Raw genomic sequence first — 109,680 nt, 5'->3', positions numbered from 1 at the left:
CCCCCGCTCTCCACGTGACGACGGTCAGCCCCCATGAATCCGATCCTCCGCCGCCCGCTCCTCCTGGGCGCCGCCCTCCTCACCGCTCCGGCGGCCCTCGCGCTGACCGGCTGCGGCGGCACGGACGGTCTCGGGCACGGCGACGCGGCGCCGTCCGTCTCCGTGCAGCCGCGCCCCGAGGCCGTCTGGCCCGCCTGGGCGGGCAAGTCGTCGCGGGCCCCGGGCGCCGAGGCCGCCACGCGCCAGCCGCCCCCGCAGGCGTTGCCCGGTCTGCCGAAGGTCGGCTCCGGCGGGCTCGCCGCGATGGACGTCCACGCGATCCTGCGGGCCGACTCCCGTATGAAGCCGCTCGCCGGCCGCGGGACGATCGACCGGCCGGGGCGGGCAGGGCTGCGGCCGCCGATGTTCCTGGACCTGACCGGCGACAAGAAGCCCGAGCTGCTGGTGGCCGCCGACACGGAGAGCGGGCGGTCGCTCCTGGCCGTCTACGCGGAACACGACGGCAAGGTCTTCCCCGTCCTCTTCACCTCCGGCAGGAACCTGAGCGTGGAGACGATCGGCCCCGACCTGCTGGTGCGCACCCCGTGCTCCGAGGGCGGCGAGCAGGCCGTGCGCTTCCACTGGGACGGCGCCCGGATGTCCACGGTCAGCGACATCAAGAGCTATCAGAAGCCGCCCCGGCCGACCGACACGAACGAGCCGACGCCCCCGGCACCGGCCCCGTCCCCGTCCCCGTCCCCGGGAGGCCCGTGATGCCGCGCCCCGCGCCCACCGGGCTCGGGTTCGGCATCGGGCTCGGTCTCGGGCTGCGCTGGAAGATCACGGCGCTGCTCGCGGCGGGCTGCGCCGTGGTCGCCGTCGCCATCGGTCTGCTCGTCCACCACGCCCGGCTCGACCAGGTCTCGTCGGGCGCGCGGTCCGGGGCGATCGCGCAGCTCGTGCGCGTACGCCAGCTGTACGAGCTGACGGGACAGGTCGACCAGAGCGAGACGGACTCCGCCCTCGACGACCCGGGGCTGCCCGCGGCGCTGCGGCGGGCGGCGCTGGCCGGGCAGCGCACCACCTACCTCGACATGGCATCGGACGACGACCCGTGCGTCTGGGCGGCACGGCCGGTCGGCGACCGCCCCCGGCACGTCCTGTCCGTCCGTGAGCCGCTGCGCGAACAGGCCGCCGAGATGGCCGACTTCGACCGGCGGCTGCTGATCTCGGGCGCCGTCGTCGTCGGTCTCGCCGCGCTCGGCGGCGCGGGCCTGTCGAGCAGGCTGAGCCGTCAGCTGCGCACGGCGGCGGCCATCGCGCGGCGCATCAGCCAGGGCGACCTCGACGCCCGCATCGACCATCCGCGCCCGCCCGGTGTGCGGCACGGCAAGGACGAGGTGGCCGAACTGGCCACCGCCGTCGACACGATGGCCGCGACGCTCCAGCAGCGCCTGGAGGCCGAGCAGCGCTTCACCGCCGATGTCGCCCACGAGCTGCGCACCCCGCTGACCGGTCTGCACACGGCGGCCGAGCTGCTGCCCGCGAGCCGCCCGACCGAGCTCGTGCGCGACCGGGTCCGCGCCCTGCACACCCTCACGGAGGACCTGCTCGAAGTGGCGCGCCTCGACGCGGAGGTGGAGAAGCCGGACCTGGAGGCGCATCCGCTGGGGCGGCTCGTCGAGACCATCGCGGAGCGTGCGGGCGGTGGCTCGGGGGCCGGTTTCACCGTGCGGGGCGCGGAGACGGCGTACGACACGTTCGTCCGCACGGACGCGCGCCGCCTGGAGCGGATCCTGACCAACCTCGTGAACAACGCCCGCAAGCACGGCGGCGATCCCGTCGAGGTGCGGGTCGACGGCGTCGAGGTCACGGTCCGCGATCACGGGCCCGGCTTCCCCGAACACCTGCTCCAGGACGGCCCGCGGCGCTTCCAGACCGGCGCGCGCGAACGCGGCCAGGGCACCGGGCTCGGTCTGACCATCGCGTTCGGCCAGGCCCAGGTGATCGGCGCCCGGGTGGACCTCGCCAACGCGGCGGACGGGGGCGCGCTGGCGGTGGTGCGCCTGCCGGGTGCCTGAAGCGGGTGCCTGACGGAAGCGGTTGCGGAGTTGAACTGAGCTGAGCTGAGCTGAGCTGAACAATGGTTCAGGTCGGGGGTGTTGGACGACCGCGCTGACTTACGCTGACCGCATGACCCAGCGCCTCACGCCGAAAGCCAAGGAAGCCACCATCGGCGAGCTCGCCGAGCGGAGTGGAGTCGCCCCCTCCGCCCTGCGGTTCTACGAGAGCGAAGGCCTCATCACGTCCCGCCGCACCACGGGCAACCAGCGCCGTTACAGCCGCGACACCCTGCGCCGGGTCGCCTTCATCCGTACGTCGCAGCAGCTCGGCATGCCGCTCGCCACGATCCGCGACGTGCTGGCCCTGCTCCCCGAGGACCGCACTCCGAACCGTGCGGACTGGGCCAGGATCTCCGAGTGCTGGCGCGAGGACCTCGACACCCGCATACGGACCCTCCAGCGGCTGCGCGACAACCTCACCGACTGCATCGGCTGCGGCTGCCTCTCGCTCTCCCGGTGCGCGCTGTCGAACACGTGGGACACCCTGGGCTCGCGCGGGCCCGGCCCGCGCCGCCTCGTGGAGAAGAAGATCCCGTCCGCCACCGAGTCCTGCGAAACCACCGGGCCCTGCGAAGCCACCGGGTCCTGCGAAGCCACCGGGTCCTGTGCAACCACCGAGTCCTGCGAAACCGCCGACGAGGACCAGACCAACGTGCCCGCGTGACAGGAGTGGGGCTGCGGGGCCGGCGGGGTCGGCAGGCCCCGGCCGCCCCCCATGGCCCCCCGTCCGGCGGGCCGGGTCACCCATTCACAGGCGCCGCGCCCACCCTTCGGGCACTTTCCTCCGATACGCCGGTGACCTGCTGGAACGCGGCCTTCACCGCGTCAGGAACCGCCGCCGCGCCCACTTTCTGATGCCTCATCAGGAGGCGTGCGCCGCCGAGTGCCACTTACCTCGGTAGAGCGGGGTTCGACCGACGCAGCGGCACTTGGGGGTGCCGCGGGCCGTGCTCGCGCGTAGGCCCCTCGGAGGAACGAGCACATGCGCAACGCCCGCCTGCTGACCGTCACCGCTCTCGTCGTGGCCTCGGGCGCCCTGACCGCCCCCGTCTCCGCCGCCCCCGGCCCGCCCGCCGGTGGCCTGGAGATCCGGCCCGCCACCGTCACCCCCGGTTCCGCCGTCACCGTGCACACGACCGCCTGTGGTGCGGGCGGGACCGCGGCGGGTGACGCGAGCGCGGTGGGGGCGGGCAGGTTCGCGCTGGCGCCCGGCACCCGCCAGGAGGGCGGTGAGGCCGCCGCAGGCCGGTTCGAGGTGCCGCCGTCCGCCCAGCCCGGCACGTACGAGATCGTCGCGACGTGCTCCGGGTCCGGCGGCTCCGGCACGAAGGACAAGCGGGTCGCGGGTGATCTCGTCGTCACGATCACCTCCACCGCGGCCGCCGGCGAGCGGCCCCAACAGCTTCCCAAGGGACACGTGAAGACGGGGGTCGGCGGCGCGCTCGGTCCCGACCCCGTGCAGACCGCGGCGGGAGTGGCGGCCCTGGCCGTCGCCGCCGCGGGCGGTACCTGGCTCCTGCACCGCCGCGCGAGAGGCGACAGGATCTGACGGACACCCTCCGCTGTCCACCGGTACCGCCACCTCCGCCCCCTCCCCGCCCGTGTCCCCCCGCGGGCGGGGAGGGGGACGAGGGCCAGGACCGCCCGACCCCGAGGGGGCCGCCGTATGCGCATCGGTACACGACTCCGTACGCGACTTCGCACCCGCCTTCGCACCCGCCCTCGTGCGCGTACGCGACGTGGTGCCGGCCGGAGGACCGGCAACGCCGTCATAGCAACCGTCACCGCCGTGGCGCTCTGCTCCGGCGCCTGGCTGCTGAGCGGCGGCGCCGGTTCGCAGCCGCCGCCGCAGCCCTCCGCCGCGCAGGCCGCGTCGACCGGCCCCGCCGCCCCCCACCAGCGGCCCGCCGCGTCCCGCGCCCCCGGCACCGCACCGCTCCCGCCGTCCCCGCCCGACCGGGTGCGCATCCCCTCGATCGGCGTCGACACGCCCTTGATGGGGCTCGGCCTGACCCGGCAGGGCAGCCTCGACGTACCGCCGCCGGAGCGCAAGAACCTCGCGGGCTGGTACGAGGCGGGCACCACGCCCGGCGAGCGCGGCACCGCCATCGTGGCGGGCCACGTCGACAACCAGGAGGGGCCCGCCGTCTTCTACGAGCTGGGCGCGCTGCAGAAGGGCCGCACGATCGAGGTGGAGCGCAGGGACGGCAGCGTGGCCGTCTTCACGGTCGACGCGAACGAGGTGTACGACGCCAAGGACTTCCCGGACCGGAAGGTGTACGGCGCCGCGGCGCGGCCGGAGCTGCGGGTCATCACCTGCGGCGGGAAGTACTCGAAACAGACGGGCTACCAGGGCAACGTGGTGGTCTTCGCACACCTGACAGCGGTGCGCTGAGCCTCCTCAGGCTGCCCTCGCTACGCCACCCACTGCTCGTACGCCATCTTCACGACGAGCCCGAAGACGGTGGTCAGGAGCACGACCCGGACGAAGCCGCTGCCCTTCTTGAGGGCCGTGTGCGCGCCGAACATGCCGCCCGCGAGGTTGAAGACGGCCATGAGGCCGGCCAGCTGCCACAGGACCGCATCCTGCCAGGCGAACATCGCGAGGGCGCCCGCGTTGGTGCAGCAGTTCACGATCTTCGCGGTGGCGGAGGCGGTGACGAGGTCGAGGTGGAGCACGGCGGTCAGGGCGAGGACGAGGAACGTGCCGGTGCCGGGGCCGATGAGGCCGTCGTAGAAGCCGATGCCGAGGCCCGCGAGGCCGATCGCGGCGAGGATCCGCTTCGGGGACACGGGTCCGGTGGCGGGCGCGGTGCCGAAGGCGGGCCTGAGGATCACGAAGGCGGCGACGGCGAGCAGCACCACCATGATCACGGGCTTCAGCACCTCGGTGCTCATCCCCGCCGCGAAGAAGGCACCACCCATCGACCCGGCGAGCGCGGCGAGGCCGATCCGCACGGCGGTCGGCACGTCGACGGGTGTCTTCCTGACGTACGTGACGGCGGCACCGGTCGTCCCGACGATGGCGACGGCCTTGTTCGTGCCGAGGGCGTGCGCGGCCGGCGTGCCGCCGGGCAGTCCGAGCAGCAGGGCGGGGAGCAGCAGCAGTCCCCCGCCCCCGACCACGGCGTCGATCCAGCCGGCCGCCAGGGCGGCGAGGCAGAGGACGACGACCGTGGTCAGCGATATGTCAGGCATGATCGCGACCCTATGGACGCGGTCGTCGCGCCGTCCACGGAAATCCGTGGGAAAGGACGAGACTTGAGCGACTTCTGAGGTCTCTCGGGGCCGGTTCAGGGTGCGGCCTGCGGGGCGGGGACGTCCGCCGAGGGGCGGTCGGGGGCCGGGGGCGCCGACGGGTCGACGGTGAGGGCGAGGACCGTGGCGATCAGCGCGCTCGCTCCGGCCAGCCCCGCGGCGAGGCCGCGCCGGGCCCGGCGGGTGGGGTGCGGCGCGGGGGCGAGAGGTTTGCGGTGGCGTCCCATGTCCAGCTTTCTCGTGAGGGGGGGGCGGTTCGGCACGCGGTCAGTGCGTGAAGCACTCCGTGTGGATGCGGTCCGCCGGGACTCCCGCGCGGAGGAGGGCGGTCGTCGCCGCGGCGGACATGCCCGGCGGGCCGCACAGGTAGACGTCGTGGTCGGTGAGGCCGGGGACGAGGTTGCGCAGGGACTGGGGGGCCATGGGGTCGAAGGCGGCGTCGGAGGGGCCGAGCAGGTAGTGCAGGCCGGCCCGGCGGCTCGCCGCGATTGCTTCCAGTTCGTCCCGCAGGACGAGCTGTTCGGCGTTGCTCGCGCGGTAGAGGAGGGTGAGGTCGCCGGGGCCGCCGGGCAGCGTCTCGAAGAGCGTCCGCAGCGGTGTGATGCCGACGCCGCCCGCGAGGAGCAGCACCTTGCGCCGTGTGCGCCGGTGCGCGGTGAGCGCGCCGAAGGGGCCGGTGGCCAGGACGCGCGTGCCGGGCCGCAGCCGCCGCATCCGCCGGGTGTGGTCGCCGGCCGCCTTGACGGTGATGCGCAGCGTGTCGTCGCGGACGGGCGCGGAGAGCGAGAAGGGCAGCGCGGTGTGCCAGAGCCTGCGCTGGAGGAAGCGCCACCGGAAGAACTGCCCCGGTTCGGCGCGCAGCCGGTCGACGCCGATGCCCCGCACGGCCACGGAGACGACGCCGGGCCCCGCGGCGCGTACGTCGACGACGCGCAGGCTGTGCCGCAGCGCCTGCCGTACGGGCACGACGACGCGGTACCAGACGAGGAGGACGGCGACGGTGGCGTGCGCCAGCGACCAGAGCCACAGGGAGAGGACGCTGCCCGCGACATCCGGCCCCGCGAGCTGGTGGACGAAGGCGAGGGCGGCACCGAGGTGGGTGAGCAGATGGACGGCGCGCCACGTCTCGTGCGGGATGCGGCGGCGCAGGGCACGGGCGGAGGTGACGCCGACGGCGGCGAGCAGGACGGTGCCCGCGGTGGCGGCGGCGAGGCCCGGGTAGCCGAGCAGGTCGAGGGTGGCGTGGCGCAGGTCGGTGCCGGTGTGGACGGCGTAGCCGCAGAGGGCGAGGAGGGCGTGGGCCGCGCAGAGGCTCAGCACGTACCGCCCGCCGAGCGCGTGCAGCCGTCCGAGGCGGTCGGCGCCGACGCCGTGCTCGACGGCGGGCACGCGGGCCATCAGGAACAGCATGACGAGGACCCCGTACCCGGCGAGCAGCCCGGTCAGGTGCGCCCCGGTGGCGAACAGCACGTCGATCCGTGCGGACGGCTCCAGCTGGGCGGCCCACAGCGCGACGACGGCACCTCCGCCGCCGGTGATGCCGGCGCGGAGGGCTCGGGGGGAGATGCGGAGAGGGGGTGCGGCTGCCTGGGGGGTCACGGCGGCACACTAGGCGCAGGGAGAGGCGAGAAGGCGCTGGTCAGAGGCGTTCCTGCGATCCTTAAGGCGCCCTTGAGGAAGACCTCAACGGGGGTTAAGCAAGGGGCCCCTACGGCAAGGGCGCGGTGCGGGGCAAACGGGTGGGCGGGCGGGAGACGTCCGCCGCGAAGCAGCGGTCCAGGAACCCCCTCACACGCACCGAAGGCACCCGCTGAGCACACCGTTCCCCCAAGGAAACAACCCGGCCCCGGCCGGTTAACACCCGCCCCGCAGGCTGCGGAACATGACCTCCTCAGCGCAGCCGACGCCCCCCGGCCCCGCACCGGGCCCCGGTGTCGTGGTGATCGGCGCGGGCCTCGCAGGCACCCGCGTCGCGCAGCGCCTCGGCGCCGACACGGTCCTGATCGGCGAGGAGGAGCACCCCCCGTACAACCGCGTGCTGCTCGCCGAGGTCCTCGCGGGCCGCTACGGGCCGGACGTGATCACCCTGCCGAGCCCGCCGGGCCCCGTGCTCCGCACGCGCGTGGTCCGCGTCGACCGTGCCGAGCGGCGGGTGCACTGCGCGGACGGCAGCGTCGTCCCGTACGGCACGCTCGTCCTCGCGACGGGCTCGAACCCGGTCCTGCCGCCGCTGCGCGGCCTGTTCGCGCCGGGGGCCCGCGAACTGCCCGGCGGCGTGCACGCGTTCCGGACCATGGACGACTGTCTCGCTCTGTCCGCGGCCGTGACGCCGGGCGTCCGCGCCGTCGTCATCGGCGGCGGCCTCCTCGGGGTGTCGGCGGCCCGCTCGCTGGCCCGGCGCGGCGCCCAGGTCGTCCTGACCCAGCAGGCCGAGCGGCTCATGGAGCGCCAGCTCGACCCGGCCTCCTCGGAGCTGGTGCGGCGGCATCTGACGGACCTCGGCGTGGAGGTGCACACCGAGTGCCGGGTGCGCGGGGTCGGCGTCACCGACGGCGCCGTACGCCGGGTCGAGCTCGCCGACGGCTTTCTGCTGGACACCGATCTGACCGTCCTCGCCTGCGGGGTGCGCCCCCGCACGGGGCTCGCGCAGGCCGCGGGTCTGGATGTGCGCCGCGGCATCGTCGTGGACGACCTGCTGCGGACGTCCGACCCGCACATCCGTGCGGTCGGCGACTGCGCGGAGCACGCGGGCCGCGTCTACGGACTGGCGACGCCCGCCGTGGAGCAGGCCGACGCGCTCGTCGCGGCGCTCGCCGATGAACCCGCCGCGCGGGGCGCCACCCGCCCGTACACCGGCACCCGCACCCTCACCCGCCTCACCCTGGCCGGGCCTGGCCCGCTGGACCTCGCCGCCTTCGGCGACCCGGAGCCCCGCCCCGACGACGACGTCGTCCAGCTCGCCGACGCCACCCGCGGCACGTACCGCAAGGTCGTCGTCCGCGACGGCCGGCTCGTCGGCGGCGTGCTGCTCGGCGAGCTCGGCGCGGTCGGCGCGCTGGCCCGCGCCTGGGAGTCCGACGACCCGCTGCCCGACGACGACAGCCCCCTGCTCCACCTGCTCGCTTACGACGGAGGCCGCTGACATGACCACGCCCGCACAGACCCCGCACTCCCGCCCCACCCTCGTCCTCGTCGGGCACGGCATGGTCGGCCAGCGGTTCCTGGAGGCCGCCGCCGAGCAGGGCCTCACGGCGAGCCACCGGATCGTGGTGCTCTGCGAGGAGCCGCGCCCCGCCTACGACCGGGTGCAGCTCACCTCGTACTTCTCGGGCCGCACGCCCGACGAGCTCTCCATGACCGACCGGGCGTTCCTCGACGAGCACGGCATCGAGCTGTACGTGGGCGACGCGGCGGAGAGCTTCGACCGCGAGGCCAGGACGGTCACCGCGCGCTCCGGCGCCGTCTTCGCGTACGACACGCTCGTGCTCGCGACCGGCTCCTACCCCTTCGTGCCGCCGGTGCCCGGCAAGGACGCGACGGGCTGTTTCGTCTACCGCACCATCGAGGACCTGCTCGCCATCGAGGAGTACGCGAAGCGGCGCGCCACCACCGGCGCGGTCGTCGGCGGCGGGCTGCTCGGCCTGGAGGCGGCGGGCGCCCTGAAGGGGCTCGGACTCACCACGCACGTCGTGGAGTTCGCGCCGCGGCTGATGCCGGTGCAGGTCGACGAGGGCGGCGGCGCCGCGCTCCTGCGGACCATCACCGGCATGGGTCTGACCGTGCACACCGGCACCGGCACGCAGGAGATCGTGACGGGCGAGGACGGCGCCGTGACCGGCATGAAGCTGTCCGACGGGAGCGAGGTCGCCACGGATCTGGTGGTGTTCTCCGCGGGCGTGCGGCCGCGCGACCAGCTCGCCCGCGAGCACGGCCTTGCGGTCGGCGAGCGCGGCGGCATCACGGTCGACGAGCAGTGCCGCACCAGCGACCCGCACGTGTACGCGATCGGCGAGTGCGCCCTCGCGGCGGACGGCCGCGTCTACGGCCTGGTCGCGCCGGGCTACGAGATGGCGCAGACGGCGGCGGCCGCCATCGCCTCCCGGGAGGCGAGCTTCACCGGCGCCGACCTGTCGACCAAGCTGAAGCTCCTCGGTGTCGACGTGGCGTCGTTCGGCGACGCGCACGGCACGGCGGAGGGCTGCCTCGACGTCGTCTACACCGACTCGCGCTCGGGGACGTACAAGAAACTGGTGATGGCGCCCGGCGGCGAGCTGCTCGGCGGCATCCTGGTCGGCGACGCGGACGCGTACGGGGTGCTGCGCCCGCTCACCGGTTCCGTACCGCCGGTGCCCGCCGAGCAGTTGGTGCTGCCCGCGGGTGCGGGCGCCCCCGTCGCGCTCGGCCCGGAGGCGCTGCCCGGCTCCGCGGTGATCTGCAACTGCCACAACGTCACCAAGGACCAGATCTGCGCCTGCTCCTCGCTGCCCGAGGTGAAGAAGTGCACCAAGGCCGGTACGGGCTGCGGCAGTTGCCTGAAGGTGATCGGGCAGCTCCTGCCGAAGAGCGGTGACGGCGGGCTTTGCGGCTGCTTCGGGCAGACCCGCCAGGAGCTGTACGAGATCATCCACGCCCTGCGCATCACCTCCTTCCGCGAACTCCTCGACGCCCACGGCCGCGAGGAGGCGCGCGGCGGCGAGGGCTGCGACGAGTGCAAGCCCGCGGTCGGCTCGATCATCGCGTCGCTCGCGCCGACGATCGGCGCGGGCGGCTACGTCCTCGACGGCGAGCAGGCCGCGCTCCAGGACACCAACGACCACTTCCTCGCCAACCTCCAGAAGAACGGGTCCTATTCGGTGGTGCCCCGCATCCCCGGCGGCGAGATCACACCGGAGAAGCTGATCGTCATCGGCGAGGTGGCGCGGGACTTCGGCCTCTACACGAAGATCACCGGCGGGCAGCGCATCGACCTGTTCGGCGCCCGCGTCGAGCAGCTGCCGGTGATCTGGGCGCGGCTCGTGGACGCGGGCTTCGAGTCGGGCCACGCGTACGGCAAGGCGCTGCGCACCGTGAAGTCGTGCGTGGGGCAGACCTGGTGCCGGTACGGCGTGCAGGACTCCGTGCGCATGGCCATCGACCTGGAGCTGCGGTACCGCGGCCTGCGGGCGCCCCACAAGCTGAAGTCGGCGGTCTCCGGCTGCGCCCGCGAGTGCGCCGAGGCCCAGTCCAAGGACTTCGGCGTGATCGCCACGGCGAGCGGCTGGAACCTGTACGTCGGCGGCAACGGCGGCGCCACCCCGCGCCACGCCGACCTGCTCGCGCAGGACCTGAGCGACGCCGAACTGGTGCGCCTCATCGACCGGTTCCTGATGTTCTACATCCGCACCGCCGACCGCCTGGAGCGCACCGCCGCCTGGCTCGACCGGATCGACGGCGGCCTCGACCACGTGCGCGACGTCGTCGTCCACGACTCGCTGGGCATCTGCGACGAGCTGGAGTCGCTGATGGCCGCCCACGTCACGCACTACCGCGACGAGTGGGCCGAGACCCTCGACGACCCGGAGCGCCTCGCGCGCTTCGTGTCCTTCGTGAACGCGCCGGGCGTCCCCGACCCCACGGTCGGCTTCGTCCCCGAGCGCGACCAGATCAAGCCCGACCTCCCCCTGCTGTCCATCAGCCCCCGCCCCCTGGAAGGAGCCACACGATGAGCGAGCCGACGTCCGCCAGCGTCCAACTGCGCCTGGAAGAGGACTGGTTGGAGATCTGCGACCGTACGCAGCTGATGCCGGGGCGGGGCCTCGCCGCCCTGCTGCCCGACGGCCGGCAGGCCGCGCTCTTCCTCGACCGCGAGGGACGTACGTACGCGATCGACAACCGCGACCCGTTCACGGGCGCCGCGGTCCTCTCCCGGGGACTGCTCGGGACGGAGCGGGGGCGGCCGTTCGTCGCATCGCCGCTCCTGAAGCAGCGGTTCGACCTGGAGACGGGACGGTGCCTGGACGACGAGGAGGTGTCGGTCGCGGTGCACCCGGTCCGTATCGCGTAACGACTCGACCGGCCATCCCGGCCAATTGACCTTGACCGGCCGTTCCAGAAAGACGTAACGTTCCCCTCGTGGCCAGGACCAAGGAATTCGATCCGGACGCCGCGCTGCAGTCGGCCCTGGAGCTGTTCTGGCGGCGTGGCTACGAGGCGACGTCGATGGCGGACCTCGTCGAGGAGCTCGGCATCGGGCGCGCCAGCATCTACGCGACCTTCGGGAACAAGCACGAGCTGTACCTGAAGGCACTGGAGAGGTACGGCGAGCTCCAGCGGCCGATGCTGCTCGCGGAGCTGGCACAGCCGGGCCCCGCGCTGCCCGCCGTGCGCGCGGTGGTGCGCCGCTTCGGCGCGGAGTCCACATCCGAGGAGCGCCGCCTCGCCGGGTGTTTCGTCACCAACACCGCGACCGAGCTGGGCCCGCACGACGAGGCGGCCGCCCGCGGCGTCGAGCGGAACTGGGACCACATCGAGACCCTGCTGCACTCCGCGCTCGTCCGCGCCCAGGCACAGGGCGAACTGCCCGAGGACCGCGACCCGCTGACGCTCGCCCGCATGCTGCTCGTCGTGACGCAGGGCGTGCGGGTGGTCGGCAAGGCCTCCGCGGATCCGGCGCGGGTGCGGGACGCGGTGGAGCAGGCCTTGGCCCTGCTGGACTGAGGGCCGGGGCGGCCGCCTTTCCTTTCGCCTTTCTGTTTGCCCTTTCTGTTTGCCCTTTTTATTTGTCCTTATATTGAACCGATCGGTCAAGAAAAGAGCTGTCATGACTGCTTCCGCTGCCCGCTCCCGCTTCGCCGGCCGTACCGCCCTCGTCACCGGCGGCGGCTCCGGCCTCGGCCGGGCCATGGCTCTCGCCTTCGCCGCCGAGGGCGCCCGCGTCGTCGTCGCCGGACGCACCGAAGGCCCCCTGAAGGAGACCGCGGCGCTCATAGAGAGCGCCGGGGGCGAGGCCCTCGCCGTCACCGCCGACGTCTCCCGCTCCGCCGACCTCGCCGCGCTCGTCGCCGCCACCGTCGACCGCTTCGGCTCCCTGGACGTGGCCGTGAACAACGCGGGCGTCCTGCGCGCCGGGCAGCCGGTCGCCGAGCTGCCCGAGGACGAGTGGCGCACGATGCTCGACATCAATGTCACCGGCGTCCTGCTCGCCCTCCAGGCCGAGGTGAAGCAGATGCGCACGCAGCCCACGGGCGGCACCATCGTGAACATCGCGTCGACCCTCGGCGCGCACACCAGCGCGCCGGGCCTGGCGGCCTACGGGGCGACCAAGGCCGCCGTCTCCGCGCTGAGCCGCGCGGCCGCCGCCGAGCACATCAAGGACGGCGTCCGCATCAACACCGTCAGCCCGGGCTCGTCCGACACCACCATGTCGCTGCGCCCGGGCGAGACCGAGGCCGAGCGGGCGGCCCGCATGCGGGAGTCGACGCCGCTGGGCCGCGTGTCGACGACCGAGGAGGTCGCCGCGGCGGTCCTCTACCTGGCCTCCGACGAGTCCGGCTCGGTGGTCGGCGCGGACCTGGTGATCGACGGCGGTGCCTCGGCCTGAAATCGCGGAACCGACGGGAGCGCGGTACGCCTCACGCCGCCCCGCGCAGCTCCAGCACCGTCGGCGGGACGAAGGCGAGGCCGTCCCCGAAGGTCCCCCCCCCGGAACGTGTCCTTCAGCGCAGGTCGGATGCCTCGAAGACGGCCTTCGCCGTCGCCCCGTCGGCGCGCTCGGTGAGCCGGCGCAGCTCCGCGCAGCCCGTCCTGAGCAGGCCGGCCTCGCGCGCGGCGCGGGCGCCGGTGTCGAGGCGGTGCAGGAGGAGGGGGTTGTCGACGAGGACGCGGGGGTCGAGCTCGACGCGGTTGCCGAGCGAGTCGCACAGGACCAGCCGGGCGGCGACGCCCTCGCGGTGCCGCACGGCGGTCAGCAGGCCGGTGCAGACGTGCTTGCGGCGCCCGAGGCCCCGTACCGCGAGCCAGCCCGGGCCCGCCGTCACCCGTACGGGGTGCAGTACCAGGTAGAGCAGCGCGGAGAGCGGGACCCACAGGCAGAGGCGGACGGGGGCGAGGGTGCCGCCCGCCCAGTCGATGAAGAGGACGAGCCCGAAGAGGCCGAGCGAGCAGAAGGCGGCGGTCCGCACGTCGGCCGCCCAGCCGCGGTCCGACACGGTCGCGTACGAGGTCCCCGGCCCGTAGGGCGCCTCCGTCCCCCAGCGCGCGCCCGTCTCACCGCGCGCCCCCGCGGCCCGCGCGGCGCCCCGTCTCGTCCTGTTGTGTCCCATGTGCGGCACGGTACGACGGTACTCCGGGTCGCGTCGTCGCCCTTGACGCGCCGCTTACACGCCGCGGGCCCACCTTGACGGCCCGCTGACGCGGCGCGCCCGCACCGTCCTGCCGGAGCGTGTCCGAAGGGTGACACTCGGCTGCAACACCCCTGTCGTAATCCCGCCGCATGGTTGATCGTTGGGCCCGGCACACACATAGACGTCACTCACCGATCCCACGCTCCGACATCACGCAGGGGGACGACCAGCATGGCCATCAGCCGCAGGACACTTCTCGGGACAGGTGCGACGGGTGCGGCGTTCGGGCTGCTCACCGCGTGCGGGTCCAACACAGGGCGCGACGGCGGCGGCTCGGGCGGCAAGGGCCCGCGGCTCGCGCAGTGGTACCACCAGTACGGCGAGGCGGGCACCGAGCAGGCCGTGAAGCGGTACGCCGCCGCGTACAAGAAGGCGAACGTCAGCGTCCAGTGGCGCCCGGGCAACTACGACGAGCAGACCGCGGCGGCGCTGCTCACGGACTCCGGCCCCGACGTCTTCGAGGTCAACGGCCCCTCTCTGGACCAGATCCGGGGCGGCCAGGTCGTCGACCTCACCGACCTGTTCGACGGCGTGCGGGGCGACTTCAATCCGGCCGTGCTCGCCCCCAAGACGTACGACGGGAAGATCTGGGCCATTCCGCAGGTCGTCGACATGCACCTGCTCTACTACCGCAAGAGCCTGCTCGACGACGCCGGGGTGCGGCCGCCGGAGAGCCTGGACGAGCTGGTCGACGCGGCGAAGGCGCTCACCACGAAGGACGTGAAGGGCCTCTTCCTCGGCAACGACGGCGGCGCGGGCGCCCTCGGCGTCACGCCCCTGTACGCGGCGGGCCTCTCCTCCGTCACCGACGACGGGAAGGTCGGCTTCGACGATCCCGCGGCCGCCCGCACCCTCGGCAAGCTGCGTCAGCTGTACGCCGACAAGTCGCTGCTGCTCGGCGCGCCCGCCGACTGGTCGGACCCGTCGGCGTTCGTGCAGGAGCTGACGGCTATGCAGTGGTGCGGGCTGTGGGCGCTGCCCGCGGTGAAGAAGGAGCTGGGCGACGACTTCGGTGTCCTCGCGCTGCCCGCCGACGGCCCAGACGGCAAGGCCGCGCTGCCCGTCGGGTCGTACGGCGCGGCGGTGAGCGCCCGCAGCGACCACAAGAAGGAGGCGAAGGACTTCCTGAAGTGGCTGTGGATCGACAGGACGGAGTACCAGGAGGACTTCGCGCTCTCCTACGGCTTCCACATCCCGGCCAGGCTCTCCCTCGCGAAGAAGGCCGACAAGCTGAGGGAGGGCCCGGCGGCGGACGCCGTGCGCTACTCCACCGAGTACGGCTACTCCGAGCCGCTGCTGTGGACGCCGGCGAGCCGCACCGCGTACCAGGACGCGCTGAGCCGGATCATCAAGTCCGGCGCGAATCCCGAGAGCGAGCTCAAGTCCGTCGTACGCAAGGTGCGGGCGGAGCTGGACCGGGTCAGGAAGAAGTCGTGAGCCGCACCCGCGTCGGGAGCAGCGCCCCCGCGAAGAGCAGTGCCCCCGTGAAGAGCCGGCTCCTCGGCACCCAGAACCGCACCCTCTGGTTCTGGGTGTTCGTCGGCCCCTTCGCGCTCGGCCTGGTCCTCTTCACCTATGTGCCGCTCGCCTGGAGCGTGTACCTCAGCTTCTTCGACGCCCACAACACCGTCTCGCCCGACGACTTCGTCGGCCTCGACAACTACACGTCGATGCTGCGGAACGAAGCGTTCACCGACAGCCTCGTCACCTTCGCTGTCTTCTCCGCCTTCATCGTCCCGACGACCTTCGTGCTGTCGCTCGCGCTCGCCCTGATGGTGAACCGGATGCGACGCGCCCAGGCGTTCTTCCGGTCCGTCTTCTTCCTCCCCGCGGCGTGCAGCTACGTCGTGGCGGCGCTGATCTGGAAGCTGTCGATCTTCAACGGGGTGCGGTTCGGACTCGCCAACACCGTCCTCGACTGGTTCGGCGCCGAGCAGGTCGCCTGGCTCTCGACGACGGAACCGCCCTGGTACTGGCTGGTCATCGTCACCGTGCGGCTCTGGCTCCAGGCGGGCTTCTACATGATCCTGTTCCTGGCGGGCCTGCAGCGCATCTCCCCCACCCTCTACGAGGCGGCCGCCGTGGACGGGGCGCGGCCCGGCTGGCAGGTCCTGCGCCACATCACGCTCCCGCAGCTGCGCGCGACCTCGGTCGCCGTCACGCTGCTCCTCGTCATCAACGCCTTCCAGGCCTTCGACGAGTTCTACAACCTGCTCTCGACCTCCAGCGGCTACCCGCCCCACGCCCGCCCACCGCTCGTCTACCTCTACTACACGGCACTCGGCCGGGAGCAGAACCTCGGCCTCGGCAGCGCGGGCGCGGTGCTCCTCGCGCTGATCATCGCGGTGGTGACGGTCGGCCAGGCCCGCTGGTTCGGCCTCGGCAGAAAGGAGGACTGAGTCCCGTGCCCCCTCCCCCTCCCACGAAGTCTCCCGCCGTCAACAGGCCCATGCCCATGGACGACGCCTTGGTCCGCGTAGGACGCGCGCTGCGCGTCGTCCTCCTCATCGCCCTCGCGCTGCTGTTCCTGATCCCCTTCTACCTCCTCGTCCGCAACGGCCTCGCGTCCGAGGACGACATCACCTCCCCCGACTGGACGTTCTTCCCCTCGACGCTGCACTGGTCGAACCTCTCCGAGCTCTTCGCCGACCCGGCCGTGCCGATGGCCCGCGCGCTGCTCAACTCGTCGCTGATCGCCGTCGCGACGACGCTCGGCACCCTCGTCCTGGCCTCGCTCGCCGGCTACGGCCTGGCCCGCATCCCCTACCGCCACGCCGACCGCGTCTTCTACGCGATCCTCGGCACGATGATGGTCCCGGCCGCCGTCACCTTCGTCCCGAGCTTCGTCCTGGTCTCGTCGCTCGGCTGGGTCTCCACCCTGCGCGGCCTGATCGTCCCGACCCTGTTCTCCGCCTTCGCCTGCTTCGTCTTCCGCCAGTACTTCCTGGGCTTCCCCCGGGAGCTCGAGGACGCGGCACGGGTGGACGGACTCGGCTACTGGCGCACGTACTGGCGCGTGGTCGTCCCCAACTCCCGCCCCGTCTTCGCGGCCGTCGGCACGATCGTGTTCATCGGCGCGTGGAACTCCTTCCTGTGGCCCCTGGTCATCGGCCAGGACCGCGACGCGTGGACGGTCCAGGTGGCCCTCGCCACGTTCACGACCTCCCAGGTCATCCGCCTCCACGAACTGTTCGTCGCGGCAGCGGTCTCGATCGTCCCGCTGCTGGTGGTGTTCCTGTTCTTCCAGCGGTGGATCGTGGCGGGGGTGGAGCGGTCGGGGATCGACGACTGAGGTCACGCACCGCCGACCGCCGTCAGGAGGGCCAGGGGGGCCGCCGCCGAGCGGGATTCCGGGATGCAGGAGTGGGGGTACGGGACCGGGGTCGGGTGGGTGTGGCTGTCGTAGCCCGCGAGGACCTCGGGGAGGCGGCCGTCCGCCGTGGTGGCGGCGGAGACCAGGGCGCGGGCGACCGTGCGGGCCTCGTCGTGCAGGCCGTAGCGGGCGAGGCCCAGGGCGATCAGGGCGTTGTCGTGCGGCCACACCGAGCCGCGGTGGTAGGAGAGCGGGTGGTACGCGGGCTGTCCGGCCGCGAGTGTCCGTACGCCCCAGCCGGAGAAGAAGTCGGGCTCCAGGAGGCGGCGGCCCACCGTCTCGCCGTACTCCTTGTCGAGCAGCCCGGACCAGAGCAGGTGACCCGCGTCCGAGGCGAGCGCGTCGAGCCGGTGTCCCTCACCGTCGAGGGCGAGCGCGGGGAAGCCGCGGTCCGGCATCCAGAAGTCCCGCTGGAAGCGGTCCCGCAGGTCGGCCGCCGTCTGCGTGAGCAGGTCCGCGTACACCTGGTCGTCCCAGACGGTCCGCGCGAGACGGGCGGTGCGCCGCAGGGCGTCGTACGCGTAGCCCTGCGCGCCCGCCGCCATGACGGGGCCCGTCGCCCCGCTGCCGTCGGCGGAGCAGATCGCGCCTGGTGAGTCCTTCCAGTTCTGGTTGGCGAGGCCGCCCTCGTCCGCGCGGTAGACGAGGTAGCCGCGCGAGGTGAGCCCGCCGTGGTCGAGGAGCCAGCCGACGGCGGCGCGGGCGTGCGGTTCCAGGCGGCGGGCGAGCGTGCCGTCGCCGGTCTGTTCCGTGTAGGCGCCGAGGAGCACCAGGAAGAGCGGGGTCGCGTCGACCGATCCGTAGTAGCGGCCGAACGGCACCTGCCCGAAGTGCGCGAGCTCGCCGTGCCGCACCTCGTGGACGATCTTGCCCGGCTGGGCGACCGCGCCGTCCACGGCCTCGGTGGCCTGCGCCGCGGCGAGCGCGGGCAGCGTCGCGGCGGCCAGTCGTGGCAGGTAGGGCAGGGCGAAGAGGGAGGTCAGCAGGGCGTCGCGGCCCAGGAGCGTGAGGAACCAGGGCACTCCGGCGCCGGGTACGCGAAGGTCCTCGCCGTCGGGGCCCTTCGCCGGGACCTGGAGCACGGCGAGGTCCGCGAGGCCGCGCGTGCAGGCCGCCGCGAGCTCCGGCCAGGCGGTGGGCAGCGCGACGCCGGACGCGTACTCCGCCTCGATCTCGGTGAGTTGGCGCCCGGCCTCGGCGGCGGACGCGGGCGCGCGCGGCGGGGGCTCCCCGTGCGGCTGCGCGGCGGCACGCAGTGCCACCTCCACTGCGGCGTGCGGGTCGAGCTCCAGGGTCCATACGAGGCGCCGCGCACCGGTGCCGGTCTCCTCGATGCCGTCCGGCGCCGGGTCGGCCGTCACCGTCGTACGGGAACGCCACTCGCCCCGCCGGTAGGTGAACTCGACGCCCTCGCCCGCGTCGAGCGGCCGCCGTGACCTGACGGCGCCCGGCTTCGCGTACGTCCGGTGATCGGCGCGCAGCTCGAACTGGTCGGTGAAGTCGGCGTCCACGGTCAGCGCGAGCCCCACCCGGGTCGGCACCGGCCGATTGCTCAGGACCCGCAGGGTCTCGACGAACACGCCGCCCGCGACGGCCTGTTCACGGAAGACGGTGTACGCGGGAGGTTCCATGCGGCCGCCGCGCGGCACCAGGACGCAGCGCGCCGCGCCGCCCGCCGCGCCGGACGTGTCCACGGGGGTGAGGACCTCGGGGACGGCCCCGTCGACGGTCAGCTGCCAGCGGCTGAGATGCCGCGCGTCCCGCACGAACAGGCCGTCCGGCCCTGCGCCACCCCCGCGCGCTGCGCCGACGCCGCTGATGTCGCCGCCCGTACCGACGGCCGCGAACGTCCGCCCCCGCACCAGCAGCCGATGCCGATCACTCATGCCCACACCTCTCCTCCGGAGGGCCCGGCCCGCCCGCCCCGGACGTCGTCGAGCAGCAGATCCAGCGCGAGCGCCGCGGTCCAGCCGAAGCCGCGGGCGCCGCTCCCCCGGGCGGTGTACGGGTCGGCGTACTCGGCGAACCCGGAGGTGAGCGCCGCGTCGAGCAGCGCGTCCCGCAGCCCGTCGGCCCGCGCGTGTTCGCCGTGCGACCGCAGGCCCTTCACCAGGAGCCAGTTGGTGTTGAACCAGGCGGGTCCGCGCCAGTACCGCCGCGGGTCGAAGGCGTGGCCCATGAGGTCGTAGCTCGGCACGAGCCGTGCCGGGCCGCCGAGTCCGAAGTGCGGGCCGCACAGGGTGCGCACCAGGGCCGCGGCGATGCCGGGCGGCAGCGCGGGCAGGACGAGGGGGACGAGACCGGCGACGCCGCGCTCGGCGACGAGCTCCCCGTGCGGCCCTGGGGCGCGCAGGTCGCGGCAGAGGAAGAGCTCGCGACGCGGATCCCAGAGGCGGCTCACCAGGGTCCCGGTCAGCGCCTTCGCCCGGGCCCGTCGCTCGTCCGGGTCACCTGTCAACATGGCGCCTTCGGCCGCCAATTCGTCCTCTATCCGGGCGAGCGCGTACTCCGACGCGATCAGCAGCGCGTTGAACGCGGGGTCCTCGACCGAGAAGGCGCCGGGGCCGGCGTCGTCCGCGTACCCCCGGTCCCGGTAGTCGGCCGCCAGCCGCACGTACCGGCCGTAGTCCAGGTCCGTCGGCCGGTCCTCCGGGGCTCCACGGGCAAGGTCCGCGCGGCGGTAGGAGCCCGGCCTGGCCGGCTCGACACGACTCAACGGACCGTCCCAACAAGGGCTGTTGTCCATGCCCTGTTCCCAGGGGTGCAGCACGACGGCGAGGCCCGCGCCGCCCGCGTTTCTGGCCGACAGCAGATAGCGGTGCCAGGCGGAGAGGTGCGGATGGAGGCGGGCGAGGAAGTAGCGGGCCTTGGACAGTCCCGGGTCCGCGCGGTGCACCAGCCAGGCGGCGAGCGCGTGCGCCGGCGGCTGCACGAGGCCGGAGGTCTGCACGGCACCGGGGGCGCCGGCCGGGCGGCCCGCCGTCGTGGAGCGCCAGAAGTCGGGGCTCGGGAAGTACGCGTCGAGGGGGACGGCGGCGTCGAACACGATGTGCGGGACACGGCCGTCGCCCCACTGGGCGGCGAGGAGCGTCTCCAGCTCCGACTGGGCGCGCAGCGGCGAGAGGTGGCGCAGGCCGATCGCGATGAAGGCGGAGTCCCAGGACCACTGGTGGGGGTAGAGCGCACGGGACGGCACGGTCGATGCGCCCGTCCAATTGCCCCGCAGTACCTCGGCCGCCCGCTCCCGCAGCATCCGCCCCCGGCCGGCGGCACGGTGAGCGGCGGGCCAGGTGGTCCTCGTACTGCGGTCCACGCGGCCCTCCCAGGAAGACTCGACGCCCTGTCAGTTCAGTGCAGACAACCCTAGAGTTACGTCTACCCAACACGCAAAGCCCACTATGTAACGTGGAGTTGGGGCGCACAAGGAGCGGACGAGCGCGGGAGGGCGCATGCACACGGCAGGCCGCGGACGGATGCGAACCGGCGCCGCCGGGGGTGGCGCCGGAGACCTGCTGCACCTCGTGCGCAGCGGCCGCGCCACCACCCGGGGCGCCCTGCAACAGGTCACCGGGCTGTCCCGGGCCACCGTCGGGCAGCGGCTCGACCGGCTGTTCCGCGCGGGGTGGCTGCGGGAGGGGGCCGGCGGGCCGGTCGACTCGCCGCTCGGGGGGCGGCCCGCGAGCCGGCTGGAGTTCGACGACACGCACGCCGTCGTCCTCACCGCCGCCCTGGAGACCCGCCACGCCCGCACCGCCCTGCTGACCCTCGGCGGCGACATCCTCGCCGAGCGATCGGCCCCCCTCGCCGTCGAGGACGGCCCGGACGCAGTCCTCGGCGAACTCGGCCTCCGCTTCGGCGACCTCCTCCACGAAACGGGCCACCCACCCGAGTCGGTATGCGGCCTGGGCCTCGCGGTACCGGGCCCGGTCGACAGCACGACGGGCCGCGTCGTACAGCCACCGATGATGCCGGGCTGGGACGGCTACGACATACGGGGGCGTCTGCGCCGGGCGTTCGCCGCGGGGGTGGGGGGCCGGCCCGGCCAGGTGCCTGTCGGTGTGGGCGGTGAGATTCCGGTGCTTGTCGACAATGACGCCAATCTCATGGCGTACGGGGAGCAGCGCAGCCACTATCCGGACTGTTCCGCCTTCGCGTTGGTCAAGGTTTCCACGGGGATCGGGGCCGGGGTTGTCGTCGGTGGTGATGTCTATCGGGGCATCGACGGGGGCGCCGGCGACATCGGGCACATTCGGGTGCCCGAGGGGGCGGGTGCGCTCTGCAAGTGTGGGTCCTACGGCTGCCTGGCCGCCGTGGCCAGTGGCCGCGCCGTCGCCCGCCGGCTGACGGAGGCCGGCGTACCCGCGGCGTCCGGCTCGGATGTGCGGCGCCTCCTGGAGGCGGGGAACCCCGTCGCCGTGGGGTTCGCCCGAGAAGCCGGGCGGCACGTCGGGGAGGTCCTCGCGACCGTCGTGACGCTGCTGAACCCGGGCGTTTTGATGATCGCCGGAGATCTGGCCGGAACCCCCTTCCTCACGGGCGTCCGCGAGCTGCTCTACCAGCGCGCGCTGCCGCGCTCCACGGCCCACCTGGAGGTCGTCACCTCGCGCCTGGGCGAGCACGCGGCACTCATCGGCGCGGGAAAACTCGTGGTCGAGCACCTGTACGCCCCGGAACGGGTCGAAGACCGCCTGGTCGCGCTCGGGGTGTAGTGCGGCGCGCGGAACGCTCGCGAGGGCGGTCCCGACCCCTCGGCGGAGGTCCGGATGCTGACATCCGGCCGCTCCAAACGGCGTGATTCTCGCCACCCCTGATAGGCCTTGCGCTCAGATGAGCGCTTCACGGCCGACTGCACTTCTCCAAGGGGTGGCACTCAGTGCCACTGCTCGATCATTCATGAGGTGAACTCACATCTGAGTTCACTCCGCTCATCTGAGCGTTTTATGGGTTCTACGCGGGTCGTGAGTTCAAGTATTGAAGGCACGTCTCACTCTCGGGCTACTGCCGAGTCACTTTCGATCTAGCGGCGGACGGGTGGTTACGGCCGCATGACGCACAAGTGGACGTACCCAGGTGCCTTCGATCTGGGTATGTTCCTGGCCGTCAGGGCAGCCACCGAGTCCTCGAGGAGCCGAGACCCGTGTCGGAAAACAAAGATCCCCACGTAGCTCACACGAGTGAGGGCGTTAAGTTCGTTTACGACTTCACCGAAGGCAACAAGGACCTCAAGGACCTGCTCGGCGGGAAGGGCGCGAACCTCGCCGAGATGACCAACCTCGGGCTGCCCGTCCCCCCGGGCTTCACCATCACCACCGAGGCCTGCAAGACGTACCTCGACAGCGGCGAGGAGCCCGTCGAGCTGCGTGACGAGGTGAGTGCGCACCTCGACGCCCTCGAGAAGAAGATGGGCAAGAAGCTCGGCCAGGCCGACGACCCGCTGCTCGTCTCGGTGCGCTCGGGCGCCAAGTTCTCGATGCCCGGCATGATGGACACGGTCCTGAACATCGGGCTCTCCGACAAGTCCGTGACGGGCCTCGCCAAGCAGTCCGGCGACGACCGCTTCGCGTGGGACTCGTACCGCCGGCTCATCCAGATGTTCGGCAAGACCGTCCTCGGCGTCGACGGCGACCTCTTCGAGGACGCGCTGGAGAAGGCCAAGGAGGCCAAGAAGGTCACGGTCGACACCGACCTGGAGGCCGCCGACCTCAAGAAGCTGGTCACCAAGTTCAAGAAGATCGTCAAGACGGAGGCCGGGCGGGACTTCCCGCAGGATCCGCGCGAGCAGATGGACCTCGCGATCCGTTCGGTCTTCGAGTCGTGGAACACCGACCGCGCCAAGCTCTACCGCCGCCAGGAGCGCATCCCCGGCGACCTCGGCACGGCCGTCAACGTCTGCTCGATGGTCTTCGGCAACCTCGGCCCCGACTCCGGCACGGGCGTCGCGTTCACCCGCGACCCGGCCAGCGGCCACCAGGGCGTGTACGGCGACTACCTCCAGAACGCGCAGGGCGAGGACGTCGTCGCGGGCATCCGCAACACGGTCCCGCTCGCCGATCTTGAGCAGATCGACAAGAAGTCGTACGACCAGCTCATGCAGATCATGGAGACCCTCGAAACGCACTACAAGGACCTGTGCGACATCGAGTTCACCATCGAGCGCGGCCAGCTGTGGATGCTCCAGACCCGCGTCGGCAAGCGCACCGCCGGTGCCGCCTTCCGCATCGCGACGCAGCTCGTGGACCAGGGCCTGATCGACGAGGCCGAGGCGCTCCAGCGCGTGAACGGCGCGCAGCTCGCGCAGCTGATGTTCCCCCGCTTCGACGAGGGCGCCAAGGTCGAGCAGCTGGGTCGCGGCATCGCCGCGTCGCCGGGTGCCGCGGTCGGCAAGGCCGTCTTCGACTCGTACACCGCGATCAAGTGGTCGCGTTCGGGCGAGAAGGTCATCCTGATCCGCCGCGAGACCAACCCCGACGACCTCGACGGCATGATCGCCGCCGAGGGCATCCTGACCTCGCGCGGCGGCAAGACCTCGCACGCGGCGGTCGTGGCGCGCGGCATGGGCAAGACCTGTGTCTGCGGCGCCGAGGACCTGGAGGTCGACACGAAGCGCCGCCGGATGACGGTGGGTGACACCGTCGTCGAGGAGGGCGACGTCGTCTCCATCGACGGCTCGACGGGCAAGGTCTACCTCGGTGAGGTGCCGGTGGTGCCCTCCCCCGTCGTCGAGTACTTCGAGGGCCGCATGCACGCGGGCGCCGACGACGCCGACGAGCTGGTCGCCGCCGTGCACCGGATCATGGCGTACGCGGACCGAGTACGTCGGCTCCGCGTCCGGGCCAACGCGGACAACGCCGAGGACGCGCTCCGCGCCCGCCGCTTCGGCGCGCAGGGCATCGGCCTGTGCCGTACCGAGCACATGTTCCTCGGTGAGCGCCGCGAGATGGTCGAGCGGCTGATCCTCGCCGACGCGGACGAGGAGCGCGAGGACGCCCTGAAGGAGCTGCTTCCGCTTCAGAAGCGCGACTTCGTGGAGCTCTTCGAGGCGATGGACGGCCTGCCCGTGACCGTGCGTCTCCTGGACCCGCCGCTGCACGAGTTCCTGCCCGACATCACGGAGCTGTCCGTCCGGGTCGCGCTCGCCGAGTCCCGCAAGGACGCCAACGAGAACGACCTGCGCCTCCTCCAGGCCGTGCACCGCCTGCACGAGCAGAACCCGATGCTGGGTCTGCGCGGCGTGCGCCTCGGCCTCGTCATCCCGGGGCTGTTCACCATGCAGGTGCGGGCCATCGCGGAGGCTGCGGCGGAGCGGAAGACCGCCAAGGGCGACCCGCGCGCGGAGATCATGATTCCGCTCGTCGGCACGGTCCAGGAGCTGGAGATCGTCCGCGAGGAGGCCGAGCAGGTCATCGCGGAGGTCCAGGAGACGACGGGCGTCGAGCTGAAGCTGGCGCTCGGCACGATGATCGAGCTGCCGCGTGCCGCGCTGACGGCCGACCAGATCGCGGAGGCCGCCGAGTTCTTCTCCTTCGGCACGAACGACCTCACGCAGACCGTCTGGGGCTTCTCGCGGGACGACGTGGAGGCGAGCTTCTTCACGGCGTACCTGGAGAAGGGCATCTTCGGTGTCTCCCCCTTCGAGACGATCGACAAGGACGGCGTCGGCAAGCTGGTGAAGGACGCGGTCACGGCGGGGCGCGCCACGCGCCCCGACCTCAAGCTCGGCGTCTGCGGCGAGCACGGCGGTGACCCGGAGTCCGTGCACTTCTTCCACGAGGTGGGCCTGGACTACGTCTCCTGCTCGCCGTTCCGTATCCCGGTGGCCCGCCTGGAGGCCGGCCGCGCGGCCTCCCACTCGGCGGGCAGCGACCACCGGTAGAGCACCCGGGCCCCCGGGCCCGGCAAAGCTCCGGGACCGCCGCTGTGTCCCCGACCCTCAGTACCGATGCGGCGGCGGTTCCGGTTCGCGAGGGAAAGGGCAGCACCCGTGCGGGGGTGCTGCCCTTTCCGCTTCCCCCCCCTGTCGCGCCCGTGCATGGCCAATGATCTACGGGATACTCCCCGGTCATGGGCTTGCTGGCGAAGACATACGAGGCAGACCGTCACCTGACGAAGCGGCTCGCCGCCGGTGCGCCGCCCGGCGTGCACCGGGCGCTGTCGGCGGTGGAGGAGATGGCGGAGAGCACCAAGCTGTGGTGGGGCGCGGCCGCGGTGCTGGCCTGCACGGGCGGCCGGCGGGGCCGTACGGCCGCCGTCGCGGGCCTGGCGTCCATGGCTGTGGCGCAGCTCGTCTCCAACGGCGTGGGCAAGCAGCTCGTCGACCGGCCCCGGCCGCCCAAGGAGTGGATCCCCCACGACGACGTCGAGGACCGCTCCGAGTCCTCGTCCTTCCCCTCCGGGCACACCGCCGCCGCCGTGGCCTTCACCGCCGCCGTCATCCCGAGCAGCCCGGTCGCCGGCGGGCTGTGCGCGGTACCGGCCGCGATGGTCGCCGTCGAACGTGTACAGTCCGGCGCCCACTACCCGACCGACGTCGCCGCCGGCGCCACCATCGGCCTCACCGCAGCGTGGCTCACCCGCCGCGTACCTGACCTGGTGCTGCGCCACTGGCCGGGGTGGCTGCCACGGGTACTCCGCTGAGGAACCGGACGGCGCCTTCCCGCTCCGGCTGTCGCCGTCGGGCGGGCGCGGCGCCACTGGCTGCGGGGGCAGCCGCTACCGACCCCGCTGAGGAGCCGGACCACCTGCGAGCCGACGCCCACCGAGCCGCCGGTCAGACGGCTGGCTCGGACAGCGTCAGAGGCTGCGGGCGCAGCTGTGGCCGGTCGAGGCCGGGGCCGGGGCCTGCTACGGCGGCTCCGGGGCAGCCGTCGGAGGCCCGCTGAGAAACCGCGCCGCGCCGCGCGCCGAGCAGCCGCCGGCGCAGACCACTGGCCCGGGCAGCGTCGGCAACTGCGGGCGCCGCTGTCGCCCGTCGGGGCCGGGGTTGCTGCGGCGGCTCCGGGGGCAGCCGTCGGAGGCCCGCCGAGGAGCGCGCCGAGCAGCCGCCCGGCCGCCGGGGCAGACCGCTGACCCGGGCAGCGTCAGAAGCTGCGGGCGCAGCTGTCGCCGGTCGGGGCCGCTCCGGGGGCTGCCTTCGGTGCTGCGCTGAGGTGCCGGGCCGGCTGTGCGGCGGGGGTCAGGGTGTTGGTTCAGGTAGCGGGAGTAGGTGGGCTCGGTGGTGGGAGGCTGCGGTTGTTGCTGGGGGGCCGCCCAGGGCCGTTATGGCGATCAGGCGGTCGTTTTGGTAGTAGCCGTAGAGCAGGTCGCCTTCGGGGGTGGTCGGGTCGCCTTCTAGGAGGCGGCAGTGGTCGGCCAGGGCGGGCTGGCCGAAGGATTGGATGCGCTGCGCGAACTGGTCGCTCCAGAAGGACGGCAGCGGGGCGAAAGGGGCGGGGTCGGGCCGGGCGGGGTCGGTCAGGCCCGCGAGCAGGGTGCGGGCCGCGTGGCGGGCCGTGTCGCCGGGGAGCGACCAGTGTTCGACGCGGCGCGGCACGGGGCCGTAGCGCGGGTTCGGGAAGCGGGCGACGTCGCCGACGGCCACCGCGTGCGGGAGGCCTCCTATGCGCAGGTGGGCGTCGCAGAGCACCCCGTCGGTGAGGTCCAGGCCGGGGGTCGCCGCCAGCCATTCCGTGTTGGGCCGTGAGCCGACCGCCTCGACCACCAGGTCGGCCGGGACCTCGGTGCCGTCGTCCAACACGGCTGACGGGGTGTGAGTTCTACCGTCGAGCGGCCCATCAGGAAGCGTACGCCGCGCGCCTCGTGGCGGCGCCGCACCGCCCGGCCCAGGTCCTCGCCGACCGCGCCGAGCATCGGCTCGGCCTCCGGCGCGACGACCGTCACTTCGCAGCCCGCCGTACGCGCGGTCGCCGCCACCTCGCAGCCGATGAAACCGGAGCCGATCACCAGCACCCGGGCGCCCGCCACCAGCCCGGCGGCCAGCGCCACCGAGTCCTCCAACGTGCGGAGGACGTGCCGGGGCGGGCCCCCGGCGAGCGGGAGCCGTCGTGGCCGCACCCCCGTCGCGGCCACGAGACCCTCGTACACGTACGCCGAACCGTCGGCCAGCGTCAGCGTGCGCGCGGCCGGATCGGCGGACGCGACCGCCACGCCCAGACGCCATGTGACGTCCTCGACGCTGGGGCGGCGGCGCAATCGGGTGATACCGGCGGGCACCCGGCCCGCGAGGACTTCCTTGGACAACGGCGGCCTGTTGTACGGGAGATGGCGCTCGGCACCGAACACCGTGATCGCTCCCCGCCACCCCGCGGCCCGCAGCTGCTCCGCCGCCCGCAGTCCGCCCAGGGAGGCGCCCACGACGGCGATCCCCACCGCCGCCGCCGATGCCCCTGCTGCCATGGCCCGGGCCTCAGCCCTCGACCCGGATGGCCTGCAGCGGGCAGACGTCTGCCGCGTCCTCCGCGTCGGCGCGCAGCGATGCGTCGGGCGAGTCGACGTACGCGAGGTGTCCTTCGCCGTCGAGCCGGAAGATGTCCGGCGCGGCGAACACGCACTGCCCGTGGTCCTGACAGACGTCCAGGTCCACGGTGACGATGACTCGGCCCATTTCAACTCCTCTGATAGGGAGGGAGGTTCGGAAGTCTTCAGTGGTGTGGTGGGCGGATGCCGCGGTACTCCCAGTCGCCGCCCAGCGCCGTGGAGAGGACCTCCTCGGACGCGGTGGGCTGGGCGCCGACGTCGGTGCGGATCGCCGTCGGCCCGCTGACGACGTGGTTGGTGAGCTGCCCGAGGCCCTCGGCCTCGACCTCGACGACGTCCCCGGGGCGGACGGGGCGGGACCCCGCGGGCGTCCCGGAGAGCAGTACGTCACCCGGTTCCAGGGTGATCGTGCGGGCGATGTCGGCGACGAGATAGTGCATGTCCCACGCCATCTCGTCCGTCGAACCGTCCTGCACGAGCACGCCGTTGACGTACGTCCGCAGATACTTGCCCCGGAAGTCCCAGCCGGTGACGAGGCCGGGGCCGAGCGGGCAGAGCGTGTCGGAGCCCTTGACGCGGAGCATCGACCCGGCGTCGGTGTCGCGGAAGTCATGCAGGCCGAAGTCGTCGGCGACGGTGTAGCCCGCGATGTACGAACCGGCCTGCGCGGGCGCGATGTTGCGGCAGGTGCGGCCGATGACGATGCCGATCTCGCCCTCGTAGTTGAGGTACTGGCAGCCTTCGGGGCGTACGACCGCGCCGCCGTGGGCGTTGAGGGCGGAGACGGGCTTGTGGAAGTAGGTGGGCGCGGACGGCAGCACGGCCCCGAACTCCGCCACCCGACTACGGTGGTTGAGGTGCACGGCGATCACTTTTGAAGGGCGCACGGGCGGCAGATGATGCGCCTCGGAGGCCTTGACGCGGCGGCCGTCCGGGGCCACGAGCTCGTCGCCGTCGCACACGACCTGGACGGCGGCTCCGTCGAGGAGGACGCGGCGGTACTCGATGGTGCTCGCCCTCATGCGGCTGCCTCCCTCGAATCGGTACCGGTACCGGTCCAGCCGTCGGCCGGGCGGTCGAACCAGAGGTGGATCTGCCCCGTCCCGACGGAGTTCTCGTACGCGCTGTAGGGGCGCCCGGGCGCGGTGCAGCGGGCCTCGCCGAGGGCCCCGATCATCATGAGGTAGTGCCCGAAGCGGGCTTCGGGCCGGTGGGCCAGGAACTCGGGCATGGTGCGCAGGACTTGGGCGTGGTCGCCGCGCTCGAACCACTCGATGCGCTGCCGGTCGGCGGCGCGCGCCTCGGGTGTACGGATGTGCGAGGGGTCGCTCGCCTCGTGGGCGCGCAGTTCGCGCAGCGGCCAGAACGTGTGCGAGAGGGCGCCGGACGCGATGAGCAGGACCTTGCGGCCGGGCAGCGCGCCGATGCCGTCGGCGAGCGCGCGGCCGAGCCGCAGGTGGTCCTCGACGTCACCGGTCTGACAGACCCCGATCGAGACCCACTTCTTCTCGGGGAGGCCGTGGCCCAGGTACGTCCACAGGTTGATCGTGGCGTAGTACACGGGCAGGAAGGGGTCGTCGATCGGGGTGATCCAGGTGCCGTGCCGCTCCGCGAACCGCGCGACGGAGTGGGCGAGTTCGGGATCGCCCGGGTAGTCGTACGGCATGCGGCACATGCCGCGCGGCAGCTCTTCGGAGGTGTGGAGACCGGCGCGGCGGTGGTGTGCGGAGACGACGAACTCGACGGTGGTCGCCCAGTGCGAGTCGAGGACGACGACGGTGTCGTAGTCGAGCGTCTCGAAGACGTCGGCGCGCAGGCTGCGCAGGCCGGGGACGAGGCTGATCTCGCGGCCCTCGTTGAGCTCCTTGCGGGTCTCCTCGGGCAGCACGATGGTCGGCACGTGGGCGAGGAGCCCCGCCCCGACGATCTCCCCCCTGGCCCCACTCATGGCCTCGCCCATGCCCTTCCCCCTGTCCTCACCCATGGCGGGCCCACCCCTTCGGTGCGGTCACGGTGTTCTTGAGGTCGCAGTAGAAGTCGAAGGACCAGTCGCCGCCCTCGCGCCCGATGCCGGAATCGCGCGATCCGCCGAAGGGCGCGGAGAGGTCGCGTACGAAGAAGCAGTTGACCCAGACCGTGCCCGCCACGAGCCGCGCGCCGATCCGGGCGGCGCGCTCGCGGTCGCCGGCGGCGAGGGTGGCGGCGAGGCCGAACCGGGTGCCGTTGGCGAGGCGCACGGCCTCGTCGTCGTCGCCCTCGGGAAACGTCTGGAGGGTGAGGACCGGCCCGAAGACCTCCTCCTGGACGATCTCGGAGTCCTGGGCGACGTCGGTGAGGAGGGTGGGGAGGTAGTAGTTCCCGCCCAGCGCTGGGTTGCGGCCGCCGCCGGTGACGGCCTTCGCACCCGCCGCGACGGCACGCCGGACGAACCCGTCGACGCGCTCCACGTGCCGGGGATGGATGTTGGGCCCGATGTCGGTGGCCTCGTCCCGCGGATCCCCCTGCGTCAGCTTCGAGACCCGGTCGAGGAAGCGGTCGAGGAAGGCGTCGCGCACGGGCTCCTCGACGAGGATGCGGGTGGCGGCGAGACAGACCTGCCCCGCGTTGTCGTACTGCTCCACGGCGAGGTCGGCGGCCAGCTCCAGGTCGGCGTCGGCGAGGACGAGCAGCGGCGACTTGCCGCCGAGCTCGAAGCTGCAGGGCACGAGGTGGCCGGCGGCGGCCCCGGCGACACGGCGGGCGGTGGGCACGGAGCCGGTGAAGCTGACGCGGCGCACGTCGGGGTCGGCGGTGAGGGGCGCCCCGACCTCGTCGCCGTACCCCTGCACGAGATTGAAGACGCCCGGCGGCAACCCCGCCTCGTGCGTGATGTCGGCGAGGAGGGAAGCGGTGAGAGGGGCCCACTCGGCGGGTTTGAGCACGACGGTGGAGCCCGCCGCGAGCGCCGGGGCGACCTTCCAACTGGCCAGCAGCAGCGGGGCGTTCCACGGCGTGATGAGCACGGCGGGGCCCGCCGGGTCCCAGCTGACGTGGTTCGTGTGGCCCCTCGTGTCGAAGTCCTCGTGGCCGAGGGCGAGGAGCCGGTCGGCGAAGTAGCGGAAGTTGTGGGCGACGCGCGGCATGACGCCGCGGCGGTGCGAGCGCAGGAGCGCGCCGTTGTCGGCGGTCTCGACCGCCGCGAGGTCCTCGGCGCGGGCGTCGACGCCGTCGGCGACGGCATGCAGCAGCCGGGCCCGCTCGGCGGGCGGCGTCGCCGCCCACCCCGGGAACGCGGTACGGGCGGCGACCACGGCGGCACGCGCCTCGCCGGGGCCGCCACGTGCGATGTGGGCGAGCGGGGTGCCGCCCATGTCCATGTCCATGTCCATATCCACGTTCATGTCCATGGGCGAGTGGTCGGTGAAGGTGGAGGCTGAGGCGGAGGGCACGCGGGTGCCGTCGATCCAGTGGCGGGTGTCGATGGATACGCCCTCGACGGTCGCGGTTGCGTCCTCGGGGGTCGCGGTGGGAGGAGCCTGAGCCATCACTGCCTCCAGTTCATTTGAACCCAAACAACGTACGAGCGGGGGCGGGCGGGGGTCAACCCCTCGTGAGGGCGGCGCTGTTCGAGTACCGTTTGGAACCAAACGAATTCCGCTCCACCCCTGCCGGGAGGTGGCATCAATGCCGTACCGTCGGCCCCTGATCGCCCTCCCCCAGCGGTACGCCGCGACGACCTCCGCCCTCCGCTACGCCGCCGTCGTCACCGCCCGCGCCCTCGCCGAGGCCGTGTTCCGCGCGGGCGGCGAGCCGTTCATGATGCTCCCCGGCCCACCGGACGAGGCCGCCGAACGGCTGTCGCGGTGCGCCGGACTGCTACTGCCGGGCGGCGGGGACATCGCGCCTCGGCGGTACGGGGTGGGGCGGGAACACGGCGCTGTGCACAGTGCGGTGTACGACGTCGATGACGCGCAGGACGACTTCGATCTCGCCCTCGTCGACTGCGCGTTGGACGCCGGGCTGCCCACCCTGGCGGTGTGCCGGGGGCTTCAGGCGGTGAACGTCGCCCTGGGCGGCACGTTGCGCCAGGACATGGGCGGCGCCGGCGCGGACCACCGCCATGTGGTGCACCCGGTGCGGGTTGCGGCGGGCTCCACGGTGGCGCGGGCGATGGGTGGGGGCGGGGTGGGTTCCTGTTGCGTGGTGGTCTCGTGCTACCACCACCAGTGCGTGGACCGCATCGGCCGAGGCCTCACCGCCGTCGCGTGGGCGGCCGACGGAACCGTCGAGGCGCTGGAACTCGCGTCCGGGCGTGGGTGGTTCACCGCGGTGCAGTGGCATCCGGAGGACACGGCGGGGGTGGACGCGGGCCAGCAGGGCTTGTTCGAGGCACTGGTGCGGGAGGCCACAGCCCGAACTGGGTGACCCCGCGCACAAGCGCCCCTTCAGGGGCGCGGGGAACTGCGCGCCCAACCCCCACCGCCCCGCAGAGAACCACGCACCGCAGCCACCCCAGGGGCGCGGGGAACTGCGCACCCAGCCCCCACCGCCCCGCAGAGAACCACGCACCGCAGCCACCCCCAGGGGCGCGGGGAACTGCGCGCCCGACCCCCACCGCCCCGCAGCGAACGCACAAGGAGCGGGGCGCCGGGCACGGGGCGCGGAGGCCGGGGCTAAGCGGGGCGTTTGGGGCGGCGGCCGCTGCGGCGGGGAGCAGGCGGCGCCCCGTTCAGGAGGCGCTGCCGACGCTCGTCGCCCTCATCCTCCGTCCGTACGACGATCCTCCGCAGCAGATCCGCCAACGTCTCGCACTCCTCGTCCGACAGCCCCTCCGTGACGAAGGCCTCCTCGGCGTTGAAGGCGGGGAAGACCTCACCCATCAGGCGCTCCCCCTCCTCCGTGAGGCGGAGCAGGACGAGCCGGCCGTCGTCGGGGTGACCGCGGCGCTCGACGAGGCCCCGCCCCATGAGGGTGCGGGCGACCCCCGTGAGCGTGCCCTTGGAGATGCCGGCCTCCTCGGCGACGTACCGCGTCTCCGTCTCGCCCCAGATCCAGACGACGTAGAGGACCACGAAGGACGTCCACGTCAGTTCGGCGCCGCGGAGCACGGAGTTCTCGAAGTGCTGCCGTACGGCCGCCGCCGCGCGGTAGATGTTCGAGACGGCGGCCATCTGTGCGTACTGGACAGGGGTGCCTGTGTCGCCGAGCTTGGCCCGGACCGCCTTCTCGGTCTCGCGGATGGTGCGGTGGCCCGTCACTCGGTGTCTCCTCATTGCTCATGTGGTTCGTGCCCGGCCGGGCGGGGGGGGCGACCGACCAGGTTCCTACAGCTCACGCTCCAGCAGCGTCCCGCCGTTCCAGGTGACGCCCACCTGACGGTAGTACGCGCCGATCGGCTCCTCGACGGTGAGCGCGGCCAGTTCCTCCGTGGGCGCCTCGAAGAGGTCGAGTTCCGCCTCGCCCGACCAGGCCTGGCCGCCCTCGAAGGCCGCGGCGCCCGACTCGATCAGCTCGTCCAGGGCCAGGCCCTTGCCGTCGATGGAGGGGAGTTGACGGTGGTGGGCCATGGGGTGGGCGTTGACGAAGCCGTTGGTGGGTGAGGGGGCGCGCAGGGTGACCACCGCCTGGGCGAGGCGGTGGTCGGCGGCGGCGAGCGTGGCGCCGAAGGCCGCGCCGGGTTCGATGCGGGGGGCGGGGCCGTAGGGGTGGGGGCGGGTGAGGTGGATGGAGCCGAGCTTCTTCGGGTAGCCCTGGTGGGTGCCGCGGGCTATGGCGAAGTCCTTGTCGACCCAGATGTAGACGCAGCGGGAGTAGGTACGGCCGCGGTAGGCGCAGCGGACGACCGCGAAGCACTCCTTGTACTGGGCGCGGACGGGGTCGAGGAGTTCGGTCCTGTCGGCGCCGCAGGACTGCCAGTCGGCCCAGACGAGCGCGACCGCGCCGGGGTCGTCCGGGGCGGGGTCGAGGGGGGCGGGGAGGAGGTCGCGGACGCGGGCCGGGTCGGTGCGGTACTCGACCGTGAGGAGGTCGCCGGAGTAGTGCCAGGGGGGTGGGGGCACGATGGCGGACCGGCCGGTGGCGCTCTTGGGCGGCAAGAATCCCTTGAGTCCGCCCATGCCCAGCCCCTTCCGCACCTCGTTTGATCCCGTACGGTACGCCGGGGCGGGGGGCGCTGTCACGAGTTCTGGCGGGGCGCCTTGGGCGGGCGTCTGCGCCTTCTGCCGCCTGTGGGGCGGGGCCGCGGGGGTATGTGCGTACTCGCCATCCCTGCGCCACGCTGCCCGAACAAAGACGCCACAGCGCGCTCGGTGCTCCGTTCGCACATACCCCCACGTCCCCTCGCGAGCGCTCGCGGCTGCGGCCCGGCGGGGGTTCTCCATCGTTGCTCCTACCTGGCAGCTGCGTCGCGGGGCAAACGGGTGGGCGGGTGGGGAACATCCGCCGCGAAGCGGCGGGCTCGGTGCCCCTACCCCGGCAGGACGTCGCGGGGGAACACCCACCCACCCGCCCCTACTCCCGCTGGACGTTGCGGGGTGAACGGGTGGGTGGGTGGGAGGCATCCGCCGCGAAGCGGCGGGCTTGGGCTCCTACCCCGCAGGACGGCGCCGGGCAACAAGGCAACCGCCCCCACCCCCTTGCGTGCAACCCCCCACCCTTCCTATCGTTTGAGGTCAAACAACAACCGCGCATCGGACATCACACCCCCAGAAAGGCTGGGCCAAGGGTGAGTGAAGCGAGCGCACCATCGCCGGGTGGGGACACCAATAACGGCACCCCCGTCGCGGAAACCGTAGAGGCCCTCCGCACCACCGGCACCGACATCATCCGCGTCATCTACCCCGACCTCCTCGGAGCGGACCGCGGACGCGACGTCCTCGTCGGACAGTTGCCGGACGCCTGCCGGCACGGCCTCACCTTCTGTCGCGCCGTCTATCACACCACCCCGAGGGGCGACGTCGTCCCCGTCGCGGGGGGACTCGACGCGGGGCTCCCCGACATCCGCGTACAACCGGATCTGCGCACGCTCAAACCCCTTCCATGGGAACCCGGCGTCACCTGGTGCCTGGGCGACAGTCTCGATCCGCTCACCCATGCACCCGTCGCCGAGTCACCCCGCGCCCTGCTCCGCCGGGTCCTCGCCCGGGCGGACGAGTACGCGGACGACGCCGGCATCTCCGTCGTCGTCGGGCCCGAGCTGGAGTACTTCCTGTGCGACGCCTCCCCCGCCGCCGCGTCCGGCTGGGTCCCCTACGGCGGCGCCACAGGGAACGTGTACAGCGCCGGACGGCGCGGCGACCCCGACGGTCATCTGCTGCGCACACTCCGGCTGTTGGCCGAGCTCGGCATCGGCGTCATCGCGGGGAACCACGAGTTCGACGGCGGGCAGTTCGAGATCAATCTCGATCATTCCGGGGCCCTGGACGCCGCCGACCGCGCGTTCTTCTTCAAGGCCGCCGTCAAAGAGACCGCCCGCCACGAGGGGCGGCTCGCGACCTTCATGGCCAAGCCCTTCAACGGGCTCGGCGGGTCCGGGTTCCACGTGCATCTGTCCCTGGTCGACGCCGGCGGACGGAACGTCTTCGACGATCCGCAGGCCGACGGCGGGCTCTCCGCCACCGCCCGGCACGCCGTCGGCGGCGTCCTGCGGCACGCGCCCGCGCTCACCGCCCTGCTGAATCCGACCGTCAACTCCTACAAGCGTTTCGGGCCCGACACCCTCGCCCCCTGGCTGATCGACTGGGGTCTCGACAACCGCAGCGCCATGGTCCGCATACCGCCCGAGCGCGGCGCGGGCGCCAGGCTGGAGCTGCGTCTCGGCGACGCGTCAGCCAATCCCTATCTCCTGATCGCGGGCGTCGTCGCCGCCGTGCTGCTCGGGCTGCGCGACAAGCCCGAACCGCCCGCCCCGCTGGAGGGTTACGGATACGACGAGGCGTCGGCGGCCCGGCTGCCCGGCACTCTCGCCGCCGCCCTCGACGCCCTGGAAGCCGACGACGAGCTCACCGGACTGCTCGGCGACGGCTTCGTCCGCGCCTTCCTCACGTACAAGCGCAATGAAGTCGAGCGGTATCAACTGGCGGTCACAGACTGGGAGTTCGATGAGTATGCGTTTCTCATCTGACCAGGGATCACCTGCCCGGGACTCATCCGACCGGGACTCATCCAACCGGGACTCATCCAACCGGGCCTCGTCCGGGGCCCTCTCCCTCGCCGATGTCGACCTCGCCGACAACGACCGGTTCACCGACCCTGCGCTGCCCTGGCGCATGTTCGACGTGCTGCGCCGCGAGGACCCCGTCCACTGGCAGCCCGAGCCGCCGCCCAACTCCGGCTTCTGGGCGGTCACCCGGCACGCCGACATCGTGCGGGTCGACCGCGATCCCGAGACCTTCACCTCCGAGCGGTTCACCAACCTGGAGGAGGTGGACGAGGACTACATCGCCCTGCGCCGTTCGCTGCTGGAGACCGACGGGCTGCGGCACCGGGCCATGCGGCTCATTCTGCAGAAGCGGTTCACGCCGCGGGCCGTCGCGACGTACGAGACGTTCCTGCGCGGACTCACGGCGCGCACGCTCGACGCCGCCCTGCCCAAGGGGACGTTCGACTTCGTGCGGGAGATCTCCGCCGACTTTCCCATCAACGTGCTCGCGCGCATGCTCGACGTACCCGAGGAGGACACCCAGCGGCTCATCGACTGGGGCAACCGCATCATCGGCAACACCGACCCCGACTACGCGGACGTGCTCCTGGAGAGCGCGGAGAGCGAGCAGTATCGGAATTTGCCGTTTCGGTCGCCTGCCGCTCTTGAAGTCTTCGCGTACGGGAGGGAGTTGGCCGGTCGGCGGCGGGGCGGGAGCGGGGACGACCTCGTGAGCGCTCTGGTGAACAGCTCGCCGCGGGACGGGGTGCCGCTCTCCGCGACCGACTTCGACAACTACTTCCTGCTGCTCGTCGTCGCCGGGAACGAGACCACTCGGCACGCCATCTCGCACTCCATGCTCGCCCTCATCGAGCACCCCGAGGAGCGCGCCAGACTCGTCGGCGACCCCTCGCTGATCCCCGGCGCCGTCGAGGAGTGCCTGCGGTGGGCGTCGCCCGTCTACCACTTCCGGCGGACGGCGACCCGTGACGTCGAGCTCGGCGGCAAGCGGATCAAGGCGGGCGACAAGGTCGTGCTGTGGTTCGCCTCCGGCAACCGCGACGAGGACGTCTTCCCCGAGCCGTACCGCTTCGACGTCACCCGCGAGAACAACGACCACGTCACCTTCGGCAAGGGCAGCCCGCACTTCTGCCTCGGCAACTCCCTCGCCCGCCTGGAGATGCGGGTCATGTTCGAGGAGCTGCTGCCGCGGCTCGCGGACATCCGGGTCGCCGGTGAGGTGCGGCGCGTGCGGTCCAACTTCGTCAACGGGATCAAGGAGCTGCCCGTGACGGTCACGCTCAGCTAGCGCGACGCTCAAGTAGCCCGTACGCAACGGCCGTTCAGCCGCCCGACGTGTCCAGCTCCGCGTCCTCGCTGACGCCCGCGCAGTCGTAGGGGTCCTTCAGCCAGCAGTCCGGCAGCACCACGCGGTTGTTGCCGGACGTACGGCCGCGCGGGCCGTCCGCGCCCGTCGGCCACTCCTGGTCGAGGTCCAACTCGCCGAGGCCGTCCTCCAGTTCGGCGAGCGACGACGTGATCGCGAGGCGCTTGCGCATCTCCGAGCCGACCGCGAAGCCCTTCAGGTACCACGCCACGTGCTTGCGGAAGTCGATGACGCCGCGCGCCTCGTCGCCGATCCACTCGCCGAGGAGCGTGGCGTGGCGCAGCATGACGGCCGAGACCTCGCGGAGGTTCGGCGCCTTGGGCGCGCCCGTGCCCTCGAAGGCGGCGACGAGGTCGCCGAAGAGCCAGGGGCGGCCCAGGCAGCCGCGGCCCACGACGACGCCGTCGCAGCCCGTCTCGTGCATCATGCGGGCCGCGTCGGCGGCCGACCAGATGTCGCCGTTGCCGAGGACGGGGATCTCGGGGACGTGCTCCTTGAGGCGGGCGATGGCGTCCCAGTCGGCCGTGCCGCCGTAGTGCTGGGCCGCTGTGCGGCCGTGCAGGGCGATCGCCGTGACTCCTTCCTCGACCGCGATGCGGCCCGCGTCCAGGAAGGTGATGTGGTCGTCGTCGATGCCCTTGCGCATCTTCATGGTGACGGGGAGGTCACCGGCGCCGCTGACGGCCTCGCGGAGGATGGCGCGGAGCAGCGGGCGCTTGTACGGGAGCGCGGAGCCGCCGCCCTTGCGGGTGACCTTGGGGACGGGGCAGCCGAAGTTCAGGTCGATGTGGTCGGCCAGGTCCTCCTCCGCGATCATGCGGACGGCCTTGCCGACGGTGGCCGGGTCGACGCCGTACAGCTGGATCGAGCGGGGCTTCTCCGTCTCGTCGAAGTGGATCAGCTGCATCGTCTTCTCGTTGCGCTCCACCAGGGCGCGGGTGGTGATCATCTCGCTGACGAAGAGGCCCTTGCCGCCGCTGAACTCCCGGCACAGCGTCCGGAACGGCGCGTTCGTGATGCCCGCCATGGGGGCGAGCACGACGGGCGGCTGCACGGTGTGCGGGCCGATCGACAGGGGCTGCGGCTGGGAGGGCATGGATGATCTCCGGGACGGACGACGGGACCCTCTATTGTCCCTCACTCCTCAGGCGGCCGTGCCGCCCTCCCCGGAGAGCTCCGCGAGGCGCTCCAGGCGCTCCTCCGTGGCGTCGTCGGCGGGGATGTACGCGATCAGGCGGTACGCCTGTGTGAGCGGGGCCATCCACAGCATGCGGTGCTCCAGGCGGAGCAGGCCGACCCGGGGGTGCTGGTAGCGCTTGACGTGCGGCGCCATGGTCGCCACCTCGTGCCGCTCCCACAGCTCGCGGAACTCGGCGGACGCCCCGGCCAGCCGGTCGCGCAGCTCCTTCCAGGCGGGTTCCGCGCCGTGCTCGGCCATGGCGCCGCGGAACTTGGCGACCAGGTCGCGGAGCATCTCGTCCCGGTCGATGAAGGTCTCCCGCCAGCTCCGGCTGGTGGCGAGGAGCCAGAGGCAGTTGCGGTCGCGCGGCTCCATCGTGTCGAAGTCGCCGAAGACGTGGGTCCAGGAGCGGTTGTACGCGAGGACGTCGTAGCGGCCGTTCTGCACGGTGGCCGGATAGGGGCCGAGGCGGCGCATCAGCCGTCGTACCTCCGCGGAGAGCGCCGTGCACTCCGCCTCCGGGCGCGGGTCGACGGCTCCGGCGAGCGCGAAGAGGTGGGCGCGCTCGCTGGGGTCCATCAGCAGCGCCCGCGCGATCGCGTCGATGACCTGCGCGGACACCTTGATGGAGCGTGCCTGCTCCAGCCACGTGTACCAAGTGACGCCCACGCAGGCCAGCTGCGCGACCTCCTCGCGGCGCAGGCCCGGTGTGCGGCGGCGGGCGCCGCGGGGCAGGCCGACCTGCTCGGGCGTGACGCGTTCGCGGCGGCTGCGGAGGAAGGCGGCGAGCTCCTGGCGGCGGAGGTCGCCGACTCGGGGCGCGGCAACGGTGGCAGTAGTAGCGGTCACCGCTCCAGGCTGCGTCATCGCGCAGCCTGTTTCCAGGTTCGCCCGGTACCAGGACAAGGACACTCTGGTACCCCTCTGGGCGCCGGAACATCGTCGTATCCGTGACTCTCACGACCGAAACCGACACGTCCCCCGCCCCCGATACGTCTCCCGCCACCGGCGCGGCCGATCCCCCGGCGCCCGCGCCCCTGACCTCCCTCGGCCTCCTCACCGTCCTCCTCGGCGCCTCCCTCTCCAGCATCGATTTCTTCATCGTCAACATCGCCCTGCCCAGCATCGAACGCGATCTGCACGCCTCCCCCGCCACGCTGGAGATGGTCGTCGCGGGTTACGCGGTGGCGTACGCCGTACTGCTCGTCCTCGGCGGCCGGCTCGGGGACACGTACGGGCGCAGGAAGCTCTTCCTGTGGGGCGTGGCCGCCTTCGGCCTGACCTCGCTGGCCTGCGGGCTCGCGCCCGGCGCGTGGTGGCTGGTGGGGGCGCGCGTGGCGCAGGGCGCCGCGTCCGCGCTGATGCTGCCGCAGGTCCTCGGCACGATCCACGCGACGACGCGGGGCGAGCGGCGGTCCAGGACCGTCGCGCTGTACGGCGCCGTGAGCGGTGTCGCGGGTCTGCTCGGGCAGGCGCTCGGCGGCGCCCTGGTCGCCGCGGACCTGGGCGGCACGGGCTGGCGCGCGGTGTTCCTCGTCAACGTGCCGGTCGCCGTGGTCGCTCTGCTCGTCGGGGTGCGGGCGGTGCCGGACAGCCGCGCCGAGCGGCCCGTACGGGGCGATGTCCTCGGCACCGTCCTGTTCGCCGGCGCGCTGACCGCGCTCCTGCTGCCCCTGACGGAGGGGCGCGCGACGGGCTGGCCGCTGTGGTCGGTGCTCCTGCTGGTCGCGGCGCCGCTGCTCGGCTGGGCGTTCGGGGCCGTGGAGAGCCGCGCCGAGCGCACCGGCGGCAGTCCGCTGCTGCCGCCGTCGCTGCTGCGCGAGCCCGCCGTGCGCAGGAGCCTGGTCCTGGGCCTGCCGATCTTCATCGGCTTCAGCGGCTTCATGTTCGGCTTCGCGATCATCCTTCAGCAGGGGCTGGGTTACGGGGCGCTGACGGCGGGCCTGACCGTGATCCCGATGGGCCTCACACAGATCCCGGCGTCGATGCTCGTGCCGCGCCTGATGCGCCGCTGGGGACCCCGCGCGATGACCCGGGCCGCCCTGGTGCACGTCACGGGTCTCGCGGTGCTCGCGGCGACGGTGCTGTGGGCTCCGTGGCCCGGCCTGAACCCGTTGGCCCTCGCTCCCGGGCTGCTCCTGTGCGGCGCCGGACAGGGCGTCCAGCTCGCCCTCTACTACCGCGTCGCGCTCGCTGCCGTACCCGCCGCGCGGGCGGGCGCGGGCAGCGGCCTCGCCGCGACCGTGCAGCAGTCGTGCCTGGCCGTGGGCGTGGCGACGATCGGCTCGCTCTTCCTGGCGCTGATCCCCGACCTCGGCGTACGGAACGCCTTCGTGACGGCTCTCGGGGTACAGCTGGTGGGGCTGCTCGGCCTGGCACTGCTGAGCCTGCGGCTGCCGCACCGGTCGGCCTGACAGCCGGGGCAGCCCGAGCCCCTCGTCGTACCGTCGAAAGATGCCCGCTGAACCACACCCCCACGTCGAACTCCCCCACCGCCGACGGACCCTCGTCCTCGCGATCTGCTGTACCAGCCTGCTCATCGTCACCCTCGACAACACCGTCCTGAACGTCGCGCTGCCCACCCTCCAGAAGGAGTTCGACGCGAGCGTCTCGGGCATGCAGTGGACGGTCGACGCGTACACGCTCGTCCTTGCCTCGCTCCTCATGCTCGCGGGCTCGACCGCCGACCGGATCGGCCGCCGCAAGATCTTCGTGACGGGCCTGGTCGTCTTCACCCTCGGCTCGGCGCTCTGCTCGCTCGCGCCCAGCCTCGAACTCCTCGTGGCCTTCCGCACGGTGCAGGCCGTCGGCGGCTCCATGCTCAACCCGGTCGCGATGTCGATCATCACCAACACGTTCACCGACCCGCGCGAGCGGGCCCGCGCCATCGGCGTCTGGGGCGGCGTCGCGGGCATCTCCATGGCGGCGGGCCCGCTGGTCGGCGGGGTGCTCGTGGACACGGTCGGCTGGCGCTCGATCTTCCTGGTCAACCTGCCGGTGGGCCTCGCCGCGCTCCTCCTGACCGTGCGGTACGTCCCCGAGTCGCGCGCCCCGAAGCCACGCCGCCCGGACCCGGTCGGCCAGCTCCTCGTGATCGCGCTGCTCGGCGCGCTGACGTTCGCGATCATCGAGGCGCCGCGCGCCGGCTGGACGTCACCGCTGATCCTCGGCTCCGCGGCCGTCGCGGCGCTCGGCCTCGCCGGACTGCTCCGGTACGAGCCGCGCCGCGCCGAGCCCCTCATCGACCTGCGCTTCTTCCGGTCGGCGCCGTTCAGCGGCGCGACGGCGATCGCGGTCTGCGCGTTCGCGTCGCTCAGCGGCTTCCTCTTCCTGTCGACGCTCTACCTCCAGGACGTACGCGGCCTCGACGCCCTGCACGCCGGGCTGTGGATGCTGCCGATCGCCGCCATGGCGCTGGTCTTCGGTCCGCTGTCGGGCCGCCTGGTGGGCAGCCGCGGCCCGCGCGTCCCGCTGCTGATCGCGGGGGTGACGATGACGGCGTCGGGCATCCTCTTCGCCGCGTTCGAGGCGGAGAACACGGGCGGACCGCGCCTGCTCGGCTACCTCCTCTTCGGCCTCGGATTCGGCTTCGTGAACGCGCCGATCACCAACACGGCCGTCTCCGGGATGCCGCGCGCCCAGGCGGGCGTCGCCGCAGCGGTCGCCTCCACCAGCCGCCAGATCGGCACGACCCTCGGCGTCGCGGTGATCGGCGCGGTCCTGGCGTCGGGCGTCGCGTCTTCTTCGTACGCGGAGGACTTCACGGAGGCGAGCCGTCCGGCCTGGTGGATCCTCGCGGGCTGCGGCCTCGCGGTGCTGGTGCTCGGCGCGGTGACGAGCGGGCGGTGGGCGCGGGAGTCGGCGCGGAGGACGGCGGAGCGACTGGAGGAGGAGACGACTACGCCCCAGCCACTGACACATGACAGCTGACGCACGACAGCTGACGCACAAGGGATGGCAACCCGTGAATGACAGATGACAGATATTGAATTCTGTCATCTGTCATGTCATGGTGGACGCATGCGTACTCTCACTCTCGGCACGACCGGCCCCCGTACCTCCGCCCTCGGCCTCGGCTGCATGGGCATGTCCGCGCTCTACGGAGATGCGGACCGCACGGAGTCCATCGCGACCATCCACGCGGCGCTCGAAGCGGGCGTGACCCTCCTGGACACCGGCGACTTCTACGCCATGGGGCACAACGAACTCCTGATCGGCGAGGCCCTGCGCACGGCCCCCGCCGCCCACCGCGAGCAGGCCCTCACCAGCGTCAAGTTCGGCGCCCTGCGCGACCCGGACGGCGGCTGGTCGGGCTACGACGGCCGCCCGTCAGCGGTCAAGAACTTCGCCGCCTACTCCCTCCAGCGCCTCGGCGTCGACCACATCGACGTCTACCGCATCGCCCGCATAGACCCGGACGTCCCGGTCGAGGAGACGGTGGGCGCCATCGCGGAGCTGGTCGAGAAGGGGTACGTACGGCACATCGGCCTCTCCGAGGTCGGCGCCGCGACGATCCGCCGGGCGGCGGCCACGGCCCCCATTTCGGACCTCCAGATCGAGTACTCCCTGATCTCGCGCGGTATCGAGTCCGAGATCCTGCCGACGGCCGCGGAACTGGGCATCGGCGTGACGGCGTACGGGGTGCTCTCCCGCGGCCTGATCTCCGGCCACTTCACCCGCGACCGCAAGCTGGCCGCGAACGACTTCCGCGCGATGAGCCCCCGCTTCCAGGGCGAGAACCTCGACCGCAACCTCGACCTGGTCGACGCCCTGCGGAAGATCGCCGACCAGAAGGGCGTGAGCGTCGCGCAGACCGCGATCGCCTGGGTGCTCGCGCAGGGCCCGCGGCACGGGGCGTCGATCGTGCCGCTGGTGGGCGCCCGTACGCGCACCCGGCTTGACGAGGCGCTGGCGGCCCTGGACGTGACGCTCGACGCCGCGGACCTGGCGGCGATCGAAGCGGCCGTCCCCGCGGACGCGGCGGCGGGCGCACGCTACCCGGACGCGCAGATGGCACACCTCGACAGCGAGCACTGATCCGTCCCCGGGTACGGTCTAGCCATGGCAGCAACCGCGGCTCCCCTGACCCCCGAGCGCATCCTCGAAGCGACCGAGGAGGTGCTGCGCAGGCACGGCGCGGCCAGGGCCACGGTCGTCGACGTGGCCCGCGCCCTCGGGGTGAGCCACGGCACCGTGTACCGCCACTTCCGTACGAAGGCGGAGCTGCGCGGCGCGGTGACGCGGCGCTGGCTGGACCGTACGTCGGAGACGCTCTCCGGGATCGTCACCGGCACGGAGGCCCCCGAGGCGAAGCTCCGCCACTGGCTGGCGGCCCTCTTCGACGCCAAGCAGCACAAGGCCGGCGACGACCCCGAACTCTTCGCCACGTACTCGGTGTTGGTCGACGAGAACAGCGACGTGGTCGACGACCACATCGCCGACCTCACGTCCCAGCTCACGACGATCATCCAAGAGGGCGTGGAGCGGGGCGACTTCGCGTCCCCCGCCCCCGCCGTCTCGGCCCGCGCGGTCTTCGACGCGACAAGCCGCTTCCACGACCCCGCCTACGCCGCACACTGGTCCCGCCCAGGCATCGAGAACGCCTTCACAGCGGTCCTCGACCTGACCCTGCGCGGCCTGCGCCCCTGACGCCGACTACCGGCTACCGGCGCCCCAGCAGCCGAGGATCCACCCCACCCTGCCGCACGATGATCTCCACGACACCGTTGTCCGGCCCTCCTCCAGCACCCCGGAGAGCACGCCGCACAGCGGCAACAGCGACATCGGCCGCCTCACCGGGCATCTCGGCCTTGACCTGCAACGTGGCCCCGACCGAGAAGAAGTCACCGGCGTATCCATGGGAGGTGGCCGTCGGCACGAACTCGTACTCCGGCTCGCTCACCATCTCGGCGAGCATCCCCTCCTGAAGAACCGCCCACTCGTCGTCGGAGACATCCAGCAGCAACTGAACATCAACTTCCCAGTCCTTGCTCACGACGGGGACACACTCCTTCAGGTTCGTCCGGTCCGTTCGGTACTCGACACCGTCAGTTCAGCCTAGATCTCACCCCTTGCGCAGCAGCAGAGTCCCCCGTCGGAAGCGTTCGCCCTCGACCGGCTCGCGGAGCAGGCGGGCCAGTTCGGTGAAGCCTGCCTTGTGGGTGAGGTCCTTCAGGGCGTCGATCGGCCAGCGGTATGCCGTTGTCACCTTGTGGTCGAAGGGGGTGAGCGGGTCGCCCGACGACTCGAAGAAGGCGAGCAGGAGGTGGCCGTCGGGGGCTAGGACGCGGTGGAACTCGGTCAGGTACGCGGCCACATCCCGCTCCGCGGCGTGGATCAGTGAATACCAGGAGACCACCCCGCTCAGCTCGCCGTCGGGCAGGGCGAGGGCGTCCATGGAGCCGACCTCGAACCGGATGTCCGGGTAGGTCTCGCGGGCCAGGTCGATCATCGCCGGGGACAGGTCGATGCCGAGGACGTCCAGGCCAAGGTCGTGCAGCAGGGCCGTCACCGGGCCGGGGCCGCAGCCCAACTCCGCGACGGGGCCCGCGCCGTCCGCCCGCACGTGGCCGGCGAACGCCGTCAGCATCGCGTGGTCCAGGGACGGGCTGCGGAGGTCGTCGCGGGGCATCCCCGCGTACACGGTGGCGATGGCGTCGTAGGCGTTCGCCGTCTCGGCGAGGTGGGTCGGAGGAGGAGTGGGTGAAGTAGTCACGGGCGGACCCTAAGGGGTGCCTCTGACAGTGGGGGGGCGGGGGTGTCCTCCGGTACGCGTTCTCTGGTACGCGTCCTCTGGTGCGCCCGTACCCCGCCCCCCCAGCTGCTCCTACAGGCCCTCCTCCGTCGGCCTGTGTTCCACGTATTCGATGACCGTGCCGTCGCGGTGGCGAGCTGTGAAGCCCGAGCCCGTGGGGACCTTGATCAGGGGGTCCGTGATCTCCGCGCCTTCCGCTGCCAAGCGGGTCAGGTACGCCTCCGCCGAGTCCACGAGCAGCGTGCCGTCAACGGCGCGGAAGGGGGCCAGCGTTTCCTCGGTGCCCTCGATCAGGAGAAACGCTCCGACCACCGCCAGGTTCAGCCCCTTCTCGGGGTACGTGAACCACATGTCCCGTTCCGTGCCGAGCAGGCGTTCGTAGGACGCCGCCAACTCGTCCAGCGTGCCGGGGGCCGTGTAGACGCGGATGAAGGGGCGGGGCGCGGCGAGGTCGGATGAGTCGTTGCGGTGGCGCCACATGGTGGGAGTTTCCGTCATGGGTTCAGCCTCGGGGTCGGCGGGCAGCGCAGCCAGACAGGCGTTCATGGGGGTGACTCCAGGTCATACGCTGGGCACATGGCGACCACGACGGCGACCACCACGGCAACCAAGCGCCTCGGCACGGAACTTGGCGGGTTCCTGCGCGCCCACCGCGAGCTGCTCTCCCCCGGTGACGTCGGCCTGCCGCACACCGCGCGCCGCCGCACCCCCGGGCTGCGCCGCGAGGAGGTCGCCGCGCTCTCCGGCGTCTCCGTCGCCTGGTACACCTGGCTGGAGCAGGGGCGCGTGGACACCTCCCGGCAGGTGCTCGACGCCGTCGCCCGCGCCCTGCGCCTCGACGACGCCTCCCACCGGCACGCCCTCGCCCTCGCCGGGTTCGCGCCCGGCCCTACGGCGGACCCGCGTGCCTCGTACGATCCCAATCTCCGCGCCATGCTCGACAGTTGGGTCGGCAGCCCCGCGCTGCTCCTCGGCCCCGCCCACGACATCCTCGCCTGGAACCGCGCGTACGCCGACGTATGGCCCGATCCCGCCGAACTCCCCGAAGAGCAGCGCAATCTGCTGCTCCTCCTCGTCGGTGACGAACGGCACCAGCACGTACTGCCCGACTGGCAGCCCGTCGCCATGGACCTCTACCGGCACCTTCGCACCCGCGCGGACCGTCACCCCGAGGGTGAGGACTTCCGGCGCCTCACCGACCGGCTGCGGGACGCTCAGCCCGGCCTGGACGCCTGGTGGGCCTGCCGTTCGGTGGGGGACTTCGCCTCGCGGACCGTCGAGATCACATCACCCGGGGACCGCACCCCACGCCCGTACGGCATGAATCTGCTCCTCACCCCGCAGCCACAGGACATCACCATCCTCGTGATGACACCCATGACGCCTACGGCAGCTACCGCACCTACGACGCCGACGGGTCCACCGTCGCCTGATGCTCCCGCGTCAGGTGCTCCTCGGCCTTGAGCCACGGCAGGAACTGCGCCTTCCTGCGCCACCCGCAGGTCACGCAGCACAACTGCCGCTGCACGCCCGCCTTCTGGACCTCGACCACGTGCTCCCGCCCGTGCTGGTCCCATCGTCTGACCCTGCTCGTCGTCGTGGGCGTAGGCATGCGCCTCAGTGTGCACGGAAGCCCCCGGTTCCATAACCCGGAACCGGGGGCTTCCCACAACCGATGTCGGTCGATGCGTCAGCAGCCCACGAGACGCGTCGCGAGGTAGCCCTCGATCTGGTCGAGGGACACGCGCTCCTGCTTCATGGTGTCGCGCTCGCGCACCGTCACCGCGTTGTCGTCGAGGGTGTCGAAGTCGACCGTCACGCAGTACGGCGTGCCGATCTCGTCCTGGCGGCGGTAGCGGCGGCCGATGGCGCCCGCGTCGTCGAACTCGATGTTCCAGTTCTGCCGCAGGGCGGTCGCCAGGCCCTTGGCCTTCGGGGAGAGCTCCGGGTTCCTCGAAAGGGGCAGGACCGCGACCTTCACCGGGGCGATGCGGTGGTCGAAGCGCATGACCGTCCGCTTCTCCAGCTTGCCCTTGGCGTTCGGGGCCTCGTCCTCGATGTAGGAGTCGAGGAGGAACGCGAGCATCGTGCGGCCGACGCCGGCCGCGGGCTCGATGACGTACGGAGTCCAGCGCTCGCCGGCCTCCTGGTCGAAGTACGACAGGTCCTGGCCGGAGGCCTTGGAGTGCGCGGTCAGGTCGTAGTCCGTGCGGTTGGCGACGCCTTCCAGCTCGCCCCACTCGCTGCCGCCGAACTGGAAGCGGTACTCGATGTCAGCGGTGCGCTTGGAGTAGTGGGAGAGCTTCTCCTTCGGGTGCTCGTACCACCGCATGTTCTCCTCGCGCAGGCCCAGGCCGGTGTACCAGTTCCAGCGCTGCTCCATCCAGTACTCCTGCCACTTCTCGTCCTCGCCCGGCTTGACGAAGAACTCCATCTCCATCTGCTCGAACTCGCGGGTGCGGAAGATGAAGTTGCCGGGCGTGATCTCGTTGCGGAAGGACTTGCCCATCTGCGCGATGCCGAAGGGCGGCTTGCGGCGCGAGGTCTGCTGGACCTGGCCGAAGTTGGTGAAGATGCCCTGCGCGGTCTCGGGGCGCAGATAGGCGACGGAGCCGCTGTCCTGCGTGGGGCCGAGGTGCGTGGCGAGCATGCCGGAGAACTGCTTGGGCTCGGTGAACTGGCCCTTGGTGCCGCAGTGGGGGCAGTTGATGTCCGCGAGGCCGTTGGCCGGCGGGCGGTTGTGCTTGGCCTCGTAAGCCTCTTCCAGGTGGTCGGCGCGGTGGCGCTTGTGACAGGAGAGGCACTCGGTGAGCGGGTCGGAGAAGGTCGCGACGTGGCCGGAGGCCTGCCAGACCTCGCTGGCCAGGATCACCGACGAGTCGATACCGACAACGTCCTCGCGCGAGGTGACCATGTAGCGCCACCACTGGCGCTTGAGGTTCTCCTTCAGCTCGACGCCCAGCGGTCCGTAGTCCCAGGCGGCGCGCTGACCGCCGTAGATCTCACTGCAGGGGAAAACGAAGCCACGGCGCTTGCTGAGGCTGACGATGGTGTCGATCTTGTCGGCGGCCACGGTGCTCTCTTCATTACGACGGCGGACGAAGCGGGTTCACACGCTTCGGGAGCGAATGCTTCAGGTTACCGGCGGCCGGACCCCCCTAATCAAATCGGTTACCGGCGAGCGCTCCCGAGGACCCCTTGTTGACAATCGTTTCCACATTTGTTGAAAATGAGTGTCATGAACGTACGACGCCTGATACCCACCGCCGCCCTTGCCTCCGCCACGGTCCTCGGCCTCACGGCGCTGACCGCCTGCTCGACCTCCGCCGCGGACGACAAGGACGGCAAGCTGGACGTCGTGGCGTCGTTCTACCCCATGCAGTACCTCGCGGAGCAGATAGGCGGCGACCATGTCTCCGTCACCACGCTCACCGAGCCCGGCCAGGAGCCGCACGACCTCGACGTCTCCGCCAAGCAGCGCGGTGAGCTCGAGGACTCGGACGTCGCCCTGTATCTGAAGGGCCTGCAGCCCGCCGTCGACGACGCGATCGACCAGTCCGGCATCGAGACGAAGGTCGACGCCGCCTCGCTGACCAGCACGGAGAAGCACGGCACCGAGGTCGGCGGGCACGCCGACGAGCACGAGGAGGAGGGCCACGAGGGCCACGGCCACGGCCACTCCCACGAAGGCGCCGACCCCCACATCTGGCTCGACCCGGTGAAGTACGCCGAGGTCGCCGAGGGCGTCGGCAAGGCCCTGCAGAAGGCCGACCCGGACAACGCGGCGACGTACAAGAAGAACACCGCGAAGCTCGTGAAGAACCTCGACGGCCTGGACAAGTCCTTCGAGAACGGCTTGAAGAACACCAAGAACAAGGTCTTCATCACCACCCACGCCGCCTTCGGCTACCTCGCCGAGCGCTACGGCCTCACCGAGGAGGCCATCAGCGGCCTCGACCCCGAGGGCGAGCCCAGCGGCAAGCGCGTCAGGGAACTCCAGAAGATGGCGAAGGACGACGGCGTCACCACGGTCTTCTACGAGACGCTCGTCAGCGACCGGACGGCGAAGACCCTCGCCAAGGACACCGGCCTGAAGACCGATGTGCTCGACCCCGTCGAGGGCATCACCGACGACTCCAAGGGCGACGACTACATCCAGGTCATGGAGTCCAACCTCAAGGCCCTGCAGAAGGCCCTGGGCGCCAAGTGACACCCCCTGCGGTTACGGAGGCACGAGCCATGAGCAAGAACGCCGGCACCGGTGAAGGCAGCAGCGAAGGCAGCGGCGAAGCCGTCATATCCCTGCGCAAGGTGACGGCCGAGCTCGGCTCGCGCCCCGTGCTGCGCGGCATCGACCTCACCGTGCGCCGCGGCGAGGTCGTCGCCCTGCTCGGCGCCAACGGCTCGGGCAAGTCCACCGCCGTCCGCACGGTCATCGGGCAGGTCCCCGTGACCGGCGGCGACGTCGAGATCTTCGGCACCCCGCGCCGCCGCTTCCGCGACTGGGCCCGCGTCGGGTACGTCCCGCAGCGCACCACCGCCGCGGGCGGCGTGCCCGCCACCATCACCGAGGTCGTCGCCTCCGGGCGGCTCTCCCGCGCCCGCCTCGGCATCCTGCGCAAGGCCGACCGCGAGGCCGTCGCCCGCGCCATCGACCTGGTGGGCCTCACCGACCGCGCCAAGGACTCCGTCAACGCGCTCTCCGGCGGCCAGCACCAGCGGGTCCTCATCGCCCGCGCGCTGGCCTCCGAGCCGGAGCTGCTGATCATGGACGAGCCGATGGCGGGCGTCGACCTCGCGAGCCAGGAGGTCCTCGCGGCCACCCTGCGCCAGCAGGTCGCGGCCGGCACCTCCGTCCTCCTCGTCCTGCACGAGCTCGGCCCCCTGGAGCCGCTGATCGACCGCGCCGTGGTGCTGCGCGACGGCTGCGTGATGCACGACGGCCCGCCCCCGCGCGCCGTGGGCCAGCACGCCCTGCCCGGCCACGACCACGTCCACCCGCACACCGCCGACGCGGAACCGGTCCGTACCGGCCTGCTGACCTGACCGAGGGCGAGCAACAACCATGGAACTCCTCAACTACGCCTTCATGCAGCGGGCGCTGCTCGCCGCCGTCCTCGTCGGCATCACCGCGCCCGCCGTCGGCATCTACCTCGTCCAGCGCCGCCAGGCCCTGATGGGCGACGGCATCGGCCACGTGGCGATGACGGGCGTCGGCCTCGGCTTCCTGCTCTCGACCTCGCCCGTGTGGATGGCGACGGCGGTCGCGATCGTCGGCGCCGTCGTCATGGAGCTGATCCGCTGGTACGGCAAGACGCGCGGCGACATCGCCCTGGCGATGCTCTTCTACGGCGGCATGGCGGGCGGCGTCATGTTCATCAACCTCGCCCCCGGCGGCTCGAACGCGAACCTCCAGTCGTACCTCTTCGGCTCGCTCTCGACGGTCTCCGAGGAGGACGTCTCGGCGATCTGCCTGCTCGCCGCCTTTGTGGTTCTCGTCACGGTCGGGCTGCGCCGCCAGCTCTTCGCGGTCAGCCAGGACGAGGAGTTCGCGCGCGTCACGGGCCTGCCGGTGCGCGCCCTGAACCTGCTCACCGCCGTCACCGCCGCGGTCACGGTCACCGTCGCCATGCGGGTCGTGGGCCTGCTCCTGGTCTCCGCGCTGATGGTGGTGCCGGTGGCGGCCGCGCAGCAGCTGACCAAGAGCTTCGCGGTGACCTTCGCGGTCTCGGTGGCGATCGGCGTCGCGGTGACGCTCGGCGGCACCGTCACCTCGTACTACCAGGACGTACCGCCCGGCGCGACGATCGTGCTCCTCACCATCGGTGTCTTCATCGCCCTGACGGTCCTCGCGACGCCGCTGGCCAGGCGCAGGGCGCGGGCCGCGGCCGCCGCGGAGGCGGCCGGCGATCCCGCGGAGTGCTCGGTACCGGCCCAGCCGGTGGCCAAGGCCTGACCCGGCTCCCGGCCGACCTGGCACAATGGCCCGGCAAGGCCCAGACCAGAGCGTGACGCGAGGAGGCAACCGTGGGAGCCCCGGTTCGAGGCAGGTCGACCCGCCAGCGTGCGGCGGTGGCCGCGGCACTCGACGACGTGGACGAGTTCCGCAGCGCCCAGGAGCTGCACGACATGCTCAAGCACAAGGGCGACTCGGTCGGTCTGACCACGGTCTACCGCACCCTCCAGTCCCTCGCGGACGCCGGCGAGGTCGACGCCCTGCGCACCAACGACGGAGAGACGGTCTACCGCCGCTGCTCGACCGGCGACCACCACCATCACCTGGTCTGCCGCGTCTGCGGCAAGGCCGTCGAGGTCGAGGGCCCCGCGGTCGAGAAGTGGGCCGAGGCGATCGCCGCGGAGCACGGCTTCGTGAACGTGGCGCACACGGTGGAGATCTTCGGTACGTGCCAGGAGTGCGCGAGCAAGTAGTTCGTACGTAGGTGAAGGGGCCCGCACCGTCGCGCTGACGGTGCGGGCCCCTTCGCGGTCCATGGGCCTAACTGTTCGCGATCTGCTCCTCATTGGGGATCGCGCCGCCGAAGCGGCGATCCCGGGAGGCGTATTCGAGACAGGCGCGCCACAGGTCGCGGCGGTCGAAGTCCGGCCACAGGACGTCCTGGAAGACCATCTCGGCGTAGGCGCTCTGCCAGAGCAGGTAGTTGGAGGTGCGCTGCTCGCCGGACGGGCGGAGAAAGAGGTCGACGTCCGGCATGTCCGGGTAGTACAGGTACTTCGCGAAGGTCTTCTCGGTGACCTTGGCCGGGTTGAGCCGGCCCGCCTTCACGTCCTCCGCGATGGCAAGGGCCGCGTCGGCGATCTCGGCGCGGCCGCCGTAGTTCATGCAGAAGTACAGGGTCAGCTTGTCGTTGTCCTTGGTCTGCTCCTGGGAGATCTCCAGCTCCCTGGCGACCGACTTCCACAGCTTGGGCATCCGGCCGACCCAGCGCACCCGCACGCCGAGGTCGTCGAGCTGGTCGCGGGTCTTGCGGATGAAGTCGCGGTTGAAGTTCATCAGGAACTTCACCTCGTCCGGTGACCGCTTCCAGTTCTCCGTGGAGAAGGCGTAGAGCGAGATCGCGCCGACGCCCATCTCGATGCTGCCCTGGAGCACGTCGAGGACGCGCTCGGCGCCGACCTTGTGCCCCTCGGTGCGCGGCAGGCCGCGGTCCTTGGCCCACCGCCCGTTCCCGTCCATGACGATCGCCACGTGCTGCGGGACCAGCTCACCGGGGATCTTCGGCGGTCGCGCGCCCGAGGGGTGGGGCTCGGGCAGCTGATACTCACGGCGGGACCGTCCGAGGATTCCGCGTCGTGCCATGGGGGGCTCTCTCCTACCTAGCTGTTCCGCACGCGACGAGCTCACGTGCCTTTCTCTACGTACCGCAAAGAACGCAGTCCGCGCTCCAGGTGCCAGTGCAGATAGGCGGAAACAAGCCCGCTGCCCTCCCTGGCGTGCCGCGCCTCGCACGCGTCCGCCGTCTCCCAGTCTCCGGTGAGCAGCGCGCCGAGCAGCGTGAGCGTCTCCGTCGACGGTACGACGCTGCCGGGCACCCGGCAGTCGACGCAGATCGAGCCGCCCGCCGCGACGGAGAAGAAACGGTTCGGGCCCGGCATGCCGCACTTCGCGCAGTCGGTGAAGCTGGGCGCGTAGCCGTTCACGGCGAGGGAGCGGAGCAGGAAGGCGTCGAGGACGAGGTGGGGCGCGTGTTCGCCGCGCGACAGGACGCGCAGGGCGCCGACGAGCAGCAGATACTGCTGCACCGCGGACTCGCCCTCGTGGTCCGTGAACCGCTCGGCGGTCTCCAGCATGGCCGTACCGGCGGTGTAGCGGGCGTAGTCGGTGACGATGCCGCTACCGTACGGCGCGATGGTCTCGCTCTGCGTGCAGAGCGGCAGCCCGCGCCCGACGAGCTCGCTTCCGCGCGCGAAGAACTGCACGTCGACGTGCGAGAACGGCTCGAGCCTGGCCCCGAACTTGGACTTGGTCCGCCGCACTCCGCGGGCGACGGCACGCACGCGCCCGTGCCCGCGGGTAAGTATGGTGATGATGCGGTCCGCTTCGCCCAGCTTCTGGGTGCGCAGGACGATCCCGTCATCCCTGAAGAGACTCATCGCGCGCCCCCTCGGGTGTCCGGCCGGGGGTACGGGGGTCGCCCCCCGGGAGACAGCAGCATGATGCGGTCCGCTTCGCCCAGCTTCTGGGTGCGCAGCACGATGCCGTCGTCGCGGAACAGACTCATGGGGTCATTCTCGCGTACGGATCGACCTCACAGGTCGTCGGGGAGCAACCGGAACGCCCGGTGCGCGGTCAGGGGGCGCATCATCCGGAAGTGCGCGTCCGTGGTCAGCATGTCGGCGGTGTGGAAGGCCGCCGCGAGGGTGACGTTCATGGCATCCGCCAGACCGACGCCCTTGCCGCCCGCCGCGTCGCCGTACCCACGCATGACCGCCATGGCTCCGCGCAGGTGAGGAGCCGTCTCCGGGATCTCGAAGCGGCGTGCCTCCGCTTGGCGGGCGATGAAGTCCAGAGCCGTCATGGACGCCTGGGCCCCCACCCGCTCGGTCAACAGGTAGTCGAGCTCCGTGAGCACCATGGGCGAGACGACCAGGTACCCGACACGGGCGAGCGCCTCCTTGTGCGCCGCATGCCGCGGATCCTTCGGCGTGAAGAGGCGGTACAGGGCGTTCGTGTCCGCGATCGCCACCGGGATCTCAGACACCCGCCGCCCCCATACCGCCCATGCCGCGCAGGACATCGTCGATCTCGTCGTCCGTGAGCGCCGGCCCTTCGAGGTCCGGGAGATCGAGCGGACCCATCGGATCGGTGCGGAACGGGTAGGAAGGCTGCCCCAGGCGCCCACCCCTCGGCACGATGTCCCCTATCGGCACGCCGTCCTTGGTGATCGTCACCGTCTCACCCGCTTCGACGCGGGCCATCACGCGCGACGTCTGCTGGTTGAGCTCGCGCAGAGGGACGTCGCTACCGCTCCCAGTGTTTCCGGCCATGAATTCAGCGTACTACTTGTGCGTACTACGCGTTCTACACCCTGGCCTGCCCCCTCACGTCAGGGCACCTCGCCCCGGCTTCGCGCGTTCGCGTACGCCGTCGCCGCGCGCAGCCGCTCCGCCGTCGTCGCCGTGCGGATCGCCTCCGGGGCGCAGTCCCACTCGCGGCCCCCTCCGTAGGGGCGCAGCTGGACGTACGGACCCTCGTGGCCCATCACCCGCCCCACACGGCCACTGCGCGTATCGACGACGTACGCGCCCACCGGAAGGTTCGCCGGCACGTTCATGGCGCGCTCCTCAGCGCGGCCGCGAGGCGGGCCGCCGTGTCGGCGGAACAGCCTCCCAGTTCGATCCGCGGACACGGGGATTCCCTGGCGATGCTCGCCGGGTCGATCCCCAAGGACGGCAACACAATTCCCGCTCGCGTCAGCGCGGCGCGCAATTCCTTCACGGTTTCCTCCGCCTGTTCGATACATGCCACTGCGTGGTGCTTTCCGTCCGCCTTCACGTGGCTCCCCTTCGCCTTCGGATTTCACTCTTCTCACCCCCACAGTGACGCACGCCACCTACACTCGGCAGCAGTCTGTCCTCTACAACTGCGGGGCAGTGGAAGGCGGTTGGCCATGGCCAATGGTTCGCGGCAGGCGGCCTGGGAGTTCTTCGGCGCGGAGCTGAAGCGACGCCGCGAGGAGGCTGGGCTCAGCCAGTCCGCACTGGGGGTACGGGTATTCGTATCCGGGGGATACATCGGCCAGTTCGAGCAGGCCATTCGAAAACCTCAGCTGGATGTGGCGCAGCGTATTGATGAGGTGCTGCAAACCGATGGCTTTTTCGAACGGTTGTGGCGCAAGCTCATCAAGGATCAGCCTTTTACGGAGTACTTCGCGCACGCGGCGGAGCTGGAGCGGCTGGCGACGAAGATCTACGAGTTCGAACCGGCTCTGATCCCCGGGTTGTTGCAGACTCCCGAGTACGCGCGGGGACTCTTCACAGCAAGCAACCCGTTCGCAACGGACGAGTACATCGAGGAGCTGCTCCAGGCGCGCATGGACCGCACGGCACTACTCAAGGACGCTACACGCCCCGTGTATTGGGTGATCGTGCACGAGACCGCTCTGCTCATCCCTGTCGGCGGCTCCCTCACCATGGCCGGCCAGCTCACCCACCTCAGCTCGATGTTGCGCGGACGCAAGGTGGTGCTTCAGGTGATCCCCTTCGCTGCCGGGGCGCACCCAAGGATGGGCAAGATGATGAAGCTCATGGAATTCGACGATGCTCCGCCAACCGTCTATACCGAGGGCGTGCATTCGTCGAGCCTGCTTGATGAGCCGTCAGTGGTGAAGCGAGTACAAGCGTCCTACGATCTGCTCAGGGCCGTCGCATTGTCGCCGGAGGCGTCCCTGGACCTGATCGATTCGGTGTCGGAGGACTACAGACGATGCGCGAGTACGACCTGAGTACTGCCCCTTGGCGCAAGAGCAGCTACAGCAGCGGCGATGAAAGCGACAACTGCGTCGAGGTTGCCGACGGGGTCCCCGGGGTCGTCCCCGTGCGGGACAGCAAGGTCCCGCAGGGGCCCGCCCTGGTGATCGGCGCCGGTGCCTGGTCCGTGTTCGTGGCGATGGTCGCCCCTTGAGGGGCGCGGGGAACTGCGCGGCCGGCCCCCACCGGCCCGCAGCTCAGGCGAAGCCCTCGGACAGCGCCTGCGTCTCCGCGTACGAGGGGATCTCGCCGCTCACCGACAGGTCCCGCGCCGCCGCCACCGCCGCGCCCAGCGCCGCGCGGAAGAGCAGCGACCCGCAGCTGACCCTGCGTACGCCCGCCTCGGCGAGTTCCGGCAGGGACGGCCCCTCAGGGGCGTGGAGGGTGTTGAGCGGGGTGCCTTCGAGGGCCGAGGTCAGCTCGGCGATGAGAGGCAGGTCGCGGAGGCCCGGGACGAACACCCCGTCCGCGCCCGCCTTGCGGTAGGCGTCCAGTCGTTCCCCGGTCTCCGGGGCCCTCCCCGCGCCCGGCAACCAGTACGTGTCCGTGCGGGCGTTGACGAAGAGCCGGCCGCCGACGGACTCCCGTACGGCCTGGAGGATCTCGCACTGGTGCGTGACGTCCCGTAGCGTGCCGTCCTCGCGGCCGTCCTCGATGTTGATGCCGACGATTCCCGCCGTCGCCAACTCGGCGACCAGAGAAGCCACTTCCTCCGGTCGGTCGCTGAAGCCGCCCTCGATGTCGACGCTGATCAGCGCGTCGAGGCGGGCCAGGCCGCGGGCCAGCCGGACGGTCTCCGCCCGGGTGGCACCCGTCCCGTCGGGCAGGCCCGCCGCGGCCGCCACGCCCAGGCTGGTCGTGCCGACCGCACGAAACCCGGCGGCGGCCAGCGCGGCGGCCGACGCGTGGTCCCAGGCGTTGGGCAGCAGCAGGGGCGCACCGGCGCGGTGCAGATCGCGGAATTCCTCGTATCGACGTGTCATGCCATGACGGTAGAGCGGTGGAGCGGTACACGGGTGTACGTCGCTCACTCCTCCCGCACGGGGAAGTACTGGCGAGGCGTGAGGCCCACGATGTGGTGGAACGCCGCGGCGAAGGAGCTCGCGGAGGCGTAGCCGACGCGGCGGGCCACCGCCTCCAGGGGGAGGCCCTCGGCCAGGAGGGGCATCGCGGCACGCATACGCAGGCGTTGGCGCCACTGGCCGAAGGCGAGGCCCGTCTCGGTGGTGAAGAGGCGGGCCAGAGTGCGGGCGCTCGCGCCGACCTGGGTGCCCCAGGACGCCAGCGCGCGGCCATCCGCCGGGTCGGCGACCAGGGCCCGGGCGACCTCGCGGGCCCTCGGGTCCGTCGGCTCGGGCGCGGACACGTCCGTCACCGGCACCGGGTGCAGCGTGTCGAAGAGGACCGCTTCCGCGCGGGCGCGGGCCTCGTGCGTCAGGTCGTCGCGCACCAAGTGGTCGAGGAGCGCGCGGAGCAGGGGGCCGACCGCCAGGACCGTCGGCTCCGGCCAGGAAGTGGAGGCGGGGCAGTGCGCGGGGGGCAGGTACAGGCTGCCCATCAGTGCGTCGCCCTCCGACTCCGGCGCGTGGGGCAGGCCCGCGGGGATCCACAGGGCGAGGGACGGCGGCAGCAGCCAGGAGCCGCGGCCGGTACGGATGCGCAGCAGCCCCCGCGCGGGCCAGGCGAGTTGGTGCTCGGTGTGCTGGTGCGTGGGGAGGGCGTGGCCGCGAGGCAGGGGGAAGTCGCCGATGAAGAGCGCGGTGCCGTGGGACCGGAGGTCGGGTGCCGGCTGTCCGTTGCGCGACATGGGTCGGCAGCCTAGCCCGTGGTGGGACCCTGTGCGCCCGGCCTAGCGTCGTCGTATGCCGATGAACTTCGCACACCGCAGGTTCTGCAGCTCCGAGAAGTGGGCGCGGATGGTCAAGGACCACGTGCTTCCGTGGGCGCTCGAAGGCGTCGAACTCGGCGACGACGTCGTGGAGATCGGCCCCGGCTACGGGGCGAACCTCCGCGCGCTCGTCGATCTGGCGCCCCGCCTCACCGCCGTCGAGATCGACGCGGACACGGCGCGGATCCTGGAGCGGAAGTGGGGGGACCGCGCGCGGATCCTGCACGCGGACGGCGCGGCGATGCCGCTGCCCGACGCCACGTATTCGTCCGTCGTCTGCTTCACCATGCTCCACCACGTCCCGACGGACGAACTCCAGGACCGCATCTTCGCCGAGGCGTTCCGCGTGCTGCGCCCCGGCGGTGTCTTCGCGGGCAGCGACGGGCAGCCGAGCCTCGCGTTCCGGGTGCTGCACCTCCGCGACACCAGCAACACGGTGGCGCCGGCGGGGCTCCCCGACCGCCTGAAGGCCGCGGGCTTCACGGAGGTGGCGGTCGGTCTGCATCCGCGCAATGGTGCGCTGCGCTTCCGCGCGCACAAGACGTAGCTCAAAATGTGGCCATGAAGAGTGACTTGTTCTCCAGTGACCACATGGCCCAGCCGGCTCTCGCCCCCGGCATGACGCTCCAGAATGCCAAATCCATCAAGTACGCGGTGGACGGCGAGATGTTCGCACGACAGGGCGCCATGATCGCCTACCGGGGCGACCTGCAGTTCGAGCGCAAGGGGCAGGGCGTGGGCGGCATGCTCAAGCGCGCCATGACCGGCGAGGGGCTGCCGTTGATGGCCGTGCGCGGCAAGGGCGAGGCGTGGTTCGCGCACGAGGCGCAGAACTGCTTCGTCGTCGACATCGAGCCCGGTGACGTCCTCACGGTCAACGGCCGCAACGTCCTCTGCTTCGACGCGTCCCTCTCGTACGAGATCAAGACCGTGAAGGGCTCGGGCATCGCCGGGGGCGGGCTCTTCAACAGTGTGTTCACCGGCAGCGGGCGGCTCGGCCTGGTCTGCGACGGGAACCCGCTGGTGATCCCCGTGTCGCCGCAACAGCCGGTGTACGTCGACACGGACGCGGTGGTCGGCTGGACCGCGAGCCTCAGCACGTCTCTGCACCGCTCGCAGTCCATCGGGTCGATGATCCGCGGCGGCTCGGGCGAGGCCGTGCAGCTGAAGCTGGAGGGCGAGGGGCACGTCATCGTGCGGCCGAGCGAGGTGACGCCGCAGAAGGCACAGCAGCACTGAGCCCTCCCCCGGCCACGGGGGTGTCGGGGGGGGGACGGCTCAGGGCCTGGGGGTCTGGGGCCGGAGCCTCGGGACCTCCGTGGTCGATAACCGGCCGAGCGCCGCTACAGCCGGTGAGCAGGCGTCTTGTGCAAGCAAGTACCTTTCGTCTCATGCTTGTTGACCAAGGAGACGAGAGGGCGGGTGTGCGGCTGCGGCCGCCGCGCCATCCCCTGGACCGCCGCGCCGTCGCCTGGTGGCGTACGCAACTGCTGCTGACGACGGCCGTCCCGGTCGGCGTCCTGGTCCTGCTCGCCGCGCTCATCGCGCCGGCCCGCTTCTGGCTGCTGCTGCCCGCCGCGGTCGTCGCGGTGCCGGGGCTGCTCGCCGGGGCGCTGCTCCCACTGTGGTGGTACAAGGTCCACCGCTGGGAGGTCACCGACGACGCGGTGTACGTCCGGACCGGCTTCTTCTGGATGGAGGGCCGGATCGCGCCGATGTCGCGGCTCCAGACCGTCGACACGATGCGCGGGCCCGTCCAGCGGATCTTCGGGCTGACGACCGTGACGGTCACCACGGCGTCCGCCAAGGGCGCCCTGAAGGTCAAGGGGCTCGACCACGCGACCGCCGCCGAACTGGCCGAGCGGCTCGCCCTCGTCACCCAGGCGACACCGGGCGACGCGACGTGAGCGGGGTGGCCGAGTCCCCCGGCGCCCCCGCGGCCTCCGGTGCCCCCGGTGCCTCCACGGCCTCCAGTGCCCCCGGTGTCGGCGATGTCCACGACGAGCCCGGCTGGCGGCGGCTCGACCGGCGTTCGCTGCTCGTCACCGTGCAGATGACCGGCGGCGTGGTGACCGCCATCGGGCTGCCGATCACCCTCAGCTTCCAGGGCTGGGTGGACATGGGGCCCGTGATCGCCTGGGCGGTGGGCCTGAGCCTGCTGGTGATCGCGTGCGGTGTCGGGCTCGACGCGCTGCGGCTGCGCCACAGCCGCTACCGCGTCGGGCCCGAGCGGGCCGAGCTGCGCAGCGGCATCCTCTTCGCCAAGCACCGCTCCCTGAGCCGCGAGCGGATACGTTCCGTCGACCTCGTCGCCCACCCGCTGCTGCGCCTCCTCGGCCTGGTGGAGGTGCGGATCGGCACCGGCGAGCAGAGCTCCGCCCAGGAGGCCACCCTCGAACTCCGCCCGGTCCGCAGGGCCGAGGGCGAGCGGCTGCGGCGCGAACTGCTCAGCCGGGCGGCCCCCGACGCCGCGTCGGACGCGGAGGGCACGATCGCCGCCCTCGACTTCCGCTGGATCAGGTACGCCCCCCTGTCCTTCGTCACCTCCGCGCTCGCCGCCGCGGCAGGTGGCGCGGTGATGCAGGTCAGTGAGTGGTTCGGGGTGCAGGAGGAGGTCATCGAGTGGGTGGGTGACCTGTTCCGCGGGATGTCCGTGGCGGGCATCGTGCTCGCCCTGGTCGCGGGGGCGCTGGCCGCCGGGTCGGTGGGGGCGCTCGGGCTGTGGGTCGAGATGTGGTGGAACTACCGCCTCGACCGGGAGCCCGGCGGCACGCTGCGGGTGCGGCGCGGGCTGCTCACGACGCGCTCTGTCTCCCTGGAGGAGGCCCGGCTGCGCGGTGTCGACGTGGTGGAGCCGCTGGGCCTGCGGCTGTCGGGCGCGGCCCGCGTCGACGCGGTCGCCACGGGCCTGTCCCGCCGTGACGAGGAGGACCAGGCGGGCCCCAGCACCCTGCTGCCCGCCGCACCGCGCCGGCTCGCCGACGAGGTGGCGGCGCGTGTCCTGCGGGAACCGGTGACGCCCACCGCCGCGCGGCTCACGGCGCATCCGCGGGCGGCGCGGTCCCGGCGCATCCGCTGGGCGGTGTCGGCGGCGCTGGCGCCCGCGCTGGTCCTGCTGCTGCTCGGGGCGCTCGTCGGGCTGCCGACGCTGACGTATCTGGGGGCGGGCGTCGCGGTGGTCCTGGTGCCGGCCGCGGTGGCGCTCGCCTGCGACGCGTACCGCAGCCTGGGGCACGCGCTCGACGCCGACTATCTGGTCGTACGCTCCGGGACGCTGCGCCGCTCCACGGTGGCGCTGCGCCGCGGCGGCGTCATCGGCTGGACCGTCAAGCAGTCCGTGCTCCAGCGCCGGGCGGGCCTGATCACCCTGAGCGCGACGACGGCCGCGGGCGCGCAGGCGTACGCGGCGTACGACGTGGACGAGGTGGAGGGACTCGCGTTCGCGGAGCGGGCGGTACCGGGCCTGCTGACCCCGTTCCTGGAAGGGGCCCCCACCACGCCCTCGTAAGGGCGCAGGCTCGCGCCCCGTAAGAGGCGCAGGCGGCATCGCCAGCGGCTCCGCCGCGGGGTCGCCCCGTAAGGGGCGCGGGGAACTGCGCGACCAGCCACAACGAACCCGCGGGCTCCAGACCGGCACACGCCCCCGCAAGGGGCGCGGGGAACTGCGCGACCAGCCACAACGAACCCGCACAGTCCCCACACGCCCGCCCCCCTGAACTCAGCGAGCGGCCCGCTTCTCGTAGCCGACGAGGCGGACACACACAGCAAGCCCCTCGATCGCCTGCTCCAGCTCCGTCAGGCCGGGGTAGCTGGGCGCGATGCGGATGGTCGCGTCGCGCGGGTCGTCCCCGTACGGGTGCGTCGCCCCGGCCGGGGTGAGGACGATCCCCGCCTCCGCGGCGCGGCGCACGACCTCCTTGGCGCAGCCGTCCGGGACTTCGAGGGTGACGAAGTAGCCGCCCTTGGGCGACGTCCAGGAGGCGAGGCCCGTGGAGCCGAGTTCCGCGTCCAGGATGCGGGCGACCGTCTCGAACTTGGGCTGCAGCAGGGCGCGCTGCCGCTCCATGTGTGCGCGTACGCCGTCCGCGTCCTTCAGGAACATCACGTGCCGCAGCTGGTTGACCTTGTCCGGGCCGATCGACCGCTTCTGGTTGTTGGCGAGCAGCCACTTCACGTTGGCGGGCGACGAGCCGAAGAAGGCGACGCCCGCGCCCGCCGCGGTGATCTTCGAGGTGGAGCCGAAGACGAAGGCGCGGTCCTCGTGGCCGGCCGCGGCGCAGGCGGCGAGCAGGTCGGCGATCTCGGCGGGCTCGTCGGTGAGGTGGTGGGCGGCGTACGCGTTGTCCCAGAAGATCCGGAAGTCCGGGGCGGCGGTGGGCATCGCGGCGAGCCGCGCGACGGTCTCGTCGCTGTAGACGACGCCGTCGGGGTTGCTGTACTTCGGTACGCACCAGATGCCCTTGACCGCCGGGTTCTCGGCGGCAAGCCGCTCGACCTCGGCCATGTCGGGGCCTTCGGCGGTCATCGGCACGGGGATCATGTCGATGCCGAACCGCTCGCAGAGCGCGAAGTGCCGGTCGTAGCCGGGCACCGGGCAGAGGAACGCGATGCGCTCCTGGTCCACCCAGCGCGACTCTGCGCCGGGCAGGACGCCGAGGAGGGCGTGCACGAGGCAGTCGTGCATCAGCTCCAGGCTGGAGTTGCCGAGCGCGAGGAGCTGCCCGGCGGGCACCTGGAGCAGCTCGGCGAAGATCTCCCGCAGCTCGGGCAGCCCCTGGAGCCCGCCGTAGTTGCGCACGTCGGTGCCGTCGGCGGCGGTGTGCCGCCCGCCGGGCAGGCTCAGCAGGTCCTCGGCGAGGTCGAGCTGCTCGGGCGCCGGCTTGCCACGCGTCAGGTCGAGGGAGAGCCCGCGCCCGGCGAGGTCGGCGTACTCCTGCCGCGCCCGCTCGAGCAGCCCGGCGAGGGCCGGGGCGTCGGGGGCCGTGGCATCGGGGCTCAGCTCGGTGGTCATGGTGTCGCCTCTCGCAGGTCGGGTGGAGCCTGCCGAGGATACAAACCGACGCGGCGTGGCGACCTGGACGACCGCACCGCGAGACTGCGGCCCCGGGCCGGGCCCGGCCCGTCATCCAACCTTTCGAAGCTCCCCGTCGTCGAAGACAGCGACCATCACCAGACTCCCGCCGAGCGCTTCGATGTAGCGGGCCATGACCTCCGTGCCCGAGATCTGGCCACTCTCGATCTGCGAGACCCTGCCCTTGCTGACACCCATCCGCTCGGCCACCTGCGCCTGGGTGTAGCCCCGCTCCCGGCGCATCTCGACCAAACGCCAGGCCCGCGCTTCGGCCAGCATGCGCTGAGCCCCTGCAAGGAACGCGTCGCGTCCGCCCGACAGCTCCTCGGCCCGGGCCCGGTGCCCACTGGCCGACCACCTGATGTGTCCGCTCACTTCCCCAGCTCCTTCTCACGCTCGGCGACGTACTCCGCGTACCGACGCTCCGCCAGCGGGATGGCCTCGTCGTACCAGGCGCTCCAGTTACCGGCCTTGTCTCCGGCCACCAGCAGGATCGCGGCTCGCACGCCGGATCTGCCTTCTCCAAGTCGCTGAGCCATTGATCCACCTCGTCGGTCAGGTAGATGTCCCACTGCTCTTCCACTCCTGAACCCTTCTCACCCGAGTTTAGCATTCACTAAACATGGAGGGCTCGACGCCGCAAGCCGGAACTCAGCTTCCTCACCCGCACGAGTACCTCGTCTGGAGTCTTGACCAGCCCCCCGCCCGCTCCTATCGTCGCCACGCCACCCATGACGTAGGACGTGGGACCTCTTAGGTAGGCAAGGGAGACACAGTGACCGATCTGCCCTCTCCGACCGTGCGCCGCGCCGTCCTGCCGGACCGCCGGGCCTTCCTCAAGTACTCGGGTGCGCTGAGCGCGGCCGCCGCCGTCACGACCACGCTCTCCGCCTGCTCGGCGGGGCCCGAGTCGACCAATGAGACCGGGGGCGGCGGTCAGGGCGGCGGGTCGACGCTCACGGCTGTCATCGGGTACGGGAACGACGGCAGCTGGGACCCGACCCAGACCGCGTCCGCCTTCGCGATGGCCGGCAACGAACACATCTACGAGGGGCTGCTCGGGACCGATCCGATCACCCGTGAGCCGTACGCCGCGCTCGCCACGGAGATCCCGAACGACCTCAAGGCGACGACGTGGAAGTTCACCCTGCGGCCGGGGGCCAAGTGGCACGACGGGAAGCCCGTCACCGCCGACGACGTCGTGTTCGTCTTCGACCGCATCCTCGACCCGAAGACCCAGACGCTCGCCAAGGGCTTCTTCGCGAGCTGGCTGAAGGAGGTCAGGAAGGTCGACGCGACCTCCGTCGAGCTGGTGCTGAAGTTTCCCTTCCCCGACGGCGCCGCCCGGCTCTCCCTCGCCAAGATCATGCCGAAGCACGTGTTCGGCGAGCCCGGCGCCTGGGACGACGCGACCAAGGGGAAGGCGGTGGGTTCGGGACCGTACAAGCAGGCCTCGCACCACCCCAAGTCGAACACCACCTTCGAGGCCTTCGACGACTACAACGGCCCGCGCAAGGCCGCCTTCAAGAAGATGAACTGGCTGACCATCGTGGACGCCGCGCCGCGCGTCGCGAAGATCTCCGGCGGCAGCGCGGACGCGGAGATCGCCGACAACATCCCGTACGCCAACATCGAGCAGCTGAAGAAGGGCGGCATGACCGTCGAGGGCGGGGCCGGGATGAACAATCTCTTCCTGCTCTTCAACACGGCCCACAAGCCGTTCGACGACGTCCGCGTCCGGCAGGCCCTGCACTACGCCATCGACCGCGACAAGATGATCCGGGCCGCCCTCAAGGGCCACGGCAAGGCGTCCACCTCCTTCCTCAACGAGGCCAACCCCTCCTACCGGCCCGCCAGAACCGTCTATGGATACGACCTCGCCAAGGCCAAGAAGCTGCTGAAGGACGCGGGCGTCGGCTCGCTGAAGATCAACCTCATGGCCGTCAACGTGAGCTGGATCGTGGACTGCCTGCCGACCATCCAGGACGGCTGGGAGAAGCTCGGCGTCGAGGTCACCCTCGACCCGCAGGAGACCACCGCCGTCTTCACCAAACTGGACCAGAAGAAGGACTTCCAGATCGTCGCGGCCGCCTCGAACCCCAACCAGTTCGGGCTCGACGCCGACCTGATCATGCACTACAACTACGGCCCCGAGAACCTCTGGATGGGCTACGCGCGATGGGCCGACGACGCCGTCGCCAAGAAGCTCTTCAAGGACATGGCCGCCGCCACCCGCGAGCCCGAGGCCGGCCGGAAGAAGACCATGATCCAGGAGTACATCGACGTCGTCGCGGAACAGGCCGTCCTCTACCCCGTCGTCCACAACGAACTCATGACCGCCTGGGACCCGAAGAAGGTCACCGGCGTCAAGGCCCAGCCGTATCCCGGGATCAACCTGCTGCAGGCCAAGTGGGTGTGAGCGCCGCACAGTTCAGGAGTCGCATGCCGTGACCTCAGTCCTCAGAATCCTGGCCCGCCGCGTCGCCCTGCTCGTCCCGCTGCTGCTCGGCATCGTGCTCTTCGTGTTCCTCGTGATGCGCTTCTCGGACGTCGACCCGGCGTCCGCGTTCTACCAGGGCGCCAACCCGACACCCGAGCAACTGCACCAGTTCCGTGAGGAGAACGGGCTCCTCGACCCGCTGCCCGTCCGCTACGTCGCCTTCGTCGGCGACCTGCTCCACGGCGACATGGGCATCAGCGTCCTCAACCGCTCCCCCGTCGTCGACCAGGTCACCACCGCCCTACCGCTCACCATGCAGCTCACCTTCCTCGGGCTCGGCATCGCGGTCGTCCTCTCCCTCACCCTCGGCGTCACCGCCGCGATCTACCGCGACCGGCTGCCCGACCAGCTCATCCGCGTGATCTCCCTGACCGGTGTCGCGGCGCCCGGCTTCTGGCTGGCGCTGCTGATGATCCAGTACCTGGCCGTGGACCTCGGCTGGTTCCCGACCGGCGGCTACATCAACCCCGCCGACTCCCTCACCGGCTGGCTCAAGACCATGACGCTGCCCGCCCTCGCGCTCTCCCTGCCGGTGGCGGCCGGCCTCACCCGTATCATCCGCACCGCCGTGGTCGAGGAGCTCGACAAGGACTACGTCCGCACGGCCATCGGCAACGGCCTCCCCCCGGTGGTCGTCGTCGGCCGCAACGTCCTGCGCAACGCCCTGATCAACCCGCTCACCGTCCTCGGCCTGCGCGTCGGCTATCTGCTCGGCGGCGCCGTCGTCATCGAGACGATCTTCTCGCTGCCCGGCATGGGGAAGCTGATGATCGACGCCGTGAAGAACGGCGACCCGGCCGTCGTCCAAGGCGTCGTCATCACCACGGCCGTCGGCTTCGTCGTCGTGAACCTCGTCATCGACGTCCTCCACCTCCTGGTCAACCCGCGCCTGAGGGGGTCGAGTTGATGTTCACCTCACGCAAGGCGCTGACCGAGCGCCTCGCCGTGCCCGGCCTACGGATCCGCTCCTTCCGCAAACTCCCGGTGCTGTCCCGGATCGCGGTCGGCGTCGTCGCACTCGTCGTCCTGGTGGCGCTGTTCGCCCCGCTCATCGCCCCGCACGACCCGCTCGACCAGCAGCCCCAGACCGACGGCACCGGCCACCCCTCCGCCGACCACTGGATGGGCCAGGACAGCCTCGGCCGCGACATCCTCAGCCGGCTGATGTACGGGGCGCGCTGGTCGCTGGCCATCGGGCTCGGCGCCACCCTTCTCGCCCTCGTCGCCGGCGCCCTCATCGGCGCGGTCGCGGCGACCTCCCGCAAGGCCGTCGACGAGACGTTGATGCGCTGCCTGGACGTCGTCATGGCGTTCCCCGGGATCGCGCTCGCCGCCGTGCTCGTCGCGGTGTTCGGCGGCGGCATCCTCGTCCTGATCTGCGCCATCGCGTTCCTGTTCACCCCGCCCATCGCCCGTGTCGTACGGGCCAACGTCCTCGACCAGTACGGCGAGGACTATGTCGTCGCCGAACGGGTCCTCGGCGCCCGCACCCCGCACATCCTGATCCGCCACGTCGCCGTGAACTGCGCGGCGCCCGTCCTGGTCTTCTGCACCGTGCAGGTCGCCGAGGCCATCGTCTTCGAGGCCTCGCTCTCCTTCATCGGCGCCGGTGTGCGGCCGCCCGACCCCTCGTGGGGCAGCGTCATCGCCGACGGCAAGAACATGGTCCTGATCGGCGGCTGGTGGGCGACGGTCTTCCCCGGGCTCCTGATGCTGCTCACCGTCCTCGCCCTGAACATCCTCTCGGAGGGCGTGTCGGACGCCTGGGCGGCCCCGTCCGGCCGTGACGTCGTCGGTCCTGCCCGTACGCAGGACCGCCTGGAGACCCCCGAGCCCGGCAGCGGCCGGGTCCTCGAACTCCCCGGCCTCACGGAGGCGGCCCACCGCCTCCGCTCCCGCGCCCGGCCCCTCCCCACCGGCGAGCCCGTCCTCGCCGTGACCGGTCTGACCATCTCCTTCCCGCAGCGCCACGAGGGCGTGGACATCGTCGACGGCATCAGCTTCGACGTACGCCCCGGTGAAGTGCTGGGCCTCGTCGGCGAGTCGGGCTGCGGCAAGTCACTGACCGCGCTGACGGTGATGGGCCTGGAGCCGAAGGGCGCCAAGGTCGGCGGCCGGGTCACCTTCGACGGACAGGAACTGACCCGCCTGCCCCCGCGCGCCCGGCGCCGTCTGCTCGGCCACGACATGGCGATGATCTACCAGGACGCCCTGTCGTCCCTGAACCCGGCGATGACGGTCCGCTCCCAGCTCAAACAGGTCGTACGCAGAGGTGGCCGCCGCACCGCGCCCGAACTCCTCGACATGGTGGGCCTCGACCCCGAACGCACCCTGCGCAGCTACCCGCACGAACTGTCCGGCGGCCAGCGACAGCGCGTCCTGATCGCCATGGCGCTCTCCCGCGACCCGAAACTGATCGTCGCCGACGAGCCGACGACCGCGCTGGACGTCACCGTGCAGGCGCAGATCATCCAGCTGCTGCTGCGGCTGCGCGAGGAGCTGGGCTTCGCGCTGATCCTCGTCTCCCACGACCTGGCGCTCGTCGCCGACGTCACCGACCGGGTCGTGGTGATGTACGGCGGGCAGATCGTCGAGACGGGCGTGACGGCGGACCTCGTGGAGTCCCCCGCGCACCACTACACGCGCGGCCTGCTCGGCTCGGTGCTCTCCCTGGAGTCGGCGGCACAGCGCCTCACCCAGATCAAGGGCGTAGTGCCGTCCCCAGCGGACTTCCCCCACGGATGCAGGTTCGCGGACAGATGCCCGCTGGCGAGCGAGGTGTGCCGTACGACGACACCGGAGCTGGCGGGTCCTTCCGGGCACGCAGCCGCCTGCCACCACCCGGCGACGCGCCCTGGAGAAGCCCCTTCAGGGGCGGCTTCAGGGGCGCGGGGAACTGCGCGCCCAGCCACGACGGAGCGTGAGGCGAAATGACGACCACCCCCCTCGTCGAGCTGGACGACGTCCACGTAGTACACAAGGCCAGGTCGGGCGGCCTGTTCTCCCGGGACAAGGTGTACGCCCTGACCGGAGCCACCCTCACCGTCGCCGGAGGCGAAACCGTCGGCATCGTGGGAGAGTCCGGCTGCGGCAAGTCGACCCTCGCCAAGGTCCTCGTGGGCGCCCAGCGACCCACCGCAGGAACCGTCTCGTTCCGCGCCCACGACCTGTGGAAGATGACACCCGCCGAGAGGCGGAGTTCCATCGGCTCCCACACGGGCATGATCTTCCAGGACCCGTCGACCGCCCTGAACCGCAGGCTGCCGGTGGGGCGGATCCTCCGTGACCCTCTCGACGTGCACAAGCGGGGCACGCCGAAGGAACGGGACGAGCGCGTACGGGAGTTGATGGCCCTGGTCGGCCTTCCGAAGGCCCTCGCGGACGGGCTGCCCGGCCAGCTGTCCGGCGGCCAGCGACAGCGCGTGGCGATCGCCCGCGCCCTCGCGCTCGAACCCGACCTGCTGGTCGCCGACGAGCCGACCAGCGCCCTCGACGTGTCCGTCCGCGCCCAGATCCTCAACCTGCTCCTCGACCTGAAGGAACGCCTGGGCCTCGCCCTCGTGTTCGTCTCCCACGACATCCAGACCGTACGCAGGATGAGCGACCGGGTCGTCACGATGTACCTCGGCCGGATCGTCGAGGAGGCCCCGGCCGCGGAGATCCTGGACCGCGCCCGGCACCCGTACACCCGCGCCCTGTTCTCCGCGACGCCCGGGCTGCTCGACCCCATCGACCCGATTCCGCTGGCCGGTCCCGTGCCGTCGGCGACCCGGCCGCCGAGCGGCTGCCCGTTCCGCACCCGCTGCTGGAAGGCGGACGAGGAGTGCGCCACGGCCATGCCGGACGCCCGGTCGTCGGGCGCGGGGCACCGGTTCCGCTGCTTCCACCCCGTCGACGAGGGAGAGTCGACCCACGCACTCGTCACCCAGGCCGCCGCCACGGCCTCCGGCACAGCCGCCACCACAGCTGCCGCCACGGCCCCTGTCACCGCACCGAGGGAGCATCCATGACCCTTCCCACTCCGCTGACCGGTGTCGTCCCGCCCGTCTGCACTCCGCTGACACCGGACCGCGAGGTGGACACCTCCTCCCTCACCAGACTCGTCGACCACCTGGTCGCGGGCGGTGTCGACGGCCTGTTCGTGCTCGGCTCGACCTCGGAGGTCGCGTACCTCACGGACCGGCAGCGGGCGCTCGTCGTCGACACGGTCGTCCGGCACGTGGCCGGCCGGCTGCCCGTCCTCGCCGGCGCGATCGACATGACCACACCCCGCGTCCTGGACCACGCGCGGGCCGCCGCACGGGCTGGCGTGGACGCCGTCGTGGTCACCGCGCCCTTCTACACGCGGACCCATCCGGCCGAGATCGCCCGCCACTTCCGCCTGGTCGCGGAGGGCTGCAGGGTGCCGGTCTTCGCGTACGACCTGCCGATGGCGGTGCACACCAAGCTGGGCGCGTCCCTGGTCCTCGAGCTGGCCCGGGACGGCGTCCTCGCGGGCCTGAAGGACTCCAGCGGCGACGAGGGCGCCTTCCGGAGCGTCGTCCTCGGCAAGCGGTCGGAGCCGGGGCTCGCCGGGTTCAGCGTCCTCACCGGCTCCGAGGTGACGGCCGACTCGGCGCTCGCGATGGGCGCGGACGGCGTCGTGCCCGGCCTCGGGAACGTGGACCCCGGCGGGTACGTCCGCCTCCACCGGGCGTGCCGGGAGGGCGACTGGGCGCTGGCCCGGACCGAACAGGAGCGGCTGTGCGGGCTGTTCGGGATGGTGGCGGCCGGGGATCCGGCGCGGATGGGCGGGAGTTCGTCGGCGCTCGGCGCGTTCAAGGCGGCGCTGCGGCTGCGCGGGGTGATCGACTGCGCGGCCACGGCGGAGCCGCAGATCCCGCTGTCACCGGCGGAGACCGAACGGGTCGGCAAGTACTTGGCGACAGCCGGGCTGCTGTGAGCCGCCCCTCGTGACCGCTACTTGATGTCCGTCTCGCCGAGGGCCGTTACTTGATGTCCGTGTCGCCGAGAGCCTCCATCACCTGGCGGAGCCCGTCGGCCCCCTTCCCGACCAGTTCGCGGTCCACGTCGGCGAGCACGCGCGCGTAGTTCGCCAGGTGGTCGGCGAAGACGGCCCGGGTGACCTCGTGCCCGCGCTCGGTGAGGTGGATCTTGACGGTGCGCCGGTCCACTCCGTCGCGCACCCGCTCCACCAGGCCCTTCGCCTCCATCTTGTCGATCCGGTTGGTGATCGTGCCGGACGACACCATGGAGGCCTTGAGGAAGGTGCCGGCGGTGAGCGCGTAGGGCGGACCGGAGCGCTGGAGCGTGGTGAGGACGTCGAACTCGCCGACGTCGAGGCCGTGTTGGGCGGCGCTGGCCTTCACCGTCTTCTCGACGAGTACGCCCAGCCGCTGGATGCGCCCGAAGAGCTCCACCGGCCAGAGGTCCTCCACCAGGTCGGGGCGCTCGGCGGCCCACTGGCCGATGATCGCGTCCACGGCGTCACTCATCGCCGCGCTCCTCTCGGTACGAATTCCCACGGTGCGAATTCTCTCGGCGAGGACACTACCAGCCCTGACCATCCCAGCACTGATTCTCTCACTCTTGAGATCTCTTAGATTCGAGATACTTGACTCTGGGATAACCAGATGCTTTTATCTCATCACCGAGATGGTCGAGACCGACCGACTTGCCGAGCGAACGACGAACGACAGGAGCCCGCCGAGCTGACCCTTCACCCCGCCGCCCAGGACCTCCTCTTCCGCGAGGCCCGCACCGCCAACACCTTCACCACCGAAGCGGTCACCGAGGCCCACATGCAGGCGGTCTACGACCTGATCAAGTACGCGCCCACCGCCTACAACCAGTCGCCCCTGCGGGTGGTCCTGGTGCGCTCCGCCGAAGGCCGCGAGCGGCTCGGGCAGCTCATGGACGAGGGCAACCGGGCGAAGACCCTGGCCGCCCCGCTCGTCGCGATCCTCGCCGCGGACAACGAGTTCCACGAGGAACTCCCGTCCCTGCTCCCGCACTTCCCGCAGGCCAAGGACCTCTTCTTCGCCGAGCGGCCGGTCCGCGAGGAGTCGGCGCGGCTCAACGCGTCGCTCCAGGCGGCCTACTTCATCCTCGGCGTCCGCGCGGCGGGGCTCGCCGCGGGGCCGATGACCGGGTTCGACTTCCCGGGTGTGCAGAAGGAGTTCCTCGACGACGACCACACGCCACTGATGGTCGTGAACATCGGCCGCCCCGGCCCGGACGCCTGGTACCCGCGCTCGCCGCGGCTCAGCTACGACCAGGTCGTCACCACCGTCTGAGCCACGCCCCCCTCATCCCTTCAGGAGCCGCCACCGTGTCCTCGCCGTCCCCGCCCACCCGGACCCGCGCCCGCCCCACGCCGCCCGCGCCGCCCACCACCCGGCCCACCGCCGCCGCGCGCCAAGTCCCCGCTCTCTGGCTGGCCCTGCTCGCCGCCCCCGTCGCCGCAGGCGGCAACAGCCCCGTCCTGATCCTGCCCGAGATGGCCGGTTCGCTCGGTGTCCGCACGGCCGACGCGACCTGGCTCGTCACCGTCTTCGCCTGGGCCATGGCCGTCGGCACCCCGCTGATGGCGGGCCTGCTGCGCCGCCGGGGCCTCGGTGCCGCGCTCAAGGCGAGCGGTGCCCTGATCGTGACCGGCACCGCCGTGCTCGCCGTCGCGCCCTGGCTGCCCCTGGCCATGGCGGGCCGGGCGGCGCAGGCCGCGGGCGGGGCGGGTCTCGTCACCGCGGCGATGAGCCTCGCGGGCTCGGTCCGCAGGATGGGCGTGATCACGGCCGGGTTCGGCACGCTCGGGGCCGTCGGACCGCTGCTCGGCTCGACGCTGGCGAGCACGGCGTCCTGGCGGGTGTCCCTGTCCGTCGGCGCGGTCGCCCTCCTCGCGCTGCCCGCGGTCGTGCGCCGCGCCGACCTGACGGCACCGCGCCAGGCCAGCCCCTTCGACGCCCGGGGCGCCGCCCTGCTCGTCCTGACGGCGACCGCCCTCGTCCTCGTCCCGCGCCACCCGCTGCCCGCGGTCGCCGCCGCACTGGTGTCGGCCGTGCTCCTCGCCCTGCACATCCGGTCCCGGCCCACCGGCTTCGTACCGGCCGCGCTCCTGCGCTCCCGCGCGTTCGTCCTCTCCGCCGCGCTCGCCTGCACCCTCGCGACGTCGTACTTCGCGCTGCTCTTCACCGTTCCGCAGCTGCTGCGCGACCGCACCGGCTGGTCGTCCGCAACGATCGGCACCGGCCAGCTCGTCGCCCTCCTCGCCGGCTCGGCGCTCTCCATGGCGCTGGCCGCGGCGGCGGCCCGGATGACCCGCCCCCGCGTCCTGACGGTCCTGCTCACCTTCGGCGCGGCCGCGCCGCTCACCGCCGCGCTCAGCCCCTGGGCCCCGCTGCTCCTGGCGGCCGCGGCCCTGGCCGTCCTCGCCACCAGCGCGGGCCAGGCGACACTCGCGGTGTACGCGACCGCGGCCACGCCGACCGCGCAACGCCCCACCGCGATCGGCCTGTTCAGCCTCTGCTACCAGCTGGGCGGCGCCTTCGGCCCGGCCGTCGCCGCCGCGATCGCGCTCCGCTGACGGGACCGCTCCCCCGGACGGCGCTCAGGTCGAGGTCACCGATCCGGGCGCGACGAGCCCCGACTCGTAGGCCATGATGACCAGTTGGGCCCGGTCGCGGGCCCTCAGCTTCCCCATGATGCGGCTGACGTGGGTCTTCGCCGTCAGCGGGCTCAGGCCCAGCGTGTCGGCGATCTCCTGGTTGTTGAGGCCGCGCGCGACGAGCCGCAGGACCTGCCGCTCCCGCTCCGAGAGGTTCTCGGGCCCGCCGGTGAGGGGCATCTCCGCGTCCGGCGCCCGCAGCACGCGGGCGATGAGGCGCGCCGTGGGTCCTGGCGAGAGGAGGGAGTCGCCGGCCGCCACCGTGCGTATGGCGTCGAGGAGTTCGGCGGGCTTGGTGTCCTTGACCAGGAAGCCGGACGCGCCCGCGCGGAGCGCGTCGACGACGTGCTCGTCCGTGTCGTACGTCGTCAGCATCAGGACCTTCACCCCCGCCAGATCCTCGTCGGCCGCGAGCAGCCTGGTCGCCTCGATGCCGTCGAGGTCGGGCATGCGGATGTCCATGACGACGAGGTCGGCGCGCTCGGAGCGGGCCAGGTCGACCGCCGAACGGCCCGTGCCCGCCTGCCCCACGACCTCCATGTCGGGCGCCGAGTCGACGAGCATCGCGAACGCCGCGCGCACCAGCGTCTGGTCGTCGGCGAGCAGCACACGGATGGGCACCGTCATGACAGACCTCCCAGGGACACGGGTGCGAGGGGCAGCACCGCGGACACCATGAAACCCCCCTCCTTGCGCGGACCCGCGTCCAGGGTGCCGCCGACCGTGCGGGCCCGCTCCCGCATCCCGACGAGCCCGTAGCCCGGCGCGTGGCCGGTCTCCTGGGCGGCGCCGGTGCCGTCGTCCGTGACGCGCACGCACAGCGCCGCGTCCTCGGTGCGCACCGACACCCGGACGGTGATGCCGGGCCCCGCGTGCCGTACGACGTTGGTGAGCGCCTCCTGCACGATGCGGTAGGCCGCGGCGCCCACCGCGGCCGGTGCCCGGCACTCGGCCACCGCCAGCTCGACGCGGGCGCCCGCGGTGCGGGCCGCGTCGGCGAGGTCGGGCAGCCCGTCGAGGCCGGGCAGCGGCCCTCTGGCCTCGTCGGCCTCGTCGTCGGTGCCTGACCTCAACACCTGCAGGGTGGCGCGGAGTTCACCGCGGGCGCTGCGGCAGGTCTCTGCGACGTCGTCGAGCGCCTTGGCGACGGCCTCGCGGTCGAGGCGGTCCGGGTCGGCGGCCAGGACGTGCGCGGCGACGGACGTCTGGACGCCGACGAGGGTGATGCTGTGCGCGAGCAGGTCGTGCAGGTCGCGGGCGACGCGCAGCCGCTCCTCGGCGACGCGGCGGCGCGCCTCCTCCTCGCGGGTGCGCTCCGCCCGCTCGGCCCGCTCCAGTACGGAGGTGACGTACTGGCGGTGGATGCGGACGTAGACCCCGAGGAGCAGGAAGGCGACGATCCAGCCGGAGATGCGCAGTGACTGCGCGCCCTCGGCCATGCCTTCGTGGAACTTCACGCTCAGCATGGCGCCCATGACACCGGCGCCGATGAGGAGCGTGTTGCGGGGCCGGGTGCGGGAGGCCACGGTGAACAGCGCGACCATCGACACGGCCATGGGCGCGGTGTGGTTGTTGTCCAGGGAGTGGTAGGTCAGCAGGATCGCCATCAGGGTGACCATGACGCGCACCGGGGCGCGGCGGCGCCACACGACGACGATGTGGGCGACGAGGAGCAGCGCCCAGCCGGCCACGTCCGGCACCTGCCCGTTGTCCCGCACGACCCGCACGATCACGACGGCGCTGACCGCCATGGCGAGGGCGAACAGGGCGTCCGTGCGCAGGCGTTCGCCGGGTGCGGCCGGGCCGAGGACGCGCTCGACGAGGTTGCGGCCGACGAAGCCGCGCCCCGCGCCCCGGCCGGTCTCGGGAGATTCCACGTCTGCATCTTCCAGCACACGGGCGCCCCTCCGGGAGGGGAGGGGCGCCCTGAAGTTGCGGCTCAAGACGACGCGACCCGGACGGGCTCGGCCTCGCGCGGCGGCGGGGCGGGCGCGGCGGGAGCCTTGGAGAGCGGTCCCGGCCACCACACCTTCCTGCCGAGTGCCACGCTCGCGCTCGTCACCAGGTAGGTGCGGACGAGGAAGGTGTCGAGGAGCACACCGACGGCGATGACGAAGCCCAGTTCGACGAGTTGGACCAGCGGCATGTTGGTCAGCACGGCGAACGTCGCGGCGAGGACGAGCCCCGCGGAGGCGACGACGCCGCCGGTGGTGCGCAGGGAGGTGAGCGCGGCCGTCCCCGGTTCGGCCCCGTTCAGGCACTCCTCCCGCATGCGGTGCATCAGGAAGATGCCGTAGTCCACGCCGAGCGCGACGAGGAAGACGAAGGAGAGCAGCCCGAGCCCCGGGTCGGTGCCCTCGAACCCGAAGAGCGGTTCGAAGACGAGGCCCGCGATGCCGAGCGAGGCGCCCCACACCGCGACGACCGCGGCGAGCAGCAGCAGCGGTGCGACGAGGCTGCGCAGCAGGGCGACGAGGACCAGCAGGACCGCGCCGAGGACGAGCGGGACGACGATGTTCCGGTCGCGGGCGTTGGTGTCCTTCAGGTCGAGCTGTTGTGCGCTCGGGCCGCCCACGTAGGAGGTGTCGAGGCCGTCGCGGAGCGCCTTGATGGTGGCGGTCTCCCCGGCCGACTCGGGTGCGGACGCCGCGGTGACGGTGATCTCGGTCCAGCCTTCGGCGGTACGTCCCGGCTCCGCGCTGGCGACGCCCTTCGTGCCCCGGATCTCGGCCAGGGAGGCGTCGGCCCGGTCGGCGGGCGTCATGACGGTGATGGGCTGGGTGCCGCGCTCGGGGTAGGCGGTGGCGAGGGTCTCCATGGCGGACACGGATTCGGGGGTCTTGGTGAAGGAGTCCTCCTGTTTGAGGGCGCCCGGCAGGTTGAGCGCGCCCAGGGCGAGCGCGCCGAGCAGCACGGCTCCGCCCGCGAGGACGGTGAGGGGCCTGCGCCCGGCCGAGCTGCCCATCGCGGCGAAGAGGCTGCGCCGCTGTTTCGGGGCGCTCCCGAAGGCGGGCACGAGCGGCCAGAACACGCGCCGCCCGAGGAGGACGAGCACGGCGGGCAGCAGCGTCAGCATCGTGACGAGGGCGCAGAGCACGCCGACCGTGCCGAGCGGGCCCATGCCGCGGCTGCTGTTGAGGTCGGCGGCGAGCAGGCAGAGCAGTCCGGCGGCGACGGTTCCGGAGGAGGCGAGGACGGCGGGCCCGCAGCCGCGCAGGGCGGCGATCATCGCGTCGTAGGGTTGCTCGATCCGCCTGAGCTCCTCCCGGTAGCGGGAGACGAGCAGCAGCGCGTAGTCCGTCCCCGCGCCGAACACGAGGATGGTCATGATGCCCGAGCTCTGCCCGGACACGGAGGTCCCGAAGCCCTGGTTGAGTCCGTACGCGACGCCCATCGCGAGGTAGTCGGCGACGCCCGCGACGGCGAGCGGCACGAGCCACAGGAAGGGGCTGCGGTAGATGAGGATGAGCAGCAGGGCGACGACGCCCGCGGTGGTGTAGAGCAGGGGTCCGCCGAGCGAGTTGTAGACCTCGCTCGCGTCGGTGTCGAGCGCCCCCGCCCCGCCCACGTCCACGCTCAGCCCGTCCTCGCCGCTGGCGGTCTCCCTGACGTCCGCGACGAGGGCGTCCCGCTTCTCCTCGTCCTGTCCTGGCTCGGTGGTGGCGATCGGGTACATGAGGGTGGTGCCGTCCTCGGAGGGCACGGCCTCGGGCTTCGCGACGAGTTGGTGGGCCTCCGCTATCTCGGCGACCTGGTTCCCCGCGGTCGTCCGGTCGGCGGCGGAGAGCCCGCCGTCCCGGTGGTAGACGAGCACCAGCTCGGTGGCCTCGCCGCCCGGCAGCTGGTCCTGGATCTTCGCGACTTCGGTGGACGCGGCGCTCGCCGGCAGATAGTCGACGGCCCGGTCCTTCTGGACGTCGGCGAGCTTCGCCGCGAACGGCGAGGCGAGTGCGAGCACGACGATCCACAGCCCCAGGAACACCCAGGGCACGGCGCGCCGTCGCCGTCGCGGCGCGGCAGAGGTCTGTGCGGGCCCCATGACGGGCCTCCTTCGGCAGGGGTGACGTTTCCGGGGTCAACCCTGCCGGGACCGCGCCCGCAATCCGTCGGGCGGACGGGCGAGTTGGGCGGTACGGCTCGGGGAGGCGGCGGGCGGCGACTACTCCCCGCGGAGTAGGCGGCGTGCCTCCCGGTGGCGGTGTCGGCGGCCGGAGACTCCGCCTCCGCTCAGGACGGCGTCCGCGCCGTCACGAGGAGGCGTGCGACGTCCTCCGAGCAGATCGTGAGCGCGCAGCCCGCCGTGGTGAGCACGTCCCGCTCCGCGGGGGTGTACGGGCCGTCGGCGAGGGCGATGCGGGCGCCCTGGAGGAGCAGGGCCTCGCGGCCCGCGGGGGCGAGGTGCGGGGCGAGGGGGCCGAGTGCCTCGTGGAGTTCGATGGCGAGTCCGGGGAGGCCGGGGCCGCAGTCGGAGTCGCCGGCGTGCCCCGCCTCGGTGGCGAGCGCGTCGACGAGGGCGACGAGCCGGTCCTCGGAGCAGTCCTCGTAACCGGCTCCGTTCAGCGCGCAGACGGCCGTCTCGATGACCGCGCGGGAGCCGGTGCCGCCCGTGGAGAGGACGGCGACGACGATCGCGTGCACGGCGTCGCGGAGCATCGCGGAGAGCCGGGTGGTGGTGGGGTGGTCCAGGACGTCCGGGTCGAACAGGTCCTGGCAGGCGGCGCACTGGATGACGGGTCCGCGGGTGCCGCGCGGCACGACGGGCAGGCCGAGCAGGACGAAGCGGCGCCGGCCGGTGAGCCGCTGGTAGTTGCGGTCGCCGCCGCAGGCCGGGCAGAAGAACTCGCCGTCGCCGACGGTGTCCCATGCGGTGTGCATGCCGACCACGCGCCTGCACAGCGCCCGGCCACGGGAGACCGGTTTGGCGGGGATGCTGGAATTCCGGCCGTTTCGTCCACGATCTGGCAGCACCACGCACCTCCGTAACTCCCCGGCTGCATTGCCGCGTTGGCGTGATGTTAGCCACATCGATGATGCGGCGTCAGCATCTCGCACAGGAGAGCGAGCCGGACATGGCCGGGAGATGACGCGGCCCCGCCCGCCGGATCGGCGGACGGGGCCGGGCGGAACCCGTCGGGGGACTAGCGTGCCGCGCGGTTGACGGCGGAGACGGCGGCCTTCAGGGAGGCGCGCGTCGTGTTGGCGTCGATGCCGATGCCCCACAGCACCTTGTCGCCGATCGCGCACTCGATGTACGAGGCGGCCTGCGCGGACGCGCCCTCGCTCATCGTGTGCTCCTGGTAGTCCAGGAGGCGTACGTCGATGCCGATGCCCTGCAGCGCGTCGAAGAACGCGGAGATCGGGCCGTTGCCGGAACCGGTCAGGACGGTGTCCGCGCCGTCCAGGGTGGCCTCGACGGTGAGGGTGTCGACGCCGTCCGTGTCGGTCGTCGTCTGGCCGTTCTTGACCTGAATACGACCCCAGGGGTTCTGGGGGTTGGGCAGGTACTCGTCCTGGAAGACGCTCCAGATCGCGTCGGGCGTGACCTCGCCGCCCTCGGCGTCCGTCTTCGCCTGGATGATCTTCGAGAACTCGATCTGCATGCGGCGCGGCAGGTCCAGCTTGTGGTCGTTCTGGAGGACGTACGCGATGCCGCCCTTGCCGGACTGCGAGTTGACGCGGATGACGGCCTCGTAGGAGCGGCCGACGTCCTTGGGGTCGATGGGCAGGTACGGCACGGCCCACTCGATGTCGTCGACCGTCTTGCCCTGGGCCGCGGCGCGGGCCTCCAGCGCGTCGAAGCCCTTCTTGATGGCGTCCTGGTGGGAGCCGGAGAAGGCGGTGTAGACGAGGTCGCCCGCGTACGGGTGGCGGGGGTGGACCTCCATCTGCGTGCAGTACTCGTACACGCGCCGCACCTCGTCGATGTCCGAGAAGTCGATCTGCGGGTCGACGCCCTGGCTGAAGAGGTTCATGCCCAGCGTCACCAGGTCGACGTTGCCGGTGCGCTCGCCCTGGCCGAACAGGCAGCCCTCGACGCGGTCGCCGCCGGCCATGACGGCCAGCTCGGCGGCGGCGACGGCGGTGCCGCGGTCGTTGTGCGGGTGGATGGAGAGGCAGACGAACTCGCGCCGGGACAGGTTGCGCGACATCCACTCGAAGCGGTCCGCGTGCGTCGAGGGCGTCGAACGCTCCACCGTGGCGGGCAGGTTGAGGATGATCTCGCGCTCGGCGTCGGGCTGCCAGACGTCCATGACGCCCTCGCAGACCTCCAGGGCGAAGTCCAGCTCGGTGTCGGTGAAGATCTCGGGGCTGTACTGGTATCCGAAAGTCGTCCGGTCGTCGAGCAGCTTGTCGGCGTACTCCATGACCAGGCGCGTGCCGTCCACGGCGATCTGCTTCACGGCGTCGCGCGAGCCGCGGAAGACGACATCGCGCCAGACGGGGGCAGTCGCGTTGTACAGGTGGACGGTCGCGCGCCGGGCGCCCTTCAGGGACTCGACCGTGCGCTCGATGAGCTCCTCGCGCGCCTGCGTCAGGACGGAGATCGTCACGTCCTCGGGGATCGCGTCCTCGTCCTCGATGATCGACCGTACGAAATCGAAGTCGGTCTGGCCCGAGGAGGGGAAGCCGACCTCGATCTCCTTGTAGCCCATGCGCACCAGCAGGTCGAACATGGCGCGCTTACGGGCCGGCGACATCGGGTCGATCAGCGCCTGGTTGCCGTCGCGCAGGTCCGTGGAGAGCCAGCGGGGAGCGACCGTGATCCGCTTGCCCGGCCAGGTGCGGTCGGGGATGTCGACCTGCTCGTACTGCCCGTACTTGTGGACCGGCATGGAGGTGGGGCGCTGGAAGTTCGGCATGTGCGGGGCTCCTCGGAAGTGTCCTGAAGGACGGCCGACGGTCTTAGCGCAACGCCGAACTCCGCGGGGAGGGGGTCGGCCTCGACTACAGGCCCTCGCCGCGGCAGCTAAGGAGAAGCAGCCCGAATCGCATGATGTGCCGCAGCCTAGCCGAGCCGCGCTCTGTGCGCGGGCCCGTATCAGTATGCGGGACCGTGGCCGGATAAACCCCCAGTGGTGATCTATCCCTCTATTTCAGCAATCATGGTTGCAGGTAGTGACAGCGGCATGACCCAGTGCCACATTGCCGCCATGACCGCCAACCCCACGGGCTTCGAGCCCGTCTTCTGCACCATCGTGCCGCCCCACGTCCTGGACACCCTCGCCCAGAGCCAGGACCCCGCGCTCGCCGCACCCGCCCGCCGCACCCTGGAGCGGGACTCCATCGAGCGCACCCACCGCCGCCTGACGACCGTCATCGGCGCGCCCTCCGTCACCCCGCCCAAGGAGGCCACGGCCGGCAAACCGCACCGCACGATCTACGACGCCAAGCACCGCACCGAGCTGCCGGGCCGCAAGGTGCGCGGCGAGGGCGACAAGCCCGGCAAGGACGCCACGGTCAACCGTGCGTACGCAGGCCTCGGCGCGACCTTCGAGCTCTTCCAGAAGTCGTACGACCGCAACTCCATCGACGGCAACGGCCTCCCGCTGAACGCGACCGTCCACTACGGCGAGGACTACGGAAACGCCTTCTGGAACGGCGAACAGATGGTGTTCGGCGACGGTGACAACGAAATCTTCCTCGACTTCACCATCCCCGTGGACGTCATCGGCCACGAACTCACCCACGGCGTCGTGCAGTACACGGCGAACCTGACGTACTTCGGCCAGCCCGGCGCCCTGAACGAGTCGATGGCGGACGTCTTCGGCTCGATGATCAAGCAGTACACGCTCGGCCAGACCGCCCAGGAGGCCGACTGGCTGATCGGCGCGGGCCTGCTCGCCCCGCGCGTCACCGGCAAGGCGCTGCGCTCCATGAAGGAGCCCGGCACGGCGTACGACGACGACGTCCTCGGCAAGGACCCGCAGCCCGCCGACATGGACCACTACGTCCGCACGGGCCGCGACAACGGCGGCGTGCACATCAACTCCGGCATCCCCAACCGCGCGTTCTACCTGGTCGCCGACGCCCTCGGCGGGCACTCGTGGGAGCGGGCGGGACAGATCTGGTACACCGTCCTGACCGGCGGCGAGCTGGCACAGGACGCGTCCTTCACCGACTTCGCCAGGCTGACGGTGGCCGCCGCGCGCCAGAAGTTCGGCGACGGCGACGAGCTCAAGGCCGTCGTCGACGCGTGGTCGACGGTCAAGGTGCCGACGAGCGAGTGACGGCCTGACGGCGCGCTACCGGCCGCCCGCCCGGTGGAGTAGACAGGACCCATGCGTATCCAGGTGAAGCGGACCGGAGGATTCGCGGGCATCGACCGGCATGCCGAGGTGGACACCTCGCAGCTGGCCGATGCCCCGGAATGGCACGCCCTGGCCGAACAGGCCGTGGCCGAGGGGCGGAGCACCCCGCCGATAGGGGTGCCGGACGGCTTCAGTTACCAGCTGACGGTGGACGGGCGGACGGTGTACTGCGCGGACCCGCGGCTGACGGAGCCGCAGCGGAAGCTGATCTCGCGGGTGCTGAAGGAGGGCTCGTAGCACGGCCCGGGTAAAACCTGAGCTTTGTTCATCTTCTTGCCGCACGCCCATTGACTTCCGTACTCGCCGGTACGGAGGATCCCGCCCATGGCAGCGAGTGCGGCGAGCCCGATACCCACCTTCCCCCGCGACTTCCTGTGGGGCGTCTCCACATCGGCCCACCAGATCGAGGGCGCCGCCGACCAGCGCGGCGCCTCGGTGTGGGACGCGTTCACGGCCGTGCCGGGAAACGTGAAGGACGGCACGACCGCCGCGGTCGCCTGCGACCACTACCACCGCTACCGCGAGGACGTGGCGCTGATCCGCGACCTCGGCGTGGACGCCTACCGCTTCTCGGTCTCCTGGCCGCGCGTGCTGCCCACCGGCGCGGGCCCGGTGCACCCGGCGGGCCTCGACTTCTACGACCGGCTCGTCGACGAGCTGTGCGCGGCGGGCGTGCGCCCCGTCCCCACCCTCTTCCACTGGGACACCCCGCTGGCCGTGCAGGAGACGGGCGGCTGGCTGGACCGGGGCACCGCCGAGCGGTTCGCCGACTACGCGGCCGTCGTCGCGGCCCGCATCGGCGACCGCGTCACGAAGTGGATCACCCTCAACGAACCGGCGGAACACACCCTTCTCGGCCACGCCCTCGGCCAGCACGCCCCCGGCGAGCGGCTCCTCTTCGACGCGCTGCCCGCCGCCCACCACCAGCTACTCGCCCACGGCCTGGCCGTACGGGCGCTGCGCGCGGCGGGCGCCGACGACATCGGCATCGCCAACTCGCACGGCCCGACCTGGCCCGCCTCCACCACTGCGGAGGACACGGCAGCCGCGGACTTCTACGACGTGCTCCTCAACCGCCTCTTCGCGGACCCGCTGCTGCTCGGCGCCTACCCGGAGGGCATCGGCGAACTGATGCCCTCCAAGGACCTCGCCGCGGACCTGAAGGTCGTCTCCGAGCCCCTCGACTGGTACGGGATCAACTTCTACCAGCCGACGAAGGTGGGCGCCCCGCTCCCCGAGGGCACGGCGGCCGAGTTCGCCGGCGTCACGCTCCCGCCCGAACTCCCCTTCTCGCCCCGGCGGATCGAGGGATATCCGGTCACGGACTTCGGCTGGCCCGTCGCCCCCGACGCCCTCACCGAACTCCTCACCGCCTTCCGCGACCGCTACGGCGACCGGCTCCCGCCCCTGGTCATCACCGAGAACGGCTGCTCGTACGAAGGACTCGACGACCGGGACCGGATCACCTATCTGGACGGTCACCTCCGTGCCCTGCACCGGGCCCTGGAGGCGGGCGTCGACGTGCGCGGCTACTTCGTCTGGTCCCTGATCGACAACTTCGAGTGGGCGGAGGGCTACCGGCAGCGCTTCGGCCTCGTGCACGTCGACCACGCCACACAGCGGCGCACCCCGAAGGCCTCGTACCACTGGCTGCGCGAGGTGCTGCGGGCGCGCCGCCCATGACCGCCGCCGCGCTGCGGGAGCCGACCGAGCGGGTCGGCCGCGGCTGGACGGCCTCCCTGTCGCTCGCCAACGGCGCGATCTGGGTGGGCTGGTACGGCCCGCTGCAGATCCTGCTCGCCGTCCAGGCGGAGGAGCTGGCACCGGCGGGCACGTCGAAGGAGACGGTCCTCGCCTGGGTGACGGGCGTGGGCGCGGTCGTCTCCCTCGCCGCGAACCCGCTCTTCGGCGCGCTCTCGGACCGCACCACGTCCCGCCACGGCCGGCGCACCCCGTGGATCGTGGCGGGGGCGGCGGGCGGCGCCGCCGCGCTCCTGCTGCTCTCCGCGGCGGGCTCGGTGTGGTCGCTGGCGGCGGGCTGGTGTCTGGTCCAACTCGCCCTGAACGCCGCGTTCGCCGCGGTCACTGCGGCCGTACCGGACCGCGTGCCGCGCCGGCAGCGGGGCTCGGTGGGCGGCTGGCTCGGCGCGGCACAGCTGCTCGGCGTGGTCGCCGGCACAGGGCTCGCGACGGTGACGGGCGGGACGGTCGCGGGGTACGCGTCGTGTGCGCTCTTCACCGCGGCGGGCGTGCTGCCCTACGTCGTACGCCACCGGGACCTGCGCCTGTCACCGGCCGACCGCCCGCCGTGGAACCGGCGCGGCTTCCTCGCCGGCTTCCGGCTGAGCCCGCGCCGCCACCCGGACCTGGCCTGGGCCTGGCTGACCCGCTTCCTGATCAACGTCAGCAACGCGCTGGTGCTGCTCTACCTTCTCTACTTCCTGCGGGACCGCCTGGAGTACGGGGACCCGGAGGAGGGCGTGCTGATCCTGACGGCCGTGAACGGCGCGACGATGCTGGCCACGGTGGTGGTGGGCGGCGCCTGGTCGGACCGGGTGGGCCGCCGCAAACCGTTCGTGCTCTGGTCGGGGGCGCTGATGGCGGCGGCGACGGGACTGCTCGCGCTCTGGCAGACCTGGCCCGGCGCGATCGTCGCGGCGGCGGTGCTCGGCGTCGGCTTCGGCGTCTTCACGTCCGTGGACTTCGCCCTGATGACGGACGTCCTGCCCACGACCATGGACCGCGGCAAGGACCTCGGCATCATCAACATCGCCAACTCGCTCCCCCAGGTCGCGGCCCCCGCCCTGGCGGCCCCACTCGTCACCCACCTGGGCGGCTACCGGACGCTGTACCTGACGGCGGCGGCGATCGGCTTGGCGGGTGCGGTGCTGGTACGCCGTATCAAGGGCGTGAGATAGACGCGCGCCCCTAGAACCCGAGCTTGCGGAGCTGGCGGGGGTCCCGCTGCCAGTCCTTCGCGACCTTCACATGCAGGTCGAGGAAGACGGGCGTGCCGAGGAGCGCCTCGATCTGCTTGCGGGACTTGATGCCGACGTCCTTCAGCCGCTTGCCCTTCGGGCCGATGATGATGCCCTTCTGGCTGGGCCGCTCGATGTAGACGAACGCGTGGATGTCGAGGAGCGGCTTGTCGGCGGGGCGGTCCTCGCGCGGCAGCATCTCCTCCACCACCACGGCGATGGAGTGCGGCAGCTCGTCCCGCACGCCCTCCAGCGCCGCCTCGCGGATCAGCTCGGCGACCATGACCTGCTCGGGCTCGTCGGTGAGGTCGCCCTCGGGGTAGAGCGGGGGGCCCTCCGGCAGCAGCGGCACGATCAGATCGGCGAGCAGGCCGACCTGCTGGTCGCCGACGGCCGACACCGGCACGATCTCGGCCCACTCGAAGCCCAGCTCCGTACCGAGCTGGTCGATGGCGATGAGCTGCTCGGCGAGCGTCTTGCTGTCGACCAGGTCGGTCTTGGTGACGATCGCGATCTTCGGCGTCTTCTTGATGGACGCGAGTTCCTTGGCGATGAACCGGTCACCGGGGCCGAGCTTCTCGTTCGCGGGCAGGCAGAAGCCGATCACGTCGACCTCGGCCCACGTGGTCCGCACCACGTCGTTCAGCCGCTCGCCGAGCAGCGTGCGCGGCTTGTGGAGCCCGGGGGTGTCGACCAGGATCATCTGGGCGTCCGGCCGGTGCACGATGCCGCGGACCGTGTGCCGCGTGGTCTGCGGCTGGTTCGCGGTGATCGCGACCTTCTTGCCGACCAGAGCGTTCGTGAGGGTGGACTTGCCCGCGTTGGGGCGGCCGACGAAGCAGGCGAAGCCGGCGCGGTGGACGGCCTCGGACGGCTCGGCTGATGACGGGGTACGAACGCTCATGGCGCCCATTGTCCCTGATCCCCGGAGCCCCGCCGCACCGCCCGGCCCGAAGGGGGGAAGCCGGGACCCGCCCGGAGGCTGGAGAGGAGAGCTCAGCCCGCCTCGACCCGCGCCCGGACCTCGCCGTCCGCCCCGGCCAGGAACACCGGCGTACCGGCCCCACCCAGGTCCCGCACCGCGGCCAGATCCTCGTCGGAAACCTTCTCCGCCCCGGAGACGACCGCCGCCGCCTCGAGGGACTCCGCGCCGGACGCCACGGCCATCGCGACCGCCGTCCGCAGCGCGGACAGCTGGAGCGAGTCGAGAGCCACCGTCCCGGCGACGTACGTACGACCGGTCTCGTCCCGCACGGCCGCCCCCTCGGGCACGCCGTTGCGGGCCCGGGCGGAACGGGCCAGGGTGACGATCTTGCGGTCCTCGGGGCCAAGCGCGGCGCTCTCAGTCATGCCCCGAGCATACGGAGCAGACACCGCCGCACCGCCACCGGATGGGCCGCTCGCAGACCTGGTCACATCGCCACGGGATAGATCGAGCCCCGGCGCCCCTCGGGCGAGCCGAGCCACGCCAGCTTGCCCGCCGTGTCCACCTCGGCGTGCGGCAGCGGCGTGTGCAGCACGATGGTGAGGTCGGGCCTGGCCGGCACCTTCAGCTGTGTCGACTCCAGGAACAGCGTGCCCACCACCGGATGCTGGATCTCCTTGGTGACCTGCCCGCCGGGCAGGATGTCCCGCCGCTCCCACAGCTCCGCGAACTCGGGGCTCACCGACTGCGCCTCGGCGATCACCGCGGCGAAGCCGTCGTCGTCGGGGTGCTCCGAGCACGCGGCCCGGTACATCGCCACGAGTCCCGGCGCATTCCGCTCCCAACTCTTCGTGCGTGCACGGTAGATGGGGTCGGTGAAGAAGGTGAGGAGACAGTTCTCGGAGGTCTCCGAGCGCATGCCGAGCACCGCCGCGGCCGCGTCGTTGTACATGACGCAGTTCCAGTACGCGTCCATGATGTGCGCCGGCTGCGGCATCCACGTGTCGATGAGCCGATGCAGCCCCTCGCACATCTCCGCGTCGTCCCTGGCCACCTCGGGCCGCGGCGGGTTGAGCCCGGCAAGCACGTACAGATGCCGCCGCTCGGCGCCGCTCAGCTTCAGCACGCGCGCCACGGAGTCCAGGACCTGTGGCGACACGGAGATGTCGCGGCCCTGCTCAAGCCACTGGTACCAGGAAGCCCCGACCCCGGCGAGCACGGCGACCTCCTCGCGGCGCAGCCCCGGCGTGCGCCGCCGGGCCCCGCCGTCCGGGAGTCCGGCCTCCGCCGGGCTGATCCGCGCGCGGCGGCTCATCAGGAACTCCCGCAGCTCCCCGAGGCGACGCGCCTTCGACGCGTCCGTGTCCGACGCCGCGACCGACGGTGTTGCCATGTGGCGCTCCCCCAAGCCCTGACTGGTGTTCCGACCACCAGCATAAGTTCCCGCTCCCCACGTCTATTCCGGCCGACGCAAGCTCTTGACCATGGCGATCGACACCACCACTGCCCCGTCCCCCCAGGCCGCGCCGCCCGCGCCGCGGCCGCGGAACCCCGAGCCAGGACCCAGACTCTCCGCCCGCGACAAGCTCGTCCTCTTCGTGCTCTGCGCCGCACAGTTCATGGTCGCGCTCGACTTCTCCGTACTGAACGTGGCGCTGCCGGTGCTCGGCGCCGACCTCGGCATGAGCCACTCCGCGCTGCAGTGGGCGGTGACCGCCTTCGCGCTGCCCTCGGGAGGGTTCCTGCTCCTCTTCGGCAGGACCGGTGACCTCTTCGGGCGCCGCAAGCTGTTTCTCGCGGGCCTCGCGCTCTTCGGCCTCGCCTCGCTGCTCGCCACGTTCGCGTGGGACCCGCCTTCGTTCCTGACGGCGCGTGCGCTGCAGGGGATCGGCGCGGCGGCGATCGTGCCGACCGGCATGTCGCTCCTGACGACGACGTTCCCCGAGGGGCCGCAGCGCGACCGGGCGCTCGGCATCTCCGGCACGCTCCTCTCGCTCGGCTTCACGGTCGGCATGGTGCTCGGCGGCGTACTGACCGACACGCTCGGCTGGCGCTCCACGATGGGTCTGCTGACGCTCTTCGCGCTGATCGTGCTGCCGCTGGCCCCCGGACTGCTGCCGGAATCCCGCACTCCGGACCGCCCCCGCCTGGACATCCCGGGCGCCGTGACGGTCACCGGCGGACTGCTCTCCCTGATCTACGCACTCTCCACGGCGGCCGAGCGCGGCTTCGGCGGCACGGACGTCATCGTCGCCCTGGTGGCGGGCGTCGCCCTGCTCGCGGCGTTCGGCTACGTCGAGTCGCGCGCCGCGTCCCCGCTCGTCTCGCTGCCGATGCTGCGCCGGCGCACGGTGGCGTGGGGCAATGTGGGCGGCCTGGTCACGTTCTCGATGATGTCGACGGTCGTCTTCGTGCTGACGCTGTACCTCCAGGAGGTCCTGCGCCTCTCCGCCTTCGAGACCGGGCTCGTCTTCGGCGTGCAGGGCGTCCTCTCGGTGGTCGCCGGTGTGTACGCGCCGAAGGTCATCGGCCGCTTCGGCGCCCGCCGCACCCTCGTCGGCTCGCTGGCCGGTCAGGGTGTGCTGGGCGCGGCGCTGCTCGGCATCGGCGAGAGCGGCTGGTCGGTCTGGCTCGCGACGGCCGCGGTGTCGCTGGCGAGCATGTGCCACCTGGGCGCGATCATCTCGTACGGCCTGACGGTCACGTCGGGCGTCCCCGACGAGGAGCAGGGCCTGGCGACGGGCCTGGTCACTTCCACCCAGCAGGTCGGCATCACCATCGGCATCCCGCTCCTGGGCGTCCTCGCGACGACGCACACGGACTTGCTTGCGGGCACGCGGACGGTGCTGGCGATCGACGCGGCGGTGGTGCTGGTGACGGCGGCCGCGGTCGCCGTCGGCCTGCGCCGCGGTGGCGTCCGCGCCTGACCGCCGTGTTCGGGGAACGGCCCGGCCTCTCTCAGAGGCGGGCCGTCCTCTCGTCGTTCCGGGGCCCTCGGTGGGTGCCGGGTGGCGGCCCCGCCGGCCCCGCCACCCGGTCGGCGAATGCCGTCCAGGCCTGGGGGCGGAAGGCGAGCACCGGCCCGCGCGGGCGGACGGAGTCGCGGACGAGCACCGCGTCACCGGTCCAGGCGATCTCCAGGCAAGTGCCTGAGCTGCTGTCGCTCGCACTGCTCTTGCGCCACGTCCATGAGCCGCCCACGCTTCTCCTCCACCCCGGGTGCGGAAGGCCAGCCGTCGCTTCCCCCGCGCGGCTGGTGCAGGGACACGCAGCACCTCTTCCAGAGTAACGGGGCGTCACACAAATATGAACGAGCCGTTTCTCGCCAAGGTAGCGTGATCCAGGGGGAGTTAGGCCTGCGGCACCCCCTCCGGAGCCTCTTCCTGCGCCTCCTGGGGCGCCTCCTGCGGCACGGCATCCCGGATCAGAGTCTCCAGGTCGTCCCTGCCCTCGCCCACCCTGACGGCGAGGGCGCGCAGCAGGGCGGGCATGTCGTCCTTGAGGGCGAGGTCCTCGAGCTCCCAGAACCGCTCCAGGTAGCGGCCGGTCTCCTCCGGGGCGTCGGTGACGTACGAATCGCCGCGCGGGTTCTCCAGATAGAGCGAGTCCGGCATCTCGTCCACCCCGAACTCGAAGTGGCTGAAGGGGCCTTGGATACCCGCGTGGGCGCCGACGCTGAACGGCAGGATCTGGATGGTGACGCCCGGCCGCTCGGCCAGTTCGGCGAGCCGCTCCAGCTGGGCGCGCATCACTCCTCGCCCGCCGACGTGCCGGCGCACGACCGCCTCGTCGAGGATGTAGAAGACCTCCCGGCCTCCCGAGGTCAGCAACTCCTGGCGCGTGAGGCGCACTTCGACGCTTCGCTCCAGGCGTTCCTCGGGGATGTCCTTCTCGTACGAGAGCATGATGGCGCGCGCGTACTCCTCGGTCTGCAGCGAGCCGGGCATCAGCAGCGCGCCGTAGTGCCGGATGATCGACGCCGAGGACTCCAGGGCGAGGAACTGCAGGAACTCTTTGGTATAGAGATCGCGATATTCGCTGAAGGGCATGCGCCGACTGCCTCTGGCGAGGTCGAGCAGCTCCTCGATCTTGCGGCGGTCGCGGATCCCGTACGTATCCAGCAGGGGCCGCAAGTCGTTGACAGAGATGCCGACTTCACCGGCCTCGATGCGGATCAGCTTGGAGGGGCTCCACTCCATTTTGGACGCGACCTGACGCTGCGTCAGCTGCGCGGAAGTCCGCGCCTTTCGGAGCTCGGTGCGCAGCCGCAGCCGCTGAAGTGCCGCACTTGGCACGTTCATGATGGCTCCACCCCCAACCGGACCGTGCGAGGTGCAACATAGCAGACTAGCAGCTTACTCATCGAGACCTTCCGGGACGACAGTTCACGCCACTGTCAGGAGACCTGAGGTTTCCGGCAGCGGCAACCGCACAGGGCTGTCCGGTCGACAGCTCCCGGAAAGCTATATCGCATTCAGCGAGCTCTGGAACCGGACCCTTCCCTCAGCGAGGTGCCGTATGGCACTACCCACGTGGCGATGTCCAGGCTACGCTGGTGCGGAGGGGTAGCTTGCTTCAACTGACCGACAGGGGAAGGAGGTTGATCGTCAAGAAGACCGGCGGGGACTTCACTCCGACGAGTGTCGCCGGCCACCCGGTTCGCTGGTTCGTCGATGATCCGATTCCCTCTTCCTGCTGCCACCCGTTCGTGGGGCGCCGCGGTATCCACGACTGACAGTGGGACCAGGAAGGAGAGAAAGCCCCATGGCTGAGAAGCCGGACGGGCGTCGCGCCACCCGCACGTGGACCGACTGGGCCGCACACGCGGCTCCGTGGGCCAGTCTTCTCCTCGTACTCGGCGAGTGCCTGGAGAAGTGGGTACTGCCCCACGTGTGAAACAGAGCCGGCCCCGACCCGAGAGGGCCGAGGCCAGAACGGCGGACGCCATCGCACTGACGTTTCCACTCCGAGTTCCCTTGGCCGGCAGCCCGGAGTGGGAGCGTTTCGGATCCGCCCTTCACTCCATTCTGCCTGCCCCACCACCCCGATGGCGAGGGGCTGTTGGGACACTCTGCGCAGAGCGCCCCGCGCCGCGTACGCCCCTCAGGGGCGGTCGAGCCGCAGTCGCTCCGCCCGGGGCAGACCCGCCACCACCAAGTCGTACGAGTCTTCGACGAGCTCCCTGACCTGCCGGTCGGTGAGTCCCCCTTCGACCGTCACCGTGTTCCAGTGGCGCTTGTTCATGTGCCAGCCCGGCACGATCTCCGGGTGCTCGGCCCGCAGCCGGACGGCGATGTCCGGCTCACACTTGAGGTTGACGGTGAGCGGACGCCCGTCGAGCGCCGTGAGCGCGAACATCTTCCCGGACACCTTGAAGACCGACGTCTCCGGATTGAACGGGAAGTCCTCCACCGCTCCGTTGAAGGAAAGACAGAAGGCGCGCAGGTCCTCGGGCGTCACCCGGACTCCTCCGCCCTCACCGCGCCACCCCCGGCATCGGCATCGGCGGGCTCCACAAGCACCGTCATGATCCGGTTCCGGCGGCCGGCCGCGGACTCCGCGGTGAGCTTGAGACCCCGCCCGTCCGGCAGCGGCACCACCGCCGACGCCCCCGCGATCGGCACGCGGCCCAGACGCTTGGCGAGCAGACCGCCGACCGTCTCGACGTCCTCGTCGTCGAACTCGTCGAGGCCGAACAGCTCCCCCAGGTCACCGATGTCGAGCCGCGCCGTCACGCGGTAGCAGCCGTCCGCCAGCTCTTCCACCGGGGGCAGCTCACGGTCGTACTCGTCGGTGATCTCGCCGACGATCTCCTCGAGGATGTCCTCGATGGTGACGATGCCGGCCGTCCCGCCGTACTCGTCGATGACCACGGCCACGTGGTTGCGCTCCTGCTGCATCTCGCGCAGCAGATCGCCCGCGTTCTTCGTGTCGGGGACGAAGGTGGCCGGGCGCATCGCCGTCGACACCAGGTCGGACTCGCTGTCGCGGTTGATGTGCGTCTTCCGCGCCAGGTCCTTCAGGTACACCATGCCGACGACGTCGTCCTCGCTCTCCCCCGTCACGGGTATGCGCGAGAAGCCGGAGCGCAGCGCGAGGGTGAGGGCCTGGCGGATCGTCTTGAACCGCTCGATGGCGACCAGGTCGGTGCGGGGCACCATGACCTCGCGCACCAGGGTGTCGCCCAGCTCGAAGACGGAGTGCACCATGCGGCGCTCCTCGTCCTCGATGAGGGACTCCTTCTCGGCGAGGTCCACCATGGCGCGCAGTTCGGCCTCGGAGGCGAACGGGCCGCGCCGGAAGCCCTTGCCGGGCGTGAGGGCGTTGCCGATCAGGATGAGGAGCGGCGGGATGGGGCCCATGACGCGGGCCAGCGGCAGCAGGACGTACGCCGAAGCGGTCGCCGTGTTCAGCGGGTGCTGGCGGCCGATGGTGCGCGGCGATACGCCCACCGCCACATAGCTGACGAGGACCATCACGCCGATGGCGACCGCGAGGGCCTGCCAGGTCTCGTCGAACTCCCGCAGACACGCGTACGTCACCAGGGCCGCGGCGGCCATCTCGCAGGCCACCCGCACGAGCAGCGCCACGTTGAGATAGCGGGTCGGGTCGGCGGCGACCTGCGCGAGCTTCGCGCTGCCGCGCCGCCCCGAGCGGACCGCCTCGTCCGCACGGAAACTGGAGACCCGGGCGATGCCCGCCTCCGCGCACGCCGCGAGCCAGGCCACGACGACGAGGGCGACCGCGCCGACGATCAGCTGAGGACTCATGGCGCTACGAGACGGTGGGCGCCGGAGACGGGCCGGTGAGGCCCTTCTCGGCACGCCAGCCGTCGACGATCGCGGCCTGCAGACCGAACATCTCGGCCTTCTCGTCGGGCTCCTCGTGGTCGTACCCGAGCAGGTGCAGCACGCCGTGGACGGTGAGGAGCTGGAGCTCCTCGTCCATGGAGTGCTGCGTCGGGGCGTCCTTGCCCTGCTGCGTGGCGACCTCGGGGCAGAGCACGATGTCGCCGAGGAGGCCCTGCGGGAGCTCGCCGTCGTCCTTCATGGGCGGCCGCAGCTCGTCCATGGGGAAGGACATGACGTCCGTCGGCCCCGGCAGGTCCATCCACTGGATGTGCAGCTGCTCCATGGCGTCGGCGTCCACGACGATCACCGAGAGCTCGGAGAGCGGGTGGATGCGCATCCGCGCGAGGGCGTAGCGGGCGATGTCGAGGATCGCCTGCTCGTCGACCTCGGTTCCGGATTCGTTGTTGACGTCGATCGACATGGTGGTGCTCGTCTACTTCCCGTCGCGGCTGTCGTGCTGCTCGTACGCGTCGACGATACGGCCGACGAGCTTGTGCCGTACGACGTCGTGGGAGGTGAGCCGCGAGAAGTGGATGTCCTCCACGCCGTCGAGGATCCGCTGCACCTCGCGCAGACCGCTCTTGGTGCCGCCCGGCAGGTCGACCTGGGTGATGTCACCGGTGATGACGATCTTCGAGTCGAAGCCGAGGCGGGTGAGGAACATCTTCATCTGCTCGGCGCTGGTGTTCTGCGCCTCGTCGAGGATGATGAACGCGTCGTTCAGGGTGCGGCCGCGCATGTACGCCAGCGGCGCGACCTCGATCGTGCCCGCGGCCATCAGGCGCGGGATCGAGTCGGGGTCGAGCATGTCGTGCAGGGCGTCGTAGAGCGGGCGGAGGTACGGGTCGATCTTCTCGTACAGCGTGCCCGGCAGGAAGCCGAGGCGCTCGCCCGCCTCGACCGCCGGGCGGGTCAGGATGATGCGGTTGACCTGCTTGGACTGGAGGGCCTGCACGGCCTTGGCCATGGCGAGGTAGGTCTTGCCCGTGCCGGCGGGGCCGATCCCGAAGACGATGGTGTGCTTGTCGATCGCGTCGACGTACCGCTTCTGGTTCAGCGTCTTGGGGCGGATGGTGCGGCCGCGGGACGAGAGGATGTTCTGGGTGAGGACCTCGGCGGGGGTCTCCTCCGCGCCGTCGCCGTTCTCGTCCGCCCTCAGCATGGCGATCGAGCGTTCCACTGCGTCCTCCGTCATCGGCTGACCGGTGCGGAGCACCAGCATCATCTGGTCGAACAGGCGCTGGATGAGGGCGACTTCGCGGGCCGCGCCCACGGCGCTGATCTCGTTGCCCCGGACGTGGATGTCGGCCGCCGGGAAGGCCTTCTCGATCACCCGCAGCAGGGCGTCGCCGGAGCCGAGGACCGTCACCATCGGATGGTTCGCCGGGACGGTGAAGTGCGCTCGGGACTGGCCCTGGGCGTCGGTGTGAGTGATGGGTGTCTGAGTCATGGGCCGGCTCTGAAGGCCTGCTCATCCTCCTCATGCGGGGCTCGGTGGCCGCTCGACAGCCTTGCACTGCCAAGAGTACGACGCGCCACGCCCGAGGCCGTAGGCCTTTTCCCCCGTCCGTCCCACACGTCTCCCCGCGCCGGGCCCGTCACGCGGAGCGGAAGCCGATCGTCGGGACGGCACGCCGCAGGGGCCACGGGCGGCTCGCCGCGGGCAGCAGCGTCTCCAGGAACGCGTACCGCCGCAGCGCGACCGGGTCCTGGCCGTCCAGCTCCCGCACCCGGCGCCACCAGGCGCCGACCTCCGCCCAGCCGGGCGCCGACAGGGACCCGCCGAACTCCTGCACCGAGAGCGCCGCCGTGAGACCCGCGAAGGCGAGCCGGTCCGCGAGGGGCCACTCCGCGAGCGTCCCGGTGACGAATCCCGCGACGAAGACGTCCCCCGCGCCGGTGGGGTCGAGCGCCTCGACCTCGATGGCAGGGACCTCCGCGGTCTCGCCGGTCCGCCCGTCCACGGCGTAGGCGCCCTCCGCGCCCAGCGTCACCACGGCGAGCGGCACGTGCTTGGTCAGCGCCCGGGCCGCGGCGCGGGGGCACGACGTGCGTGTGTACCGCATCGCCTCCTCCGCGTTCGGCAGGAACGCCTCGCAGTGCTCCAGGTCGGGCAGCGCGGCCAGGTCCCACCGGCCGGTGTCGTCCCAGCCGACGTCGGCGAAGATGCGGGTGCCGCTCCGCGCGGCCCGCTCGATCCAGGGGGCGTGGACGCCGGGCGTCAGCGAGGCGACGGCGGCACGCGCGCGTGGCGGGCAGGAGGGGGCGCCCCCGTCCGGCGCGTCGGCGTCCGGCGGCGGCTCGTGGCCGTGGCTGACCATGGTCCGCTCGCCCTCGTACGCCATGGAGACCGTCACCGGCGAGTGCCAGCCCGGCACGGTCCGCGACGGGGTCAGGTCGATGCCCTCGCCCTGTTCGAGGGCGTCCCAGCAGTACTCCCCGTAGTGGTCGTCCCCGAAGGCCGCGGCGAGCGACGTGTGCAGCCCGAGCCGGGCGAGCGCGGTCGCCATGTTGGCGACGCCGCCGGGGCTCGACCCCATGCCGCGTGCCCAGGACTCGGTCCCGCGCACGGGCGCGGAGTCGAGCCCGGTGAAGATGATGTCGAGGAAGACCGTGCCGGTGAGGTAGACGTCGCAGTCCGGATCCCCGGCTCTGCGGGCCGCCTTCAGCGGGTCGACGGTGGGCTGTTCGGGTACGACCATGCAGGCAACGTAACGGACGGAGGGCTACCAGCGCGGCACGGCCGGGGTCGTCCACGCCGGGTCGGCCACCCGCATCGCCGCCGCGTCGTCCCGCTCCCGCAGCGCGCGGAAGCCGTCGTCCAGCCAGCGCGCGTGCAGGGCGGCGAGCCGGTCCCTGTCGAGCTCGACGCCGAGGCCGGGGGTGTCGGTGACGGCGATGCTCCCGTCGGTGAACCGCAGCCGCGAGGTGAGGACGTCCTCGGCCTGCCAGGGGTAGTGCGTGTCGCAGGCGTGGTCGAGTCCGGGCACGGTGGCCGCCACGTGCGTCATCGCGGCGAGGCTGATGCCCAGGTGCGTGTTGGAGTGCATGGACACGCTCACGCCGAAGGTCCGGCAGACGGCGGCCAGCTCGCGGGTGCGCCGCAGCCCGCCCCAGTAGTGGTGGTCGGAGAGCACCACCCGCACGGCCTTCTTCGCGAAGGCCTCCGGTATCTCCTCGAAGGTCGTCACGCACATGTTCGTGGCGAGCGGCACCGGCGTGCCCGCGGCGACCTCCGCCATCGCGGGCGTGCCGAGCGCGGGGTCCTCCAGATACTCCAGTACGTCACCGAGCTCGTCCGCCACCTTCAGCGAAGTCGCCACGGACCAGGCGCCGTTGGGGTCGAGCCGGAGCGGGCGGCCGGGGAACGCGTCGGCCAGGGCACGGATCGCGGCGGCCTCCTCGTCCGGCGGGAAGACGCCGCCCTTGAGCTTGAAGGACGAGAAGCCGTACCGCTCGGCGAAGAGCCGGGCCTGGGCGACGATCCCGGCCGGGTCGAGCGCGGCGCCCCACCCCTCGTCCTGCTCGCTCGCGATCCCCGCAGGGTGCTCGGCCCACTTGTAGAACAGGTACGCGCTGTACTCCACGGTGTCGCGCACCTTGCCGCCGAGCAGCGCGTGCACGGGCAGCCCGAGCGCCTTGCCGAGGGCGTCCAGACAGGCCACCTCGAACCCGGAGACGACGGAGAGCCGCAGCTTGTCGGCGGTCTGCACGCCGCGCAGGCCGCCGACGTCCACGGAGTCGTCGACGCGGGCGGCGTCGACGGCCGTCTCGTCCGCGAGTGTGAACAGCCGGTTCGACTCGGAGACCGCGTGACCGACCAGCCGCCGGGCGAGCGGCCGCGCGATCTCCAGGTATTTCGCGTCACCGTACGTCTCCCCGATCCCCGTCACCCCACCGGCGGTGACCACCTCGATGATGAGCCGGGGCGTGTAGGGCTGGTGCACGCCCTGCGTATTGAGGAGCGGCGGATCGGCGACGAGGACGGGGGTGAGACGGACGTCCGTGATGACGAGACTGTCGGAGCGTTGTCCATACATGAGAACGGAGACTAGGTACGCGAACAGCGAGCGTCAATGGGGCAGCGACCGGCCACGACGGACCCGCAGATTCGTTCCGCCCCGACAGCGGAGCGCTAGAGCTCCGCCTCGATCAGATCGGCGGCCCGCGCGGCACCGCCCTCGGCGCGGACCTGCTCCCGCAACTCCGCGCACCGGCGCTCGACTTCAGGGTCGGAGGTCAGGTCCAGCAGTGCCCTCCGCAGCACGGCCGCCGTCGCGTCGGCCGTGTCGACCCGCCGCGCCACCCCCAACTCCACGAGCCGGTCGGCATTCATCGGCTGTTCGGCCCCCTGCGGCACCGCGATCATCGGCACCCCGCAGTAGAGCCCTTCCCCACTGCTCCCCATGCCCGCATGGGTGACGAACGCGTCGGCCTGCTCCAGGACCGCCAACTGCGGCGCCCACGAGAGGACTTCGACGTTGCCCGACACGTCCCCGCCGAGCTCCGCGGGATCCACGTGCCTGCCGATCTGCAGGACGACGTGCCACCCGGGCAGGTCCCCGAACGCGGCCACGCACTGCCGGTAGAACTCCGGCTGCACGGTGTACGCCGAGCCGAGCGAGACCAGCAGCACCTTCTCCGCGCCCTCCGGCCGCGTCCAGCTCTCGCGCAGGGCGCGGTCGCCGAGGCAGGGCCCGACGAAGTCGATCCGCTCCGGGTCGACGGTGTCGGCGTGGGGCTGCATGGCGCGCGGAATCGTGGCGATGCCGCGCGGCGGCACGCCGGAGAACTCCGCCACGTCCAACGTGGTGGCCCCGCACCCGGCGAGCCACTCCTTGAACCGGGTCTCCAGGGCGTCGGCGCCCGGCAGTCGCGCGAGGTGCGCGCCGACGTCCTCCTGATAGCTGCCCCACGCCACGAAGGTGGGCGACAGCTGCACGAGCGGCCGCCCCTGCGCCTCGGCGAGCGCACGGGCGACGTAGGCGCCGATGTCGTACAGGTACAGGTCGGCGGGGTCGTCGTCGTACGCCGCGCGGAGCTGCGGGAGGACCGCCATCGCGTCGTCGAGGAAGAGCGCGCTCGCCTCGATCGGGTCCTCGGGCCAGATGTTGTCGCGGTGCGGGAGCGTCGACTCGTACGCGACGAGCTCGGCACCGGTGGGCTCGATGAGGCCGGCGGCGGCCGGGTCGTTGGCGTACGTCACGCGGTGGCCGCGGGCCACCAGCTCGCGGATGACCTCAAGACCCGGCAGCACGTGGCTGACCATCGGGACGCCGATCATGGCGATGTGGGCAGGGCGACGGGAGAGTCGTCGGGATGACATGGGAATTCCTTCGCGTACAGAAAGCCGCGGAAAGCGGCAGAGGCTACGGACGGGGACACGGCGGCCCGCCGCCTCGGCCCCTCAGGGGCGGGCGGGGGCCTGCGAGGGCCGTGTCAGCCGTAGATCTGCGCGATGGAGTCCATGCCGAGGACCGTAGCCCGGCACCGGCGGTCAGTCGAACGAATAAGCCTCGACCTCGGCGAGGTACCGCGCCCGCAGCGCCTCGTCCGCCGCGTCGCGGTCCAGGAAGGCCGCCTCGAAGGAGTTCCGGGCGAGCGTGCGCAGCCGCTCCTGGTCGAGGCCCAGCGCCTCGCGCACGGCGTGGAAGGTGTCGTCGACGTACCCGCCGAAGTAGGCCGGGTCGTCGGAGTTGACCGTGCACATCAGACCGGCGTCCAGCATCCGCGGCAGCGGGTGCTCCTCCAGGACGTCGATGGCGCGCAGCCGGACGTTCGAGAGCGGGCAGAGCGTGAGCGGCACGCGGTCGCGGACCAGCCGCTCCACGAGCTCCGGGTCCTCCATGCAGCGCAGCCCGTGGTCGATGCGCTCGACGCGCAGCACGTCGAGGGCCTCCGTGATGTACGCGGGCGGGCCCTCCTCGCCCGCGTGGGCGACGAGCCGCAGGCCGCGCGCGGCGGCGGCCTCGTACACCTCCTTGAACTTGGCCGGCGGGTGGCCGACCTCGGCCGAGTCGAGGCCGATGCCGATGATCCGGTCGAGGTGCGGCTCGGCGGCCCTCAGGGTCTCCATGGCGGAGTCTGCGGACTGGTCGCGCAGGAAGCACATGATGAGCCGCGTGGAGACGCCGTGCCGCTCCTCGCTGCGGTCCAGGGCCCGGCCGAGGCCCTCGACGACGGTGGCGATGGGGATGCCGCGGGCCGTGTGCGCCTGCGGGTCGAAGAAGATCTCCGCGTGCCGGACGCCCTGTGCGGCGGCGCGGGCGAGGTAGGCGTCCGCGAGCTCCTCGAAGTCGGCCTCGGTGCGCAGCACGGCCATGAGGCTGTAGTAGAGGTCCAGGAAGCTCTGGAGGTCGTCGAAGAGGTAGGCCTTGCGGAGCTCTTCGGTGTCGGCGTAGGGCAGTTCGACGCCGTTGCGCGCGGCGAGGGCGAAGGCGAGCTCGGGTTCGAGGGTGCCTTCGATGTGGAGGTGGAGTTCGGCCTTGGGGATCGGCATGGTGCGGTCTCGCTCAGTTCGGGGGGGTGGTGGTTCAGGTTCGTTTGGGGAGGGGTACGCGTGACAGGTCACGCGCGATGGTGAGTTCGCCGTCGAAGCCGGCGGCGCGGGCCTGCTGTTCGTAGGCGGCGGGGTCGGGGTAGCGCTGGCTGAAGTGGGTGAGGACGAGGTGCCGCACGCCCGCGTCGACGGCCACGCGGGCGGCCTGGCCGGCCGTCAGATGGCCGTGGTCGGTGGCGAGTTGTTCGTCCTCGTCGAGGAACGTCGACTCGATGACGAGCATGTCGCAGCCCTCGGCGAGCGCGTGCACGCCGTCGCAGAGGCGGGTGTCCATCACGAAGGCGAACCGCTGCCCGCGCCGCACCTCGCTGACCTCGTCGAGGGTCACGCCGCCGAGACTGCCCTCCTTCTGGAGCCGTCCGACGTCTGGCCCCTTGATGCCGTGCTCGGCGAGCAGGGCGGGCAGCATGCGGCGCCCGTCGGGCTCGGTGATCCGGTAGCCGTACGACTCGACCGGGTGCGAGAGCTTGATCGCGTCGAGGGTGTACGCGTCCGTCACGGCCAGCGGCCCGTCGGCGGCGACCGGTTCCTCAGCGAGCCGCACGGTCTCGCGGTACGCCGTCGCGTACCGCAGGCGGTCGAAGAAGCGCTGGCCCGACGCCGGGTAGTGGGCGGTGACGGGGTGCGGGACCCGGTCGAGGTTGATGCGCTGGATCACCCCGGCGAGCCCCAGGGAGTGGTCGCCGTGGAAGTGCGTGACGCAGATCCGGTGCAGGTCGTGGGCGGCGACCCCGGCGCGCAGCATCTGCCGCTGCGTGCCCTCGCCGGGGTCGAACATGATGCCCTGGCCGTCCCAGAGCAGGACGTAGCCGTTGTGGTTGCGGTGCCGGGTGGGGACTTGGCTCGCGGTGCCGAGCACCACCAGTTCACGTACGGACAAGGAGAGCGGCCCCCGCTATCCGGGAGGCCACTGGAGGCCGCGGCCGCCCAGGACGTGCGCGTGGGTGTGGAACACGGTCTGGCCCGCGCCCGCGCCGGTGTTGAAGACGATGCGGTAGCTCTCCGCCTTCTCCTGCGCGGCGACCTCGCCCGCCTCGCGCAGCACGTCAGCGGCGAGCTGCGGCTCGGCGGCGGCGAGCGACGCGGCGTCCGGGTAGTGCGCCTTGGGGATCACCAGGACGTGGGTGGGCGCCTGCGGGTTGATGTCGCGGAAGGCCACGGTCGTCTCGGTCTCCCGGACGACGGTCGCGGGCACCTCGCCCGTGACGATCTTGCAGAACAAGCAGTCGCTGTGCGCTTCGCCCGCCATGGGCCGCCTCCTGGAAACGGAAAGATCAGTACGTCCGGCATGCTATCGGCCGCCGCGTCGGGAGGCCGGGGGCCGGGCCCCGGCCGGGTCACTCCGTGCCGGGCAGGGGCGGCGGCGTCTTCGCCGGGTGCTCCTCCAGGGCGGCCAGCGCGATGCGGACCGCCTCGTCCAACTGCGGGTCGCGGCCCGCCACATGGTCGTCGGGGGTGACGACGACCTCCACGTCCGGGTCGACGCCGTGGTTCTCGACGCCCCACTCGTGGCCCTCCAGCCAGAACGCGTACTTCGGCTGCGTCACCAGCGTCCCGTCGACCAGGCGGTAGCGGCTGTCGATGCCGACGACGCCGCCCCAGGTGCGCGTGCCCACCACGGGTCCGATGCCGAGCGCCCTGATCGCGGCATTGACGATGTCCCCGTCGGAGCCGGAGAACTCGTTGGCGACGGCGACGACGGGGCCGCGCGGCGCGTCCATCGGATAGCTGAACGGACGGGCCCCCCTCGGCAGGTCCCAGCCGACGACCCGGCGCGCCAGCTTCTCCACGACGAGCTGCGAGGTGTGCCCGCCGCGGTTCTCCCGCACGTCCACGACCAGGCCCTCGCGGGTGACCTCGACACGCAGGTCACGGTGGATCTGCGCCCAGCCGGGCGCCTGCATGTCGGGCACGTGGAGGTAGCCGAGGCGGCCGCCGGAGCGCTCGTGGACGTACGCCCGCCGGTCGGCGACCCAGGCGTGGTAGCGCAGCGGCTCCTCGTCGTCGACGGGGATCACCACGGCGTACCGCGGGTCGCCGCCGCCGGACGGCGAGACGGTCAGCTCGACCGGCTTGCCCGCGGTGCCCACGAGCAGCGGCCCGGGGCCCGCGACCGGGTCGACGGGCCGGCCGTTGACCTCGATGACCGCGTCGCCGGGGCGGGCGGCGACGCCGGGCGCGGCGAGCGGGGACCGGGCGGCCGGGTCGGAGGTCTCCGAGGGCAGGATCCGGTCGATGCGCCACAGCCCGTCCTCGCCACGCGAGAGGTCCGCGCCGAGGAGCCCCTGCCGGTGCGCGCCGCCCCCGCCGCCGGAGGCCACGTACGCGTGCGAGGTGCCGAGCTCGCCGTGCACCTCCCACAGCAGGTCGACGAGGTCGTCGTGGGTGGCGACGCGGTCGAGGACGGGACGGTAGCGGTCCAGTACGGCGTCCCAGTCGACGCCGCCCATGTCGGGCCGCCAGAAGTTGTCGCGCATGAGGCGGCCCGCCTCCGCGTACATCTGACGCCACTCGGCGGCCGGGTCGACGGTGTACCGGACCCGGGAGAGGTCGACGGTGATGTTCGAGTCGCTGTCCTCGTCGCCGGAGGCGCGCCGGTCGCTGGGCACCACCTTCAGCTTGCCGTCGGTCCACAGCAGGACCCGCTTGCCGTCACCGGTGACGGCGAAGTGGTCGGCGTCCGCGGCGAGTCCCTCCACGCGGTGCTGTGCGAGGTCGTACCGCTCCAGCTCCGTCTTGGGGTCGGGGTCGTGCGGGGTGGCGCGGGAGGCGCCGAGCACGCCGCGCACCGGGTGGCGCAGCCAGAGCAGCCCGTCCTTGGCGGCCCGCAGCGTGGTGTAGCGGGCGGCCTCGACGGGGAACGGCACGATGCGGTCGGCGAGGCCGTCGAAGTCGATGCGGGTGACGGGGGCGCCCTCGCTGTCGGGCGTCTCGGAGCCGGTGTCCTGCGCGTCGAAGGGTCTGCCGTGCCGCTGCGGGCCGAAGGGGGACGGGGTGGTCGCGGCGAGGGTGAGCAGGTGCGGCCGGGAGCCGCCGACGAAGGCGAGGTCGAAGACGTGTTCGTCGTAGACCGGGTCGAAGGCGCGGGCGGACAGGAACGCGAGGTGCTTGCCGTCGAGGGTGAACGCGGGCGCGTAGTCGCGGAAGCGCAGCGGGGTCGCCTCGGCGACCGACAGGTCCGCGGTGTTGGCGAGCTTCAGCTGGCGCAGCGGGCTCGGTCCCGGATGCGACCAGGCGAGCCAGGCGGAGTCGGGCGAGAAGACGAGCCCGGTGACCTCGCCGTCGGCGCTCCGGTCGACCTCGCGGACCTCGCCGCTCTCCCGCTCGACGAGCAGCACCCGGCCGTCGTGCGAGGCGACGGCGGCGCGGGAGCCGTCCGGCGCCACGGCGAGCCCGAGGACCCGGCCGAGCTGTCCCGCGGCGAGCCTGCGCGGGGTGGTGCCGGGCGCGGGGCCGGTGGCCGGCGCGAATTCGAGGGCCTCGTCGCCCTCCGCGTCGGTCACCCATACGACGTGTTCCTCGCCCTGGACACGGAAGGTGCGGGGCAGCCGGGCGCGCACCCCCGGCTCGGCGGCGAGCGCGCGGGCGGGGCCCTCGCGGTGCGTGACCCAGTGCACCGAGCCGCGCACGGAGACGGCGCTGCCGCGCCCGGTGTGGTCGGGCGCGGCGGCCCCGAACCAGCGGGCGGCGGAGACGGGGTGCGGCTGCAGGTCGGTGCGCTGCCCGCCGAGGCGGAGGCCGATGCGGCGCGGCTCGGCGTCCACCAGGTCGTCGAGGAGCCACAGTTCACCGGCGGACATGTGGACGACGCGGGTGCCGTCGGTGGCGGCGTGCCGTGCGTAGGAGCCGTCCTCGACGGGGGTGTGGCGGCGCAGGTCGGTGCCGTCGGGCAGTGAGGAGTAGAGGGCGCCGACGCCTTCGTGGTCGGAGAGGAAGGCGATGCGGTCGCCGACCCAGAGCGGGTACTCGATGTTCCCGTCGAGTTCTTCGTGGACGCGCACGAAGGGCTCCAGAGGCCCCTCGCCGCCGCCGTCCTCGTCGCCCCCGGCGGGCCGCCGTATCCACAGCTTGCCCGCGGTGCCGCCCCGGTACCGCTTCCACCGGGCGGCCTCGCGGCCCATCGGGGCGGAGAGCAGCAGGACCTGCCCGTCGGGGCCGTGCGCGACATCTCCGACGATGCCGTACGGCAGGGTGGCCGCGGGTCCGCCGTCGAGCGGCACGGCCCGTGCCCAGCTGCGCCGCAGGGAGGCCTGGCCCGCCGCGCTGACGGCGAGGACCTGCCCGTCGGGCGTCCAGCCGCACACGGCGGTCTGCCAACTCCCCCAGTATGTAAGGCGCTTGGAAGGCCCGCCCTCCAGGGGCGCGATGTGCACCTCTGGGGCCCCGTCGCGGCGGGAGGTCCAGGCGACGGTCGTGCCGTCCGGGGAGATCCTGGGGTGGTTCACGGGCACGTTGTCGGCGCTGACCCGCCAGGCACGGCCTCCGTCGAGGGGTGCGACCCAGACGTCGTCCTCTGCCGTGAAGGTGACCAACTCACCGTGGATGTGCGGGAACCGGAGATACGCGGAGTGCGCTGCCTCTGTCACGCGGACCAGCCTAGGCAGCGTATCGGCGGGCCGACAGAGGGCGGATCACTTGCCGGGGACGCAGTTGCAGGTCGGGTGGGGCGGCGGGTCGGGGGTGACCGTCACGGTGACGGTGGTGGTGGGTGCGGGGTCGGGCGGGTCGTGGGAGGGCGGCGGCCGGTGGGAGTCGGGCGGATCGGAGGGCTGATCGTCACCACCGTCACCGTCGCCATTGCCGTCGTCCGCGCCGCAGTTGCCCAGCACGTCGACGCGGAACCACTGCTTGCCGTCGACCTTGGCGGTGAGATCGCCGCGTACGCAGCGGCCGTCGGCGACGGAGCGCACCGTGCCCTTGACGCTGATGTCCTTGCCGTCGTCGGTCTCGCCCTGGCAGTCCACGTCGACCACCGCGTCCGCCGACGCGGACCTGCCGCGCGGGGTGACCCTGTCGTCGAAACTGGCGGTACAGCTGAGCCACGCCACGTCGGCCTTCTGCCGCTCCAGCTCCTTCGTGGCCATCTCGTCGGTGGTGAGCGCGACCGCCGAGGTGTTCATCTCGCCGTCCACGGGATCGCACGCGGTGACGCCGAGCGCGGCGGCGCCGGCCAGCCCGACGGCGTACAGGATCGTCGGACGCCGCTTGCCCGGCACCCGGCCGCGTAACCGTCTCAACGCCCCCATGGGCGGCAGAGTGCCACCGCACACGCCGGTGCGGTAGGCCCCTTGCGGCCATCCGTCCCCTCGCGGCCGGGCGTCACGTCGACCGGAAACGACCCAACCCCGGCCGCTTTACGCGAAGTGCGGTCAGGACCAGCGCCCCGTACGCCCCAACAGCAGCGCCGTCGCCGCGGTCCCCGCGGTCGAGGTGCGCAGCACGCTGCGCCCGAGGCGGTACGGCTGCGCGCCCGCCTCGGCGAACGCCGCCAGCTCGTCCGGGGACACGCCTCCTTCGGGGCCGACCACCAGCACGATGTGCCCGGCCGTCGGGAGCTCCGCCGTGGCCAGCGGTGCGCTGCCCTCCTCGTGCAGGACGGCCGCGAGGTCGGCGCCCGCGAGGAGGGCCGCGACCTGCTTGGTCGACGCGGCGTCGGCGATCTCGGGGAAGCGGACCCGGCGCGACTGCTTGCCCGCCTCGCGTGCGGTGGCCCGCCACTTGGCGAGCGCCTTGAGACCGCGGTCGCCCTTCCACTGGGTGATGCAGCGGGACGCGGTCCACGGCACGACGGCGTCGACGCCGGTCTCCGTCATGGTCTCCACGGCGAGCTCGCCGCGGTCGCCCTTGGGCAGCGCCTGCACGACGGTGATGCGGGGCGACTCCTCGGGCTCCTCGGCCACGGATTCCATCTTCACGACGAGCCGGTCCTTGCCCTCGGTGTCGAGGACCACGCACTGCGCCCACCGTCCGGCGCCGTCGGTCAGGACGACGTCCTCACCGGCGTGCAGCCGCTTCACGGAGACAGCGTGCCGCCCCTCCGGGCCGTCCAGGACGTACCGTCCGTCGGCGCCCGCGGTGAAGTCGTCGACGACGAAGACGGGGGCGGTCACGCGGCACCCTCCGCCGTCAACGAGGCCTTGGCGTCGGCCAGTTCGGCGGCGAGTACCTCCACGAGCTGTCCGGCGGGCAGCTCCCGGGCGAGCCGGTGGCCCTGTCCGGCCCAGAGCGCCATGGCCTGCGCGTCACCGGCCTTCGCCGCGGCCTTGCGCAGCCCGCTCGTGAGGTGGTGGACCTGGGGGTAGGCGGCGGGCGCGTACGGCCCGTGCTCGCGCATGAAGCGGTTGACGAGGCCGCGCGCGGGGCGCCCGGAGAACGCCCGGGTCAGCTCGGTCCGCACATACAGCGGGTTGGTCATGGCCTGCTTGTGCAGGGCGTTGGCGCCCGACTCGGGGGTGACGAGGAACGCCGTGCCGAGCTGCGCCGCGTCCGCGCCCGCCGCGAGCACCGCCGCGATCTGCGCGCCCCGCATCAGTCCGCCGGCCGCGACGATCGGGATCTGCGCGGTCTCGCGGACCTGGGTGATGAGGGAGAGCAGCCCGATCCCGGAGCCGTCGGCCTCGGGGTTGTCCTTGTGCGTGCCCTGGTGTCCGCCCGCCTCGATGCCCTGTACGCACACGGCGTCGGCGCCGGCCCACTGCGCGGTCTGGGCCTCCTCCGGCGTGGTGACGGTGACGACGGTCAGGGTGCCGACGCGCGCGAACGCGTCGAGGACGTCGCGGGTGGGGCACCCGAAGGTGAAGGAGACGACCGGCACCGGGTCGTCGAGGAGGATCGCGAGCTTGGCGTCGTACCCGTCGTCACGCCCGCTGTCCGGGTCGCCGAGCTCCGTCTCGTACCAGGTGGCCTCGCCGGCGAGCTGGCTGCGGTAGACCTCGACGGCCGCGGGGTCCGCGGTGTCGGGCTGCGGCATGAAGAGATTCACGCCGAAGGGTTGCGAGGTCAGCCCCCGCAACTGTTTGATCTCCTGGTACATCCCGTCGGCCGTCTTGTACCCGGCGGCGAGGAACCCGAGCCCGCCGGCCTCGGCGACGGCCGCGGCGAGCTGCGGCCCTGAGGCGCCGCCCGCCATGGGGGCCTGCACGATCGGATGGCGGCAGAGAGCGGTCAGTGCGGAGGACATGCACGCATCGTGCCACGGTCCTTCGGCGGCGCCGAATCGCGTGCCCCGTGCCGGGTGTGCGGCGCCTCGTCTGCCCCACGAGCGCCGTTGGCGGCTGCGGGCCGTCCCGGGGTGCTCGCGCAGTTCCCCGCGCCCCTTGAAGGCCCGTCCCGGGCCCCTTCAAGGGGCGCGGGACGGGGTTGTTTTCAGGGGCGCGGGGAACTGCGCGGCCAGCCCCCACCGCCCCGCAGCTGACCGACAAGGCCACCGCTCAAGGCACTACCGCCCGTTGAACGCGTCCTTGAGGCGGGAGAACAACCCCTGCTGCCCCGGCTGGAACTGCCCCGTGGGCCGTTCCTCACCGCGCAGCTGCGCCAGCTCACGCAGCAACCGCTCCTGCTCGGGGTCGAGCTTCGTCGGCGTGAGGACCTCGACGTGCACGATGAGGTCGCCGCGACCGCCGCCGCGCAGGTGCGTGATGCCGCGCCCGTGCAGCGGTACCGACTGTCCGGACTGCGTGCCGGGCCGGATGTCGATCTCCTCGAGGCCGTCCAGCGTCTCCAGCGGCACCTTCGTGCCGAGGGACGCCGCGGTCATCGGGATCGTCACCGTGCAGTGCAGATCGTCGCCGCGCCGCTGGAAGACGGCGTGCGGCAACTCGTGGATCTCGACGTAGAGGTCGCCGGCGGGGCCGCCGCCGGGGCCGACCTCGCCCTCGCCCGCGAGCTGGATCCGCGTGCCGTTGTCGACACCGGCCGGGATCTTGACCGTCAGGGTCCGCCGCGAGCGGATGCGCCCGTCGCCCGCGCACTCGGGGCACGGCGTCGGCACGACGGTGCCGAAGCCCTGACACTGCGGGCACGGCCGCGACGTCATGACCTGCCCGAGGAAGGACCGCGTGACCTGCGACACCTCGCCGCGACCGCGGCACATGTCACAGGTCTGGGCGGACGTCCCCGGCGCGGCACCCTCACCGCTGCAGGTCGTACAGACCACGGCCGTGTCGACCTGGATGTCCTTGGTGGTCCCGAAGGCGGCCTCTTCGAGGTCGATCTCCAGACGGATCATGGCGTCCTGGCCGCGACGCGTGCGCGAGCGCGGCCCGCGCTGCGACGCCGTCCCGAAGAACGCGTCCATGATGTCGGAGAAGTTGCCGAAGCCACCGGCGCCGAAGCCGCCCGCGCCTCCGCCGCCGCCCGCCTGGGACAGGGGGTCGCCGCCGAGGTCGTAGACCTGCTTCTTCTGCGGGTCCGACAACACCTCGTACGCGGCGTTGATCTCCTTGAAGCGCTCCTGAGTCTTCGGATCCGGATTCACATCCGGGTGAAGCTCACGCGCCAGCCTCCGGAAGGCCTTCTTGATCTCGTCCTGGGAAGCGTCGCGGCGCACGCCGAGTACGGCGTAGTAGTCCGTGGCCACTTACGACTCCGCCAGGATCTGTCCGACGTAACGTGCCACTGCGCGTACTGCTCCCATCGTTCCCGGATAGTCCATGCGGGTCGGTCCGACCACGCCGAGTTTGGCGACTGCCTCGCTTCCCGAACCGTAGCCGACCGAGACCACGGACGTGGAGCTGAGCCCCTCATGGGCGTTCTCGTGACCGATCCGTACGGCCATGCCCGAATCCTGCACCTCACCAAGCAACTTGAGGAGCACGACCTGCTCCTCAAGGGCTTCGAGAACGGGCCGGATGGTGAGGGGAAAGTCATGTCCGAAGCGGGTGAGATTGGCGGTGCCGCCGATCATCAGCCGTTCTTCGGTCTCCTCCACGAGTGTTTCGAGGAGGGTGGAGAGGACGGTCGCGACCGTGCCGCGGTCCTCGGTCTCGAAGGCCTCGGGCAGGTCCTGCACCAACTGTGGCACATCCGCGAAACGCCGCCCCGCGACCCTGCTGTTCAGCCTGGCCCGCAGGTCCGCGAGCGCACTCTCGCCGAACGGCGCCGGGCAGTCGATCATGCGCTGCTCGACCCGTCCCGTGTCGGTGATCAGTACGAGCATCAGCCGGGCCGGGGCGAGCGAGAGAAGTTCCACATGGCGCACCGTCGACCTGGTGAGCGACGGGTACTGCACGACGGCGACCTGCCGGGTCAGCTGCGCGAGCAGCCGGACCGTGCGCCCCACGACGTCGTCGAGATCCACGGCGCCGTCCAGGAAATTCTGGATGGCGCGGCGCTCGGGCGCGGTCATCGGCTTGACGCCGGCGAGCTTGTCGACGAAGAGGCGGTACCCCTTGTCCGTCGGGATGCGCCCCGCGCTGGTGTGGGGCTGGGCGATGAACCCTTCCTCCTCCAGCGCCGCCATGTCGTTGCGGACGGTGGCCGGGGAGACCCCCAGACGGTGCCGCTCGGTGAGCGCCTTCGAGCCGACGGGCTCCTCCGTCCCCACATAGTCATGGACGATGGCGCGCAGCACTTCGAGCCTGCGTTCATTGAGCATCGCGCACACCTCCAGCTGTCTCCGTGAGCCCCGCCTGGCACTCACCGCGGGCGAGTGCCAGCCTTTCAAAGGGTCAGTGTACGGCCGTCGGGTACGGCCCCGGCAAGACACCGGCTGCCGAACACCGCGCGTGCGGATAGCGTCACCGTATGAACGTGACGCCGGCATGGGAAGCGGCGGGCTGGGAGCGGCTCGCACCGCGCGTGGGGCGGCGCCGCCTGCCCCACTGGGACTGCACCGCCGGGCTGGTCGTCGGGGACGACGCGGCCCTCATGATCGAGGCCGGGTCGAGCCTCGCGGAGGGCGCGGCCCTGCGGACACAGGCCCGGCAGCTCCTCGGCGGCGGCCGCAGGGTCACCCATCTCGCGCTGACCCACCCGCACTTCGACCACGTCCTCGGCGCGGCCGCCTTCGCGGGCGTGGAGGTGTACGGGGCGGTGGGCATCGAGACGGTCTTCACCAAGGGCCGCGAGGACCTGCGCGAGGACGCGGTACGCCACGGACTCGACGCGGACGCGGCGGCGGAGGCGGCCGACCTCCTGGTGCACCCGCACCATCTGGTGTGCGGGGAGTGGACGCTCGACCTGGGCGGCCTCCAGGTGCTGCTCGCGAACATCGGGCCCGGCCACTCGGGCCACGACCTGGCGGTCCTCGTCCCCGGCACCGACGGCGGACCGGAGATCGTCTTCTGCGGCGACCTCGTCGAGGAGTCGGGCGAACCGCAGGCGGGCGAGGACGCGGTGCCGAAGCGGTGGCCGGCGGCGCTGGACCGCCTCATCGACCTGGGCGGCGAGGACGCGCTGTATGTCCCCGGACACGGCGCGACGGTGAATGCGGCATTTGTCCGCGCGCAACGCGCCACACTGGCAGCCCGCTTCGGCGTGTCGTGACCGCAACGCCTTCCGCTCTTCCTATCGTCACCGGAATGCGCCAGTACTCCGCCGACCTCACGCCCCCTTGGAAGAAGCCGAAGCCCGTACCGGAGGCGGCGGCGGACGCCGGCCTCGTGGTCGAGGAGCTGAGCACCGGTTTCTGCGGGGCGGTGATCCGCTGCGAGAAGACGGCGCAGGGCCCGACGGTGACGCTGGAGGACCGCTTCGGCAAGCACCGCGTGTTCCCGATGGAGCCCGGCGGCTTCCTCCTGGACGGCCGCCCGGTCACCCTGGTCCGGCCCACGCAGGCTCCCGTACGTCCCTCGCGCACCGCCTCCGGTTCGGTGGCCGTCCCCGGGGCGCGGGCCAGGGTCGCCCGGGCGGGACGTATCTACGTAGAGGGCCGGCACGACGCCGAGCTCGTCGAACGCGTCTGGGGCGACGACCTCCGCATCGAGGGCGTCGTGGTCGAGTATCTGGAAGGCATCGACGACCTCCCCGCGATCGTCGCCGAGTTCGCCCCCGGCCCCGACGCCCGCCTCGGCATCCTCGTCGACCACCTGGTCCCCGGCTCCAAGGAGTCCCGCATCGCGGCGGAGGTCACGAGCGCCCACGCCCTGGTGGTCGGCCACCCGTACATCGACGTGTGGGAGGCGGTGAAGCCCGCCTCCGTCGGCATCCCCGGCTGGCCCCGCGTGCCACGGGGCCAGGACTGGAAGACGGGCGTGTGCAGATCCCTGGGCTGGCCGGAGAACACCGGCGCGGCCTGGCAGCGCATCCTGAACTCGGTCCACTCCTACAAGGACCTGGAGCCGCCGCTCCTGGGCCGGGTGGAAGAGCTGATCGACTTCGTCACCCTGCCCTGACTGAGTGTTTCGCCCTGTGAGGTGTGTTTGATCCCGGGTTAGGTTCCGCGCCAGTTCAGGGTGCTTTCGCCGGTGAGGCGGCGGGTCA

108 protein-coding genes and 1 pseudogene are annotated in these 109,680 nt (G+C 72.0%); 49 read left to right on the top strand and 60 right to left on the bottom strand.

The window, feature by feature from the left end:
• The first annotated feature begins 33 nt into the window (after positions 1-33).
• From ACZ56E_RS17465 to ACZ56E_RS17445, 5 genes and pseudogenes are all read left to right on the top strand, one after another.
• Entirely contained in the window at positions 34-753 is a 720-nt protein-coding gene (locus tag ACZ56E_RS17465) for a hypothetical protein (RefSeq protein WP_471214997.1), read from the top strand.
• Positions 753-2,060 carry a sensor histidine kinase gene (locus ACZ56E_RS17460; protein ID WP_471214995.1) on the top strand — a complete coding sequence of 436 codons (1,308 nt, stop codon included), beginning with the start codon at positions 753-755 and terminating at the stop codon, positions 2,058-2,060. Before ACZ56E_RS17465 ends, ACZ56E_RS17460 begins: the two co-directional genes overlap by 1 nt.
• Before the next feature lie 112 nt (positions 2,061-2,172).
• Positions 2,173-2,625: pseudogene (soxR, locus tag ACZ56E_RS17455) on the top strand (redox-sensitive transcriptional activator SoxR); the annotation flags it as partial.
• Positions 2,626-3,084: 459 nt separating this feature from the next.
• Positions 3,085-3,651: a hypothetical protein gene (locus ACZ56E_RS17450; protein WP_471214993.1), complete on the top strand. Its 567-nt coding sequence runs from the start codon at positions 3,085-3,087 to the stop codon at positions 3,649-3,651.
• Between the two features lie 117 nt (positions 3,652-3,768).
• Positions 3,769-4,497 carry a class F sortase gene (locus tag ACZ56E_RS17445; protein WP_468600876.1) on the top strand — a complete coding sequence of 243 codons (729 nt, stop codon included), beginning with the start codon at positions 3,769-3,771 and terminating at the stop codon, positions 4,495-4,497.
• A 20-nt stretch (positions 4,498-4,517) separates the two neighbouring features.
• Here the strand turns inward: ACZ56E_RS17445 and ACZ56E_RS17440 are convergent, their stop codons facing one another.
• From ACZ56E_RS17440 to ACZ56E_RS17430, 3 genes are all read right to left on the bottom strand, one after another.
• Complete coding sequence (locus ACZ56E_RS17440; protein ID WP_471214991.1) at positions 4,518-5,300, bottom strand: sulfite exporter TauE/SafE family protein; 783 nt, start codon at positions 5,298-5,300, stop codon at positions 4,518-4,520.
• Positions 5,301-5,395: 95 nt separating this feature from the next.
• A complete protein-coding gene (locus tag ACZ56E_RS17435) occupies positions 5,396-5,587 on the bottom strand; it encodes a hypothetical protein (RefSeq protein WP_468303737.1) in 192 nt (63 codons plus the stop codon).
• 40 nt (positions 5,588-5,627) lie between these two features.
• A complete protein-coding gene (locus tag ACZ56E_RS17430; RefSeq protein WP_471214990.1) occupies positions 5,628-6,959 on the bottom strand; it encodes a ferredoxin reductase family protein in 1,332 nt (443 codons plus the stop codon).
• A gap of 283 nt (positions 6,960-7,242) precedes the next feature.
• Here ACZ56E_RS17430 and ACZ56E_RS17425 point away from each other — a divergent pair, with 283 nt between their 5' ends.
• From ACZ56E_RS17425 to ACZ56E_RS17405, 5 genes are all read left to right on the top strand, one after another.
• Positions 7,243-8,502, top strand: a complete 1,260-nt coding sequence (locus ACZ56E_RS17425) for an NAD(P)/FAD-dependent oxidoreductase (protein WP_471214988.1) — start codon at positions 7,243-7,245, stop codon at positions 8,500-8,502.
• A gap of 1 nt (position 8,503) precedes the next feature.
• On the top strand, positions 8,504-11,065 hold the full coding sequence (gene nirB / locus ACZ56E_RS17420; protein WP_471214987.1) for a nitrite reductase large subunit NirB: 2,562 nt from the start codon (positions 8,504-8,506) through the stop codon (positions 11,063-11,065).
• The gene (gene nirD / locus ACZ56E_RS17415) at positions 11,062-11,403 is read left to right on the top strand and encodes a nitrite reductase small subunit NirD (RefSeq protein ID WP_471214985.1); all 342 of its coding nucleotides are present in this window, start codon (positions 11,062-11,064) and stop codon (positions 11,401-11,403) included. The genes nirB and nirD overlap by 4 nt, the downstream gene beginning before the upstream one ends.
• 68 nt (positions 11,404-11,471) lie before the next feature.
• On the top strand, positions 11,472-12,056 hold the full coding sequence (locus ACZ56E_RS17410; protein ID WP_471214984.1) for a TetR/AcrR family transcriptional regulator: 585 nt from the start codon (positions 11,472-11,474) through the stop codon (positions 12,054-12,056).
• 103 nt (positions 12,057-12,159) lie between these two features.
• Entirely contained in the window at positions 12,160-12,939 is a 780-nt protein-coding gene (locus tag ACZ56E_RS17405) for an SDR family NAD(P)-dependent oxidoreductase (protein WP_471214982.1), read from the top strand.
• Between the two features lie 115 nt (positions 12,940-13,054).
• Here the strand turns inward: ACZ56E_RS17405 and ACZ56E_RS17400 are convergent, their stop codons facing one another.
• Entirely contained in the window at positions 13,055-13,660 is a 606-nt protein-coding gene (locus ACZ56E_RS17400; RefSeq protein WP_471214981.1) for a hypothetical protein, read from the bottom strand.
• 252 nt (positions 13,661-13,912) lie between these two features.
• Here ACZ56E_RS17400 and ACZ56E_RS17395 point away from each other — a divergent pair, with 252 nt between their 5' ends.
• Genes ACZ56E_RS17395 through ACZ56E_RS17385 form a run of 3 tightly spaced genes read left to right on the top strand, consistent with a single transcriptional unit; the run spans position 13,913 to position 17,033 of the window.
• Positions 13,913-15,178, top strand: a complete 1,266-nt coding sequence (locus ACZ56E_RS17395) for an ABC transporter substrate-binding protein (protein ID WP_471214980.1) — start codon at positions 13,913-13,915, stop codon at positions 15,176-15,178.
• Between the two features lie 47 nt (positions 15,179-15,225).
• Entirely contained in the window at positions 15,226-16,140 is a 915-nt protein-coding gene (locus ACZ56E_RS17390; RefSeq protein WP_468601815.1) for a carbohydrate ABC transporter permease, read from the top strand.
• Positions 16,141-16,196: 56 nt separating this feature from the next.
• Positions 16,197-17,033, top strand: a complete 837-nt coding sequence (locus ACZ56E_RS17385; protein ID WP_471214979.1) for a carbohydrate ABC transporter permease — start codon at positions 16,197-16,199, stop codon at positions 17,031-17,033.
• A 2-nt stretch (positions 17,034-17,035) separates the two neighbouring features.
• Here ACZ56E_RS17385 and ACZ56E_RS17380 read toward each other — a convergent pair whose 3' ends face one another.
• On the bottom strand, positions 17,036-19,000 hold the full coding sequence (locus ACZ56E_RS17380; RefSeq protein WP_471214976.1) for an amylo-alpha-1,6-glucosidase: 1,965 nt from the start codon (positions 18,998-19,000) through the stop codon (positions 17,036-17,038).
• Positions 18,997-20,367: an MGH1-like glycoside hydrolase domain-containing protein gene (locus ACZ56E_RS17375; protein ID WP_471215646.1), complete on the bottom strand. Its 1,371-nt coding sequence runs from the start codon at positions 20,365-20,367 to the stop codon at positions 18,997-18,999. The genes ACZ56E_RS17380 and ACZ56E_RS17375 overlap by 4 nt, the downstream gene beginning before the upstream one ends.
• Positions 20,368-20,563: 196 nt before the next feature.
• Between ACZ56E_RS17375 and ACZ56E_RS17370 the strand changes: the two genes are divergently transcribed.
• The 3 genes from ACZ56E_RS17370 (at position 20,564) to ACZ56E_RS17360 (ending at position 25,748) form a co-directional block, all read left to right on the top strand.
• Positions 20,564-21,823: an ROK family protein gene (locus tag ACZ56E_RS17370; RefSeq protein ID WP_471214975.1), complete on the top strand. Its 1,260-nt coding sequence runs from the start codon at positions 20,564-20,566 to the stop codon at positions 21,821-21,823.
• Between the two features lie 428 nt (positions 21,824-22,251).
• Positions 22,252-24,987, top strand: coding sequence for a pyruvate, phosphate dikinase (gene ppdK / locus ACZ56E_RS17365; protein ID WP_471214974.1), 2,736 nt, complete (start codon positions 22,252-22,254; stop codon positions 24,985-24,987).
• Between the two features lie 188 nt (positions 24,988-25,175).
• The gene (locus tag ACZ56E_RS17360; protein ID WP_471214972.1) at positions 25,176-25,748 is read left to right on the top strand and encodes a phosphatase PAP2 family protein; all 573 of its coding nucleotides are present in this window, start codon (positions 25,176-25,178) and stop codon (positions 25,746-25,748) included.
• Positions 25,749-26,286: 538 nt separating this feature from the next.
• Here the strand turns inward: ACZ56E_RS17360 and ACZ56E_RS17355 are convergent.
• The 6 genes from ACZ56E_RS17355 to ACZ56E_RS17330 are packed head-to-tail and all read right to left on the bottom strand — an operon-like array spanning position 26,287 to position 31,111.
• Positions 26,287-26,811 carry an oxidoreductase C-terminal domain-containing protein gene (locus ACZ56E_RS17355; protein ID WP_471214970.1) on the bottom strand — a complete coding sequence of 175 codons (525 nt, stop codon included), beginning with the start codon at positions 26,809-26,811 and terminating at the stop codon, positions 26,287-26,289.
• Positions 26,709-27,506, bottom strand: coding sequence for an NAD(P)/FAD-dependent oxidoreductase (locus ACZ56E_RS17350; protein ID WP_471214968.1), 798 nt, complete (start codon positions 27,504-27,506; stop codon positions 26,709-26,711). The genes ACZ56E_RS17355 and ACZ56E_RS17350 overlap by 103 nt, the downstream gene beginning before the upstream one ends.
• A gap of 10 nt (positions 27,507-27,516) precedes the next feature.
• On the bottom strand, positions 27,517-27,714 hold the full coding sequence (locus ACZ56E_RS17345; protein ID WP_468600912.1) for a ferredoxin: 198 nt from the start codon (positions 27,712-27,714) through the stop codon (positions 27,517-27,519).
• 37 nt (positions 27,715-27,751) lie between these two features.
• Positions 27,752-28,609 (bottom strand): fumarylacetoacetate hydrolase family protein, encoded by an 858-nt coding sequence (locus ACZ56E_RS17340; protein WP_471214966.1) that lies wholly within the window; start codon positions 28,607-28,609, stop codon positions 27,752-27,754.
• Entirely contained in the window at positions 28,606-29,571 is a 966-nt protein-coding gene (locus ACZ56E_RS17335) for a DODA-type extradiol aromatic ring-opening family dioxygenase (RefSeq protein WP_471214964.1), read from the bottom strand. The genes ACZ56E_RS17340 and ACZ56E_RS17335 overlap by 4 nt, the downstream gene beginning before the upstream one ends.
• A complete protein-coding gene (locus ACZ56E_RS17330; protein WP_471214962.1) occupies positions 29,564-31,111 on the bottom strand; it encodes an aldehyde dehydrogenase in 1,548 nt (515 codons plus the stop codon). Before ACZ56E_RS17330 ends, ACZ56E_RS17335 begins: the two co-directional genes overlap by 8 nt.
• A 139-nt stretch (positions 31,112-31,250) precedes the next feature.
• Here ACZ56E_RS17330 and ACZ56E_RS17325 point away from each other — a divergent pair, with 139 nt between their 5' ends.
• Positions 31,251-31,991, top strand: coding sequence for a gamma-glutamyl-gamma-aminobutyrate hydrolase family protein (locus ACZ56E_RS17325; RefSeq protein ID WP_471214959.1), 741 nt, complete (start codon positions 31,251-31,253; stop codon positions 31,989-31,991).
• 248 nt (positions 31,992-32,239) lie between these two features.
• Here the strand turns inward: ACZ56E_RS17325 and ACZ56E_RS17320 are convergent, their stop codons facing one another.
• Together ACZ56E_RS17320 and ACZ56E_RS17315 are read right to left on the bottom strand one after the other, a co-directional pair.
• On the bottom strand, positions 32,240-32,824 hold the full coding sequence (locus tag ACZ56E_RS17320; RefSeq protein WP_471214957.1) for a MarR family winged helix-turn-helix transcriptional regulator: 585 nt from the start codon (positions 32,822-32,824) through the stop codon (positions 32,240-32,242).
• Between the two features lie 66 nt (positions 32,825-32,890).
• On the bottom strand, positions 32,891-33,682 hold the full coding sequence (locus ACZ56E_RS17315; RefSeq protein WP_471214955.1) for an acetoacetate decarboxylase family protein: 792 nt from the start codon (positions 33,680-33,682) through the stop codon (positions 32,891-32,893).
• Between the two features lie 704 nt (positions 33,683-34,386).
• Between ACZ56E_RS17315 and ACZ56E_RS17310 the strand changes: the two genes are divergently transcribed.
• Both ACZ56E_RS17310 and ACZ56E_RS17305 read left to right on the top strand, forming a co-directional pair.
• Complete coding sequence (locus tag ACZ56E_RS17310; protein ID WP_471215644.1) at positions 34,387-35,688, top strand: glutamine synthetase family protein; 1,302 nt, start codon at positions 34,387-34,389, stop codon at positions 35,686-35,688.
• Positions 35,672-37,015, top strand: coding sequence for a cytochrome P450 (locus ACZ56E_RS17305; RefSeq protein ID WP_471214953.1), 1,344 nt, complete (start codon positions 35,672-35,674; stop codon positions 37,013-37,015). The genes ACZ56E_RS17310 and ACZ56E_RS17305 overlap by 17 nt, the downstream gene beginning before the upstream one ends.
• A gap of 34 nt (positions 37,016-37,049) precedes the next feature.
• Here ACZ56E_RS17305 and dusB read toward each other — a convergent pair whose 3' ends face one another.
• A complete protein-coding gene (gene dusB / locus ACZ56E_RS17300) occupies positions 37,050-38,189 on the bottom strand; it encodes a tRNA dihydrouridine synthase DusB (RefSeq protein WP_471214951.1) in 1,140 nt (379 codons plus the stop codon).
• Positions 38,190-38,237: 48 nt separating this feature from the next.
• Positions 38,238-39,140 (bottom strand): helix-turn-helix transcriptional regulator, encoded by a 903-nt coding sequence (locus tag ACZ56E_RS17295; protein ID WP_471214950.1) that lies wholly within the window; start codon positions 39,138-39,140, stop codon positions 38,238-38,240.
• A gap of 83 nt (positions 39,141-39,223) precedes the next feature.
• Here ACZ56E_RS17295 and ACZ56E_RS17290 point away from each other — a divergent pair, with 83 nt between their 5' ends.
• The 4 genes from ACZ56E_RS17290 to ACZ56E_RS17275 all read left to right on the top strand — a co-directional run bounded on the left by ACZ56E_RS17290 (position 39,224) and on the right by ACZ56E_RS17275 (position 43,922).
• Entirely contained in the window at positions 39,224-40,687 is a 1,464-nt protein-coding gene (locus ACZ56E_RS17290; RefSeq protein WP_471214949.1) for an MFS transporter, read from the top strand.
• A gap of 40 nt (positions 40,688-40,727) precedes the next feature.
• Complete coding sequence (locus tag ACZ56E_RS17285) at positions 40,728-42,203, top strand: MFS transporter (RefSeq protein WP_471214947.1); 1,476 nt, start codon at positions 40,728-40,730, stop codon at positions 42,201-42,203.
• 90 nt (positions 42,204-42,293) lie between these two features.
• The gene (locus ACZ56E_RS17280; RefSeq protein ID WP_471214946.1) at positions 42,294-43,310 is read left to right on the top strand and encodes an aldo/keto reductase; all 1,017 of its coding nucleotides are present in this window, start codon (positions 42,294-42,296) and stop codon (positions 43,308-43,310) included.
• Positions 43,311-43,334: 24 nt separating this feature from the next.
• Positions 43,335-43,922, top strand: a complete 588-nt coding sequence (locus tag ACZ56E_RS17275; RefSeq protein WP_471214944.1) for a TetR/AcrR family transcriptional regulator — start codon at positions 43,335-43,337, stop codon at positions 43,920-43,922.
• 13 nt (positions 43,923-43,935) lie between these two features.
• On the opposite strand, the gene ACZ56E_RS17270 is transcribed toward ACZ56E_RS17275, so the two are convergent.
• The 3 genes from ACZ56E_RS17270 to ACZ56E_RS17260 all read right to left on the bottom strand — a co-directional run bounded on the left by ACZ56E_RS17270 (position 43,936) and on the right by ACZ56E_RS17260 (position 45,525).
• Positions 43,936-44,268 (bottom strand): hypothetical protein, encoded by a 333-nt coding sequence (locus ACZ56E_RS17270; protein WP_471214942.1) that lies wholly within the window; start codon positions 44,266-44,268, stop codon positions 43,936-43,938.
• Between the two features lie 69 nt (positions 44,269-44,337).
• Positions 44,338-44,988, bottom strand: a complete 651-nt coding sequence (locus tag ACZ56E_RS17265) for a class I SAM-dependent DNA methyltransferase (protein WP_471214941.1) — start codon at positions 44,986-44,988, stop codon at positions 44,338-44,340.
• Between the two features lie 111 nt (positions 44,989-45,099).
• The gene (locus ACZ56E_RS17260; RefSeq protein WP_471214939.1) at positions 45,100-45,525 is read right to left on the bottom strand and encodes a VOC family protein; all 426 of its coding nucleotides are present in this window, start codon (positions 45,523-45,525) and stop codon (positions 45,100-45,102) included.
• Between the two features lie 78 nt (positions 45,526-45,603).
• Here ACZ56E_RS17260 and ACZ56E_RS17255 point away from each other — a divergent pair, with 78 nt between their 5' ends.
• Positions 45,604-46,491: a helix-turn-helix domain-containing protein gene (locus tag ACZ56E_RS17255; RefSeq protein WP_471214937.1), complete on the top strand. Its 888-nt coding sequence runs from the start codon at positions 45,604-45,606 to the stop codon at positions 46,489-46,491.
• Here the strand turns inward: ACZ56E_RS17255 and ACZ56E_RS17250 are convergent.
• Both ACZ56E_RS17250 and ACZ56E_RS17245 read right to left on the bottom strand, forming a co-directional pair.
• The gene (locus tag ACZ56E_RS17250) at positions 46,430-46,639 is read right to left on the bottom strand and encodes a hypothetical protein (protein ID WP_471214936.1); all 210 of its coding nucleotides are present in this window, start codon (positions 46,637-46,639) and stop codon (positions 46,430-46,432) included. The genes ACZ56E_RS17255 and ACZ56E_RS17250 overlap by 62 nt on opposite strands.
• A 78-nt stretch (positions 46,640-46,717) precedes the next feature.
• The gene (locus ACZ56E_RS17245) at positions 46,718-48,100 is read right to left on the bottom strand and encodes a glycine--tRNA ligase (RefSeq protein WP_468600948.1); all 1,383 of its coding nucleotides are present in this window, start codon (positions 48,098-48,100) and stop codon (positions 46,718-46,720) included.
• Positions 48,101-48,265: 165 nt separating this feature from the next.
• On the opposite strand from ACZ56E_RS17245, the gene ACZ56E_RS17240 reads away from it, so the two are divergent.
• The 4 genes from ACZ56E_RS17240 (at position 48,266) to ACZ56E_RS17225 (ending at position 51,456) form a co-directional block, all read left to right on the top strand.
• Positions 48,266-49,237, top strand: coding sequence for a metal ABC transporter substrate-binding protein (locus tag ACZ56E_RS17240; RefSeq protein WP_471214934.1), 972 nt, complete (start codon positions 48,266-48,268; stop codon positions 49,235-49,237).
• 29 nt (positions 49,238-49,266) lie between these two features.
• Positions 49,267-50,073 (top strand): metal ABC transporter ATP-binding protein, encoded by an 807-nt coding sequence (locus ACZ56E_RS17235; protein ID WP_468715950.1) that lies wholly within the window; start codon positions 49,267-49,269, stop codon positions 50,071-50,073.
• A 19-nt stretch (positions 50,074-50,092) separates the two neighbouring features.
• Positions 50,093-50,983, top strand: a complete 891-nt coding sequence (locus ACZ56E_RS17230; RefSeq protein WP_468600954.1) for a metal ABC transporter permease — start codon at positions 50,093-50,095, stop codon at positions 50,981-50,983.
• Between the two features lie 71 nt (positions 50,984-51,054).
• Positions 51,055-51,456, top strand: a complete 402-nt coding sequence (locus tag ACZ56E_RS17225) for a Fur family transcriptional regulator (RefSeq protein WP_362999757.1) — start codon at positions 51,055-51,057, stop codon at positions 51,454-51,456.
• 67 nt (positions 51,457-51,523) lie between these two features.
• Here ACZ56E_RS17225 and ACZ56E_RS17220 read toward each other — a convergent pair whose 3' ends face one another.
• The 7 genes from ACZ56E_RS17220 to ACZ56E_RS17190 are packed head-to-tail and all read right to left on the bottom strand — an operon-like array spanning position 51,524 to position 54,541.
• Complete coding sequence (locus ACZ56E_RS17220) at positions 51,524-52,345, bottom strand: isoprenyl transferase (RefSeq protein ID WP_471214931.1); 822 nt, start codon at positions 52,343-52,345, stop codon at positions 51,524-51,526.
• Positions 52,346-52,386: 41 nt separating this feature from the next.
• Positions 52,387-53,139 (bottom strand): DNA repair protein RecO, encoded by a 753-nt coding sequence (gene recO / locus ACZ56E_RS17215; RefSeq protein ID WP_468600958.1) that lies wholly within the window; start codon positions 53,137-53,139, stop codon positions 52,387-52,389.
• Complete coding sequence (locus ACZ56E_RS17210) at positions 53,136-53,267, bottom strand: hypothetical protein (protein ID WP_471214930.1); 132 nt, start codon at positions 53,265-53,267, stop codon at positions 53,136-53,138. The genes recO and ACZ56E_RS17210 overlap by 4 nt, the downstream gene beginning before the upstream one ends.
• A gap of 27 nt (positions 53,268-53,294) precedes the next feature.
• A complete protein-coding gene (locus tag ACZ56E_RS17205) occupies positions 53,295-53,747 on the bottom strand; it encodes a PIN domain-containing protein (protein WP_471214929.1) in 453 nt (150 codons plus the stop codon).
• Positions 53,740-54,033, bottom strand: coding sequence for a type II toxin-antitoxin system Phd/YefM family antitoxin (locus ACZ56E_RS17200; protein ID WP_468600962.1), 294 nt, complete (start codon positions 54,031-54,033; stop codon positions 53,740-53,742). The genes ACZ56E_RS17205 and ACZ56E_RS17200 overlap by 8 nt, the downstream gene beginning before the upstream one ends.
• A 59-nt stretch (positions 54,034-54,092) precedes the next feature.
• The gene (locus ACZ56E_RS17195; protein WP_468600964.1) at positions 54,093-54,320 is read right to left on the bottom strand and encodes a hypothetical protein; all 228 of its coding nucleotides are present in this window, start codon (positions 54,318-54,320) and stop codon (positions 54,093-54,095) included.
• Positions 54,317-54,541 (bottom strand): hypothetical protein, encoded by a 225-nt coding sequence (locus tag ACZ56E_RS17190; RefSeq protein ID WP_468600966.1) that lies wholly within the window; start codon positions 54,539-54,541, stop codon positions 54,317-54,319. The genes ACZ56E_RS17195 and ACZ56E_RS17190 overlap by 4 nt, the downstream gene beginning before the upstream one ends.
• A 115-nt stretch (positions 54,542-54,656) precedes the next feature.
• Here ACZ56E_RS17190 and ACZ56E_RS17185 point away from each other — a divergent pair, with 115 nt between their 5' ends.
• Together ACZ56E_RS17185 and ACZ56E_RS17180 are read left to right on the top strand one after the other, a co-directional pair.
• Positions 54,657-55,490, top strand: coding sequence for a helix-turn-helix domain-containing protein (locus ACZ56E_RS17185; protein WP_468600967.1), 834 nt, complete (start codon positions 54,657-54,659; stop codon positions 55,488-55,490).
• Complete coding sequence (locus ACZ56E_RS17180; protein ID WP_471214927.1) at positions 55,472-55,669, top strand: DUF397 domain-containing protein; 198 nt, start codon at positions 55,472-55,474, stop codon at positions 55,667-55,669. The genes ACZ56E_RS17185 and ACZ56E_RS17180 overlap by 19 nt, the downstream gene beginning before the upstream one ends.
• Before the next feature lie 43 nt (positions 55,670-55,712).
• On the opposite strand, the gene ACZ56E_RS17175 is transcribed toward ACZ56E_RS17180, so the two are convergent.
• Positions 55,713-56,498 carry an isocitrate lyase/PEP mutase family protein gene (locus ACZ56E_RS17175; RefSeq protein WP_471214925.1) on the bottom strand — a complete coding sequence of 262 codons (786 nt, stop codon included), beginning with the start codon at positions 56,496-56,498 and terminating at the stop codon, positions 55,713-55,715.
• A 44-nt stretch (positions 56,499-56,542) separates the two neighbouring features.
• Positions 56,543-57,322 carry an AraC family transcriptional regulator gene (locus ACZ56E_RS17170; protein WP_471214924.1) on the bottom strand — a complete coding sequence of 260 codons (780 nt, stop codon included), beginning with the start codon at positions 57,320-57,322 and terminating at the stop codon, positions 56,543-56,545.
• Positions 57,323-57,377: 55 nt separating this feature from the next.
• Here ACZ56E_RS17170 and ACZ56E_RS17165 point away from each other — a divergent pair, with 55 nt between their 5' ends.
• The 4 genes from ACZ56E_RS17165 to ACZ56E_RS17150 all read left to right on the top strand — a co-directional run bounded on the left by ACZ56E_RS17165 (position 57,378) and on the right by ACZ56E_RS17150 (position 60,911).
• Positions 57,378-57,950, top strand: coding sequence for a class I SAM-dependent methyltransferase (locus tag ACZ56E_RS17165; RefSeq protein ID WP_471214922.1), 573 nt, complete (start codon positions 57,378-57,380; stop codon positions 57,948-57,950).
• Between the two features lie 14 nt (positions 57,951-57,964).
• Complete coding sequence (locus ACZ56E_RS17160) at positions 57,965-58,642, top strand: AIM24 family protein (RefSeq protein WP_471214920.1); 678 nt, start codon at positions 57,965-57,967, stop codon at positions 58,640-58,642.
• Positions 58,643-58,794: 152 nt separating this feature from the next.
• Positions 58,795-59,310, top strand: a complete 516-nt coding sequence (locus ACZ56E_RS17155) for a PH domain-containing protein (RefSeq protein WP_471214919.1) — start codon at positions 58,795-58,797, stop codon at positions 59,308-59,310.
• Entirely contained in the window at positions 59,307-60,911 is a 1,605-nt protein-coding gene (locus tag ACZ56E_RS17150) for a PH domain-containing protein (protein WP_471214917.1), read from the top strand. The genes ACZ56E_RS17155 and ACZ56E_RS17150 overlap by 4 nt, the downstream gene beginning before the upstream one ends.
• Before the next feature lie 210 nt (positions 60,912-61,121).
• On the opposite strand, the gene ACZ56E_RS17145 is transcribed toward ACZ56E_RS17150, so the two are convergent.
• The 3 genes from ACZ56E_RS17145 to ACZ56E_RS17135 all read right to left on the bottom strand — a co-directional run bounded on the left by ACZ56E_RS17145 (position 61,122) and on the right by ACZ56E_RS17135 (position 63,013).
• Positions 61,122-62,414 carry an aspartate aminotransferase type Ic gene (locus ACZ56E_RS17145; RefSeq protein ID WP_471214915.1) on the bottom strand — a complete coding sequence of 431 codons (1,293 nt, stop codon included), beginning with the start codon at positions 62,412-62,414 and terminating at the stop codon, positions 61,122-61,124.
• A gap of 111 nt (positions 62,415-62,525) precedes the next feature.
• Positions 62,526-62,849 carry a helix-turn-helix domain-containing protein gene (locus ACZ56E_RS17140; RefSeq protein ID WP_468600985.1) on the bottom strand — a complete coding sequence of 108 codons (324 nt, stop codon included), beginning with the start codon at positions 62,847-62,849 and terminating at the stop codon, positions 62,526-62,528.
• Complete coding sequence (locus tag ACZ56E_RS17135; protein ID WP_471214913.1) at positions 62,846-63,013, bottom strand: hypothetical protein; 168 nt, start codon at positions 63,011-63,013, stop codon at positions 62,846-62,848. Before ACZ56E_RS17135 ends, ACZ56E_RS17140 begins: the two co-directional genes overlap by 4 nt.
• 236 nt (positions 63,014-63,249) lie before the next feature.
• On the opposite strand from ACZ56E_RS17135, the gene ACZ56E_RS17130 reads away from it, so the two are divergent.
• The 5 genes from ACZ56E_RS17130 to ACZ56E_RS17110 are packed head-to-tail and all read left to right on the top strand — an operon-like array spanning position 63,250 to position 69,916.
• Positions 63,250-64,893 (top strand): ABC transporter substrate-binding protein, encoded by a 1,644-nt coding sequence (locus ACZ56E_RS17130; RefSeq protein WP_471214911.1) that lies wholly within the window; start codon positions 63,250-63,252, stop codon positions 64,891-64,893.
• A 28-nt stretch (positions 64,894-64,921) separates the two neighbouring features.
• The gene (locus tag ACZ56E_RS17125; RefSeq protein ID WP_471214909.1) at positions 64,922-65,881 is read left to right on the top strand and encodes an ABC transporter permease; all 960 of its coding nucleotides are present in this window, start codon (positions 64,922-64,924) and stop codon (positions 65,879-65,881) included.
• The gene (locus ACZ56E_RS17120; protein WP_471214907.1) at positions 65,881-67,908 is read left to right on the top strand and encodes a dipeptide/oligopeptide/nickel ABC transporter permease/ATP-binding protein; all 2,028 of its coding nucleotides are present in this window, start codon (positions 65,881-65,883) and stop codon (positions 67,906-67,908) included. The genes ACZ56E_RS17125 and ACZ56E_RS17120 overlap by 1 nt, the downstream gene beginning before the upstream one ends.
• Positions 67,905-68,984 (top strand): oligopeptide/dipeptide ABC transporter ATP-binding protein, encoded by a 1,080-nt coding sequence (locus ACZ56E_RS17115; RefSeq protein ID WP_471214906.1) that lies wholly within the window; start codon positions 67,905-67,907, stop codon positions 68,982-68,984. The genes ACZ56E_RS17120 and ACZ56E_RS17115 overlap by 4 nt, the downstream gene beginning before the upstream one ends.
• The gene (locus tag ACZ56E_RS17110) at positions 68,981-69,916 is read left to right on the top strand and encodes a dihydrodipicolinate synthase family protein (protein ID WP_471214904.1); all 936 of its coding nucleotides are present in this window, start codon (positions 68,981-68,983) and stop codon (positions 69,914-69,916) included. The genes ACZ56E_RS17115 and ACZ56E_RS17110 overlap by 4 nt, the downstream gene beginning before the upstream one ends.
• A 46-nt stretch (positions 69,917-69,962) precedes the next feature.
• Here the strand turns inward: ACZ56E_RS17110 and ACZ56E_RS17105 are convergent, their stop codons facing one another.
• A complete protein-coding gene (locus ACZ56E_RS17105; protein ID WP_471214902.1) occupies positions 69,963-70,469 on the bottom strand; it encodes a MarR family winged helix-turn-helix transcriptional regulator in 507 nt (168 codons plus the stop codon).
• A gap of 138 nt (positions 70,470-70,607) precedes the next feature.
• On the opposite strand from ACZ56E_RS17105, the gene ACZ56E_RS17100 reads away from it, so the two are divergent.
• Together ACZ56E_RS17100 and ACZ56E_RS17095 are read left to right on the top strand one after the other, a co-directional pair.
• Positions 70,608-71,270 (top strand): malonic semialdehyde reductase, encoded by a 663-nt coding sequence (locus ACZ56E_RS17100; RefSeq protein ID WP_471214900.1) that lies wholly within the window; start codon positions 70,608-70,610, stop codon positions 71,268-71,270.
• A 35-nt stretch (positions 71,271-71,305) separates the two neighbouring features.
• Positions 71,306-72,556, top strand: a complete 1,251-nt coding sequence (locus tag ACZ56E_RS17095; RefSeq protein WP_471214897.1) for an MFS transporter — start codon at positions 71,306-71,308, stop codon at positions 72,554-72,556.
• 24 nt (positions 72,557-72,580) lie between these two features.
• Here ACZ56E_RS17095 and ACZ56E_RS17090 read toward each other — a convergent pair whose 3' ends face one another.
• The 5 genes from ACZ56E_RS17090 to leuA form a co-directional block, all read right to left on the bottom strand.
• The gene (locus ACZ56E_RS17090) at positions 72,581-73,264 is read right to left on the bottom strand and encodes a response regulator (protein WP_398297620.1); all 684 of its coding nucleotides are present in this window, start codon (positions 73,262-73,264) and stop codon (positions 72,581-72,583) included.
• A complete protein-coding gene (locus ACZ56E_RS17085) occupies positions 73,261-74,514 on the bottom strand; it encodes a sensor histidine kinase (RefSeq protein WP_471214896.1) in 1,254 nt (417 codons plus the stop codon). The genes ACZ56E_RS17090 and ACZ56E_RS17085 overlap by 4 nt, the downstream gene beginning before the upstream one ends.
• Positions 74,515-74,576: 62 nt before the next feature.
• A complete protein-coding gene (locus ACZ56E_RS17080) occupies positions 74,577-76,676 on the bottom strand; it encodes an MMPL family transporter (protein WP_471214893.1) in 2,100 nt (699 codons plus the stop codon).
• 188 nt (positions 76,677-76,864) lie between these two features.
• Positions 76,865-77,605 carry a TerB family tellurite resistance protein gene (locus tag ACZ56E_RS17075; protein WP_468601008.1) on the bottom strand — a complete coding sequence of 247 codons (741 nt, stop codon included), beginning with the start codon at positions 77,603-77,605 and terminating at the stop codon, positions 76,865-76,867.
• Between the two features lie 170 nt (positions 77,606-77,775).
• Complete coding sequence (gene leuA / locus ACZ56E_RS17070; protein WP_471214890.1) at positions 77,776-79,497, bottom strand: 2-isopropylmalate synthase; 1,722 nt, start codon at positions 79,495-79,497, stop codon at positions 77,776-77,778.
• Between the two features lie 291 nt (positions 79,498-79,788).
• On the opposite strand from leuA, the gene ACZ56E_RS17065 reads away from it, so the two are divergent.
• The 4 genes from ACZ56E_RS17065 to ACZ56E_RS17050 all read left to right on the top strand — a co-directional run bounded on the left by ACZ56E_RS17065 (position 79,789) and on the right by ACZ56E_RS17050 (position 83,864).
• Complete coding sequence (locus ACZ56E_RS17065) at positions 79,789-80,865, top strand: M4 family metallopeptidase (protein WP_471214887.1); 1,077 nt, start codon at positions 79,789-79,791, stop codon at positions 80,863-80,865.
• Between the two features lie 51 nt (positions 80,866-80,916).
• A complete protein-coding gene (locus ACZ56E_RS17060; protein WP_398297632.1) occupies positions 80,917-81,183 on the top strand; it encodes a protealysin inhibitor emfourin in 267 nt (88 codons plus the stop codon).
• Positions 81,184-81,270: 87 nt separating this feature from the next.
• Positions 81,271-82,629, top strand: a complete 1,359-nt coding sequence (locus ACZ56E_RS17055; protein ID WP_471214885.1) for a GH1 family beta-glucosidase — start codon at positions 81,271-81,273, stop codon at positions 82,627-82,629.
• Positions 82,626-83,864, top strand: coding sequence for an MFS transporter (locus ACZ56E_RS17050; protein ID WP_471214884.1), 1,239 nt, complete (start codon positions 82,626-82,628; stop codon positions 83,862-83,864). Before ACZ56E_RS17055 ends, ACZ56E_RS17050 begins: the two co-directional genes overlap by 4 nt.
• A 10-nt stretch (positions 83,865-83,874) precedes the next feature.
• Here the strand turns inward: ACZ56E_RS17050 and era are convergent, their stop codons facing one another.
• The 3 genes from era to ACZ56E_RS17035 all read right to left on the bottom strand — a co-directional run bounded on the left by era (position 83,875) and on the right by ACZ56E_RS17035 (position 86,242).
• Positions 83,875-84,837, bottom strand: a complete 963-nt coding sequence (era, locus tag ACZ56E_RS17045) for a GTPase Era (protein ID WP_468601018.1) — start codon at positions 84,835-84,837, stop codon at positions 83,875-83,877.
• Between the two features lie 83 nt (positions 84,838-84,920).
• The gene (locus ACZ56E_RS17040) at positions 84,921-85,274 is read right to left on the bottom strand and encodes a cytidine deaminase (protein WP_471214882.1); all 354 of its coding nucleotides are present in this window, start codon (positions 85,272-85,274) and stop codon (positions 84,921-84,923) included.
• A 62-nt stretch (positions 85,275-85,336) separates the two neighbouring features.
• A complete protein-coding gene (locus ACZ56E_RS17035; RefSeq protein WP_471214880.1) occupies positions 85,337-86,242 on the bottom strand; it encodes a helix-turn-helix transcriptional regulator in 906 nt (301 codons plus the stop codon).
• 91 nt (positions 86,243-86,333) lie between these two features.
• Here ACZ56E_RS17035 and ACZ56E_RS17030 point away from each other — a divergent pair, with 91 nt between their 5' ends.
• Positions 86,334-87,776, top strand: a complete 1,443-nt coding sequence (locus ACZ56E_RS17030; RefSeq protein ID WP_471214879.1) for an MFS transporter — start codon at positions 86,334-86,336, stop codon at positions 87,774-87,776.
• A 31-nt stretch (positions 87,777-87,807) separates the two neighbouring features.
• On the opposite strand, the gene ACZ56E_RS17025 is transcribed toward ACZ56E_RS17030, so the two are convergent.
• The gene (locus tag ACZ56E_RS17025; RefSeq protein WP_471214878.1) at positions 87,808-88,050 is read right to left on the bottom strand and encodes a DUF397 domain-containing protein; all 243 of its coding nucleotides are present in this window, start codon (positions 88,048-88,050) and stop codon (positions 87,808-87,810) included.
• A 149-nt stretch (positions 88,051-88,199) separates the two neighbouring features.
• The gene (locus ACZ56E_RS17020; RefSeq protein WP_468601028.1) at positions 88,200-89,150 is read right to left on the bottom strand and encodes a helix-turn-helix domain-containing protein; all 951 of its coding nucleotides are present in this window, start codon (positions 89,148-89,150) and stop codon (positions 88,200-88,202) included.
• A gap of 463 nt (positions 89,151-89,613) precedes the next feature.
• Here ACZ56E_RS17020 and ACZ56E_RS17015 point away from each other — a divergent pair, with 463 nt between their 5' ends.
• Positions 89,614-89,745 carry a hypothetical protein gene (locus ACZ56E_RS17015; RefSeq protein ID WP_468601030.1) on the top strand — a complete coding sequence of 44 codons (132 nt, stop codon included), beginning with the start codon at positions 89,614-89,616 and terminating at the stop codon, positions 89,743-89,745.
• A gap of 207 nt (positions 89,746-89,952) precedes the next feature.
• Here ACZ56E_RS17015 and ACZ56E_RS17010 read toward each other — a convergent pair whose 3' ends face one another.
• From ACZ56E_RS17010 to hrcA, 16 genes are all read right to left on the bottom strand, one after another.
• The gene (locus tag ACZ56E_RS17010) at positions 89,953-90,309 is read right to left on the bottom strand and encodes an MmcQ/YjbR family DNA-binding protein (protein ID WP_471214875.1); all 357 of its coding nucleotides are present in this window, start codon (positions 90,307-90,309) and stop codon (positions 89,953-89,955) included.
• Complete coding sequence (locus ACZ56E_RS17005) at positions 90,306-91,619, bottom strand: hemolysin family protein (RefSeq protein WP_471214872.1); 1,314 nt, start codon at positions 91,617-91,619, stop codon at positions 90,306-90,308. Before ACZ56E_RS17005 ends, ACZ56E_RS17010 begins: the two co-directional genes overlap by 4 nt.
• Positions 91,620-91,623: 4 nt before the next feature.
• Positions 91,624-92,121, bottom strand: coding sequence for an rRNA maturation RNase YbeY (gene ybeY, locus ACZ56E_RS17000; RefSeq protein ID WP_398297653.1), 498 nt, complete (start codon positions 92,119-92,121; stop codon positions 91,624-91,626).
• Positions 92,122-92,133: 12 nt separating this feature from the next.
• Complete coding sequence (locus tag ACZ56E_RS16995) at positions 92,134-93,150, bottom strand: PhoH family protein (RefSeq protein WP_471214871.1); 1,017 nt, start codon at positions 93,148-93,150, stop codon at positions 92,134-92,136.
• 148 nt (positions 93,151-93,298) lie between these two features.
• The gene (locus ACZ56E_RS16990; protein ID WP_398297655.1) at positions 93,299-94,402 is read right to left on the bottom strand and encodes a carbohydrate kinase family protein; all 1,104 of its coding nucleotides are present in this window, start codon (positions 94,400-94,402) and stop codon (positions 93,299-93,301) included.
• A 24-nt stretch (positions 94,403-94,426) separates the two neighbouring features.
• A complete protein-coding gene (locus tag ACZ56E_RS16985) occupies positions 94,427-95,740 on the bottom strand; it encodes a glucarate dehydratase family protein (protein ID WP_471214870.1) in 1,314 nt (437 codons plus the stop codon).
• Positions 95,741-95,835: 95 nt separating this feature from the next.
• The gene (locus ACZ56E_RS16980) at positions 95,836-97,026 is read right to left on the bottom strand and encodes a macrolide family glycosyltransferase (protein ID WP_471214867.1); all 1,191 of its coding nucleotides are present in this window, start codon (positions 97,024-97,026) and stop codon (positions 95,836-95,838) included.
• Positions 97,027-97,197: 171 nt separating this feature from the next.
• A complete protein-coding gene (locus ACZ56E_RS16975; protein WP_471214866.1) occupies positions 97,198-98,199 on the bottom strand; it encodes an adenosine deaminase in 1,002 nt (333 codons plus the stop codon).
• 34 nt (positions 98,200-98,233) lie between these two features.
• A complete protein-coding gene (locus ACZ56E_RS16970; protein ID WP_471214865.1) occupies positions 98,234-99,139 on the bottom strand; it encodes a ribonuclease Z in 906 nt (301 codons plus the stop codon).
• Between the two features lie 15 nt (positions 99,140-99,154).
• Positions 99,155-99,508: a histidine triad nucleotide-binding protein gene (locus tag ACZ56E_RS16965; protein ID WP_468601046.1), complete on the bottom strand. Its 354-nt coding sequence runs from the start codon at positions 99,506-99,508 to the stop codon at positions 99,155-99,157.
• A gap of 88 nt (positions 99,509-99,596) precedes the next feature.
• A complete protein-coding gene (locus tag ACZ56E_RS16960) occupies positions 99,597-102,845 on the bottom strand; it encodes a S41 family peptidase (RefSeq protein WP_471214864.1) in 3,249 nt (1,082 codons plus the stop codon).
• Positions 102,846-102,890: 45 nt separating this feature from the next.
• Complete coding sequence (locus ACZ56E_RS16955) at positions 102,891-103,505, bottom strand: hypothetical protein (protein ID WP_471214863.1); 615 nt, start codon at positions 103,503-103,505, stop codon at positions 102,891-102,893.
• Positions 103,506-103,628: 123 nt separating this feature from the next.
• The gene (locus ACZ56E_RS16950) at positions 103,629-104,369 is read right to left on the bottom strand and encodes a 16S rRNA (uracil(1498)-N(3))-methyltransferase (protein ID WP_471214861.1); all 741 of its coding nucleotides are present in this window, start codon (positions 104,367-104,369) and stop codon (positions 103,629-103,631) included.
• Complete coding sequence (locus ACZ56E_RS16945; RefSeq protein ID WP_468601054.1) at positions 104,366-105,439, bottom strand: nitronate monooxygenase; 1,074 nt, start codon at positions 105,437-105,439, stop codon at positions 104,366-104,368. The genes ACZ56E_RS16950 and ACZ56E_RS16945 overlap by 4 nt, the downstream gene beginning before the upstream one ends.
• Positions 105,440-105,697: 258 nt before the next feature.
• Positions 105,698-106,837: a molecular chaperone DnaJ gene (dnaJ, locus tag ACZ56E_RS16940; protein ID WP_362995713.1), complete on the bottom strand. Its 1,140-nt coding sequence runs from the start codon at positions 106,835-106,837 to the stop codon at positions 105,698-105,700.
• On the bottom strand, positions 106,838-107,854 hold the full coding sequence (hrcA, locus tag ACZ56E_RS16935; RefSeq protein WP_362995715.1) for a heat-inducible transcriptional repressor HrcA: 1,017 nt from the start codon (positions 107,852-107,854) through the stop codon (positions 106,838-106,840). It abuts the gene before it with no gap.
• A gap of 155 nt (positions 107,855-108,009) precedes the next feature.
• Here hrcA and ACZ56E_RS16930 point away from each other — a divergent pair, with 155 nt between their 5' ends.
• Together ACZ56E_RS16930 and ACZ56E_RS16925 are read left to right on the top strand one after the other, a co-directional pair.
• Positions 108,010-108,744, top strand: a complete 735-nt coding sequence (locus tag ACZ56E_RS16930; protein WP_471215642.1) for an MBL fold metallo-hydrolase — start codon at positions 108,010-108,012, stop codon at positions 108,742-108,744.
• A gap of 35 nt (positions 108,745-108,779) precedes the next feature.
• Complete coding sequence (locus ACZ56E_RS16925; protein WP_471214858.1) at positions 108,780-109,592, top strand: DUF3097 domain-containing protein; 813 nt, start codon at positions 108,780-108,782, stop codon at positions 109,590-109,592.
• Positions 109,593-109,680: the final 88 nt, after the last annotated feature.

It is taken from the genome of Streptomyces sp. NPDC039480 (assembly GCF_055597165.1).
The sequence above is the reverse complement of the archived record's forward strand: the minus strand, read 5'-3'. Positions and strand labels throughout refer to the sequence as shown.

What these genes read in the sequence shown, in the direction of transcription:
- ACZ56E_RS17465 (WP_471214997.1), top strand. Translation starts at nt 34, where the DNA reads ATGAATCCGATCCTCCGCCGCCCGCTCCTCCTGGGCGCCGCCCTCCTC.
- ACZ56E_RS17460 (WP_471214995.1), top strand. Translation starts at nt 753, where the DNA reads ATGCCGCGCCCCGCGCCCACCGGGCTCGGGTTCGGCATCGGGCTCGGT.
- ACZ56E_RS17450 (WP_471214993.1), top strand. Translation starts at nt 3,085, where the DNA reads ATGCGCAACGCCCGCCTGCTGACCGTCACCGCTCTCGTCGTGGCCTCG.
- ACZ56E_RS17445 (WP_468600876.1), top strand. Translation starts at nt 3,769, where the DNA reads ATGCGCATCGGTACACGACTCCGTACGCGACTTCGCACCCGCCTTCGC.
- ACZ56E_RS17440 (WP_471214991.1), bottom strand. Translation starts at nt 5,300, where the DNA reads ATGCCTGACATATCGCTGACCACGGTCGTCGTCCTCTGCCTCGCCGCC.
- ACZ56E_RS17435 (WP_468303737.1), bottom strand. Translation starts at nt 5,587, where the DNA reads ATGGGACGCCACCGCAAACCTCTCGCCCCCGCGCCGCACCCCACCCGC.
- ACZ56E_RS17425 (WP_471214988.1), top strand. Translation starts at nt 7,243, where the DNA reads ATGACCTCCTCAGCGCAGCCGACGCCCCCCGGCCCCGCACCGGGCCCC.
- nirB (WP_471214987.1), top strand. Translation starts at nt 8,504, where the DNA reads ATGACCACGCCCGCACAGACCCCGCACTCCCGCCCCACCCTCGTCCTC.
- nirD (WP_471214985.1), top strand. Translation starts at nt 11,062, where the DNA reads ATGAGCGAGCCGACGTCCGCCAGCGTCCAACTGCGCCTGGAAGAGGAC.
- ACZ56E_RS17405 (WP_471214982.1), top strand. Translation starts at nt 12,160, where the DNA reads ATGACTGCTTCCGCTGCCCGCTCCCGCTTCGCCGGCCGTACCGCCCTC.
- ACZ56E_RS17400 (WP_471214981.1), bottom strand. Translation starts at nt 13,660, where the DNA reads ATGGGACACAACAGGACGAGACGGGGCGCCGCGCGGGCCGCGGGGGCG.
- ACZ56E_RS17395 (WP_471214980.1), top strand. Translation starts at nt 13,913, where the DNA reads ATGGCCATCAGCCGCAGGACACTTCTCGGGACAGGTGCGACGGGTGCG.
- ACZ56E_RS17385 (WP_471214979.1), top strand. Translation starts at nt 16,197, where the DNA reads ATGGACGACGCCTTGGTCCGCGTAGGACGCGCGCTGCGCGTCGTCCTC.
- ACZ56E_RS17380 (WP_471214976.1), bottom strand. Translation starts at nt 19,000, where the DNA reads ATGAGTGATCGGCATCGGCTGCTGGTGCGGGGGCGGACGTTCGCGGCC.
- ACZ56E_RS17375 (WP_471215646.1), bottom strand. Translation starts at nt 20,367, where the DNA reads ATGCTGCGGGAGCGGGCGGCCGAGGTACTGCGGGGCAATTGGACGGGC.
- ACZ56E_RS17370 (WP_471214975.1), top strand. Translation starts at nt 20,564, where the DNA reads ATGCACACGGCAGGCCGCGGACGGATGCGAACCGGCGCCGCCGGGGGT.
- ACZ56E_RS17360 (WP_471214972.1), top strand. Translation starts at nt 25,176, where the DNA reads ATGGGCTTGCTGGCGAAGACATACGAGGCAGACCGTCACCTGACGAAG.
- ACZ56E_RS17350 (WP_471214968.1), bottom strand. Translation starts at nt 27,506, where the DNA reads ATGGCAGCAGGGGCATCGGCGGCGGCGGTGGGGATCGCCGTCGTGGGC.
- ACZ56E_RS17345 (WP_468600912.1), bottom strand. Translation starts at nt 27,714, where the DNA reads ATGGGCCGAGTCATCGTCACCGTGGACCTGGACGTCTGTCAGGACCAC.
- ACZ56E_RS17340 (WP_471214966.1), bottom strand. Translation starts at nt 28,609, where the DNA reads ATGAGGGCGAGCACCATCGAGTACCGCCGCGTCCTCCTCGACGGAGCC.
- ACZ56E_RS17335 (WP_471214964.1), bottom strand. Translation starts at nt 29,571, where the DNA reads ATGGGTGAGGACAGGGGGAAGGGCATGGGCGAGGCCATGAGTGGGGCC.
- ACZ56E_RS17330 (WP_471214962.1), bottom strand. Translation starts at nt 31,111, where the DNA reads ATGGCTCAGGCTCCTCCCACCGCGACCCCCGAGGACGCAACCGCGACC.
- ACZ56E_RS17325 (WP_471214959.1), top strand. Translation starts at nt 31,251, where the DNA reads ATGCCGTACCGTCGGCCCCTGATCGCCCTCCCCCAGCGGTACGCCGCG.
- ACZ56E_RS17315 (WP_471214955.1), bottom strand. Translation starts at nt 33,682, where the DNA reads ATGGGCGGACTCAAGGGATTCTTGCCGCCCAAGAGCGCCACCGGCCGG.
- ACZ56E_RS17305 (WP_471214953.1), top strand. Translation starts at nt 35,672, where the DNA reads ATGCGTTTCTCATCTGACCAGGGATCACCTGCCCGGGACTCATCCGAC.
- dusB (WP_471214951.1), bottom strand. Translation starts at nt 38,189, where the DNA reads ATGCCCTCCCAGCCGCAGCCCCTGTCGATCGGCCCGCACACCGTGCAG.
- ACZ56E_RS17295 (WP_471214950.1), bottom strand. Translation starts at nt 39,140, where the DNA reads ATGACGCAGCCTGGAGCGGTGACCGCTACTACTGCCACCGTTGCCGCG.
- ACZ56E_RS17285 (WP_471214947.1), top strand. Translation starts at nt 40,728, where the DNA reads ATGCCCGCTGAACCACACCCCCACGTCGAACTCCCCCACCGCCGACGG.
- ACZ56E_RS17280 (WP_471214946.1), top strand. Translation starts at nt 42,294, where the DNA reads ATGCGTACTCTCACTCTCGGCACGACCGGCCCCCGTACCTCCGCCCTC.
- ACZ56E_RS17275 (WP_471214944.1), top strand. Translation starts at nt 43,335, where the DNA reads ATGGCAGCAACCGCGGCTCCCCTGACCCCCGAGCGCATCCTCGAAGCG.
- ACZ56E_RS17260 (WP_471214939.1), bottom strand. Translation starts at nt 45,525, where the DNA reads ATGACGGAAACTCCCACCATGTGGCGCCACCGCAACGACTCATCCGAC.
- ACZ56E_RS17255 (WP_471214937.1), top strand. Translation starts at nt 45,604, where the DNA reads ATGGCGACCACGACGGCGACCACCACGGCAACCAAGCGCCTCGGCACG.
- ACZ56E_RS17250 (WP_471214936.1), bottom strand. Translation starts at nt 46,639, where the DNA reads ATGCCTACGCCCACGACGACGAGCAGGGTCAGACGATGGGACCAGCAC.
- ACZ56E_RS17240 (WP_471214934.1), top strand. Translation starts at nt 48,266, where the DNA reads ATGAACGTACGACGCCTGATACCCACCGCCGCCCTTGCCTCCGCCACG.
- ACZ56E_RS17235 (WP_468715950.1), top strand. Translation starts at nt 49,267, where the DNA reads ATGAGCAAGAACGCCGGCACCGGTGAAGGCAGCAGCGAAGGCAGCGGC.
- ACZ56E_RS17230 (WP_468600954.1), top strand. Translation starts at nt 50,093, where the DNA reads ATGGAACTCCTCAACTACGCCTTCATGCAGCGGGCGCTGCTCGCCGCC.
- ACZ56E_RS17220 (WP_471214931.1), bottom strand. Translation starts at nt 52,345, where the DNA reads ATGGCACGACGCGGAATCCTCGGACGGTCCCGCCGTGAGTATCAGCTG.
- recO (WP_468600958.1), bottom strand. Translation starts at nt 53,139, where the DNA reads ATGAGTCTCTTCAGGGATGACGGGATCGTCCTGCGCACCCAGAAGCTG.
- ACZ56E_RS17210 (WP_471214930.1), bottom strand. Translation starts at nt 53,267, where the DNA reads ATGAGTCTGTTCCGCGACGACGGCATCGTGCTGCGCACCCAGAAGCTG.
- ACZ56E_RS17200 (WP_468600962.1), bottom strand. Translation starts at nt 54,033, where the DNA reads ATGGCCGGAAACACTGGGAGCGGTAGCGACGTCCCTCTGCGCGAGCTC.
- ACZ56E_RS17195 (WP_468600964.1), bottom strand. Translation starts at nt 54,320, where the DNA reads ATGAACGTGCCGGCGAACCTTCCGGTGGGCGCGTACGTCGTCGATACG.
- ACZ56E_RS17185 (WP_468600967.1), top strand. Translation starts at nt 54,657, where the DNA reads ATGGCCAATGGTTCGCGGCAGGCGGCCTGGGAGTTCTTCGGCGCGGAG.
- ACZ56E_RS17180 (WP_471214927.1), top strand. Translation starts at nt 55,472, where the DNA reads ATGCGCGAGTACGACCTGAGTACTGCCCCTTGGCGCAAGAGCAGCTAC.
- ACZ56E_RS17175 (WP_471214925.1), bottom strand. Translation starts at nt 56,498, where the DNA reads ATGACACGTCGATACGAGGAATTCCGCGATCTGCACCGCGCCGGTGCG.
- ACZ56E_RS17170 (WP_471214924.1), bottom strand. Translation starts at nt 57,322, where the DNA reads ATGTCGCGCAACGGACAGCCGGCACCCGACCTCCGGTCCCACGGCACC.
- ACZ56E_RS17165 (WP_471214922.1), top strand. Translation starts at nt 57,378, where the DNA reads ATGCCGATGAACTTCGCACACCGCAGGTTCTGCAGCTCCGAGAAGTGG.
- ACZ56E_RS17160 (WP_471214920.1), top strand. Translation starts at nt 57,965, where the DNA reads ATGAAGAGTGACTTGTTCTCCAGTGACCACATGGCCCAGCCGGCTCTC.
- ACZ56E_RS17155 (WP_471214919.1), top strand. Translation starts at nt 58,795, where the DNA reads ATGCTTGTTGACCAAGGAGACGAGAGGGCGGGTGTGCGGCTGCGGCCG.
- ACZ56E_RS17145 (WP_471214915.1), bottom strand. Translation starts at nt 62,414, where the DNA reads ATGACCACCGAGCTGAGCCCCGATGCCACGGCCCCCGACGCCCCGGCC.
- ACZ56E_RS17135 (WP_471214913.1), bottom strand. Translation starts at nt 63,013, where the DNA reads ATGGCTCAGCGACTTGGAGAAGGCAGATCCGGCGTGCGAGCCGCGATC.
- ACZ56E_RS17120 (WP_471214907.1), top strand. Translation starts at nt 65,881, where the DNA reads ATGTTCACCTCACGCAAGGCGCTGACCGAGCGCCTCGCCGTGCCCGGC.
- ACZ56E_RS17115 (WP_471214906.1), top strand. Translation starts at nt 67,905, where the DNA reads ATGACGACCACCCCCCTCGTCGAGCTGGACGACGTCCACGTAGTACAC.
- ACZ56E_RS17110 (WP_471214904.1), top strand. Translation starts at nt 68,981, where the DNA reads ATGACCCTTCCCACTCCGCTGACCGGTGTCGTCCCGCCCGTCTGCACT.
- ACZ56E_RS17105 (WP_471214902.1), bottom strand. Translation starts at nt 70,469, where the DNA reads ATGAGTGACGCCGTGGACGCGATCATCGGCCAGTGGGCCGCCGAGCGC.
- ACZ56E_RS17100 (WP_471214900.1), top strand. Translation starts at nt 70,608, where the DNA reads ATGCTTTTATCTCATCACCGAGATGGTCGAGACCGACCGACTTGCCGA.
- ACZ56E_RS17090 (WP_398297620.1), bottom strand. Translation starts at nt 73,264, where the DNA reads ATGACGGTGCCCATCCGTGTGCTGCTCGCCGACGACCAGACGCTGGTG.
- ACZ56E_RS17080 (WP_471214893.1), bottom strand. Translation starts at nt 76,676, where the DNA reads ATGGGGCCCGCACAGACCTCTGCCGCGCCGCGACGGCGACGGCGCGCC.
- leuA (WP_471214890.1), bottom strand. Translation starts at nt 79,497, where the DNA reads ATGCCGAACTTCCAGCGCCCCACCTCCATGCCGGTCCACAAGTACGGG.
- ACZ56E_RS17065 (WP_471214887.1), top strand. Translation starts at nt 79,789, where the DNA reads ATGACCGCCAACCCCACGGGCTTCGAGCCCGTCTTCTGCACCATCGTG.
- ACZ56E_RS17060 (WP_398297632.1), top strand. Translation starts at nt 80,917, where the DNA reads ATGCGTATCCAGGTGAAGCGGACCGGAGGATTCGCGGGCATCGACCGG.
- ACZ56E_RS17055 (WP_471214885.1), top strand. Translation starts at nt 81,271, where the DNA reads ATGGCAGCGAGTGCGGCGAGCCCGATACCCACCTTCCCCCGCGACTTC.
- ACZ56E_RS17050 (WP_471214884.1), top strand. Translation starts at nt 82,626, where the DNA reads ATGACCGCCGCCGCGCTGCGGGAGCCGACCGAGCGGGTCGGCCGCGGC.
- era (WP_468601018.1), bottom strand. Translation starts at nt 84,837, where the DNA reads ATGGGCGCCATGAGCGTTCGTACCCCGTCATCAGCCGAGCCGTCCGAG.
- ACZ56E_RS17040 (WP_471214882.1), bottom strand. Translation starts at nt 85,274, where the DNA reads ATGACTGAGAGCGCCGCGCTTGGCCCCGAGGACCGCAAGATCGTCACC.
- ACZ56E_RS17035 (WP_471214880.1), bottom strand. Translation starts at nt 86,242, where the DNA reads ATGGCAACACCGTCGGTCGCGGCGTCGGACACGGACGCGTCGAAGGCG.
- ACZ56E_RS17030 (WP_471214879.1), top strand. Translation starts at nt 86,334, where the DNA reads ATGGCGATCGACACCACCACTGCCCCGTCCCCCCAGGCCGCGCCGCCC.
- ACZ56E_RS17020 (WP_468601028.1), bottom strand. Translation starts at nt 89,150, where the DNA reads ATGAACGTGCCAAGTGCGGCACTTCAGCGGCTGCGGCTGCGCACCGAG.
- ACZ56E_RS17015 (WP_468601030.1), top strand. Translation starts at nt 89,614, where the DNA reads ATGGCTGAGAAGCCGGACGGGCGTCGCGCCACCCGCACGTGGACCGAC.
- ACZ56E_RS17005 (WP_471214872.1), bottom strand. Translation starts at nt 91,619, where the DNA reads ATGAGTCCTCAGCTGATCGTCGGCGCGGTCGCCCTCGTCGTCGTGGCC.
- ybeY (WP_398297653.1), bottom strand. Translation starts at nt 92,121, where the DNA reads ATGTCGATCGACGTCAACAACGAATCCGGAACCGAGGTCGACGAGCAG.
- ACZ56E_RS16995 (WP_471214871.1), bottom strand. Translation starts at nt 93,150, where the DNA reads ATGACTCAGACACCCATCACTCACACCGACGCCCAGGGCCAGTCCCGA.
- ACZ56E_RS16990 (WP_398297655.1), bottom strand. Translation starts at nt 94,402, where the DNA reads ATGGTCGTACCCGAACAGCCCACCGTCGACCCGCTGAAGGCGGCCCGC.
- ACZ56E_RS16985 (WP_471214870.1), bottom strand. Translation starts at nt 95,740, where the DNA reads ATGTATGGACAACGCTCCGACAGTCTCGTCATCACGGACGTCCGTCTC.
- ACZ56E_RS16980 (WP_471214867.1), bottom strand. Translation starts at nt 97,026, where the DNA reads ATGTCATCCCGACGACTCTCCCGTCGCCCTGCCCACATCGCCATGATC.
- ACZ56E_RS16975 (WP_471214866.1), bottom strand. Translation starts at nt 98,199, where the DNA reads ATGCCGATCCCCAAGGCCGAACTCCACCTCCACATCGAAGGCACCCTC.
- ACZ56E_RS16965 (WP_468601046.1), bottom strand. Translation starts at nt 99,508, where the DNA reads ATGGCGGGCGAAGCGCACAGCGACTGCTTGTTCTGCAAGATCGTCACG.
- ACZ56E_RS16955 (WP_471214863.1), bottom strand. Translation starts at nt 103,505, where the DNA reads ATGGGGGCGTTGAGACGGTTACGCGGCCGGGTGCCGGGCAAGCGGCGT.
- ACZ56E_RS16945 (WP_468601054.1), bottom strand. Translation starts at nt 105,439, where the DNA reads ATGTCCTCCGCACTGACCGCTCTCTGCCGCCATCCGATCGTGCAGGCC.
- hrcA (WP_362995715.1), bottom strand. Translation starts at nt 107,854, where the DNA reads ATGCTCAATGAACGCAGGCTCGAAGTGCTGCGCGCCATCGTCCATGAC.
- ACZ56E_RS16925 (WP_471214858.1), top strand. Translation starts at nt 108,780, where the DNA reads ATGCGCCAGTACTCCGCCGACCTCACGCCCCCTTGGAAGAAGCCGAAG.